We start from the raw sequence: 115,343 nt of genomic DNA, 5'->3' as shown, positions 1-115,343 counted from the left end.
TGCGGATACATACTAAACAAAACAACACAATCAAATCCTTGCTTTTGCAAATCCTGTAAAACAGCGTGGGTATAAGGCGGGGTATAACGCATCGCATAGGTGTAGAATCTAGTCGTATCGGCTTGATTGAGCTTTTGGACCAAAGAAAATGTCATCTCCGTCATTGGGGATTTTCCCCCGATGGCAGCGTAAATCTTTTTGGATTTTTCAGCCCTTCTGGAGACGATAAAATTGCTGGTGAGCTTTCTTAAAAAATCATTTTTGATAGATAAAATACAAGGATCATTAAACATATTATTTAAAAATACTTCGACCTCATAAAGATTGCTTGGACCGCCCATATTTAGTAGCAATACAGCCTCTTTGGTTGTTTTGATTCGTGATCCTTTTTTAGTTGAATGGATTGGCGCTATAATATTAAAATAAAGTTAATAATGCTAAAATACGGGCTTATCTGGCTTCAAGGGAGTTTTTATGCAAGAAATCGATATGGCTGCCAAAGCTTTCAATGACTCGGTATTTTTTCATTCTTTTTTTATGTATTTTATGCCGATCCCATTTCTCATTAATCTTTATGCGCTTTTTACCAAAAAAGATTATACAGCGATCAATCGTAAAATCTGGTTTGTAATGCCGATGGTATTTTTTTTGGTAGCGGTGGCATTTTTTAGCGGGATATTTGTGATGGCAATGCAGTATTTTTTTATCGATATCAAAAATGCTTTGATGATCGCTGTTACGCTTTTTATTTTCATCGGCGAGATCATAAGGGTCAAAAAACTAAAAATCGCCAAAACCAAGCAAGAGCTGATGGAAGCTTATCTCAAATTCTGCAAACTGCTTTATGGACTGGATTTGATTTTATGTATTGTTATCATCGCCCTAGGTAGGTTTTAGTGCGTTTTGCTTACGCTCCAGATGCGGGGGTAGCGTCTCTAGTGATCGCAGGCGAGCTTTATACCCATCTTTATCACTCCAGACGAACCAAGCTTGAAAAAAAACTTTTTTTTAGAAATCTAAACGATAGCTATCTCTACACCTACGAACAAACCAATATCTCTCGCAAGCACGCTGAACTAAGATTATGCACACGAGTTGATATGCCCGTCTTGCCAAACCGAGAAATCCATATCATTTGGGCGATCATCGAAAGCAAAACCATCGAAAAAACCTTGCCCTATCTCAACCAAATCGGTGTAGGAAAAATCACTTTTTTTTATGCCAACCGCAGTCAAAAAAACGAAAAAATCTCTATTGAGAGGCTCACAAAAATCCTGATACATTCTTGTGAGCAATGCGGGAGAAGCGCACTAATGGATATAGAAATCCTCCCTGATTCACAAAGCGCGCACAAGCAATACCCAAAAGCGTGCGTATTTGATTTTGGGGGTAAGGATATTTACAGGTATCCCCCAAGCCTCAAAGATGGGATTTTCATCGGTCCTGAAGGGGGCTTTGATCTGGCTGAAAAAACGCTGTTTAAGGATTGCTCTACCTATAGTATCGCTACGGATTTCACGCTCAAAAGCGAATGTGCTACGTTGTTGCTTGCAAGTTTGGGGCGTTAATTAGAAAGCTATCAAAATCGGCTCAAAAACAATCGGTGCTGACTTTATAGGGGCTATGTTTGTCATAAAAATCATCGATCATAATTACGAAATGACGGCTTTGGTGGGTAGGGATGGCTTCATTGATAAAATGTTTGAAACTTTTTGTAGGGAAAAACATATTTTTAAAACGATTGAAAGTGTTGGTTGCATTTTTGTGAATATCTATTTTGACGATACACTGATGGATATTTTTCATCCCAAGATTTTTGATATCCATATCTATCAAAAATGCGTTGGCATACTGCAAAGGCGAAGAACGCTGGTAAGAAACTTCGATTTTATAGATTTTTTCTTTCATCACGTAGCGGATCAAAAAAGGAGAAGAAAACAAAATCACAAAAGAGAGCAAAAATAAAAATGTTGGCAAAAATCTTTTGGAATGCCAAACCAAACCCAATGTAAAAATAAATATAAAAATAACAAATATAGCCAAAAATAAAACTATCTCAATGGAAGTGAGACGATGGAACTCCATTAAAATTAAGTTTTTTATTTCTGACATCATTTTCTGCTATTTTTTTCCTCAATCCCACTCAATCCAAATCGCCTTGTAAGCTCGTGCTTGATGGCATTGGGGTGAATATTTTTATCACTCAAGCCAACTAAAATATGATAAATCAAATCGCTACATTCATAAACAATCTGGTCTTTTTGCCCATCTTTGATCGCAAATGTCAGTTCGCCGGCTTCTTCGATGATTTTTTTACAAATCCCATTTTCACCTTTTGCATACAATGAAGCGGTGTAGGATGTTTCTGGGGATTGGGTTTTTCTTTGTTGGAGTGTCTTATACAAGGCATCCAAAATGCTTTTTTCTACACTGGTTTTTGCGGTGTTTTGCAGATTATTTTCATCATTATTTTTTGCGCCACGATCTTTTGTGTTATTTTCACACCCAAGGGCGTGTTTTTGATCGCCATCACACAGACTGCCATCTTTAAGATTGATTTGCCTAAAAAAACAACTTGTTGCCCCCGTGTGGCAAACATTCCCGGTTTGATCGACTTTCAAAAGCAAGGTGTCATTATCACAATCCAAAAACATCTCGATGAGTTTTTGGGTGTGATTGCTGGTTTCGCCTTTTTTCCAGATACGATTGCGGGTGCGGGAAAAATAATGCACTAGCCCCGTTTCTAATGTTAATTTTAACGCTTCTTGATCCATAAAACCCAACATCAAAACACGATTATCATCGTATTGTTGCACGATAGCAGGTATCAAGGGGGATTTGACCCAATCAAGTCGCTCAATCAATGCCTCGAACTTGTCTGCACCCTGAAATCCTTGCAATCCTGCAATTTTGTGCCCTTGATTTTGCTTATTAGTCATTTACTTCCCACTGGCTGCAGTATTTTTTTGCTTACTTTTAGAATCCACCCAAATATTTGGCACAGCACCCCCAGGGGTCAAGAAAATCTGTGCGTCTTTATTGACTTTGAGTGCCTCATTGAATTTGCTTTGGGTTTCGATTTGGCGTAATTGCAAAAGCTTGTCGGTGAGGCTTTGGCTGATACTTTTATTTGCCTCCGATTTTGCTTTGGCTTCAATCACGATCGCATCAGCAACCCCTTTGGCTTTGATACGATTGGCATCTGCCTCACCTTTTGCTAGTGCAGCGACTTTTTCAGCCTCTTGCTTGGAACGCTCTACCTCGTAGCGCACACGTTCAGATTCCTGGCGTGCGATCTGAACTTTTTCGATTTGTTCTTTGATATTTTGTGGCAACACGATTTCTCGAAGCTGGACAGAACTCAACTCAACAGGCGAATTGGGGAATTTTGCCATTTCTTTGGTGATATCTGAACTAATCAGCGTGGCGATCTCATTACGCTTGGTAGGCAAATCCTCTGCAGGGTAGCGCCCAACAACACCACGGACGACATCTCTGACAACTGGATTGATGATTTTTTGCTCCCAGCTAAGCCCGTAGGTAGCGATGGTTTGGGGGGCGGTTTGGGGGTTGAGCCTGTATTGCACGGTGAGTTCAATCGAGACGGTCAAGCCCCGAGAATCCATCACATTGATCGCATCATTTCTAAAAATCCCCTGATTTTTGCCCACAACACCCATATCTTCGGTGCGAGAAAAATTGATCGTCCTCACACGGGTATCTACAACGATGATATTTTGAATGATGGGGATAAAAAAGTGAATGCCCGGCTGGAGCGGGGTATTGTCATATTTACCCGCAGTTACCTTGATACCCACCTCACCAGAATTGATAACAACAAATGGCTTGGCAAGCAAAATCACAATCACGATAATCACCACCGCAATTAGCGTAGAAAATTTTTTGTTTGTAAAAAGATTTGTAGGGATATTTGGCGGGCGAAACCCGGAATTTTTGTTGGGATTATTATTGCCACCCCCGCCATTATTTCGATCATTTTTGGGGGTTTCATCTTTCCCAAACTGCTGGTTTTTTCTTTTTAAATGCTCATTCAAATCAATCGGCATAAGTCTCCTTTAATCAATATAAGTCAGGTAATGGGTATATTTTGGATTCTCACCCATCACGATACTAAAAAATTCTTTTTGCAGTCTTTGGGTCAGCGCACCAGCCTTGCCTGTGCCAATCACTCGAAAATCAAGCTCCCTAATCGGGGTGATTTCAGCAGCCGTTCCGGTAAAAAACGCTTCATCAGCGATATATACCTCATCACGGCTGATACGCCTTTGGACCACAGGGATATTGAGGTCTTTGGCAATCTCAATCACCGTGGCTTGCGTGATGGATTCTAGCGAATTATCATAAGGGGGCGTGATAAGCGTGCCGTCGCGAACGATAAAAAAGCACTCCCCGCTCCCCTCCGCAACAAAACCGCTCTCATCAAGTAATAACGCCTCTTCGCAACCGCATTCCAGTGCTTCGTGTTTTGCCATCTGGGAGTTGAGATAATTTGCGGCAATCTTAGCCTTTCCCATCGTAGATTTCACAGAATTTCTAGCAAAAGAACTCGTTTTGACCTTGATACCATTTAAAATACCATCTTCGCCAAGATACGCTCCCCATTCCCACGCTGCGATGGCAACATTCACAGGGGCGTGAGTGTGGGTTACTCCCATCGTGCCATAGCCCAAAAATACAATCGGGCGGATATAGACATTGCCATCATAGACATTAGCTTTCAAAAGCTCGATATGAGCGGCTTCTAGTTCGCTTTGGCTATAAGGGCATTTGATCGCAACAATCTTGGTGGAATTAAGCAATCGTTTGACGTGATCGCTCAAGCGAAAAATCGCTAAACCCTTTTTTGTCGCATACGCACGTGTGCCCTCAAACGCTGCATTACCATAATGCAATGTATGGCTTAAAATATGCGTCGTGGCGTCTTTCCAAGGGATAAGCTTGCCATCTTTCCAGATAAATTCTGCTTCTTTTATCATTTTAAAACTCCGTTTCTTTCACAATAAATACATCTTGTGCTTATAGAAATTAAAATTTTATCCAAGCTGGTTTAATCCCAGCCATTCTTTGCCTAGTTTTTTGCCTACCAGCCTTTGGCTTTGGAGCTTGAAAATGAACGGCTTCTTGAACCCGTTTGTGTTCTTGAGCCTGCTTGGGGTTTGGCGTATTTGCTGTTAGTCCTTGTGCTATTGGTGCTTGTCCTGCCTTTAGAGGGTCTTTTTGTGCTTGCCCTGCCATCTTTTTGCCCTCTTTGTGAGCTTTGGGTCTCCATCTTGAGGATTTCTTGCTTGCTTAAGCCAATCTTATTAGATTTGAGTTGCAATGCCAAAAGCTTCAATGCAAGCTGGGAGGGTTCGATCTTGTCTTTGAGGCTTTCATAAAGGCTTACAACCTCATCGGTTACTTTGGCTTTGAGGATATTTTCAAACACTTTATCGCCATTAGCTTGCATCATCGGGATTTCATAAAGCTCAAGCTTAGAACCGATGTCTTTTTGGATACGCTGGAGTTCTTTGTATTCTAGGGGTGTAACCAGCGTGATAGCTACGCCTTTTTTGCCTGCTCGCCCCGTCCTACCGATACGATGGACATAGCTTTCTGGATTTAGCGGGATATGATAGTTAAAAACGTGGCTCACATCCGAGATATCAAGCCCACGGCTTGCCACATCGGTAGCCACAAGAATATCGGCTTTGCCTGCCTTAAAGGCATTCACAGCATCACGGCGTTCTCTTTGCTCCATATCCCCGTGCAATGCCACCGATTTATACGATTTGGCTTTGAGGATGGCATTGAGTTCATCAGCTTCTTTTTTCATCCGTGTAAAAATAATGCTTTTAGAGGGTGATTGGGTATCAAGCAAACGCGTAATCGCATCATTTCGCTCTGAATCATTGATAACATAAAATCGCTGGGAAATATCGACATTCGTGATATTTGTCGGGGTGATTTTGATATTGATAGGGTTTTGCAAAATCTTATCTGCCAAAGACCGAATCTGTGCGGGCATTGTCGCTGAAAAAAGCAAGATCTGGGCATTGCTAGGCAAATAACTAAAAATCTCCTCAATATCATCCAAAAATCCCATATCCAGCATTTCATCACTCTCATCAAGGACGACGATTTTGGGGACGAAGTTTTCAATCCTGTCATTTTTGAGATGATCGAGCAATCGCCCCGGTGTGGCAATCATTACTTGAGGCATTTTTTGCATAAACTCACATTGCCGTTTGATACTCTGCCCGCCATACACGCACACGGTTTTTGTCCGTGAAAATTTTCCTAGCTTGAAAACCTCATCACTGATCTGAATCGCTAGCTCCCTTGTAGGCGTGATGATAAGCGCTTCAATGGTCCGATCGTTTTTTAGCATATTGAGGATTGGCAGGGCAAATGCAGCGGTTTTGCCTGTTCCTGTTTGGGCTTGAGCGATCACATCTCTACCTTGCAAAACCGCAGGGATAGCTTTGATTTGTATCGGGCTTGGCGAGGTAAAACCCGCTTCAATGACGCCTTTGAGGACTTGGGGCTTGAGCCCAAGCCCATCAAAACCCATTTCTGCTACTTCCTCCATTTTTTCTGGGGCTGGGTTGGTTGGTTGCTGGGTGCAATCATTGTCTAAAATTTCTTTTGGCATTTTTGCTCACTTTTTAATATTTGGATTGCAAAAAGCCAAAAATCTTTCAATCAGACTTTTTGCTAGCGGTATTATAACAGAGTATTTGTGTTTTATTTTGCTATGCCAATTCTAGAAATGTAGTCAAATCAAATACTGGGGCGCTTGAGAATATCTGTTGATTTAAATTTTTATGTTTTACTATAAACCAAAAAATAACTAGAGGTTTTTATGTTTGATAATTCTTTAATGCAAATCTTTTCTTCCGCTCCCATTACTGCGTCTTTGCTCGCTGGGATTTTGACATTTCTTAGCCCGTGTATCTTGCCATTGATTCCAGCGTATATGTCCTATATTTCCGGTGTTTCTTTAGAAGACATCAAGCAAGGGCAGGCAAATAAATTCCCTATTATTATCAAATCCTTGCTGTTTATCTTAGGATTTGGGATTATTTTTATCCTGTTGGGTGCTTCGATGGCAAGGCTCATTCAAGATTATCTTGCCAGTAGCTGGCTCAATACCATCGCAGGGATAATCATCATTATTTTTGGCTTGCATTTTTTGGGTGTGTTTCGCATTGGTTTTTTATACAAAAGCAAGAAAAGCAACTTTTCCCTTAAGCCCCGTAATAAATTTTTGAGTTTTGTTTCGCCCTTTGTGCTGGGTGTGAGCTTTGCATTGGGCTGGACGCCGTGCATTGGACCTATTTTTGCTAGTATTGTAATGCTAAGTGGCACACAAGAAGGCTATGGGCTTACGTTGATGGTAGTTTATACGTTGGGGCTTGGGATTCCCTTTCTTGTTGTAGCAATGCTTTTGAGCCAGGCATTGAGCGTGCTAGGCAAGATGAAAAAATACACCCGCATTATTGAGATTATTTCGGGTGTATTGTTATTAGCGATTGGTGTGTTGATTATCAGTGGGTCAATGCGAGATGTGAGCGGGTTTTTAATGCAATCGTTGGGAGCGTAGAGATGAAAAAAATACAATGGATTGGGACGTTTTTTTTGATGGGAGTTTTTTTGCATTCGAATGTGTATGCAAAAAAGTTAGCACAAGAGCCGTTAATTGAAGCGTGCGATAAAGCCGAGCTTTCGGGCAATTCTTTGAAAAGGAGCTTTCTCACAAAAGACCAACCAGAAGGGCAGTCGTGCGATAGCCATTTCCAACCCGAAGCTTCTGATTCCATTCAAGGCGATCAAACGCTTAGTGATTTGAAAGCATTTCTCAACTCATCTGCAAATCACCCATCTTCAAGCAACTAAAAGCAAGCTGATTTTTATCGGGGGTTTGCTAAAATCGAAATATTTAAAGATTTAGGTATGCCAAAGGCGGGAATCAATAAAAAACCTCGCCCAAAAGGATAAAAAATGCTACTAAAAAACGGGCTTGTTTGCGATCATTCCCAAAAGATCCCAGCAGATGTTCGTATTCAAGATGGACAAATCACACAGATCGCACCCAATCTCTCTAGCAGAGCAGATGAGCAAGTCATTGATTGTAAAGGCAAAATCATCGCACCGACTTTGATTGATCTCAATGTCTATCCCAAAGGCAAATCGCTTTCACAAAAAACACTCACATCATTATCCAAAAAATCCCTCAAAGGCGGTGTAGGAACAGCCCTCATCCTGCCAGATACAACGCCAGCTTGTGAGAATGAAGCGATGATTGAGCTGGTAAAAAGTATCGATAGCCTCACAGAAATCACGCTGATTCCTAGTATCAAGCCGACTAATGCCGAAAATAAAATCAACGATATTTCTATCCTTGCTACCCAAGGCGGGAAAGTTATTTATATTGATAGCCGTATTGATGGGAATAATCTTTTAAAAATTATGCAATACGCTTTAATGCTTGAAATCCCTGTGGTGTGTTTTGCCCAAGACATTGAGCTAGCAAAAGGCGCGATGAATGAGGGGGCATTAGCCTCTATGCTGGGGTTGCCAAGCATTTCGCCATTATCACAGACCAAAGAAATCGCCAAGATTTCTCAAACCGCTAGGCACACCGGCGCAAAAATCCTCTTCAGCGCTATCACAGAACCGCAAGGTTTAGAAATCATTGATTATTTCAAATCCAAAAATGCTACTATCATCGCACAAACCCCTATCCACCATTTGATTTTGGATGAAAACGCCTGCGCCCACTACAACACCAAAGCCAAGCTCAACCCACCGCTTAAAGACCCTGCCTCCAAACAACAACTTTTAGAGGCCCTCAAAAATGGTCAAATCGATATGCTTACAAGTCTGCAATGTGCTGATTACAATTCCCAAAAAGACCAAGTTTTTGAATTAGCAAGCTTTGGCATTGATGCGATTAGTTATTATTTTGCCCTTGCTTATACCTATCTCATCAAGCCCGAACATATAGGGATACAGGATTTTTTAATGCTTGCTTCCAAAAGGCAGTCAGATTTTCTTGGACTCAACAAAGGCGAAATAGCCGTCGGCAAAGATGCGGATTTGATGATTATTGATCTGGAGGCTCACACAGAGATAAGCGATAGTTTTTCCCCCTACTATGGACAAAATTTGGGGCAAAAACTCGATTCAAAAATAGAATATACCATTATCGGTGGCAACATTTATGGCGAATTTTACAGATAGTATTTTGGATTTTTTTCATATTACCCTGCCGTTTATCCAAGATATTTCTTTGAGCCTTCTCAAGGCTATTATTATCCTTTTTGTCGGCTTTTATCTTGCCAGACTTGCCCGCAAAAAAACCCATACACTCATCGCCAAAAAAGATGAAATCTTAGGGAATTTCATCTCACAAGTCGCATCCATTGGGATTATTATCATCACGATTGTAACAATGCTAAGCAACATTGGCGTGCAAACCACATCGATTCTGACACTTTTAGGCACGATAGGCGTAGCGATTGCCCTAGCACTCAAGGATTCGCTCTCCAGTATTGCTGGGGGCATTATTTTGATTGTCTTGCGACCTTTTAAGAAAAACGACACGATAGAAATCGGGCAAATTAGCGGGAAAATCGAAGCGATCAATCTTTTTAATACAAAAATCGCCCTCCCTGATGGCAAGCTGGCAGTATTGCCCAATCGCAACGTGGCTAACGCTACGATTATTAATTGCTCCCATAGCCAAAAAAGACGTATCGAATGGATTTTTCAAGCCCCCTATAACACCGATATCCAAAAGGTCCGTGAGATCTTAAAAAATGTCCTCACCAATCTGGAAAAGACAAAAAAAGTCCAACATTTTGATTCTAAAAATGCCTTTATAGGCGTGAGCGATCTTAGCCCAGAATCGCTGACTTTTACCATCAGAGTATGGATTAAAAACCAAGATAGCCATAGCTTCAAAAGCGAGCTTATCGAAAAAACCAAAGAAGCATTTGATAGCGCCCAAATCCAAATCCCTCCCGATAGCCTTGAGGATGATTCTTTGAAAGCTTTGGAGAAAAATCAATGAAAACTATCCAGCTCATCGGGGCAAGCAAGGTTTTTGTTTGTGATAACGATTTTACAATCATCACTGATGGGGGGATTGCCTTTGAGAGTTCTGCAAGTAAAGCACCCGCACAGACACCAAACAAAATCGTTGCTATCGGAAAATACGAAACCCTCAAACGAACCTATCCTGATGGCGTATTTTACGAAGATATGGTGATTTTGCCTGCTTTTATCAATGCCCATATCCATTTTGAATTTGGCAACAATATTACAAGCTTTGTGTATGGCGGGTTTGAAAAATGGCTTGAAAGTGTGATGAAAAATCGTGATGATGTGCTTGCAGACATCAAATCTTGCGTGCAAGCCTCTATCAGCGAACAACTAAAAAGTGGCGTGGGGAGTGTGGGGGCGATCAGTAGCTACGGGCAAGATTTGGATATTTTGGCAGATTCGGCGTTGCGTGTGGTGTATTTTAACGAAGCGATCGGCTCAGCACCTAGCGCACTTGATTTTCTCTATGAAAATTTTTTAGCCCGCTACAATGCTTCTAAAAGATTACGATCCCATCGATTCACACCAGCAATCGCCCTGCATTCACCTTATTCCGTCCATAGCGTATTGGCAAAAAAAGTCCTTTCTATTGCCAAGCAAGACGCTTGCCCTGTCTCGGCACATTTTTTAGAATCTCGTAGCGAAAGGCAATGGCTACAAAATGGCTCGGGCTGGTTTAAGCATTTTTATGAAAATATCCTCAAAGCCCCATCTGCTAAGCCTCTTTATACCATCGAAGCATTTCTGGATCTTTTTAAAGGACTGCCCGCATTATTTACCCATTGCCTCTGGGCAGAATTAGGCGAACTCAAAAAGATTCAAGAAAATGGTGGCGTGGTTGTTTCTTGCCCGCGTTCCAATCGGCTTTTGTGTGGTTCTTATCTGGATTTGAATCGCTTAGATCTTGCGGGGCTTTCCCCGATTTTTGCCACCGATGGCAAAAGCTCCAATCGCAATCTTGATATGCTCGATGAACTCCGCTGTGCGCTCTTTGCCTACCCAGAAATGCCAATAGAAGCATTGAGCCAAATGCTTATCTTAGGAGCGACAAATCACCCAGCCAACGCACTCGGGCTAGATAATGGGGTATTTGAGGTGGGGAAATGCGCCGATATTAGCGTGTTTGCTTGCCCAGAGATCTCAAAAAGCCATCAAGAATCACTCCAATTTCTCCTGCACGCCAAAGAAGTCCAAACCCTCTATATCAATGGCGATGTTGTGATTGAAAATCTATTTTGATTTAACAAAAACAAATATTTTCTGCCTCTATCACCTAGGATTTACCTTTATAGAAGTAAAATCTATGATTTCATAGTAAAATTCATTTAAATTATCAAATCAAGGAAACCGCATATGCTTTCAAAAGACATTGTTACTTATTCAAAAATCCGATCCGAATTGCGTGCGTATATTTGTTATTTATTTACGCAAAATATCAAAAACTATATGCCCCAAACCACTCTCGAATCGATCTTTAGTGCTATTAAAACCATCAAAGAAGACATCAATGTATTTGATTGTATCTATGTCTTAGACCCGGGTGGCAAGCAGGTGGGCGAAACAATAATGGGGTATAAAAAAATCCGCTATGACAGCTGTGAAAATTTTGCTGATAGGGCGTATTTTTATGAAGCGATCAGGGAACAAAAATGTATCATCACCAACCCCTACCCAACACGTATCGATGGCAGTCTTGTTGTAACATCTTCCTATCCCGTCTATAACGAAAAACGTGAGCTTTTGTATGTGGTATGTATCGATATTTCCCTCAAAGAAGCCATCAATGTTAGCTCGCCAAGTCGATTTTATGACGCATTTTCAAATTTTAGTATTGCGATGTATTTTTCACTCTCTGCAATGCTAACCCTCATTTCTATCTTGCTTTTTATCAAAGGGATTGCAAGTTTTTGGACGGCTTCGATCCATTTTAGAAGCTTTGACATCAAAGAGGTTTTTGAATCCACCATCTTGCTGACGCTAGCTTTGGCGATTTTTGATCTAGTCAAAGCGATTTTTGAAGAAGAGGTTTTGGGCAAAAATAGCGGGGACAATCACCGCGCCATCCATAAAACAATGATCCGATTCCTTGGCTCTATCGTCATCGCTTTAGCGATTGAAGCATTGATGTTGGTATTCAAATTTACCATTAGCGAACCGGACAAAATCATCTACGCTGTCTATCTCACCGGGGGCGTGGCGATGTTGCTATTGGGGTTATCGGTTTATGTGAAATTCGCTTATGGAGCGATGGATAAGGATGAGAGAAACTAAAAATAAACACGAGGGGGGCAATCAGAATCGACTTGCTTTTGAGTTTTTGGCTTTTGCCCTAGTGTTTTTGTCGTGATTTTGCTACGGCTCGGTGGCAAGCCTCTATCACAGCACCCCGCACCGCCCTGTCTTCAAGGACAGAAAGTCCCTCAATTGTCGTTCCTCCCGGACTTGTAATCGCAGCGATGATGGTATCAGGGGATTGCTCGGCTAACAAATTGGCAAACCCTTCAAATGTCGCTCGCACCAGCTTGAGCGCATCATCACGTTTCAAACCCTCCCGCACACCCGCATCAATGAGGGCTTGAGCAATCAAAGCCAAAAATGCTGGCGAACTCCCGCCTGTGGCAATGGAAGCATCGACTAAGGATTCAGAATCCACAAACACAGCACAACCAAAGCTTGAAATGATTTCTCTGGCTTCTTCTTGAATATCTCCCTCTATATACACCGCCGTTGATGACTTTTGAAATCTAGCCCCAACATTAGGCATTATCTTGGCATAGTTGGTGGCTTGGATATGTTGTTTCAACATCTCCATACCAACACCGGCAAGCACGCTATAGACTGAATGGGCTTTGCCAAAATAAACAAAACTTCCCAAAGCATAGGGTTTCACACACAATATCACGATCTTACCATCGACATCAAGCCTGCCAGAAGAGCCGTGCAATGAGGATTGCGAAGAAATTTCGTGCATAAAAGGCGGGTGTATCGTTGCTACATCCCCCAAGTGATTTTCTTCGATAAATTTTTGGGCTTTTTGGGTGTCTCTACCCGTGATTTCGATGTGATATTTGTTTTTTAGATCGCTACTGGCAATCCCCAAAGCGATGGCTTTTGCCATACTGCCATAACCAACAAAAAGCAATGTTTTTTTGACTGACATTAAAGAATCCTTTTTAATATTATCAAGTAATGTATAAAAATTTTAAAATTTACCTGCTCGCCACAAATTGATGGTATGCAAAACATCTAAAATGCAATCATAAATAAATCAAGCAAATAAAAAATTACTTTTCTTCTTTGTTTTCTGGTTTATTCTCTGTCTTATTCTCTTCTTGGTGGTAATCAGAAATCGGTTCAGCAAGTCCGTATTGGGGATATTTGAGGCTATCTAAAACGACTTGTCCCATCGTTTGATTGTCAAAATTGAAGATAACGGGGGCTAAAAAATTAATCGTAGAGTTTTCAATAGGCGTTTGAATCACCATAATATTGGCAGTAAAAACATTTTTGCTATTTTCAAGGTCAAGTAAAAGTTTCAATGCGACCGGGACGTCAAATTCGTATTCTCTCAAAACAAATGGATTGATAAGCGTAAAAACAGGAACATCGCTATCAGCATTGCTAAGGCGAACAAAAATATCATCTATTTTTTCTAATTTCATTTTTGTTACGTTTTCAAATCCCAAAATTGGCGATTTTACATCAAAAATCATTGGTTAAACCCCTATTTTTATGCTGCAATATTGATTTGGAAAAACAAATCTTATCATAATTATTTATATTCTATCCAATTTTACACCCAAAAATCAATTTTTATAAAGTTATTTTGCCGATTGATTCGACGAGATTCGGTATAATGTAAAATTAAATTCATTAATTTAGCAAAATAACAAATCCAAATTTGGGAGTTCTATGGTCTATAGACAAATTGTTTTTTTACTTTTACTCATCGCCATCCTTGCTGCGTGTGCCAAACAAAATACAGAATACAACAAGCCCGCTATATACTGGTATCAAGGCATCCTCAAAGAAATCAAATTCGGGAATCTTGAGACAGCTGACAACTATTATTCTTCTTTGCAAAGCGAGCATATCAATTCGCCTTTGTTGCCCGAAGCGATGTTGATTTTGGGGCAGGCGCATATGAGCCAAGAAGAATATATTTTGGCTGAATTTTATTTTGATGAATACCTCAAACGCTATGGAACGATTGAAAATGCCGACTACATCGCATTTTTGAAATTACAAGCCCATTATTATGCGTTTAGAAATCAAAGCAAAGATCAAGATTTTGTTTCTGATACTATCCTCGCCCTAGATAATTTCATCGAAAAATACCCCAATAGCCGTTATATGCCACTGGTCGAATATATGCAGGTAAAATTTATATTGGGTCAAAACGAACTCAACAAAGCCATCGCCAATGTCTATAAAAAACAACACAAAAAAGTAGCACTTGATAAATATCTCGAAAGAATCGATGATGAACTCGAAAAAGAAACGCACCCCAAACCTTCGCATATCCCCTGGTATGTTGTCATATTTAACTGGTAAAGGAATCCCCTATGCAAATCAATCATTACGATAATTTTCCAAGTGTCATCCCCGTGATTATCGAAGATGAAGTCTTTATGTATCCATTTATGATTGCACCCATTTTCATCACCGATGAACCCAATATCAAAGCCATCAATAAGGCACTAGAACAAAATAGTCTGGTATTTGTGAGCTGTGCGAAAAATTCCCAAGAACAAAAACGATTCAAGGATAGTTTTTATGATGTGGGGGTTATCGGGAGCATTATGAGAAAAGTCGCTCTGCCCGATGGGAGAATCAAGCTCCTTTTTCAAGGCATTATGAAAGGAAAAATCCTCTCGATAGAAGATGAAGACCCCCTTCAGGCAGTCATCGATGTCATCAATTATAGGGATTATGATATTGATAAAATCAATGCGATGATGGAAGTTTTGCGTGAAAAAGTTACTAATCTAGCCAATATCAGCCAATTTTTTCCCCCTGATTTGCTCAAAACCATCGATGACAACGATGATCCCAATCGGATTATCGATCTAGTTGCCTCGACCTTGCGATTGAAAAAAGAACAATCCTACCAGCTTTTTGCCAGCGATGATACCGAAGAAAGGCTGTTGATTTTGATCGATCTGGTGATTGAGGAGACCCAAACCCAAAAGCTCCAAAAAGAAATCAAAAGCAAAGTCCATAATAAAATGGAGCAAATCAACAAAGAATATTTCCTCAAAGAACAACTCAAACAGATCCAAAAAGAACTCGGCGTGGATAAACAACGTGATGAGGAAATCGAAGAATATTGCCAAAAACTTGAAAAAATCAAGCCATTTATGGACAAAGAAGCGTATAAAGAAGTCAAAAAACAAATCGATCGCTTAAGCAAAATGCACCAAGATAGTGCCGATGCCAATATCGTGCAAAACTACATCGAATGGGTGCTTGAAATCCCATTTGGAAAATTTGGCAAAAAAAAGCTTTCGATCAAAAATGTCCAAAACCAACTCGATTCTGATCATTATTCCCTCCAAAAACCCAAAGAAAGGATTGTGGAATATTTTGCCGTTAGGGAACTCCTCAATCTCAGGGACAAAACCAACACGGAGGGAAAAGGCACGATCTTATGCTTTTATGGACCTCCGGGTGTTGGGAAGACAAGCCTTGCTAATTCCATCGCCAAGGCGATCAATCGCCCCTTAGTGAGGATCGCCCTGGGAGGGCTTGAAGATGTCAATGAACTCAGGGGCCACAGGCGGACCTATCTAGGGGCAATGCCTGGGCGTATCGTGCAAGGACTTATCGAAGCCAAAGAGATGAATCCCGTGATGGTGCTTGATGAGATCGACAAAGTCGGCAGGAGTATGCGGGGCGATCCCACCAGCGTTTTGCTTGAAATCCTTGATCCCGAGCAAAATATTGCTTTTAGGGATTATTATACGAATTTCAATATCGACCTTTCCCAAATCATCTTCATCGCTACAGCCAACGATGTTTCTAATATCCCCTCGCCATTGCGTGATCGGATGGAGTTTATCTCGGTTTCAAGCTACACCCCACAAGAAAAAGAAGAAATCGCAAAAAAATACCTCATCCCCCAAGAACTCAAAAAACACGCCCTCAAATCAAATGAAATCGCCATCACACCCGCTGCGATCAAGACTATCATCGAGAAATATACCCGTGAAGCCGGTGTGAGGAATCTGCGTCGGAGTATCGCTACTTTAATGAGGAAGTGTGCCAAAATCATTTTGGAATCAAAAGACAAACCCAAAAAAATCACCATCAGCCCCAAAGAGTTACCACAATATCTTGACAAAATCGTTTTTGAAATCGATGCTATCGATGAAGAAAACAAAATCGGCGTTGTCAATGGGCTAGCTTGGACAAGCGTGGGGGGCGATGTGCTCAAAATCGAAGCGATCAAAATCAAAGGCAAAGGCACACTCACGCTCACAGGTAGCCTAGGCGATGTGATGAAAGAATCTGCGCGTATCGCATTTTCTGTCATCAAGGTGTTGATTGATTCAGAGATATTAAAAGCCCCGATAAAAAAATCCAAAAAAACAAAAAAAGATGAAGAAGCCCAAGTCTATAATCTCTATGATATCCACTTGCACGTCCCTGAGGGAGCAACGCCAAAAGATGGTCCGAGTGCGGGCATTGCGATGGCAAGCGTGATCGCTTCGATTTTGTGCGAAAAAAAGACGCGTGCAGATGTTGCGATGACAGGAGAATTGACACTCACAGGGAGGGTTTTGCCCATCGGGGGACTCAAAGAAAAGCTTATCGCTGCCCATAAAGCAGGTATCAAAAAAGCCCTCATCCCTGAAAAAAACTACAAAAGGGACTTGGACGATATTCCTGAAGAAGTCAAAAAAGAAATCCAAATCGTGCCTGTTGTTACGATCGAAGAAGTTTTAAAAGAGGTGCTTTTATAGACCATCGCATTAGGTCCTAGTTTTTGCCGTTGAGACAAGTTGGGGCAATCGGAGTGATGGGGCGATTATTTTATTTATAGGGAGCGAATATGCAAGCTGGGATTATTGGGCTAGGGCTCATTGGCGGGTCGATGGGATTGGCATTGCAAGAAACCAAGATGTTTAAAACCATTTTGGGCTATGATATTAATGCCTTGCATACCCAGCAGGCGCTGTCTTTGGGATTGGTAGATGAATGCGTGAGTTTTGATGAGATCCAAGAATGCGATATTATTTTTTTAGCCATCCCGCTAGAGGCCATCACCCAGGCACTCCAAAAGTTTGATAAGATTTCCCCGCATACTACTATCATCGATCTTGGCGGGGCAAAAGAAAAAATCATCGAAGCTGTGCCACCAAAAATCCGCAAAAACTTTATTGCTGCCCACCCGATGAGTGGGACAGAGTTTTATGGACCCAAAGCCGCACTCAATGATCTTTTCAAAAACAAAATCATCATCTTGACAGATTTGGAGCATAGTGGTGAATTTCAAATCGCGTGTGCGAAAGAGATTTTTGTCTCTATCGGGATGCGTATCATCAAGATGGATCCCAAAGACCACGATAAGCATATCGCCCTCATTAGCCATCTGCCTCACGTTATTAGTTATGCCCTTGCTAATACCGTTTTGTCTCAAGAAAACCCACAAACCATTCTCGCGCTTGTTGGCGGGGGGTTTAAGGATATGAGCCGGATTTCAAAAAGCTCGCCGATTATGTGGCACGATGTTTTCAAACAAAATAAACAAAACGTCTTGCATTCGATTGATTTGTTTGGCAAAGAAATGCTATTGGCGGAAAAACTTATTCAAGAAGAAAGATGGGAAGAATTCAAAGAGTGGATGGCAAAAGCCAACACCCTTCAGAATTTTATGTAAAAGCGATTATATAAAAGCTTGCTTAGAAAAACTAAGCAAATTTTGATTGGATGTCATTGACCCAAGCATCAATGCGACCCTCTGTCAAATCATCTTGATTGTCTTCATCGATTGCCAATCCGACAAACTTACCGCCATCTACGGCTTTGGAGTCATCGAAGCTATAACCATCTGTCGATGTTTGCCCGATGAGTTTGCCACCTTTTGCTTTTTCATAGAGATGGTAGAGGGCATCACAAAATGTATCGCTATACGTGTCTTGATCGCCAAGCCCAACAAGCGCAATGGTTTTGCCAGCAAAATCGCTTTCATCCAAAGAACCGATAAAATCTTCCCAATCAGTTTGGAGATCCCCGCTCCCGTAAGTTGAGCTTGCCAAAATCAGATTATCAAACCCCAAAAGTTGGTCTTTAGAAGCCTTGGCAACATCGATAAGTTCTACATTTTCTTTGCCAAGTTTATCGGCGATCTTCTCGCAGATTGTCTGGGTATTGCCACTATCACTGCCGTAAAAAATGCCTATTTTTTTCATTGTTTTATCCTTTATGATTTATTTGAATTGAGATTTTGTATTATACACCAAAATAAATATCAAAAACTTTCCTGCAATACAAAATCAAAAATATTCTTATTTCTCGCCAAATCTTTTGAGCAAAAACCAAACCACCAAAACCAGCAGGGCAAATACCAATGGCATCACATACCCTATATCACCCACTTTGACAAAAATCGTCTTGATGACCTCGCTAGCAAAAAACGACACCATCCCAATCAGCACCGCCCAAATCGCACAAGCGATCGCATTGAGTATCAAAAACTTTCTCAAATCATATTTGCTCAAACCAATAACAATCGGGACAGCGGTTTTGACCCCATAAATGTATTTGTTAATAAAAATCAGCCAAACCCCATAGCGTTTCATCCACAAATGCACGAGGGCAACTTTCCTGCGATGTTTGGAAAAATATTTCAAAATATCAGCTTTTTGATACCTGCCCAATAATGCTAAAACACTGCTCCCAAAGGTATTACCCAAAAAAGCAACCACGATAGAAATGCCAATATCCATACTGCCTAAAGAACTTAAAATTCCTGCAATCACAATGCCGACATACCCACTACCCATACAATATAAAAATAAAATCAAATAGCCCCACGTTTGAAAAGAATCTTGGAATGATTGGATGGCTTCTTGCATTTATTCTCTTTCTACAAAAATTCGTTCATTTTATCCTAAAACTGCTTTATAATTTCAGAAACTAAAATACTTGGGGTGTCTATGTTGTATTATCTCTATTCTGATTTGGGTATCAATGTGTTCCAATACCTCACCTTTCGGGCGGGTATTAGCTTTTTTGTTGGCTTTTGTTTGTGTGCTTTTGTGATGCCGGCATTTATCAAATGGGCAAAATCCAAAAACGCCAATCAACCCATATCCACGTTTGTTCCCGCCCATCAAGGCAAGGCAAACACCCCCACAATGGGTGGGGTTGTATTTATTTTCGCAACCGTGATCGCTTCGATTTTGAGCGTGAAACTCAACAATGCCTATGTCATCTTGGGACTTTTTGTCTTGATTGCTTTTGGGCTTATTGGCGCTCGAGATGATTATATGAAGATCGCTGCGAGGAAAAATAGCGGGATGAGCGCGCGCCTCAAATTCATCCTTTTGTTTGTGATTTCTACAGGCGTGGCAAGCTCTTTGAGCCTACACGGGCTAGATTCTAGCCTGTATGTGCCTTTTATGAAAAAACCCTTATTTTATCTAGGCGATTACCCCGGTGTAGCCATCGCTTTTTGGACATTGGTATTTTTAGCCACTACCAATGCGGTCAATATCACCGATGGGCTTGATGGGCTTGCAAGCGTGCCGAGTATTTGTGCGCTCGTATCGCTCTCGATATTTGTTTATATCGCAGGGAATGCGGAGTTTTCCCGATATCTTTTGTGGCCCCGTGTCGTTGATGCGGGCGAGCTTTTTGTCGTTTCTGTCGCCCTCATTGGCTCGCTTTTTGGGTTTTTGTGGTATAACTGCCACCCTGCCCAAGTATTTATGGGCGATAGCGGTAGCCTTGCAGTCGGGGGATTTATTGCGTATATGGCGATTGTCTCCAATAATGAAATCTTATTGATTTTGATCGGCTCGATTTTTGTCATCGAAACCCTCTCGGTTATCTTGCAAGTGGGGAGCTATAAAACCCGCAAAAAACGAATCTTTTTGATGGCGCCTATCCACCATCATTTCGAGGTAAAAGGCTGGGCAGAAAATAAAATCATCGTCCGGTTTTGGATCATTGCGATTTTGAGCAATATCATCGCTTTGATGAGTATCAAAATCAGGTAACACCATCAAAAAATAAAGAAAAAGGGCACTAATGCAACGTATTTCGATTTTTGGCTATGGGATTACCACAAAACCCATCGTGAATTTTCTCAATAACCAGGGGATTTTATGCAATATTTTTGATGATAAATTTTCTCGTAACTCAACCGATGAGCGGGGCAATTTTTTGCTACCAAGCGGTGCATTCAAACCGCAAGATTCCGCCTATCAATCAACAATGGAAATCCTAAGTCCGGGCATCCCCCCAAGCCACCCTTTGATCCAAAATGCAAAAAATCTTATTTCAGAATATGATTATTTTTATGGTTTATTTTCTGCTGGCTATTCTCCCAAAAGCATTTGGATAAGCGGGACAAATGGCAAAACCACCACAACCGAAATGCTCACGCTTTTGCTGGGGAAATTTGGGGCAAAAAGCGGGGGAAATATCGGCACACCTTTAGCAGAGCTTTATACGCAAAAATCGCATTTATGGGTGCTTGAAACGAGTTCTTTTAGTCTGCATTATACCCACAAGGCTTTCCCCAATCTGTATTTATTATTGCCAGTAAAGCAAGATCATATCGATTGGCACGGGAGTTTTGAAGCCTATATCTGTGATAAGCTAAAACCCCTTTTGTTAATGCCAAAAGATACTTTTGCGATCCTCCCCTATGAGTTTCACACCCGCCCTGAAGTCAAGGAATTCTTAGGAAAAGCGTTTTTCTACAAGGATTCTTTCGATCTAGCCCAACAAATCGGCGTGCCACTAGAGGCTGTTGGTTTTGGCGAACCTTTTTTGCTCGATGCGCTCTTGGCATTGCAGGCCTGCAAGCTTTTGTTTGGCATTATTGATGTTGATTTGCTAGGAACATTCCAGGTGGGCGCCCATCGTATCGAGGAATTTCACGATAAAGCGGGGCGTTTGTGGGTAGATGACAGCAAAGGGACAAATGTTGATGCCACATTAGAAGCCCTAAAACGCTATCAAAACAAAAAAATATTTTTGATTTTGGGCGGGGATGATAAAGGGGCGGATCAGCAACCTATTTTTGAACTGGCAAAAAATTTGGATATTGAGATTTTTGCCATCGGGAGCAATGAAAAAAAACTCTTGGGGCTAGCAAAAGACTTTGGGATCGCTATCCATAGTTGTGGCGAGCTAGAAAAGGCTGTCAAGAAAATCAAAGATTCTTTAGGGCTTGATGGCGTGGGTTTGCTTTCCCCAGCTGCTGCGAGCTTGGATCAATTTGTATCTTACAAAGAACGTGGGGAATTATTCCAACAATACGCCTTAAACGAGTAACAAAAAGGATAAAAAGCAATGAAAAAGATGATTTTTGCTTGCAAGATTATATTTTTTAGCGTATTTTTTGGGGTTTTTGCCCCGCTTGCCCTCCCAACCACCCTCAAAGCAACAGAGCCGGATTTTGTTGATTTGTATGTGATTTTGAAGCAAATCGACAAACTCAATACGCTCATTGCCACCACCAAAAAAGACCCGCAAAAGCTCCAAGAATCGACTTTGTATGCCGATCAAAAAAATCATTTGATGAAAGAACTCGTTTCTAAAATCACCCATCGCAAGGAAAAAATAGGTATCAACATCGAACAAAACAAAACTGAGCAAGACCAAATCAAACAACGCTTAAAAACCAGCACGCAAATCCAAGATATTTATGCCTTTTCCCTCGATAAGATCAGGTTAGATTCTCTTTGGTTGGATCAAAAAATGTATGAGTTTTTGGAAACTTTGCGTCAAAAAATTGATTTTTTTAGCCAAAAAGAAGATATTATCAAGATTATTTCGCCCTATTTGATCGAATTGAATCAAAAAGAGGTTCAAGAAGACTTTTTTTCCAAAACGCTCCAAACCGAGTCGCAAGAAAAACTCAAAGAGCCACAAATCCATATCATAAAAACCGAACTCAAAGAATATCAAATCAAGCTACAAACTTATATAGAAATCATCAATTACATTCAAAAAAACCCGCAAGAAGTGCTACCACAGAGCGTGGCGATGAGTATCGGGATGGAATGGGTGCTAGAAAAAATCGATCATTATATCCCGCTAACAACGCATAATCTAGGTATCGCAAAGGTTGTGCTCTCTCTTGTAACGCTTATTTTGTTGCTGGGATGTCGCAAGATTGTAGCGAGAATCATTATGAAACTACTGGATTTTTTTATCAAATTCACCCGCCACAATCGCGAGATACAAAACAAAATCCGCAATGACATCATTGCCCCTGTGTCGGTTTTTTTGTTGGTTTATAGCTTTGATATTTCTTTGGATATTTTGTATTACCCCAGCCTGCCTTCCATCAAGCTTCAGATTTGGTTTGGGGTGGTCTATATTGCCTTATTGGCGTGGTTTGTGATTTCGCTACTCAAAGGCTATGGCACCGCCTTTATCACGACCATTGCGCAAAAAAGCACCGATGGGTTCAGAAAAGAAGTCATCAATCTGATCTTAAAAATCATCTACTTCATCGTGATTGTGATTGCTATTTTGGCGATTTTGAAACATTTGGGCTTCAATATCTCTGCTATCATCGCTTCTTTGGGGATTGGGGGCTTGGCAGTGGCTTTGGCGGTCAAAGATATGCTGGCAAATTTCTTTGCTTCGGTAATGCTCCTTTTTGACAATTCGTTTTCGCAGGGTGATTGGATAGTTTGCGGGGATATTGAGGGAACGGTCGTGGAGATGGGTTTGCGACGCACGAGTGTGCGGACGTTTGATAATGCACTGCTTTTTGTGCCAAATTCCGAGCTTGCCAATCGCTCCATCCGCAACTGGAATCGCCGCAAGGTTGGCAGGCGTATCAAGATGAATATTGGCTTGACTTATGACACCCCAGCCGAAAAACTCCAAAAATGCGTCAAAGAAATCAAAGAAATGCTACTCAACAACCCGCATATCTCAAAAGATAGCGATGAGCGAGGTTCGTTAGATTATGAGGTGATTTTCAAAAAAGACATCATTTCAATGGATGATTATATGGGCTATAAAAGCACGCTTTTTGTGTTTGTCGATGAATTAGCAGAAAGTTCGATCAATATTTTGATTTATTGCTTTAGCAAAAGCGTGGTTTGGGGAGAATTTCTAAAAGTCAAAGAAGATGTGATCCTTAAAATAATGGCTATCGTAGAAAACAACGGCTTGAGCTTTGCATTCCCCAGCCAGAGTGTTTATGTGGAGACATTCCCAAAAACCTTATGCTAGGAATTTATTTAAAAAATAATAATCAACAAAAGCAAGCTAGAGGGAGATAATCAAGGGGCTTAGAGTGGCTTGCTCAAGGGGATTTCCCTACACTCTAAGCGTTTTATCTTAAAGGGCTACAGAAATTAATAAAATTAATGCTATAATCACCCTTAAGATAAGCTTGATTATCTTAAAGACTGGCATTTCTACCACCTCATTTCGAGGTCATAAATTTGCCAAGAGGTTGCGACCCTCTTGGCACAACCTCAAACATAATCATAACAAATTTTTTTAGAACTTAAAAGTCAGCTAAATTCTATTATGCTTACTCAATTCAGTTTAGAAAACTGAATTCTCTTGACCACTCCGCAATTAAATTAAGGTTTAGGCGTATGGTTATGCTCATTTTGTCGCATATTACCATCGCCGTGCGAGCCTAAAAGAGATAAGCAGTTATCTCTTTTTTAACGGCTCTCCTCCTAAAGTAACCATTTCACGGGTGGGCGGGTCAAATGCTTCGCTTGTGTGTTAGAAATAAGTTTTAAAAGAGATTTAAGAGAAAAATAAAAAGTAGGAATTCAAGCAATGCCTGCACACCCTCTAAAAAGGGCAAAAGCAGGCATTGGCTCAAACCAACAAACATAAAAAGGCTTAAAACCGATAGGCATAATTAAATGTGAGGTAGCTTTGGGTGAGGAGTTTGACCTCTAATCTGTTATAATAATTATCGTTTTCATCAATTTTTTGATAAATTCTTTTTTTATCTGAACTCATCCCAAATATTCCCCCAAAGCGGTAAAGCAATTCAAATTGGTGACGGCTAAGATAATAATGCAAGCCAACTACAGGATAGAAATCAGAGGTAAAGATACTATCAAAAGTCTGATTACCCTCTTTGCCTTTCCCGCCTGTATAGTAATCAAACTGGTAACCCAAACCCACATTCAGCCCTAAGGTTTGTTGTTTATCGATTTGCCAAAAATCCCAGAGGTATTTGACATCCAAACCCAATTTGATAGGGATATAACTGATGATATTTGTTCTATCAAACATATTAAGCTTCCAAGCATCATAACCTGAATATAAGTGAGCCGAAACCTTAATCCCGTGTCGCTGGGTTTGTCCAAAATAATGCTGGTAACCCCCGACCAAGCCACCCTCAAAGAATGTGGAAGTAGCTTCCCCTGCAGTAACATTTGTAAAATCTTTGTTTTCATAAACAAACATTGTCATCTTCTCCCCACTCACATTCCCCTCTACACCTACAAAAAACCCATTTTTGGAATCTTTAGACTTTGTCTTTTGTTTGTCATTGCTTTGTATATTTTCTTGATTGCTTTGCAACTCTTTTTGCTTTTGTTTAAGCTCAAGCAGTTTATTTTCTTTCTCCAATCGCTGGATTTCATTATCCAAATCATCCGCATTCACACCACTAAGCCCTAAAACACCTATGGCTAAGCCAGTTAAAAACCATTTTTTCATTTCTTTTTCTCCTAAGTTTATTTTTCTTTTCAATATGCTTATTCTACTATTTACCCCCCCCCCCCCCGTCAAGGGGTTAGAGGCTAAAATTTACATATTTTTGGATGCCCTCCAAACACTGCTAAATCACTTTTTTTGATGATTAAACAAGTAGCGAGGCTTTTTGTATTCTGCCCCTTTAGGAAAATCAAATTATCAGAAGGAATAAAAACGGGGATTTATCAATGGGCGGGTGGGTAAAAGCGCAGCGGTCTTCAGGTTTGCAAATCAAACCGAGTGGAAAATAATGATTCTTTTCCATAGCCGTGCAACTAGTTATTTTTTCTTATACTAGCTAGAAGGGGGTCAGGCTGACCCACCCACCCATAAAAGCTTAGAATTGCGAAGTCCGCCCCCCTAGACCCCTTAAACCCCTACCCCCTGACACGCCCCCAATGTAATACAAGATTAAAAAGCGTAGCTGGCTTTGGTTTGCTAGCAATTCCAGACTTCAAACCTTAGAAACTGGGTTGATATTCCTGCGTTAGTTTGACTATAATCGGGTGGGTGGGTCAAATAACTTTAGCAACGTTCGGGAGCTTCGCTCCCGTGAGTGGTCTTCAGATTCAGTTTTTAATAAACTGAATCAAATTAAACATAATGAAAATTTTAGGATTCCTTTGATTTTTCTATGCCGATTTATATTTTATCTATATAATAAACACATATCGTGTTTATTATAATTTCATACCTAAAATCTTTACTATCGGAGGAACTTATGCCGCTCATCATTCCCCAAGATATTCCCGCTTTTGGCGTGCTACAGAATGAAAATATCTTTGTGATGTCTTCACGCCGTGCCCAAAGACAAGATATTCGCCCCATTGAAATTGCTATATTCAACCTAATGCCGACCAAAATCCAGACCGAAAGCCAGCTCCTAAGACTGCTGGCAAATTCGCCTCTCCAAGTCAAAATCACATTCATCACGACACAAACCTATGCGAGCAAAAACACCCCAAAAACGCATTTAGAAAGGTTTTATGAGACATTTGATAGGCTGAAAAACCGATATTTTGATGGGATGATTATCACGGGTGCGCCGATCGAAACGATGGCATTTGAAGAGGTGGCTTACTGGGATGAGTTCAAAGAAATTTTAGACTTTGCCCAAACGCACGTCAATAGCACGCTTTATATCTGCTGGGGGGCGATGGCGGGCTTGTATTATCATTATGGTATTCAAAAATATTCTTTGGAAAACAAGGCTTTTGGGGTTTTTTCTCACACCAAGTGTGCGGATGTTTTATTCACAGGTTGCGATGATGAGATTGCAATACCACATTCTCGGCATACCGGAGTGGATGAAGTGGCGATTTTGCGATGTGAAAAGTTGCGTATTTTGTGCCAAAGCGATGCAGTAGGAGCAGGTATCATCAAATCCTGTGATAACAAAAAGATTTTTATTATCGGGCATTTGGAATACGACAAAGATACCCTAAAAAACGAGTATGAAAGAGACAAAGCCAAAGGGCTAGCCATTCAAAAACCAAAAAATTATTTCGACACTACTGGCAATATCCGTGCAAACTGGAAAGCTGGTGCGAGCCTGATTTTTAGCAATTGGCTCAATCACTATGTTTATCAAATCACCCCCTATAACATCACATCGCTTAGCATTCAATCTCAACACTCACCGGGCAATGATCACTCCCCGTGATTTCAGGGTAGATTTGGGCATTTTTGAGATTTTTGGCAAGAATATTTGAACACAAAAAATAATCAATCCTCCAACCCGTGTTGTTTTCTCTTGCCTTGCCCATATAGCTCCACCACGTGTAAGCCCCTGTCTTTTCAGGATAAAAATACCGATACGTATCGGTAAAACCCGCATCGAGTAATTGCGTGAATTTCTCTCTTTCTTCATCGGTAAAACCCGCATTTCTTCGATTTGTTTTTGGATTTTTGAGATCGATTTCTTTGTGGGCGACATTCAAATCCCCGCACACCACGACGGGTTTTTTGGTTTCGAGTTGCTTTAAAAACGCCCGAAAGTCATCTTCCCATTCCATCCGATAAGACAATCTTTCGAGCTCACGCTTGGAATTGGGCGTATAGACATTCACCAGATAAAAATCCTCATATTCTGCCGTGATGATCCTGCCCTCTTTATCGTGATGGGCGATACCCATATCATAGGCGACATTTTTGGGTTTATTTTTTGAAAAAATCGCCACACCCGAATAGCCTTTTTTCTCTGCTGCATTCCAATATTCTTCATAGCCTTTAAAATCAAATGCCGCTTGATCGGGGCTCATTTTGGATTCTTGAATGCAAAAAACATCCGCATCTATTGAAGTGAAAAAATCCATAAAACCTTTGTTCATACAAGCGCGCAAACCATTGACATTCCACGATACGAGCTTCATTGTTTTCCTTTAACATTTGTTTTTTACTCGGTTTGGATTTTAAAATCCAAACCTGAAGACCATTCCGACAGGCAAAGCCTGTCTCCATTCCTAAAGTAATCATTTCATACCCAAGCGTTGCTTGGGTATTGGAAATAAGTTTCTAAGGTTTGTCGTGTGGAATTACTACCAAAAAGCCACTCCACTCATTTTCAAAAGTTCAACTTTGCCTCTCAGGCAAAGCTTGCATTATACCTTACCCACGCACCATAAAACAATTAACCCCCTACGTGCTAGGGCAAATCCCACGTGGCATTGTCTTTTGGGATTCTTCAAAACTCATCATTCCAAACTCCCTCCCCATCGCAATTTGAGATGGGATTTGATGGAATTTCTGATCACGGATGAGCGTCTTGACCGCTGGGGTAGCGAGCAAAACCTCAAAAATCCCACGCAATTGCTTTTCGCTAATAGGCAAAAGTTTTTGAGAGATGATTGCACGCAAGCAAAAAGCAAGCTCTGAAGCGATTTCTGCCCTATCACTGCCCGCACTATGCACGATTCTAGCTATCGTGCTAGCAGCATCTTGGGCGTGCGTGCTAGCGACGACGAGATGCCCGGTTTGCGCACACAAAAGAGCGGATTTTATCGATTCAAAACTCCGAAGCTCCCCGATAAACACAATATCAGGGTCTTCTCGCAAGCTCGCCCTGATAGCAGTATCAAAGCTCACGCTGTCTTTGCCGATCTCGCGATAGGAAAAAAAGCTTTTGGCATTCTGGTGGAGGTATTCCACAGGATCTTCGATACACACGATATGGCGACTAAAATGTTGATTGACATATTCCAAAGCCGCAGCAATACTCGTGGATTTCCCACTCCCTGTAGCCCCACTCACCAAAATCAGCCCGTCATTTTGACTAAAAATTTCTTTCAATATACTAGGCAATCCCAGCTCGTCCATCGTGGGTATAGTTTGTGGGAGTATGCGGATACTAAAAGACCCCAGCGAACGTGTGAGGTAGGCGTGGATACGCAAACGCACGTTATCAATTTCCACAGAAGTATCAAGCTCTATTCCTGTGGTGCATTGTTTTATCTGGTTATCATCAAGGATTTCTTTTTGTATTGTTTCCATCATTGCCCTATCTAGTCTCACGCTAGCTGGCAAGAGGTTTTTTGCCACCCGAAAAAACACCTCCCCACTCCCTAAGATATGTATGTCTGAAGCCTGATGTCCCAAAGCCTCTGACAAGATAGATTTGAGTAGTATTTTTGTATCCGTCATTTTTTATCTTTGTTGTGATTTTTGCCGTCTTGCAGGGGTAATTTGAGGCGTGTTCTTAGGATTTGAGAAGTTCGGATGTTTTTTCTCTCCACATAAATATCTGCCCAATAAGCACCCTGTTTATCAAGCTCCAAGCGATACCCACCGCTTAGAACACCAAACGCAAAGCTATCAGATTCACAATCCCCCATCCCATAGGTCTCTAAACACATTTTTGCCATCTGCAAAATACTGCGAACATCAAGCAAGGACTGGGATTTTAAATGTGTATTGCTCAAGCGATCAAGCTGTGTCCCGCTACGCTGGAGTGAGACAATCGCAATAATGGCAATCCCCAAAAACACCGCCATTGCCGAAAGAAAAATATAGGCTTCTCTCATTGGATTGCCCACACCCATCTGTGAGAACAAAATGGGTTTTTCTCCCCCACGCACAGCACAAGCTCCCATCCATTGCCATCTCTATGCAAAGCAAAATCGCTCACTTTCGATAAGACCATCCAGCCATCGAGATACAAGGCATTTCCTTTCAAGGTCGCTTGGTGGGATTTGGCATTTTCAAGCATTTGCCACGATAACGAATGATTTTGAAAAACAACGGAGTCTTTTTGCGCTTCTAAGAGGTAATTTTCTAATGCGTCCAGGGCATTTTGGAGTTCTGAAATAATCTGAATCTGGCGACTTTTGAGATGATTTTGACTCTGCAAACTAAAAAACATCTTCATCCCAGCTATCCCAATAATCCCCATAATCGCTATCGTGATAACAAGATCAAGCAAGGCAAATGCGCTTCTATTTTTTGGTGTTGTTTTTATTGTCCCTGTATTTTCCATATCTATTTTTTTCCATCTGTGATGGCTTGATTTTTGCTAATGCTTTGAGGATAAAAATAATGGTATGCCAACCCCTCTTCCCTACGCTCTTCTAGGAGCTTTCCCTCGTAGCGAAAACCTTTTTGAGACAACACAACAAAAGATTTTGCATTTTGCGTGCCTCCAAAATCCAATGCCTTGCTGATGTTTTTTTGGGCTAAAAACATTTTTTGACTTTTTTGAGAAAAAATGTGATAGCGCTCATTTTCTTCATAAATTTTCCAAAAAACCTTAAATGCTACACCCATCACCACAAGCGCCATCAACAACTCAACACTAGCAAAACCTCTATGGGCGCTCGGAAGCAAAAAACTCTTTTTCAAAAAATATTTTCTTATGGGTCTGATTTTGGGTGTATGTAACTTGCAAAATCGCTTTCCACCTGCCTGCCATATCAATGCTAAATTCAGGACTCAAGCAAGTTCCCGATGAGCATTCAAGATTGCCCAGGTCTAAACGCTCCGTTTTGCTGTGGTAACGAACCATAAAAAGGCGGATACTAACATCTGTTATCAATGGGTCAGAAACTTTGGGAATCATTGCGACATCAATACGATTGGGCGCATCGGTAAAAAGCTCGACTTTTGGCTGCTCTTTGAGTTTGTCTCGATGTCCTTTTACAAAATAAGGCGATAGTGGGCGATAAATGGCTTCCTGAGGGGGTTTTTGATTTGCCCCGATATAGAGGGCATAATCATTTTCAAACGCTTTTGTATCCTTGATAATGCGATTGATATCTTTATCGACATCGCTATATTTTTCAAAATACGCCCCATCATCGATAATAGGATGGACCACCGAAAGTCTCACCAACAAAACCAACAAAACAATCCCGATAACAATCACACTCAAAATGCCTAGAGGCCAAAAATTTCTATTTTTTTTCATTTTTTATGCCTTTGGAAAAAATAAACCAGAATAAATAATCCTACCAATGTAAAAAGCATCAAATATAAAACCACACGCACAAATAAATTTTGGTTTTCAGAGGGAAAATTATTCTCCAAAGTAACCCCATAATTGTGTGCAATCCTATCAGCGATTTCAGAATAGCCATTTAATATGATAGCTGAAATCCTTTGTGGCGTGAGATCAAGATCTTTTTCAGGTAAAAGCGGGGCGATATAATCGAAATAGATTTGGTCAATATCAAAAATATTTTGAGAATCTTCACTCAAAACAATGTCGATTTTTTTGGGCTGTCTGAAAAAAAATAAAACCCCATAAGGGGGAGAAAGCTTGGATATAACACTATTTTTGTAATCTTCTCTCTTTTGTTTTGAATCCAAAGAGGCATTATTAACATCAACATAAAGCGAAAAGCCTGTTTTGTATTTAAGCTCGCCGGAAACGTCTTGGACAAATGCTGCACTTTTGGGTATCAAAAGCCCCGCTTGATTGTCCAAAACAAAAGAATCTGCAAATAAAAATATTGGCAGAAAGAGGCAAAAAACCAACCTCTTTAAACAAAAAACCATCTTATACCAAAAACAAAAAGAGATTCGGGACGAAAGGAATCACAATCGTCATAATGATGGTCAAAATAATAAAAAATGCCAAAACCTTTTCAAGAGTAGTGAATTGCATAGCGTCTCCTTTATTTTTCCTGCACTAACTGGTAATGATCTTCATTCCCGACACTTTTCATTTTGATGGCATCTTGATTGTCAATCTTGTAATAATTTGTCGCTTGCGATTTTTGTATATGGATAGCAGCAAAGCCAAAAACGCCAGCCGCTCCAACAACCAAAAGAACGGCAACCAAATAGCCTAGTAATCCATTGATTCCAAATAATCCATTCATTAGTTACTCCTTAGTCTTCACTCAAAGGTTGCAAAGAACCGATATAGGCTGCAAGTGCTTTGATCTGGGTATCGTTAAAATTCCTATAAGCAAACGAGGGCATTTGTCCAATGTGTCCTTTTTTGCCGTGTTCCAAAACTCTTTTGAGGAACTCATAAGTCCCGTATTGGCTTAGATTTGGAGCAAAATTATCCATTCCAGGCATTCCTTTGCCATCGGGTCCGTGGCATCCAGAACAGCCGGCACTATCATAGACTTCTTTACCCTTTTGAACATCAGCAGGGTATTTTGTATGCTTGAGATCAGAAACATCAGCCATAATATAAGCAGCTACGGCTTTGGCATCTTCTTTGCTCAAACCCAAAACAGGCATTTCTCCCCCATCATACCCAAGCCCCACACTGCCGTGCTCAATAGTATCCATAATGCCCTCTTCCTTGCCCCATCGGGTGAGATTCTGGGCTTTCCCGTGCATACCCTCTGCAGTAATGCCGTGGCACTGCGAACACTGGACCAAGAATATCCCTTGCCCCATATTGACTAAATCTTCATTGCTGAGGGTTTTCCATTTTTCTTCAAATTTTTGATTATGGGTTTGGACCTGCTGGTTATAGTCTCCTATCTGGGAGTAGGAATTTAAAGGATAACCAAAAAATAAATACCAAAAACCCCATAAAATCAATACCAAAAAGCTCACCGTCCAGCCAACAGGCAGATTGTTGGCAAATTCTGCGATACCATCCCATTTGTGTTCAGTTAGCTCGCCCTCAGCTTTGGCATCGCGCATTTTCTTGATTAAATTTCCTGCGACATACACCGTCAATACTAAAATGACGATCGCAGCGACGAGACCGAATAAATTTATATTATCATTCAACCATCCCATATTCGCTCCTTTTTATTTGTTTTGTTTGTTTTCTCTAGGCTCAATAACCTCATCATCTAAGTTGTCTTTCAAAGCCAAATTCGCATATTTTTCATAATCTACGATGCCTTTTCTTTGATTGATATACATACTTGCGATGTAGGCATACAAAAATATGACCAACAAGATCGTAGCGACGACATAAGCAATCGCCCTGATTACCTCTAATGATTCAAGATCTATCATTTGACTTCCTTTACTTGCCTATCCTAGATTGACCAAGACTATTGAGATAAGCAATCAAAGCAACAATCTCTTTGACTTCTCCTTTTTGGAAAGCATCTTTAATCTTTTGGTTTTTCATATTTTCGACAATCTGACCCGCTTCTTCCATATAGGCTTTTTTGGCTTCTTCAATATTCCCTAGAGGCACGCCACCTGGGGTATCATAAGGAACACCAAAAACCACTTTTTGCGTATAAGCTTCTGCATAAGCGGTATCAAAATCCGCATCTTTTTTGAATAGATGATGATAAGCAGGCATTATCGAATCAGGCACGACACTGGTAGGCTCCCACATATGATTTTCGTGCCAATCGGTTGTCCTGCTATCACCCACCCGTTGAAGATCCGGACCCGTTCGCTTAGAACCCCACAAGAAAGGTCTATCATAAGCATACTCCCCGCTCAAGCTATACGCCCCATAGCGATCAGTTTCTGCTTGAAATGGGCGGATAAGCTGGGAATGGCAGTTGTAACAACCATTGTTGATATAAACCTGCCTACCTGCCGTCTCAAGCACCGTATAAGGACGGAGACCCTCGATAGGTCTAGAGGACTTCATAAAGTCGGGCAAAATCTCAACAAGCCCAGCAATCGAAAAGACGAATAAAAATGCTACCGTGAAAAAGAACGGATTTTTTTCTAACCAACTAAACATAATACCCCCTTATCAAGCAGCCATAGGCGAAGCATAATTTGGCTCTCGCTCTAGCTGTTTTGCTGCAGTGATGGTCATCACAACATTGTAGATAAACATAGCAAAGCCTATCAGATACATCAATCCCCCAATCCCTCGAATCACATAATAAGGGAATAAGACACGCACCGTATCAATAAACTGATAAGTAAGATTACCATACTGATCGACATCTCGCCACATCATCCCTTGCGTGATACCAGATATCCACATACTAGAGAAATAAAGCACGATACCAATAGTCATAATCCAAAACTGCATATCCATAATCTTTCTGGAGTAAATCTCTCGTTTATACATTCGAGGGAGCATATGGTAGCAAGCTGCAATGATGGTAAATCCAACCCATCCCAGCACCCCATCGTGAACGTGACCGATAATCCAGTCAGTAAAGTGTGCCAAAGCATTGACCGATTTGATCGCTTGAATCGGACCTTCCAACGTGGCAAGCATATAAAATGTTGAAGCGAGAACGAGGAATTTTATCAATGGTGATTCTTTGAGTTGGTGCCATTGCCCTCGCATTGTAAGCAACATATTGATAGCTGTTCCCCAAGAAGGCAAAATCAAAATTACTGAAAACACCGAACCAAGTGTTTGCACCCAATCAGGCACGGTTGAATAAATCACGTGATGCCCACCTGCCCAGATATACACAAACATCAAGCTCCAAAAAGAAAATAATGTGAGTTTATAGGAAAAAATAGGCTGACCGGATTCTTTTGGCAAGAAATAATAAATAATCCCAATAATCCCAGAAGTAAAAACAAATGCCACCGCATTGTGTCCCCACCACCATTGAATCATCGCATCATTAGTCCCTGCAAACATCGAAATCGAATGCCAGATACTCCCCACACCAGAAACAAAATAAGTCGGAACAGCCAAGTTATTGAAGATATAAAGCACGGATATAGCGGTGAATGTAGCGATAAAATACCATAAAGAGATATAAATCGTCCTCTCCCTTCTCACCCCCATACTCCCGAACATACTAATCCCCCAAAGCACCCACACGATAACTACCAAAATATCAAGAGGCCAAATCAATTCAGCGTATTCTTTTGATTGTGTCAGACCAGCAAAAAGGCTGATAACAGCAAGCACAAGCAAAATGATATAAAGCCAAAAATGCAAATAACCAATGAATTTCAAAAAAGCGTGTTGGTGGTAAGTGATTTTTAGCACCCTTTGACCTAGGTAATACCACGCTGCCCAAATCCCACTCAATGTGAAACCATAAATGACAGCATTAGTATGTAGCGGTCTAAGCCTCCCAAATATGCTATATTCCCCCGCAATATAATTCAGATCTGGAAAAGCCAACTGGAATGCCAATACAACACCAATAAGCATCCCTACAAACCCAAATGCCATCGTTGCATACAAAAACAACTTGGCAATCGAGTAGTCATACTCCAAAGTAGTATCGTTGTGCATTTTTTCTCCTTTATGTTGTGATTTGTTCTTGTTAGAAGCAATACCTTAATTCTAAGCCTTTTTTCTTGATGTATAACTTAAAAATGCAATCTATATGGCAAAAAATGAATCAAATATTGACAATCTATTCACAATTGGAAAGCTTTTCTTTCAAATAATCCGCCATCTGTGCTACTTCCAACCCCAAATCACTCAAATACACATAGATTTGTGCCCGTATATTGGGGGGGATTTTTAGCTTCCTTGCGATGTCTTTGAATCGCTTTGGCATCACTACTAGGCGGTGTTGTGCCACCAAATGCCGTGCTGGTGGGGCGTGTCCTATATGCAGGGATTTTGATATAAAAATATATGTTTGATTGCTCCCTAAAATAAATGTTTGATTTTTTTGTGCAATACACAAACAAAAATCTGTTTTTAGCACCTCTTGGCGTTGGGAAGCTGAAAGGACATAGCCCATTGTTTTGAGGATTTTATCACTCCAATACATATCTACAACGGCACTTTTGCGAGCAAAAAATCTGATTTCGCCCAAGCGAGCGATCGGGACTTTTGGATAGAGCAGGGATTTTTCGCTTGCAAGATATGCAAAAGATCTCACGATACCACCGCTGTATTTTTCTATCAAAGCATTCGCATAGTTGTGGCGAAATTCATTGCGCCTATGCGTTGTGTCTTGATTGCTCTTATCTTCAAAAAATTTATAAGGCAAACAATACGCATAAATCTTGCTTTTAGGCGTATTTATCAATGGGCGAATGATCTGATAATTTTCTCGAACCTCAATCCCATCAAAACCCAAAAGCGTGCCTAAAGAACAGCCCTTTGTTAGTTGCATCAAAAACCACTCCAGCCTATCGCCTAGATGATGGGCTAAAACGAGATTTTCATAACCCTCTTTAGCGATGAGTTCCTCAAAAAAATCATAACGAATACGGCGGGCACTGGCTTCAAAATTTGTTTCTATCTTTGGGGACTTTAATACAAAGCATTCTTTTTGATATTCCTGTGCCAAAGCCTGTGCGTAAGCGACCTCATCTTTACAAGATTCCCGCAACCCATAATCGACAATCGCCATATCAAAGCCAATGCCGTGATGTGCGAGCGCATAAAACAATGCGACCGAATCAGGACCCCCTGAAAAACCCAAAAGATTTTTGCGACCTTTAAGCTCGGGCAAAAACGCGCATTCTAGCATTGGAGTTTTTTGGTAACCTTGCCAAATAATAGCTTGTCTTTTACATCGCTTAGCACAGCTTCATAATAGCCTGATTCCAAGGTGAGATTTTCCAGCTCGCTATCATTGATGAGTATCTCCCCATCGACTTCAGGCGCCCACCGAATATCTCTAGCACTATAAAAATACTCGCTCATCTCGCTTTTCCCCTCCAAGATAATCGGGTAGGCTTGAGAAAGCATTTGTTTGTAGAGATGTTTTTGTTGGGTTAAAATGATTTTATTGAGGGTAGAGAGGCGTTTGTTGATGATAGATGTGGGGATTTTGCCATCGAGCTTTTGAGCTATCGTGCCTTCTTCAGATGAGAATGCAAAGATATTGAGCCGATCAAAACGAAAATCCTGTAAAAAAGCACACAATTCCTCAAAATCTTGCTCGCTCTCTTGGGGATGACCGACAATGAGCGTGCTTCTCACAAAGCTTCCCGGCACGGCACGCATTGCATTTAGAAGCTCTATATGCTGGGCTTTACTGCTACCTCGGCGCATTTTTTTTAGCATTGCTTCACTGATGTGCTGGATAGGCATATCAAAATAATTTTGAAAAATCTTAGAATCAGCAATCTTTTCTATCAACTCTAATGTCGTGCTGGAGGGATAGAGATATAAAATCCTCGCACTTTTAGCAAGATTTTGCTTTTCAATCGCATCAATGAGGGCAATCAAGCCATCTTTTTGCTTGTGGTCGTAGAGATAGGAACTCGAATCTTGGGCGATAAACGTAAAATCACAAAATCCTTGTTCGCTTAAAATTTGGATTTCTTTTAAAATCGAATCAATACTTCGGCTTTGAAGCCTGCCTTTGAAGCTTGGTATCGCACAAAAACTGCAATTTTGATTGCAACCCTCAGAGATTTTGATATAAGCGTGAATCCTCGAACCCGTAATCACTCGCCGTGAAGCTTCATCAGCCAAGAACACCCGCTCGCTTATTTGGGGGCTTTTTTGCTCTAACATTCTATCGATCTTGTCATAATCCCCCACGCCAGTGATGATATCGATTTCAGGGATAAGCTTTTGAAGCTCATCTTTATAGCGCTGGCTCAAACACCCACTCGCCACGAGCAAAGCCCCATTTTTCTTGCGTTCTGAGGCTTGTAAAATCGTCTGGATACTTTCTTCTTTGGCAGATTGGATAAACCCGCAAGTATTGATGATAATAACATCAGCAAGCTCAGGAGAATCGGTCATCTCATAATCGCTAAGTCTCCCTAACATCACTTCCGAATCGACAAGATTTTTGGTGCAACCCAGAGAAATCAAATGCAGTTTTTTGCTCAAGATTTTTTCTCCAACATATCGACTTCCCAAAAAAAATCAACCCACTCAGCAGGCTGTTTGAGATAAAAATCCGCACATACTTTTGCGGTAGGCTTTTGAAAAATCACAGATGAATAAAACGATTTTTGCGGGTAAGCGGATCGGAATTTTTGCATAATGGTTTCTAGGGTCTCCCCACTATCGACAATCTCATCAACGATGAGGATTTTTTGGTGTTCATCCTTGATAGCGGGCATATTTTCGATAATAAGCGAACTCTGCACGTTTGCATCGCTATAAGAAATCGCATTGAGGGCATAAACTGCCCGCAGATTCCAAGCCAATGCCAGCATATGGCTCATCGTCATCCCGCCTCTGAGGATACATACAATCGCATCAGGAATGCCGATTTTTGCTTCGATTTGTCTGCGAAGCTCTTTCATATCGCCCAAAAAATCGCTATAAGCATAAACCATCCGCTACTCTCCTCCTAGCTGTAATAATGTTGCAAAAACACGGCATTAGCACGCCCATCAAAGCTTCGCACCCCTAGTCTTTCCAAAGCCAACTCAATCGCATTGACTACCCACAAAGCCTCGTGTATGGGGATCATTCCCATATGATTGATACGAAAAATCGAGGTTTTGAGCCGATCTTGCCCGCCAGCGAGATTGAGGCAAAATTCATTTTTTAGGATCTTGCGGATTTGACTGGCGTGCTTTTCATCAAAAATCGTTGTCATCGCCAAAGCAGGAGCTTTTGGATAGATCTTAAGCCCAATAGCTTCAAGTGCTACCCGTGTGGCTAGCGCCCTTTGGCGCGTTTGAGAATATATCGCTTCCATACCACCTAATGCCTCAATGTCTGAAAAGTATTTCACAAGCCCAGTGATGATGGTTGTTGGGGCTGTCCAAGCGGTGGTGTTGTTTCTTTGGTTTTTGAGTTCGGTTTTGAGATTAAAATAAAATCCAACATCACGCTCTTCAGCCATCAAAACAGCTTTTTGACTTAGCCCGATGATACTCATCCCTGGAGGCAACATAAACGCCTTTTGACTCCCACCAATGAGAGCGTCGATATGGCTGGTGTCAATAGGCTCAACCCCCATCGCCGTGATCGCATCAGCGATGACCATTATGTCGGGGTTATGCTGTTTGACCGCTTGGGCAATGGCTTCAACAGGATGGCGCAACCCCCCTGCAGATTCGCATACTTGCACGCATACCGCATCGATCTGTTCATCAGCTTGGAGCGCATTGATGATCGCCTCAACGCTCACAGGCGTATCCCATTCGTTTGTTATCTCTTGGTTGGGGATATTATAAGCTTGGGCGATTTTGGCAAATCTTTCGCCAAATTTTCCGCTATTGATACTCAAAAGCTTTTTGGCACAAAATGCCCGCACACAAGCCTCCATCGCCCCGCTACCGCTACTAGCAAGCATTAAGACTTCTGGCATTTTTATCATCGCTAATAATCCCTCTCTAGCTTGCTTGAAGCACGCTTCAAATTCAGGGGTGCGGTGGTGGATGGTGGGGCGTGCCATCTCCATTCTGATACTCTCAGGAACAGGCGTGGGTCCGGGTGTGAAAAGTAACATCATCTTCTCCAGTCAAAATATCCTAGCATTATACAAAATGTTAAATCATTTTAGACACTAAGGCAATAAAATACCTTACTGATTGTCAAAACCGCTGAAAATATCTTCAATACACAAACGAAAGTTTGGGTATGAGAGGAGGAACGAAAAGTCAAGCAACTCGAGACTTGAAAACCTTAGAAAACGGGTTGATGACCAGCGATAGCTGGGAATAACCCAATCCTTTAGGAGCGAAGCAGGGATTTACTCCCTGCGTAGCGGTCTTCAGGTTTGTTTGCAAAACAAACCGAGTAAAAAATAATGTTTCTAGGCTTTCGCCTGCTAACTTTTCTAAAAACTTTTAGCTTTCTTATCGCAAAAGAAAAGGGGTATTAACCCACCCCTAACCCCGCCCTTAACCCACGAAAAGAATAAGCCTCCGCTTTTCTTTTCGGCAAACAAGGGCGGGGAAGTCGCTTGCTTGTGTCTCCTTGCGAAAAATCGGCGGGCGCACTTCAACGCCCTTATTTCCGATTTTTCACAGCACACAAGCCCGACAAAGGCTAGCAGTTTAAGACTTGAAAACCTTAGATGGCTTTAAAATCCTATCCACTAGCAAACCAAACCCCGCTACGCTTTTTAATTCTGTATTGCATTGGGGGCGTGTCGGGGGGTAGGGGTTCTAAAGGGGTCTTTTTGACCCGCCCACCCTGCGGACTTCGTAAGGAGAGGCGTAAAGCCAGAGCCAACTGCTTGGCTTTGGTAGCCTCGCACGCCGATTGCCTTATGCTTCGTCCGAAGTATGGCAATACGGCTAGCCCCCTAGTCCCTTTCTAGCGAGTATAAGAAATAATAACTAGCGATAAGGCTATGGAAAATAAAATTTTTAAACTTTGGAGCGAGGTGGTCTTCAGGTTCGGTTCAGCGAACCGAGTCAGCATAATGAAAATCCTCAATGACTTCCGCATACATCGCTTCAGCTTGCTCTATAGAGCGCTCTAGCGTATAATTAAGCGCACTTTTGGCATAAAGTTTCCCCATACGCTCTCGTTCCGTTGGATTTTCTATCCAATAATCAATCTTGCTAGCCAAATCTTTAGCATTCCCCGCTACAAACAACGAGCGATCATCGAGGGCAAACTGCCCGGTAGCTGATATTTTGCTATCAGAAATGATAGGCACCACGCCACAAGAGATTGCTTCCAAGCAAGCGATTGCCTCGCCCTCAACATCAGCGGTATGGACATAAATATCACTTTGGTGCAAAATCTTTAGCAAATCTGGCGGTGAGACAAAACCAAAATCAACGGGGTTTTCTAGCGCCATCGCCAAATTTTGTAGCCTTTTTTGTGTCGGGCCAATGCCTTTGAGATGGAGTTTGATTTTCTTAGCATATTTACTCGCCCTAATCGCTTCAATCAAAACATCTTGACGCTTTTCATTAGAGTAGCGCCCCACCATCGTGATATGGATAAAACCATCGCTAGCAGGCTTTGCACTCGGTGGGGAATATAGCGTGTCAAATCCATTGGAAATCACGTATTTTTTGCCTTTGTAACCATTTCTTGTAATCTCCTCTTCAATCAGCTTAGAGGGGCAATGGATATGAGAAATATGGCGATAAAAACGAAATTTAAAAAGCCAAAAAATAAAACGATTCAAAAACCCGAGCGATTGCAAGCCGATATTATAAGTAATATGCTCGGGCTGGAGGTGGAATGCCCCCATATAAGGGATTTTCATCTCTTTGGCAACAGCAATAGAGGCAATTTCAAGCTTAAAAGGCAAAAACAAATGCACGATATCTGCCCCACTAAATGCTTCCTTTAGCGTGCTTTTTACAGGCTTGCCAAAAATCATATGCTGTTTGTGCGAAATCTCTGTTACCAAAGGGATATAGCGCTCTGGAATCGCATAATACCCCTCACCCTCGATATGGGGGGCGACAACACGCACGTGATGTCCTCTAGCTTTTAAGGCATTGGCAAATCGAAAGGCTGTCATTGATGTGCCATTACTCTTGTCTGCAAAGCTATCTACGACCAACACGATAATCATTGAGGACCTTTTTCATCTTTGAGTTTGAGTTTGAAAAGTTTGCGATCAAAAATCGCTACATAAAAAATACCATCAAACACCTTGATGTCGAGCAAAAAACCCTCCACCTTTACCTCGCATTTTTTTGCTTCACTCTGCAGGGCATTTGCCCTAAAAATGAGTTCGTGTCCCAGCTCAATAGGGGCTAAAAACTTCGTTTCTGAACCGATGATAATGCTATTTTTTTTATTGATAGCACAGAGACTAGCATACGCAGCAGCGTTGAAAACAAAGCCTGCGTGAATGGTTGTATCATCACAAAGCATCGCTTCTGTCGGCACAAAAAACACTTCCGCTTTGTTTTGCGATAATGTAAGCAACTCCCCACACATCCCCCCATCAATCTTGCTACAAATAATCAATTCTTCGTTATTTACCTGCCCTTGTTCGCTTTGGTCGATTTGTTGATCCATTTTTTATCCTTTTTTTGCCTTTTTACATCTAAAATACCCACGTTTGGGCGCTGGATAGCCCTCGATGGTTTTTGAAATATCGCTGGGGTCAAGAAAAGATTCCAGGCTTAGCCCTTGTATCCATTCTGTTTTTCTTTGTTCGTTGGTGCTGGTCTCAGAGATTGCCAAAACCTCCACCTCTGCAAATCCCACCCGATCGCACCAGCCTTTTAGCGTCGGCACAGAGGGGATAAAATACACATTAGGCATTTTGGCATAAGAAAGCCTTGGACACAGGGCGATCTCAAGTGTAGAATCGATAATCAATGTATCCAAAATCAACTCCCCGCCATCATTTAAGCCCATAAAAAGAGATTTCAAAGCCACGATAGGATCGCTACGATGATACAAAACCCCCAAACAAAATATCACATCAAATCGCTTCTGATAGTCCCTAAGATGTTGAATCCCCAAAAGCTCGTAGGTGATGGGTTGCTTCAAAAACAGATTGATAAAATCAAATTGCGTTTTATAAAGCCCGCTAGGGTCAAATCCCACGAGCGATTTTGGGGAATGTTTTGCCATCTCAAACAAATAATACCCGTTGTTGCACCCAATATCAGCAACATCCTTGCCCGCCAAATCCACAAATGGGGCAAGCAGTTGCCATTTGATAAAGCTTTTCCATTCTGTATCGATAAAAAGCTCACCAATATAAAACGGCCCTTTTCGCCAAGGGCGCAAAAGCAATGCAATCTCTTCAATAAGCGTGTGTGTCTGGCTATCCAAAATCACACCATTTGGGGATAAATCAATCACAATGCCCTCATTACAGCTATATTCCAACGCTTTTAGGGGGAGTTTTTCGCTCAAGGAATACATTTTTTGCACGATGGGAGCGAATGTTTTTGCAATAGAGATATTGGAATGCGTGGTGTTTGAAGCAAGCGATTTTGAAGCATTTTTTCTATTTTTTTTAGGACAACTAGGCATTTTATATCCCTAAAACAAGGGCAACACAGGATCGCTATGGGGGGTCATCAAGATTTCTTTGAGTTCGGCATCCCTTAGCCCAAAAATCAAAGCAAAATTATAATGGCTTTTGTGGAGCAAGTCCCCAATATCTGAATGTTGCTGGTAGATTTCATTTTGCGCCATCATATCAAAAATCCCCTCATAGCCCTTTGGCAAAAATAAGATCAATTTGCCCCATTTGGCATTCAACAAGATATAAGTTACATATTTTTTAAATTTTTCAATATCATCTTCAGCGATAACCACCCGATCGGTCTGCCCATAGCCTACAAGCTTGGCACGGGCATTGATAAAATTGGGTTGCAAAAAAGGGACGGAAGAAAAATTTTTCAAATCAAAAGCGATGTGATGGGTCGCACACATTTCCATCACACTGCTAAGCTCAGGCAAAAATAGGCTGGGGAGCTTGAGTTCGTATTGGGCAAGTTTGTAGTTTATCTTGGTATCAAATAACGTGGCAACAACGACCTTAAAAGGTGGCTCTTGGGGCAAAACAGCCTGCGTATATTGCAACAAAAGATCCAGCAGGGATTTGTCTTTGATAATAATGCCTCGAAAATGAGCCTCACTCCCGACTAAGCTTAACAACACATCAAGCCCATCATCAAAAAAGCCAATCGAACTATCGCTAACAATCTCTGAAGCGATGGCATATTCTATTTCAGAGACAAAAAACACTTCGATTTTCTCGCTCAAAAATCGGTAGCGAATCAGGCGGATGATCGCATCACGAATGCAATCAACTTTGATCCAAGCAATCTCCCCATCTACCATCTGGACATATTTGTCATAGACAATACCATAAGCGCCCAACGCAATCGCCCCATCGATTTCATCAGGATTTTGAGCGATAAATAAACAACCCCGCTTTACCTCAGATATTTTTGTAGCCACACCATTAAAAGCACTAATCGCAGGCGTGGCTGCAAGCTCTCCATTGATGATTTCGACAGCTTCATTGACTCTCACTAACTCACCTTACTCCCGTTGCTTTTCACTTCTGTAGCTCTCAAAAGCGAAAGACCTTTTTCATCTTTGCTAGCAAGTATCATTCCCTCACTCATCTCGCCCATCAGCTTGGCAGGTTTGAGATTGGCAAGCACACACACTTGCGAGCCAATCAAATCCTCTGGTGCATAATATTTTGCGATACCTGAAACAATCTGCCGATAGCGTCCCTCTCCCAAATCAATTTGGAGCTTGAGGAGTTTATCGCTTTTAGGGATCTTGCAAGCTGTCATAATCGTGCCAATGCGAATATCTAGCTTGGTAAAATCACTAATTTCAATTGTCTCACTTGTATCAATAGGGGGTGTGATTTTTGGTGGTGCGGGTGTTTTTGATGGTATTTTATCTGGCTCTGCTTGGGGCTGGGGTGCCACTTCGAGCCTAAAACCATCGATTTTAGGGAATAGCGCATCGATTTTTTCGATGGTAAAATCTTTGAGTAACGCCCGATCTAAAACGAGATGTTTGTAGTCTTGATGGGAGATTTTTATCTTGAGGCAATCTGCGATCTTGGTCGCACTAACAGGCATTATCGGATAAAGACACAGGCTTGCCTTCCCAAGAATATTAGCAATCAACCCCAAAAATGCCTCGCATTCCTCGTGCTTGTTGTTTTTAATCAGATTCCAAGGCTCATATTTTGTGATCGCCCCATTAGCAAGCACAAACGCCCGCCAAAGCTCCTCAAGATAACGACTAAGCTGCATTTGCTCCATCAAAAGAGGTAATTTTGCCAAGATAGTATGCAACGCTTCAAGCTCGGCTTGAAAATATTTGGGCGTATTTGCTGAGGAGATTTTGCCACCAAAATACTTTTCACTCATCCCAATGAGGCGATTGAGAAGATTCCCCAAATCATTGCTTAAATCCGAATTGACCCGCAAGATAAGTGCTTTTTCTGAGAAATCCCCATCTTGACCAAACGGCACTTCTCGCATCAAAAAATACCTCAAAATCTCAACCCCATAGGCTTTTGCGACTTCTTTGGGATCGATGACATTCCCGATACTTTTACTCATTTTCTTCCCATCTCTTGTCCACCACCCGTGCGTATAGATATGTTTGGGCAAATCCAGCCCCAAGCTCATCAAAAACGCCGGCCAATAAACCGCGTGAAATCGCAAAATATCTTTGCCAACAATATGGATAGGCTGTTTCCAAAAATCCATCCGCTCCCCATCACCCCCATAACCCAAAGCAGAGACATAATTAAGCAACGCATCAAGCCACACATACATCACGTGTTTGCTCTCATTGAAACTAGCAGGGAGCTTGATACCCCATTCAAAGCTCGTTCGGGTGATAGAAAGATCATTGAGACCATTTTCTACAAAACGCACGACCTCGTTTTTCTTGTGCGCGGGCAAGATACAATCAGGGCAGGCTGCATACCACGCCAAAAGCTTTTCTTGATACTTGCTAAGGGCAAAAAAATAGCTTTCTTCTCGCAATATCGTCGTATCCTTGCCACAATCAGGGCATTTTCCATCGATTACTTGTGTTTCTGTAAAAAAACTCTCACAACTCACGCAATAATGCCCCTCGTATTCGCCTTTGTAAATATCGCCTTTCTCATACATCTTCTGGAATGCGACTTGGACGCTGTGGCAATGAAAATCATCGGTGGTGCGGATAAAATAATCATAATCGATGCCAAAGCTATCCCAAAGATTTTTGAATGCTAGACTGATGGTATCAGCATATTCTTTGGGCGTTTTTCCTCTGGTGCGTGCGGATTGCTCGATTTTTTGGCCGTGTTCATCTGTGCCTGTGAGAAAAAACACCTCATCGCCTAAAAGTTGGTGATATTTTTTTAACATATCCCCAATCAATGTCGTATAAGCGTGCCCAATATGGGGAATATCATTGACATAATAGATTGGCGTAGAGATAAATGTCTTCATTCTTTTCCTTGTGGGGTATGTTGCTAAATTTCAAATTATAACAAAACTTTATTGTCGAAGCATTTTTTCAATATATTCGGACATATCCGAATTGCCACGCCTATCACGCTAGTTTTGTGCCAAAAGCGATTCGATGATAGCGATAATTTTGGGCTTGTTTGAAGCGATACTCATTGCAAAAGCTACGTTGTGTGAAGCTAGCTTGTATGCTCTAATACTTGCTTGATCGAGTGCATTTAAAACCCCTGCGATACTTTCTGGGCTAAATTTATCAGCTGTTTTACCCACCCCGCTAGATTCTATGATTGCCTTGATTTCAGGGGATGGATAAGCAACCACGCATAATCGTGACTGGATATATTCAAAAAATTTATTCGGCAGGGCAAAGGTATTATTGAAGCTATTGTTTGGCAAGGTGATGATACCAATATCAAAACGATTGCAAAACGGAATAATATCCCCCATCGGCACGGGCGGGAGAAACTTAAGATTTTTTAGCCCCAAAGCTTGGGATTTTAGGCTTTCAAAAAATCCTGCCTGGTTACTCATCCCCATCACGTATAGACAAAATCGCTCATCAAGCCTTGTAGCGATTTCTAAGAGATTTTTAGAATCTCTATCAGGGCTCAAAAACCCGTGGTAGATAATGCCAATCGTATCATCAATCTCTGATGGCAAAAGGTCATAAAATGGCGGGAGAGAATGCAAGACCTCGCAAGGAATCCCAAAAACCTCTTTGTATTTTTGAGCAATCGCAGTATTGACACTCATAGCGCCATCGACTGCGGGCAAGTATGTTTGGCACAAATACTCAAAAAATGCCCCAAAAGTCTCCATCCATAACGCATCGTTTTCATATTCGAGCGGGTAAAATTCACGCAAATCAATCAAAAGCTTCGGGCGAATTTTGCACGAGGCGTGAGCAAATCTGGTAGCAAAAGGCAAGAGCGTAATATCTTCGATGATGATCAAATCTAAGGGGGGCAAAGCAGATAAAATCTCTGTAATTACTTCGCGATTGGGTGTCTCGATAAGTTTGTCAAAATCTCGATTGAGGCAATGATGTAAAATCGCCTCATTTTCTTCTTGGGTGCGCTCTTTGGAGGTTTTATCTGGCGGGAAATAAAAATATTTCACACCATCGGTATTTGAAAACCCTGATGGCAAATCCCGGTTTGAACTTTTGGAAATACAAAAAACTTCATATATTTCTTTTAGCATTTCGATCATCCGAAAGGGTCTAGGACGCTTGCTTGCATCACAATCACAAAGAATAGCTACTTTTTTCTTCACAATTATTTCCTCTCACATTCCCTTTTGCGAGCAAAAAAGCATACCCACTTGGCAGGATACAAATCGCACGCTTTTTGCCGTGTTTTTCTAAAACAATTTTTACAGAATGCTCCAATCGCACCCGCTCTTTGCCACAATGAGGGAGTCCAAAACGATCAAAATAGATACGATTGAGTCTTTTTCCCTCACAACCCTTATCAGACTCAATATGCAAATCTTGCAAGCCGTAAGCCTCAGCCAGGCGAATAAAAACACTCGAATTATTCTTGCAAGCCTGGGCGATATTGGTGTTATTGTAGCCACTCAAGCATTTTCTATCATTCCCCCCGATCGCAATAATATCCCCATCCATCGGTCTGCCATCATAATTTGTCGTCGGGGCAAAACGGGGCGTATCGACATAAATGCTATAGCTTGTGAATGCATATTCGCCTTTCATATGAAATTGTATTTGCCACATCGGATTTTTTTGTATCAAGCCGTGTTCATCAATGCTTTTGAAACGATTTTTGAGCGATTTTGTTTGCTCAAGATCTGTATAGATTAGATTATCATTCAACGCCAAATGGCGGGCATAAGATAAATGCTCCAGCAAGGAATTTGCCGCCACATTTAGTGTGGCATTGGTTTTTGGAAAAGCAAAAAAAGCCAAAATGCTCACTAAAGACAAAACCACCAATATTTCAAACAAACTAAATGCTGTTCTCATTTTTTTATCTTGATGATGTTATACGTTCGGATATTTCTCCCCATAGCTGTAATGCCAATGTCGCCTTTTGTGCCATTGGGAATCTTGATGAGCCGCAAATCCTTGCTGTCTTTGATACCATAAAACAAAAGTCGCAATGCCAGTCGCTCATCTTTGGTATTTACAGCATTGATACCATATTTTTTCAATGCACCTGCGAGCTCTTGGACCACATAATACCCAGAGGCAAAATTATCTTTGGCACTAAAAAAATAACTCAAACGATTGCCAAACAAACAAAAAGTCTCAAGAAACAGCACCGCAAAAACAATAAAAAAACGCATTTTGTAGCGGGTGCGAAAACGTGGCAAACGAATCCTTAGGTCATTGAAAAAACTTTTTATCATCACAGGCAAGCCCACCACACTCACCGGGATAAAACTATCAGAATCAATATTTTGGCGGATGGAGAGCAGTAACACAAACACCAAACTACTCACCCCGATATACGTCATCAGATTGTTTTGATTTTTTGTAATCGCCCAATACAGCGCATAACTATAATAAATAAACAAAAAAGGAGAAAATAACATCGCCATTTCTCCCAAAACATCCAAAAAATGCCCCTGCGGCCTGCCCCCAATATCAAGATCAAACAAATACATATTCACGCCAAAGCCACACAGACAATAGATAATCGTTTTTGGCATTTTGTTTTTCATCGCATAAAACACCACTGCCAAAAGCAACACGCTAAAACTGCCATCAATAAAAATACTCAAAAACAACGAAATATACGGGATACGCTTATAGCGGATATTGATGTAGCAAATCCAGAGCGAGACCAAAATAATCAGCCCGCTTTTTAATAACAAAATCGCACTCAGATTAATCCCAGGCAACATCGCATAAACCAAAACCGCAAAAAGGCTGTCAGTGGGCTTTTTGAGATAATTTCTGCTGATAGCATAAATCAAAAGCATATTCAAAAAATGAATCACAACAAAAGGGCCACGCAACGCATAGTCATTTTGCCCAAAAATCTGCGTGCTTAAACGTGCCAAATCAAAAACAAAATTTTTCTCATAAAAAAAGCCATAAGCTTCTTTGTAGCTAATAGACATCTGGCTTATCATCCAAAACTGCAAAATAACGCTACCAGAGGCAATCAGCAAAAAGAAAATATCAACAACATCACCCGCTCGTCTGGTTTGGCTGTGCCTATCTAACCAAAATCGCAGATACAAAATAATGCCTTGAAAGGTTTGTGCTCCCATCAAAAAATCTCGTTAAACCGATACCCGCATTCTAGGAGTTTGAATCGAATCTGTTCTTTGTGTTCCCTGCCTTTTGTCTCCAAAGCCATCGTTACGCTCGCATCACCATAATCGAGATTCGTGCTGACCCGATCATAATCGATTTGAACGATGTTTGCGCCTACTTGGGTCAAAATATCTGTGAGTTTCTGCAAGCTTCCGGGCTTATCGATCAAAATCACCTTGAATTTCATCTTGCGATCAGATTTCAACAAACCTTTTTCGATGATGAGGTTTAGCATTGTTACATCGATATTCCCCCCGCTAAGCACCACGCCGACCTTATCTGTGGGTTTTAGCTCAATCTTTTTATGCAACAATGCTGCCACACCCACAGCACCCGCACCCTCAACAACTAGTTTTTGGTTTTCAAGCAGATACAAAATACCGCTAGCGATTTCTTCATCATCGACCTCAAGAATATCGCTCACACCCTCGCAAATATAAGCGAAATTTTTCTCATTCACATCGCGCACAGCTATCCCATCAGCAATCGTGCGGACAGAATCGACCTTTTGGATACCCCGCTGTTTGAAGCTCTCTTTCATCGCAGGGGCGCCCTTTGCTGTTACGCCAATGATTTTGACATCGGGCTTGAGTGCATTATAGGCACTCGCAATCCCCCCTATCAACCCCCCGCCACCAATGGGAACAAGGACGATATTAAGTTCCGGCTCTTCTTCTATCATCTCCAAGGCAATGCTCCCTTGACCTGCCATCACCTCATCATCAGCAAAAGGATGGATAAAATGCAAGCGTTGTTCTTGGGAAAGTTTTAGGGCATAGGCATAGGCTTCATCATAATTATCACCTGCCAAAATCACCTCTGCGCCGAGCTTTTTTGTCGCAATCACTTTGAGAAGCGGGGTTGCTTCAGGCATTACGATCACAGCACGAATGCCAAAATGACTGGCTGCATACGCCACACCTTGGGCGTGATTCCCCGCTGAAGCGGCAATGACGCCGTTTTGGCGTGCTTGCTTGTCCATACTGGCGATTTTATTGAATGCGCCACGTATCTTAAATGCTCCTGTTCGCTGGAGATTTTCCTTTTTGAGATAAATCTGCGCGCCACTTTCTTGGCTAAGCCGTGGGGCAAAAGAAAGCGGGATGGTCTCAATTACTGAAGCTATGCACGAGCGGGCTTGTTGGATTTTTTCTAAAGCAATCATTACTGCCCCCCTAATAATCTTTGGTGTTCTATCTTGATACATTGATTTGCAACCACGCTAATACCTTGAGATTCTAGCATATCTTTGGCTTGGGCATTAGAAATCCCTAATTGCATCCAAAAGACCTTTGGCAAAAATCCTGACGCCAAGATTTCTTGGGCGATTTGCACACACGCTTCACTCTTGCGAAATACCACAACAATATCAGGGCGCTCTGTGCGTAATGCCTCTGTCATATCGTGATAAACCTTTTGCCCCAAAATGCTATCGCCTTTGGGATAAATAGGCACGACCTGATAATGGGCATTTAAGAGATATTTCCCGACTTGGTGGCTATCTTTGCTTACATCGGGACTCAAACCCACAATGGCAATTTTTTTGGCTTCTTTTAAAATCAATGGCATATCAAGCATTTTTTATCCTTTTTATATCACGTAAAAACACGGGCAGGGCGATCAAAATCCCAGAAAGCAAGATCAAAATAATCCCAATCCCACTCATCAAATCCGGAAAACGATCGCCCAAAAACAATCCCAACAATACCCCCCAGACAATACGACTATAATCAATGGGGGCGACAATGCCGGCAGGGGCAAGCATATAAGCACGGGTAAGGAACTGCTGTCCAAATGTCCCGGCTAAGCCCATCGCCACGATATATACCCACGCCATCCCATTAGGCGAACTCCAGCCATTTGAGAGATACGGGATAGGCAAAAAAATCCCCACGCCTCCAATCAATGTCATCGTAATGCCAAAAGCAAATACAACGCTTTTTTCATCAAAATAATCGCGCAAACTCCGCAATGTAATAAATGCCAACGCCGCACTCACCCCGCTAAAAATCCCAGCGAATATATTTGTAGCCTCTAGCCCCCCTACGCTAGGATTGCTAATGCAAATCACACCGATAAACCCAATGATAGTCGCGAGTATCACCCCGATTTTGGGTCGTTCTTTTAAAAAAATTATCGAAAAAATCACGGTATAAATCGGCACACTTTGGGCAAACGCTGTCGCAGTCCCTAGCGGGATGGTAGCGATATTATAAAACAAAGCCAGCATACTTAATCCCCCAATCACCGCACGAAACACCAGCTTAGCCCAACCGCCTTTTTTCTTGGCTTTGTTATTCGGCGGGGAAATGCTAAAAATGCCTAGCACAAAAACCACCATCACAAACGATCGGAAAAATATATTTTCCATCGGGGAAAGCTCAGGGGAGAGAAGTTTTACAAAAGCATTCATCAATGCAAAACTAAATGATGATGCTGCCATATAAAAAATCCCTTGAGCGGTTTGGGAATATTGCATCATTGTCCTTTTAGAAAAACGATTCGAAAAAATAAGCTCAAAATATAAAGCAAAGTATAAAACATTTTTTATTTTTAACCCTTAAAATATTGGCTTATTTTGATGTTTTTTGGCAAATTTTACAGGAAGTGGCATTGGAGATTGTGATAAAGATTTCAAAAAATTCAAGGATTTTTCAAGATAAACTATCGAAAAAAGATGTAGAATAATAAAAATAAATGGACAGGAGGAGACCTGCCATTTATTTAAAAGGAAGATAATGCGAAGCCAAAGCAATGGGAGACATTGCTCTAACTAAAATCACGATTTACAAACTAAACAACCAAACTAAAGGAGACCCACACCACAACCACACCTATTCTCCTTATAGTTTTTAATGAAACAACCAAACAATTAGGAATTATTTTTTCATTTTATGAGGATTACCTTCACCTCCTACGTAGCGAATTTCACTACCGATAATATCGTAAGCTTGTCCAAATCCTTTGACAAACCTGCCATTTCCAAAATGCAAGGCGACAAGATGGAAATCCATCATATTTCTAATAGTCTTGATCCCACCAGCACCGCCGGTTTGCGTAACAAAACTATCAAAAACCTTGTCAAACTCCTCGCCACGCTCAATGAAACTAACTTCTGTTTTGTAGCGTAGGCGTTTTCGTAAAATCACAGATTTCGCTTTGGATTCGTCTTCAAGAAACATCACCTCAACGTTCTTAGGATTTGCTTTCAAGCTCGCATAGTGTTCGCTCACTTCACTGATATAAATATAACATTTCCCATTATGCTTCAAAAGCGGGGCATAAGAACAAACCACGCTACCTGATGGATGGAGGCTTGAAATAGTAATCGAACCAAACTCATTGATAAAAGCTTGGATTTCTTTCTCCACAGAAGCGATATCAAGCGTTTTGGGAACACTCTGGCAAAGCTCGATGATAGCGTTTTTTAAATCCTTTTGCATATCAGAGACTTTTTGGGGAAATTCCACCCGAAAGCTCTTGCTATCATCATAGCCAATATCCATACCCATCGCATCCACAGCCAAAAGCTTGACATTCTTGGGATCAGAAATCTGCCCAAACTTTTTCAAAAGTCCTGCCATCTCTGCTTGATGGTGATCGTTCATATGGTTAATCACACTTTGAAATTCCATTTTTTTCTCCTTCAGTTTTTATGAATGAACTGAAACTTTAGCGTTTGTTTTTAAATTGATGTATTATAAACCATATTAGCTTAAACAAATATAAAAAATAGTAATTATTATCATTTTATAAAAATTTAGTCTCTAATTCCCCTATTTGCGAATACGCAAGCTATTAAGCACAACCAAAAACGAACTCACGCTCATACTTAGTGCCGCAATCAAAGGGATAACAAACCCCGCAATCGCCAAAGGTATCATCAATGCGTTATAAACGATACTCAAGGTGATATTTTGCTTGATGATTTTATATGTCCTTTTAGAAATAACAAACGCTTCTAAAAGCGTGGTAAGCTTGTCATCAAGCACCACAACATCCGAAGAAGCGATGGCAATATCACTACCTGCCCCCATCGATATACCCACATCGCTTTTGCCCAATGCCAAAGCGTCATTGATACCATCGCCCACCATCACCACAATCTCGCCATTTTGATGGTAACTATCTACAATCTGGGCTTTTTCTTCAGGATTCAACGTTGCCAAAAAATCCTTGATACCTAGCTCCCTAGCGACCCCACTTACCACAGCTTCCCTATCCCCGCTAAGTATCTGTATATTCGTATGAGTTTTTTTGAGCGTATCGACAAATTGCTTTGCCCCTGTTTTCAAAGCGTCTTTGAGCAAAAACACCCCGACGAGTTCCCCATCAACGCCATACCCAAATACCATATTTTCACCAAAATCACTGGTATCAAGCCCATCGGGTATCTTCACCCCTTGTGCGCCCAAATACTCCAAACTCCCCCCGCAAAGCTTTTTGCCCAAGCCCACCCCTTCAATCCCCCTAGCAGGACTCTGGCAAAATTCACTGATAGCAACCTGTGATTCCCCCAAAAATCTAGCGATACCTTCTGAAATCGGGTGCTTGCTTTTACGCACAAAAGCACCCAACAGCCCTTTGTCAAACGGCTTTAATTCCAAAACTTTCACGACACTAGGCTCACCCATAGTGAGCGTGCCTGTTTTATCCAAAAGCACCCGTGAGACCTTTGCCATACTTTCCAAAAACGAAGCTTCTTTGAATGCCAAACCTTTTTGATACGCCTCACCAAGCCCTACCACCGTGGCAATCGGCGTAGCCAAAGCCAACGCACACGGACACGAAATCACGATCACAGAAATCGCTATCATCAATGAATACTCAAACGAAGCGCCCCCCAAATAATGCCAACCTAAAAAACTCAATGCCCCAATCCCTAAAACCGCTTTTGAAAAAACCTGCGAAAGCGAATTTGCAAGCGTCTGGATACGGGGCTTATGGATGATACAATCTTCCAAAAGCCTCACCAATCGGCTCATCAAAGAATCTTCAAAAAGCTTAGAAACCTGGTAAGTAAAGCTTCTATCGGTATTGACATAGCCTGAAAATACCTCCGCTCCAGATTGTGCGCAAAGAGGCAACGATTCGCCATTGAGTGCGCGCGTATCCAAAACCACCTCATCGCTTATCAAAACCCCATCGAGTGCCAAAGATTCCCCCGGTGATACCTCGATAATATCGCCAACCTTGACTTCTTGGGGGGTTTTAGCAATCTTTTGGGAATCTTGCAAAACCATCACGCTATGAGGAATCTTAGAACTCAGTTTATCAAGCGCATCGCCGGCTACTTTTTTGGATTTGATTTCCAAGAATTTCCCAGCAAACACAATCGTAATAATCATCGCCACCGATTCAAAATACGTCTCCCCACCGCCCCAAATCGCTGCATAAATCGAATACGCGTATGTCAGGCTTGCCCCCGTGCAAACGAGCAAATCCATCCCGACAAAACGATTTTTTAGCCCATAATACGCCCCAACAAAAAACACCCTACCGGTATAAAACAACACGGGCGTGGATAATACAAAAGAAACCAAGTTCAAGACATTTTTCATCTCTTGGCTGATCCCCAAAAAATACCCCGCATACTGCGCCACAGCTATCCACATAATATTCATCGTGCAAAAAATCGCCACAATCAAAGCGATGTAGTAACTCCGTCGTTCTTTTTTGGATTTGACTTCTTGGATCTCTGGGTCGTAAGCATACGCATCATAGCCGATGGAGCGGATCAATGACACAATTTTTGAGGGGCTGATTTTATTGGGGTCAAATGTGATTTTTACCCGATTGTTCGTATAATGCACGCTCGCTTCATAAATCCCCTCTTGGGCATTGAGGATTTTTTCATTCAGCCAAACACACGCCGCACAATGAATCCCCTCCAAAATCAAAGAAATCTGGGAAAGTCCATCGCTATGGTTTGTATAGATATATTTTTTTGCAAATGCGGGGGTATCAAAAGAAGCCAAATCGCTTTCTGAAGTTCTCTCCCCAACAGGTGCGAGGGTGTTTTGCCCCAATTTATCATAAAAGCCTTCAAATCCGCTTTGTTTGAGTAAAAAATACACACTTTCACACCCCTGACAACAAAAATACAGATCTTCCCCATCATCACAAACGTGCTTCAAAGCGTTTTTGGGGTATTGCAAATGGCAGTGCGAACAAGCTAGCATTAAAATATCCTCATCAAGATTTCTCTAGCGATGTCCCAGCCTTACACATCGCTTCTTTTATGTCGCTCGCAAATACCTTGATACTATGGGTGTTTGCACGCTGATAAATCGCTCTGACCTCTGGGGTATTGTCGGTTTGGCGTGGGGAATTATGCGTAAAAAGCGGGGGCAAAATCTTGAGGCTGGATTTGGTATTGATACGGGCTTTACATAACAAAAGGCTGGCTTCTTTATCCAAGCGAGGATACACAAATCGTGCGATTTCAGCACTCCATCCTGTCTTTTTCAATGTATAAAAAACGCGATGGGCTTCCTTGGCGTCATAGCAAAATACAAAGCTCCCCTTGGGCTTTAGGAGTCTTTTTGCTTGCATACACAGCTTCTCAAAAGGCAAAAACTCCTCATATCTAGCCTGAGAAATCCGATGATTTAGCGATTTCAAGACGCCATCTCTATAAAATGGCGGATTAGAAATGATACAATCAAACTTTTCACTGCTTACATATTCCTTTGCATATGCCAAAAAATCCGCACAAATCACAACAGCGCCTAACTTGGCATTTTTTGCATTCAATGCAGACAAAAACGCACTTGCCTCATCACGCTCAACCATCACTAACCTCGCCCCGCTATCTCGTGCGCACAACAAACCCACGACCCCACTACCTGAACCCACCTCCAAAATATAAGAAGATTTTTTCAAAAATCCCCGTGCAAAATCATACAAAAATAAACTATCGCTATTGTAACAATACCCATCGTGGAGTTGGTAGATTTTTAAGATTTTTTTATCCATAATAATGCGTCATTCCCTAATGGTTGCGTATAAACCAACTCCCCATCCCAAGCAAATCCCGCCATCAATATATCCCGTGCGTTTGGCTTTAGTGTCGGGGAATAATGCACCAAAACCATATCGATAGATGGTGCTAAACTTTCAAAAAGTCCCCAACCTCCCTCAATGATATTAAAACCCCGCTCCAAGCCTAGCTCTGAAATCTGATGGCAAATGCGGATCTCGCGACCTGGCACGCCAAAGGCAGGGATACTTGTATCAAACCCGCCAAATTTATCATTACGCCCGCCCTCGTGTATGCCATCAAACCCGGTTTGAGATGTCAAAACCCGCACATCTGGAGCATTTCTAAGCCCATCGGGTGGGGCATTTTTGCCATCATTATTTGAAGCATACCGGCAATCTAATAGTGGTCTATCCTCCCTGAATGTCTTCCCGGAAACAATCAACGCATTTGCCACCCGACGCTGGTTGTGGGTAAATTCCCTCGATAACGCCCCTGAAATCACCCCGCTTTGATAGTTTCCATCCAGGCGCATAGCGATTTTAAATAGATTAAAATGCCCGGTTTTTTTCAAGCACAAAAAGGGATAAAGCAAATCATTGCATTCCTTTTCTGCTACACCAAAACAAACTTCAATCCCAGCATTTGCAAGCCTTTTGGCACCACCTTGGGCATTACCTTGCGTCTCTGTTGCCCCGATGATGACCCTTTTGGGTTTGATAATCTCCAAAAGCTCCGCACACGGGGGCGTTTTGCCATAATGATTGCAAGGCTCAAGCGTAACATAAATACTACAATTTCTAAAAATGCCCCGATGGTTTTTTGCCAAAAAAGAATGCAAAGCGCTCGCTTCTCCCTCAGGGCAAACCTCATTGGTGAGGGCTTCATAGGCAATCTTGATGGCACTAACTTCAGCGTGGGCTTCACCACTTTTGGTATGGGCGCAAATAGAGAGTATCTCGCCATTTTCACCGATAACCATCGCCGCGACTGCGGGATTAGGAAGCGGGAGGGTTTGGTATTTCCACGCCTCTTGCAGGCATAATGCCATCAGCTTTGTATCATTAAGCATAGTCATATGTCCTTTTAGATTTTTACTCGATTCACATTGCGAATCTGAAGACCACTCCGCAAGATGTAAAATCTTGCTTCGTTCCTAAAGCACAGGGTTATTCCCAGCTACCGCTGGTCATCAACCCAGTTTTATAGGTTTCCATTCAATTCGATAAATCGAATCTGAAGACCGCTCAAACAGGCAAAGCCTGCTTTCGCTCCTAAAGGCTTTCGCCTGATAACTTTTCTAATGCTTTGAACTTTCTCATCGCACACAAGTGCGACAAAGAAAGCAGTTTCAGATTTAAAATAAATCCAAGACTTTAAATCTTATCTGCTCGCAAACCCAAGCCCGCTACGCCCTGTCATCTGAACCACTAAGGGGGCGTGTCGGGGGGTAGGGGTTTAAGGGGTCTAGGGGGGCGGACTTCGCAATTTAAGCCCCCCTGACCCCTTTCTAGCTAGTATAAGAAAAAATAACTAGTCGCACAGCTATGGAAAAACATTGTTATCTAAGCGATTCACAAGCAAATCTAAAGACCCGTTTCATTATTTTTTACTCGGTTTGCTTAAAAACAAACCAAGTAAAATTTAATGCGCAAAAAAAGGCAGATATAAAAACCCATTGATAACCAAAGCATTCACAATATCAATAAAAAATGCCCCCACCAATGGCACAACAATAAACGTTGCGTGGGAATAACCATAGTGATTGGTTACTGTTTGCATATTTACCATCGCTGTAGGCGTTGCCCCCAGCCCAAAGCCACAATGCCCCGCAGCAAAAACAGCCGCATCATAGTCTTTGCCACAAAATCTAAAGGTTATAAACACCGCATAAAGCACCATCACGACAACTTGGCACACCAAAATCACCACCATTGGTAATGCTAATGCCACGAGTTCCCATAGGTTGATAGTCATCAGGGCAAATGCCAAGAACAGCGACAAACTGACATTCCCAAGGACTGCAACCTCACGATCAAAAACCTTATGGATATTGAGCGCAGAAAGGATATTTCTGAGGATAACGCCCATAAAGAGACACCAAACAAACGTTGGCAGTGTAAAATTGGAATGTTCTTTGACATATTCAGAAATACTTGTTCCCAAAAGTAACGCTACAGCAATTAATGCCAGAGATTCCACAAAACTTGAAGCCGTAATCAAGCGTTCTTTTTTGGGCGATTCAAAGCCTACCGGCTGGATGTCATCTTTTGTGCCATCTTCGCTAACACCGGGTGTTTTGAGTTTGTATTTGGCAATCAAATACCTTGCCACAGGTCCGCCGATAAGCCCCCCGCTAATAAGCCCAAACGTCGCACAAGCCATCGCCACTTCCATCGCAGGAGAAAAGTTATAAGGTGCAGCTTTGAATATCTCTGCCCAAGCGCCACCCGTTCCGTGTCCCCCGCTCATCGTGATAGAACCCCCAAGCATTCCCATCAAGGGATTGACCCCCATCGCTTCAGCGACTGCGACACCAATGATATTTTGCAAAAACAACAGCCCCACCACGATGACTAAAAATATCGCTAACATCTTGCCCCCTTTTTTCAAAGAAGCAAAATCAGCGCTCAAGCCAATCGAGGTAAAAAATGCCAACATCAACGGGTCTTTCAAAGAAGAATCGAATTTCATCTCAAAATTAAAAAGCTTATAGCAAACTAGCACCAACAATGCTGCGACCACGCCACCAACAACGGGCTCAGGGATATCATAATCCCGCAAAAACTTGACCTTTTTGATGATATATCGCCCTAGCAGTAGCACCGCTACCATACACACCAGTGTCGCATAAACATTAAAATTCATCGTCTGCATTATTTTCCTTTAATATCTATTTTTTACTCGATTCAGTTTTTCAAACTGAATCTGAAGACCGCTTTTTGGAGGCTAAGCTTTCAGTCGCTCCTAAAGTTATTGGGTTATTCCCTGCTTCGCAGGTCATCAACCCAGTTTCTAAGGTATTTAAATCTTATCCACCAACAAACCAAAGCCAGCTACGCACTTTCACCCTATCTGCTAAGGGGGCGTGCAGTGGGTGGGGGAAGGTCTTAGGAAGGGGGCGGGCGACGCTTCGCAGGTAGAACCCCGCCCCCTCCTAATAGGCGTAAGCCTAAAACATTATTTTTTACTCGATTCGATAAATCGAATCTGAAGACCACTCCGCAAGATGTGAAATCTTGCTTCGTTCCTAAAGTAACCATCTCACACCCAGCCAGAGGCTGTGCGTTCGAGATAAGTTTCTAAGGTATCAATTCACAAGCAAATCCTCTTCACCGCTAGGCTTAGACCCGCTCACCCAAATCTAAGGCATCTTAAAATTCAAATGCCTTTAATTCTAAAAAACTTTAGCTTAAATTATGTAAAATTTCTTTTGAACCAAAAAATCCGCTTCATTTTTTTGGATTTGCTTACGAAGTTGCTTGGATTGAAGCTTTTTAATCCTATAATGGCAAATCTTATTTCATCATTTTAGGAGCTCATAGAATGAATACAGTCTTACAGATAGGTGCGGGTGGCGTCGGTGGCGTGGTCGCCCATAAGCTTGCGATGAATCGTGATGTTTTTGGCAAAATCATTCTAGCAAGCAGGACACTCAAAAAATGCCAAGAAATTGCCCAAAACGTGCGTTCTAAGGGCTATGGAGAGATTATTTGTGAAAGCGTGGATGCCGATGATGTTGCTGCCCTAGTTGCCCTCATCAACCAATACAAACCCAAAGTCGTCATCAATGTCGCTCTCCCCTATCAAGATCTCACGATTATGCAGGCGTGCCTACTGACAAAAACCCACTATCTTGACACCGCTAATTACGAACATCCCGATACAGCAAAGTTCGAATACAAAGAACAATGGGCGTTTGGCAAATCCTACAAAGAAGCAGGGATTTTTGCGCTCTTAGGCTCTGGTTTTGACCCTGGTGTTACGAATGTATTTTGTGCCTATGCCCAAAAGCATTATTTCGATGAGATCCACTCCATCGATATTCTCGACTGCAATGCAGGGGATCACGGCTACGCATTTGCGACAAATTTCAACCCCGAAATCAATCTTAGAGAAGTCAGCTCCAAGGGGAGATATTGGGAAAATGGCAAATGGATAGAGACCGAACCGATGGAAATTATGCAAGTATGGGCATACCCTGAAATTGGCGAAAAAGACTCGTATTTGCTCTATCACGAAGAGCTTGAATCACTCGTAAAAAATATCAAAGGTCTGCAACGCATCCGGTTTTTTATGACGTTTTCACAAAGCTACCTCAACCATATGCGATGCCTGCAAAACATCGGGATGTTACGCATTGATGAGGTCGATCACAATGGCGTAAAAATCATCCCTATCCAATTCCTCAAAACACTTCTCCCCGACCCATCAAGCCTAGCAGGCAAGACCAAAGGCAAGACCAATATCGGTTGCTATATCCAAGGCAGAAAAAATGGGCAAGAAAAAACCCTCTATATCTACAATGTATGCGATCATCAAGCCTGCTATGAAGAGGTCAATTCCCAAGCTATCAGCTACACCACAGGCGTGCCAGCAATGATTGGGGCAAAACTCATCTGCGAAGACAAATGGGGGGTGAAATCCATCGGGGCAGGCGTGTTTAATATGGAAGAACTCGACCCTGATCCCTTTATGGAAGAACTCACCAAACAAGGGCTCCCTTGGGAGGTTATTGAGAGGTAATCTCTGCCCCTCTTGCTTATCAACAAGCCAAACACCCATCCAAAAATACCCTTGAATGATTAAAAAAATGCTATCATTTTTGTTTTTTAGATTCATTTCACATCTCAAGAATCTCGCATTATCTCATCAAAAAAGGATTTAGTTTGTTGTCAAAAATCAAAAAAAGCCATCTTCTTTCAGCCATCAGCGTGCTTTTGATTATTCTTTTTATCTGTATGGATCAGCCCAGCCTTTATGGCAAACTCGCCCAAATGAATACCCAAATGCCAGATATAGAGAAAAATTTTGTGGTTATTTTTGCTTATCTGGTGAGTTTTTTGTGTCTCCTGCTCGCTTCACGCGCACCTACTATCATCAAATATAGCCTATTTGTGCTTATTGCTGTCTCTACGATTGTTTGCGATGTTTTCTTTTTAGCAGGGGGAAAAGTGCTTGAATACCCTGATTTTATCGTGCTGTTTCAAGCCAAAGCCAATGCTTTTGACGCCATAGCGATGTATGCCCCTTTTATCTTCAAATCTCTTGGGCATATTGCTATTCTTTTGGTGGCATTTCTGATTGTCCCACAAAAGGGCAAAAAAATTGTAGGGGGGGGGGCATTAGCGTGCTTTATCGCATTATTTTGCATTACACTAGGGGTTTGTATCATCAAAAAAGGTGGGGCGACCAACAAACTCCCCACCACCGCTTCGATTTACGCCCTTTTTGCCGCCTATCAAATCGATAACTTCACCAACCCCCATATCTACAAATACACCACCGACGCCCAGCCAAAATACCCATCCAAAACGCCTCATCTGGTTTTGATTGTCGATGAAAGCGTGCGCTATGACTTCTCCCCTTTTGAAAGAATCCGCTTAGATACGACCGAAAATAATTTATGGCATATCTATGATTTTAAGCTAGCCACTTCGGGGGCAAATTGTTCAGCCACAAGCAATATTATCTTGCGTAAAAATGCCCAACCCAAACACCTCAAAGATGATCTTTATAACAACGCTTTGATTTGGAGCTTTGCAAACAACGCCGGCTATACGACCTATCTATACGATGCACAGGGTTTAGGCAAAGGGCACGATTATTTTGATGAGAAAGAACGCGAGCTTATCTCTCACAATATCAGCCAACACATCACCAACGACACACAAATCCTCGATGCCCTCTCCTATCTAGATAGCCCACAAAAAAGCTTTACTTATATCATCAAAAAAGGCTCGCACTTTCCCTATGAGAGCAATTACCCAAAAGGTTTTGAAGTCCCATTTTCTAGTCCCTATATCCAAAAAGAACTCCCCTTTCGCCAAAACTACATCAACGCAGTCGTGTATCAAAGCGATAATTTTTTCAATGAGCTTTTCAAGAAAAAATTCCAACAACCCGTGATGATTATCTATACTTCTGACCACGGGCAAAATCTCAAAGACACATATGGATTCACCCATTGCACCACTCCAGATGTGAAGCCCTATATCGGCGAAGGTCTCGTTCCTTTGGTGGTTATCACGAATTTTAAAAGCAAAGAACTCCAAAAAGCCCAAACGGAGAATTTAAACAAAACATCGCATTTTAATATCATCCCCACGTTTTTAAAAGAAATGGGCTTTGAAGCCAGCGGGAGCTTGTATGAACCCATCAGAGAGCCTTTGAAAGGATTTTTTTATCGTTCAGTATTTGGGTATTTTGGCTCAGAACCACCCTATGCAGAATATATTGACCCCACCCTGCCAGATCACATACCAACGGAGCGTTTCCGCTAAGAATTTATCGCTATCTAAAACCATCGCCCAAGCTCTTGGGCTTTCCCCCAAAGCAGTCTTTCTGTGCCCAGCATTGTTTTGTCCTAAAAAATATAATTTCTCTTAAAAATTCTCATATTTTTCAATGATTTAGCAATAAAAAATATAATAACTAAGAATCAGACAATCCAAACATATAAAGAAAATAAATTATCTTTTTTTGACAAAACTTTCAAAAATCGCATCCAACGTTTCAGGGCAAGCCAGACACAGGCACAAAAATTCTTAATACGGAACGAAAACAATGCCATCATCTCAAAATCTAAACGAGATTTTCAGACCGAATGAAATGCCAATGTTCTGGGGTTCTTTAGGCAGACCCGAATTACCCCCCAAGATACGACTGCTGTATGCATTCGGCTGGATTGTCGTGCTCTTTGCTGCAGGATTGCAAAATAATCTCGTGATTGCCAACATTTATGAAGTCCAAGGCAATCTTGGACTCACGCCCGCAGAGGGGACAATCGTTACGGCTTCGTATTATATGGGCTATGCGTGGATGAGTGTGGTTCTTTTCAAAATGCGCCAACAATTTGGGATGAAGGTATTTTTTAGCTTTGCGCTTTGTATTTTGGTGGTCATCCACGGCATACAAATGATTTATGAGGATTTTTATATCGCTGTGATCACGAGATTTCTCAATGGCTTACTCGGGAGTAGCCTATCGACTTTGTGCGTGTATTATGTTTTGCAAATGCTCCCGCCTCAAAAAAAATACCTAGCGATGTGCCTAAGTGTCGGGCTTATCCAAGTGGGTTCTTCTGCGGCTAGGTGGATGTTGCCGTATTTGATGATCAATGAAGACGCCCATTTGAGTATTTTTATTGATATGGGAATGACATTGCTTGTTTTGGCTGTCTATTTGCTTATCGAATTGCCCCCATCCCAAACCGGCAAATCCTTTTGCCTAAAAGATATCCCCTCAATCCTCCTCTATGCAATGGGAACGGCGACATTTTGCTTGATTTTTAGTATCGGCAATACCATCTGGTGGGAAGATCCTTGGATAGCCTATGGGCTTTGTATCGCCATTATTTGTTTGACATTATTTTTTATTCTCGAAAATTATCGGGAAAAGCCCTTGATTAATTTTTCTTTTATCGGCAAATTTCAAGTCTTAAGACTCTGTCTAGCCGGCGCATTTGCCCGTATGTGTTTGGCTGAACAAACCACAGGGGCGACGGGATTATTCAAAAATGTCTTAGGATATACCGATTACCAACTCATATCTTATTATGGTGTTATCACATTGGGGGCGCTTTTTGGGGGATTGTCCTGCATTGGGGTGATGAACTACAAACGCACCAGCCTCATTATGGTGATTTCGTTTGCAATGCTTATTATTGGCTCATTTGCCTCCACCGGGCTTTCACCCTCTGTAATGCCCTCTAACCTCTATTTCCCCCAATTCCTCATCGCAGCTTCGAGTGTGTTTTTCATCGGGCCATTATTTGCCGAAGGTATCACCATATCAATGCCACGAGGGGGTAATTATGTCATCACATTCATCGCGGTATTTGGCTTTTCACAAAGCGTGTTTGGATTGCTTGGTTCTGCTTTGATTGGTTATTTTATCCAAGAGCGCACCGCGATGTATCTCCAAACCCTTATCAATCATTCTCCTGATACGAGCGCGCTCAATGCCCTCACGCCCAACCTACACGCCCAGCTTAGCAAAGAAGCTGGCGTGCTAGCTTATAATGATCTATTTTGTGTCATCGGCTTGGTTGCTGCAGCTATATTTGTCTTATTGGCAATCCACTGGGCTTATTATGCACGACGCAAAGCAACGCCTATTGATAGGGAGCTTGACATCCTCACGCGCAAGAGTATGCAAAATAACCGCAAAGCACAAGCCTTAGACAAAGAAAAAAAGTCCTGAAGGAAAGTTTATGCCATTTCTCAATCACTGGAGACCCAAAAAACCCAATTTATTCACAAGCATTATCGCCACTTTGATGGCAATCGCTGGTATCTTGTGTATCTTGTATGCTTGGGAATTGCCCCCATTTTTTCGCGGGCTTATCAACACCAATGACGCCTATGTCCAATCCAAAGTTACTTTGATTTCCCCCCGTGTGAGTGGCTATGTAACCCAAATCTATGCGAAAGATTTTGCAACACTCAAAGCAGGTGATCCTATTTTGCAAATCGATCCAAGCGTCTTTATCCAAAAAGTCAATGAAGCCAAAGCCAATCTTGAAAGTGCGGAATCTGCTTTGATGAGCTATGATCAAAACTACCAATTACGCCAAGCCAATCTCAATGAAAAAAAAGCTGTGATTGACACCAACGAAGCAACCTATCAAAATGCGATGACTCAAAATAAACGTGTCGCTAAGCTTGTCAAAAATGGATCGCTTAGCCAAAGAGAGTTTGAAGACACCCAAACAGCGCTCAAAAAAGCAAAATACGCCCTCGAAGAATCCCAAGCCCAATACAAAGAAGCCCTCCAAGAACTAAAAGCTTATAAAATCAGCAAATCTGCTTTAGAAGCTGATGTCAAGCGGGCAAGTGCTGCGTTGGAGTTAGCCAAGATCGATTTGGATTACTCGCTCATCAAAGCCCCTGTTGATGGGCAGATCAGCGAGGTGGGGGCGAGATTGGGGCAATTTGTCTCCCAAGGCACGCCACTGACTTTCCTCATCCCCCATCTCAAATGGGTGCAGGCGAATTTCAAAGAAACCAAAATGAAAAATGTCCAAATCGGGCAACGGGCGACATTCCGTGTTGATGCGCTAGGTGGGGCGGAACTACAAGGCGTGGTTGAAGATATTTCACCTGCAACAGGGAGCCAATACAGCGCTATTAAGGTCAATAATGCCACAGGCAATTTCATCAAGGTCATCCAGAGGATTCCTGTTCGCATTCGTATCGATACCAATAACCCGCTTGCAGAAAAACTCAAACCCGGTATGAGTGTGATTGCTACCATCCACACCCAAGGGGATTAAAATGCCTACCCGTCGAATCATTATGGCTTTTGCGATCGGGATTTTGCTGTCTTCTTGTGCGCCCAAAATCCCAGAAATCCCAAAAGACGCTGGAGTTGTGATGGACTTGCCTCTAAATGCCAACGAAAAAATCAACAAAGATTGGTGGCAAAACTTCAACGATAATGATTTGATGTTTCTCATAGAAAAGGCAAGAGACTACAATAGCGATGTGCAGATTTCTAAAACCCATATACAAGAAGCCCTAGCTGCACTCAAAGTTGCCAGATCGACGTTATTCCCCAGTGTGAGTTTGAGCGCAAACCCCCAATACACCCAAAACACCCTTACCCCGCTTTTTGGCTTCAAAGCACCTGTTGGGGCGCTTGATCCTGCTCTTAATATTTCTTATGATTTTGATTTTTTTGGCAAAAATGCCAACGAGCGAAAAAGCAAGCTGTATCAAACACAAGCTATCATCGCACAAACCTACGCCACACAACTCAATATTGATTCGATCGTAGCAAGCACGTATATCAACCTGCTCGCACTCAAAGACCATCTCAAGCTATTGCAAGATACGCTAAAAACAAGAAAAATCCAATTGGAAATTTCTACAGACAAGGCGAGTGTAGGCTATACCAGCGGGTATGACAACCAACAAGCAAAAATCCAATATGAAGCCACAAAATCCCAAATCGCTCCCGTGCAACTTGCTATCATCAAAACACAAAATGCCCTCGAAGAACTCACAGGCGTGCGCTCAAAAGATCTCAAAACCGCCCAAAGCCTAGCCCTCATCAACCAGCCTAGCTTGCCAAAAGACATCCCATCATCGATTTTGAGGCATCGACCCGATATCGCTTATGCCGAATTTGCGCTCGCTGCCAGCAGTGCTACTTTGGCAAAAGCACGGGCAAATTTCTTGCCAAGTTTCAATCTCATTGCCAATATTGGGGCGTTTATGGTTACAAGCTTTACAGGGGTTTCTGCAATCATCCCTGTGGGTGCATTGGGAACAAGCATTTTAGCCCCCATCTTTGAAGGGGGCAGGCTAAAAGGTGAATTTGCCATCGCTAATGCAAAAAGAGATGAAGCCGCCTATACCTATAAAAAAATCGTCCTCAATGCCCTCAAAGAAATCAGGGACGCTCAAGCAAGCATTGAATGGACAAAAAAACAACAAACTTCTCTTGATAATGAATATCAAGCCGCACGCAAGACCCTAGAATATGCCAAAGACAGATATGAAAGTGGCTACTCTTCTTATCTGGAAGTTGTAGATGCGGAGCGTTCGCTTTTGGAGCTTGAAGTCGAGATTATCGACCTCAAAGCCACCTATATACAATCCCTCATTAATCTTTATCACGCCCTTGGGAGTGGATTTGACACCGCTAGAGTCAAAATCCCAAATAGCAAGAAAAAATAATCTCCTGCCTGTAAAAGCACCCGGCGAATATTTTGGGAAATCCCATCTTATTTGATAGGCTTAGCATTGTTGGCAGTGATTTGAAAATCGGCTTTTTACACGATAATAAAATTGGCAAAGACTGCTTTAATAGGGTTTTTTTATTTGAGAGGGGAAAGAAAGATGATTGCGATCGATTCAATAAAGCAAGCAGGAATTGCTTCCTGCAAGCGGTATGCGGTCTGTTTGCAAACAAACCGGTTACGCCCCTTTAGGTGGTTTAAAAGCCGTAACCTTGGGAGCTTCGCCATTGTATTTTTCGATATTTACCAGCGTGGTGTGTGAGATATTGCCATTGGCAAGCTTGGAGGTCGGTATATCAATGGTAAGCACATTCGCACAGCCATTTTTACAAAGCGAGCCGATTTTGCCAGGCTCTAAAGGATCATACCACGCCCCTTCAGATAGCCTCACAACGCCCTGACTGATGTCTTTTGTTACAAATGCCCCCGCTAGGACCTGCCCACGCTTATTAAACACCCGCACGATGTCGCCGTGCTTTATGCCCTTTTTCTTGGCGTCTTTGTCATTTATCCAGATAGGCTCTCTATCAGCAATGGCGTATTTTTGCCTGAGGCTAGTATTGGCAAGCTGGGAATGCAATCGATGACCTGGGTGTGCTGTAATGAGGGCAAATTCAGCAGGTTTTTCCTTCATACCCAACCACTCGATAGGCTCTAGCCACGTCGGGTGAGGCGGGCAATCTTTGTATTTCATCTTTTCTATGGTTTTTGAATAGATCTCAATCTTACCAGATGGCGTCCCCAATGGCTCTAAAATAGGGTCTTCCCTAAAATCGCTATAGCGAACCCATTCCTCATTTTCTATCGGGGCTTCAAAGGTGAGGGGCAAGTTTTTAGTCCAAAACTCCCTGAAACTAGGCATTGGGATATTTCCTGCCTTTGCTTGGGAGAGCGCTGTCTCATAAAAGCTCTCGATCCATTCCATCGGGCTTTTATTCTCGCTGTATTTTTCATAAATGCCAAATTTTTTAGCCAAATCGCAGAAAATTTCATAATCGCTTTTTGCTTCAAATTGTGGCTTCACGACAGCTTTCATCGGCACGATATTGAGATTAGAATAATCCCCAGTCATCGTGATGTCATCTCGCTCATAGCTCGTTGTGATCGGCATTACAATATCAGCATATCTCGCAGTGGGCGTCCAATAAATCTCGTGCACAACGATGGTGTTGGGCTTTCTCCACGCTTTTACCAATTCATTTGTATTTTGGTGATGGACCATCGGATTCCCGCCCACCCAGTAGATAAAATCAATATCAGGATAGGTGATTTTTTGCCCGTTAAAATCAATTTTCTTGCCCGGATTTGATAGAGCATCGGCGATTCTTGCGACAGGGAAATTAAATTTCGTGCCTTCTAAAAGCCAGCTTGCCCCACTTTCTGCTTTGCTAGAATTGCCTAGATTCATCCCGCCGACCACAGGGCCTTTTGTCGTCGGCACACCGCCATTGCTATAATGATATGACAACCCAAAGCCCCCGCCAGGAAGCCCGATTTGACCAATCATAGAAGCGAGCGTGACCAACATCCAGTGAGGTTGCTCGCCGTGATGGGCGCGTTGCATTCCCCAGCCAGACATAAACATTGTCCGATTGTCATAGAATGTTTTTGCCAACTCTTTGATGGTTTTTGCAGGGATACCCGTGATTTTTGACGCCCATTTTGCGTCTTTTGGCGTCTTGTCGGTTTTGCCTAGCAAATAATCTTGGAATTTTTCAAAGCCCTCGGTGTAATTATCGACAAAATCCTTGTTATATTCCCCTGAAACAAGCATACTATGAGCGATTCCAAGCATTAAAGCCACATCGGTGTTTGGCGTAGGGGCAATCCATTTGGCATTCAAAAATTTCGCCGTTTCATTATAGACAGGATCGATACAAATGATTTGTTTTTTGGAATCCCTTAACGCTTTGAGATATTCCAACCCTTGAGAGTCGCTTGAAGTCCAGGCGATTTTTAGCGTTAGAAGCGGGTTTGCCCCCCAAATCACGATTACTTTAGAATGCTCTAGCACCACAGGCCAGCTGGTTTGTTGCTCATAAACCTCGATAGTCCCTAGCACGTGGGGCATAATCACTTGGGAAGCCCCGGTGGAATAATCCCCCGTAGATCCTGTAAAGCCCCCATTCATACCCATAAATCGTTGCAACAAAATGCGACTATTGTGCATATTGCCACTGCTTTTCCAGCCATAAGAGCCTGCAAAAATGCTTTGCGGTCCTTTGGTGTCTCTGGTCTTTTTGAGCCTTTTGGCGATGAGATCAATAGCTTCTTCATAACTCACCCGCACCCATTCATCACCACCTCGCAATTCTGGCTGGGGCTTGTCGGGATTTTTGAGATAGGATTTTCTCACCATTGGGTATTTGATACGATCTTGGGCATAGATTTGATCGCTCACGACGCCTTGAAGCGAGTTTGGCATAGTTTGCTTGATGGCATTTTCGCTTTTAACAACCTTGCCATTTTTCACAGATACCTTTAAAATCCCCCAATGCGCTGCTGTGATGACCTCGCCATCAAGCACAAAAGATGGTGAAAATTTCTTTACCCCCGAGGCGAGCAATACCCCACGATCAAGGGCAAAATCCACAAATGGGATGGTGGCACAAAGTGCGCTAAATTTAAGCAAACTGCGGCGTTTTTGGTCGTAATTTTTCATTTTGTCTCCTTGAAATCTTTGGAATGTTTTTGCAAATATTGGGTCAGAAGATAGCCATCATCCTTGCTAAGCCCTGTCCTATTGATCATAGATTTAACCACGCTTGGCCACTGATTCGCCCCAAACTCCCTTGGCTCGTGCGATGGGTGGCACGATGAGCAACTCTGGACATACAAATCATTAGCTTTTTTGTAAAGAGCTTGTAGGTCTGGGGTCATATCGCCTTTATCAGCGTAAAGCTCGACATAGACTTTGTTATAGACATTTTTTGTCTCGGGGTCTTTTTGCGTAGCAAGGACTTTCAATTTTGCCCCCGAATTTTTGCTTAAACCCGCAACCAAAATGCGCTTGCCAACCACGTAATAAATCGCATTATCCACCCCTTCTTGCGTATAGCCCTCAATGCCTAAAAGCAATCTTGTGGGTGTTTCTTTGATGATTTTAACCTGTGAAGTAGGCAAAAGCTTGCCGATGACTTTTGTAGAGTTAGGATCAAGATAAAGCTGTTTAGTAGTTTCGGCGTAAAAAACGTCTTTTGCCCCCAAACAGCTCATCAAGCCCACAATTAACCATAGTGAAATTTTCCTCATTATTACCTCCTTTTTTTGGTGCGTTATGATTATATTCTAAAGCCCCGAAAATCCCCTATTTTTGGGAATAAAATCCGTAATATAAAAAAATATATATAGAATTTTGTAATCATTTGGCATTAGCAGGATGTGATGGAGCTAAATTTTCAAAGCGTGCTGGGCGCACCCGAATTGATTCTTTTGTGGCTAGGTGGGTGTTGGTTATGATTTGATGGGATGGGGATTTGACACAGCTGGAGTCAAAATTTTAGACAGCAAGAAAAAATAATCAATGCGATGAGTAATACCGCATAAATGCTTTGAAACATCTCATCTCAAAGCATAATTTTGTGGCATTTAAAATACGAGCAATTCTCTTTTGAGCTTATTGAGGGCATCGATTTCTTTTTTTAACGCATCGATTTGTTCGTTGATTTGAGAAAATACCGCCATACTGACGTGTTCGGGCATATCTTGGGAACCCCTTTTGATCATAATATAATCCACCAATGTGATCTTTGCCATATTCAGCAGTATCTGTATTTCATCTCGAATCGATTCGATGTTTCTAAAAATTTCATCTATTTTCTCAAACATTTCTTCCCCTATTTACACTATTTACACTATTTAATGCCGGCACTAATGAGCGTATGCAAGTGGATCGCCCCTTGGATATTCTTTTGTTTGTCTGTAATGATAAGCAATTGGATTTTGTTATCTTCAATAAACTTCAAAGCCTCCCCCGCAAGCCAATCAGGGTCATCGCAATATTTGGGATTTTCTGAAGCATAGAGGCTCACAGGGTCATTTAGACTAAAATCCTCTCGCATCATCGCCCGACGCAAATCCCCATCGCTAAGCACCCCGATAAGCTTGCCTTCTTTGGCGATAATCGCATTCCCAAGCCTCGCTGCACTCATCGTGATAAGGGCGTCTTTGAGGCTTGTTTCTGGTTTGATCAATGGCAAATCTTTGGTCTGCATCAAATCTTTGATCTTGACAAAAAGCCTTTTTCCCAAACTCCCGCCGGGATGAAACGAAGCAAAATCATTTTTGGAAAAACCTCTTTTTTTCATCAAACAAACAGCCAAAGCATCACCAAGCCCCAAGGTCAAAGTGGTCGAACTTGTTGGTGCAGCACCTAGCGGGCAGGCCTCAGCAGCGATAGCGATAGGGATAAAATAATCGCCCATTTTTGAAAGCGAACTTTTAGCGTCCTTGCTCATTGTGATAATGCCCCCGCTTAGGCGCTTGAGATGGGGCATAATCGCCACAAGCTCTTCACTCTCCCCGCTATAGCTAATCGCAAGAATAATATCTTCCTTGCCTACCATACCCAAATCCCCGTGCATTGCTTCAGTAGGGTGCAAAAAAAAGCTAGGCGTTCCCGTGCTAGCAAGCGTAGCAGCGATTTTCGCACCCACCAAGCCACTTTTGCCCACACCGCAAACGATCAATTTGCCTTTTGCGCCAGAAATCAGACCAACAATACCATCCCAATCAATCGCTTGAGCGTGGCAAGCAGTTTGTAATAATTCCTTCGCCTCAAGCTCAAGGACATCCTTGGCAATCTGTGCAAAATCCATCATCGTCTCCTTTATCACTTTCGGCTTTATCGCTTTTTTGGGTCGAATTTATTGCCCCGCTTTTTAGGACACAAAAACATTACTCACAATAACGGGGTATTTTTTTAGTTTTTTAAACAAAAGTTTTCTCGTGATATTCCTGACTTCGTTTTCTAGTGTTTTTTGATGGGTCAAAACCTCTTTTTTAGCCGTCTTGATGTAGAGTTCCAGAGCATTTTCGATTTCTTTGACAAGCTCTTTTTCTTCCTTGAAATTCGCTATGCCTAATGTCGTGATTCGGGTATTTTTGAGGAGTTTTTGCTCTGTGCTAGAAACAAAAGCCGTGATGACTGCCATCCCGCATTCTGCCAATCCCTGCCTATCCAAAACGACATTGTTATCAATCTCTCGGCTGACTTGATTATCAATATAGGTTTTACCGCTTTTGATGGTGCGGACTTTGCGGATATAGCTTGGATTTACCTCGATTTGATCGCCATCTTCCATTAGGTAGATATTTTTTTCAGGCACGCCACATTTCATAGCTGTATCCTTGTGCTTGGCAACGTGGTTGTATTCGCCGTGAACGGGCAAGAAAAATTTCGGCTTAATCAGGCGCAACATCAATTTTTGCTCCTCTTGGGCGGCGTGCCCGCTCACGTGGATTTCGCTAAAGTCTTGATATGCCACTTTTGCCCCTGCTTTCATCAAAAAGTTTAAAACCGTTGAAACCGAACCCTCATTGCCCGGAATCGCCTTGGCTGAGATGATAACCAAATCGGCAGGCTTGATTTTGATATGGCGATGTTCATCGGTTGCCATCCGATAAAGTGCGCTCATCGTTTCGCCTTGAGAACCTGTCGTTACGATGAGAACTTCCTCATCGGGGTATTTGGCAACCTCGTGGGCTTCGATGAATATATGATGGGGCAAATCAATATAGCCCAATTCCCGAGCAATATCGAGATTTTTTTCCATCGATCGCCCGATAACAGCGACCTTGCGGTTGTATTTGATACCATAGGTGATGGCTTGATAGACACGATGAACATTTGAAGAAAACGTGCTCATTATCACCCGACCTTCTGCGCCTTTGAACAACGCGTCAAATGTAGGTCCAACGCTCGCTTCACTCGAAGTTACCCCGGGCTTGTGCGAATTGGTAGAATCACTCAAAAGCAACATCACGCCCTCTTCGCCATAATGGGCTAATCGGTGCAAATCTGTGGGGAGATTATCAATCGGGGTATGATCGATTTTGAAATCCCCTGTATGCACGATAATGCCGGCTTCCGTGCGGATCGCTAGGGCAGAAGCGTCGATAATAGAATGCGTGATATGAATCCATTCGATTTCAAAATCACCGATTTTTATCGGGTGGCGCTTCTCAACGATTTTAAAACAGGAGCGATATTTTTTTAGCCCGTGTTCATCGAATTTATTCCCTATCATTCCCAATGCCAGCGGGGTGCCATAGAGGGGGAATTGCATTTGTTTGAATAGATAAGGGACTGCCCCGATATGGTCCTCGTGGGCGTGGGTGATGACGATACCAGCGATTTTGTCTTTGATAGCATAAAGATAGCTAAAATCAGGTATTAAAATATCCACGCCGTGCATATTCTCCTCAGGGAAACTCATCCCTACATCGATAATGATCGCAGAATCCTCAGTTTCCATCACCATCATATTCCCGCCGATCTCGCCCAGTCCGCCAAGCGGGGTGATCCGCACGCGCGCTTTGGTGTTGAGGTTGAGCTTATAGTGAGGATTGAGGCTGTTTTTGTGGATACGATTGTTGGTTTCGACACCTTTTTTGAGGTCCTTGTGAAAGGCGAGGTTGCCCCTTTCATTCACATTTTGAATATCCCTTGTGCCTTTTTTGGCATCTGGAGCATTTTCTTGCGTGCTTGCCTGATGGCTTGGATTTGTATTTTTATTTTTCCCAATCCACTTTCTCGGTGGTCTTGATTGCGGGTTTTCTGTGCTGTTTTCAGCATTGTCTTGAGGTTTTTTAAAACGTGGCTTAAAAAATCTTCTTTTTTGCCCATCTAGTCGTTGCCCCTCGGATTTTTCTCTGTCTTGTGAAGGGTTCGTTTGGTTGTTATTTTGATTATTATTGTTTTCCATATTTTTCTGCCTTTAGATTTTCAAATATTTGGTGATAAGTCGTTGTTCTTACTTGATGGGCTCTGCTATCCTCTTGAATACCAAGTTGCTTAAAAATCGCTTGTAATATCTCCTTGTCATACCTGTTGGCAAGATTGTTGAGCAGTTTTTTTCTCGGGGCTGTAAAACAGATTTTGAGAAATGCTTCAAACCCTGCTGGCAAACACGCACCATTTTTCTTCATCATAAACACCGAAGAAGTAACCTTAGGCACAGGAGAAAAAGCCTCTTTTGGCACATCAAAAAGCATTTTGACATCTCCGAGCGTCTGGGTTAAAACACTCAAAGCACAAAAATCCCTTTCGCCACTTTGCGCACAAAATTTTTGCGCAACCTCTTTTTGGGTCATCACCACAAAGCCTTTGCAACACGGATCTTTCAATGCCCGCAACAAGATAATCGAAGCGATATAATACGGCAGATTGGAAACCAAAACATACGCTTGCGTATCCAACCAGCCGTTATCATCAGGCAAATTCAAAACATCCTGACAAATCAACTCAAAGTCTTGGGATGCCATCAAATGATGGTATTTTTGTGCAAGCAAAGAACATAAATCTCTATCGACTTCATAAGCCTTGAGTTGGTAAAACCCAAGCAACCTATCTGTTAAATCACCCAAGCCGGGCCCAATCTCTACAAGTCGCTCGCCTTGATACACATTGGAAACGGATTGGACGATCCTATCAACATACACGCTATTTTTTAAAAAATTTTGTCCAAATTGCTTTTTGGCTCTGTAGTGTATGCTTGCTCTCCATAAAAATTTGTGTCCATTTTATCGGTTTTTTTGTGATTTGTAAATAGCGAAGTTAAGGTAAGAAATATTATAATCATCTGTTAAAACCTATCTTGAATATTCAAGCTTGCTTGAATATGAGATGGTTACTTTAGGAACGGAGCAAGATTTTACATCTTGCGAAGTGGTCTTCAGGTTTGTTTTTAAACAAACCGAGTAGAAATGATAGAGGCTTTCGCCTGCTGTCTTTCCTAAATACTTTTAGTTTTCTTATCGCAAAAGAAAAGGGGTATTATCCCACCCCTAACCCCGCCCTTAACCCACGAAAAGAATAAGCGCCGCTTTTCTTTTCGGCAAACAAGGGCGGGGAAGTCGCTTGCTTGTGTCTCCTTGCGAAAAATCGGCGGTCGCACTTCAACGACCTTTTTTCCGATTTTTCACAGCACACAAGCGCGACAAAGGCAAGCAGTTTCAGAACTGCTAACAAACCAAAGCCCACTATGCTTTTTCACCCTATCTGCTAAGGGGGCGGGGCAGGGTTTGGGGGAGTTTGAGGGGGATAAGGGGCGGACTTCGCAATTTAAGCCCCTTGTCCCCCTCAAGGGAAAACAAAACTAGGGATTTTTTAATTCGCCCTTTAGACTTATCGCAGAAACAAAAAGACCTTAGAAAAATGAGTTGATATTTCTGCATTACAAGATATAACTCTGGTGGGTGGGTGAAATTTCTTTTGCGATAAAAAAGCTTAAAACATTAGAAAAGCTAACAGGCGAAAGCCTTTAGGAACGAAATGGGGATTCATTTCCTGTGGAATGGTCTTCAGATTCAGTTTGCAAAAACTGAATCGACACCGATAAAATCTAACTCCAATACACAAAGCAACGCTTTGGGTATGAGTTGGTAACTTTAGGAATGGAAAGAGGCTTTCCTCTTGGAATGGTCTTCAGGTTTGTTGCAAAACAAACCGAATAAAAATAAAATGATAAAAAATGAAACAACAGGAAATGAAATGACCCCACTTGCAAAGCGTATCATCCCTTGTTTGGATATTCACGATGGAAAAGTCGTCAAGGGTATCAATTTTGTCGGCTTAAAGGATATGGGCGATCCTGCCACAATGGCAAAAAAATATAATGACGCCGGGGCAGATGAACTTGTTCTACTTGACATCAGCGCCACCCATCAAAACCGCCACACGATGGTTGATGTTGTCAAATCAGTCGCCAAGGTTACATTTATCCCGCTCACCGTTGGGGGCGGTATCAAAGATCTTGAGGGGATTTATCGCCTCCTAGACGCAGGTGCGGATAAAGTCAGTCTCAATAGCGCTGCGATCAAAAATCCCCAACTCATCACAGAGAGTGCCTCACGTTTTGGCACGCAATGCGTTGTGGTCGCCATTGATGTAAAGAAACATACCACAAAGCCCGATCGTTGGGAGGTTTATATCCAAGGCGGAAGAGAAAACACCCGCAAGGATCTTGCCGAATGGGTCAAAGAGTGTTATCAGAGGGGTGCAGGCGAAATCCTCTTGACAAGTATGGATGCCGATGGAACAAAAAATGGCTACGATACCCAAGCCCTCAAACATATCAGAAACCTGGTGAATATCCCGATTATCGCCAGTGGCGGGGCAGGGAAAAAAGAGCATATTTTGGAGGTTTTCACCGATGATATTGCCGATGGGGCGCTTGCAGCAAGTATTTTTCATCTAGATACTATCGCCATCGGTGCGCTCAAAAACTACCTACGACAAAATAAAATTTCTGTAAGGATTTAAATGTTTGTTTGTGCTGGAAAATCTGAAAGTTTTAGTTTTGCCCAACCTATCGGCATTGGGCTGGTGGCAAGCGCTATGAATCTTGGCAAAATCTGCAGTTTCCAGCCCATCGATTCTCTGGTATTTCTCGGCACGGCTGGGGCTTATGATCCTGAGATTCAGGTTTTTGACATCTTCGTAAGCACCTGTGCAACGCAGATAGAAGCGAGCTATACTACCCATCAAAGCTACACGCCTATCGACAATCATATCCAAAGTGAGTCTGCAAATGTTCCACGTGAAACAAAAAAAATCATCGTGAATTCGAGCAACTATATCCACACCGATCCCGATTTTGCAAAAAAAATGCTCCGTGCGGGGATTGCACTCGAAAATATGGAATTTTTCTCCGTGTTGCAGGTCGCCCAACATTTTGGTATCCCTTGTTGCGGTATATTTTGCGTAACCAACCATTGCAATGAAAACGCCCATCGCGATTTTTTATCTCACCACGACCAAGCCAAAGAAATACTTGAAACCTATACCCGCAACCAGCCATCATTATGGGATCTCCAATGAAAAAAAATATTTATGATTACACATTGCAAGCACTCCAAAAAGAACTTGAAGCCATCCACCAGCCAGCATTCCGTGCCAAACAACTTTACCAATGGCTTTATACCCGTTATCAAGATTCATTTTCAGATATGGCAAATCTCCCAAAATCGTTGCGGGAAACCTTGCAAAACACATACACCATCAAAAATCTCGAAATCATCCGTATGGAAACCAGCAAGGATGGGAGCAAAAAATACCTTTTCAAGACAAACGATGGCTTGAGTTTTGAGAGCGTTTTGATCAAAATGCGGGACAAAAAATGCGATACCAATGGGCAAATCATCGAAAGTGAAAAATGGACCTGTTGCCTTTCGAGCCAAATCGGTTGTAAGGTGGGCTGTGCGTTTTGCTATACCGCAAAGGGTGGTTTTGTCAGAAATCTTAGCAGTGGCGAGATTGTCGAACAGGTTGTCCAGATCAAAAAAGACAATGCCATCGCTCCAGAAAAACGGATCAACATCGTTTATATGGGAATGGGAGAGCCTCTCAATAATATGCAAAATGTTATCCAAGCCATCAAAACTCTAGCCGAACTTGACGGGCTATCCATATCCCCAAGAAGACAGACCATCTCAACGAGCGGTATCGCACCCAAGATTATCGAGCTTGGTAAACACAATCTCGGCGTGCAACTTGCGATTTCCCTACACGCTGTAGATAACGAACTCCGTAGCAAACTCATACCGATGAATAAAGCGTATAATATACAGAGCGTGATCAAAGCGGTGAGGAGCTTCCCCGTAGATGAGAGAAAAAAGATTATGTTTGAATACCTTGTCATCAAAGACACCAATGATGATCTTGCCAGCGCCAAAAAACTCCTCAAGCTTCTTGATGGTATCCGCGCAAAGGTCAATCTGATCTTATTCAATCCGCACGAGGGTTCGGCATTTGAGCGCCCTGACATCGCACAGGTGAAAAAATTTGCCGACTTCTTGATACGCAAAGGGCTTTTATGCACCATCAGGGAATCCAAAGGTATCGACATTAGTGCAGCTTGCGGGCAACTCAGAGAAAAAGAATTAGAAAAAACATCTTAAAATGTTTCATATGAAACATAAAAAAGGAATGACAATGGATTTATTGGATTTATCGTTGTTGGTATTTTTGATAGTAGTTTTGGTGAGCGGGATCGGCAGTTATCTCTGGGTATATCTCAAAAACAAGGACTAAAAAATGCTGGTTCATATCTGTTGCTCTGTGGATAGTCATTATTTCTTAAGCGAATTGCAAAAAATCTATCCTGATGAAACGTTTGTAGGCTATTTTTACAACCCCAATATCCACCCCAAAAGCGAACACGATTTGCGCCTCAATGATGTCAAGAGGAGTTGCGAGCTTCTCAATATCAAACTCATCACGGGCGAATACGACACACAAGATTGGTTTGCCGGTGTCAAAGGGCTCGAATGCGAACCCGAAAAAGGCGAACGTTGCACGCAGTGTTTTGACATTCGATTGATGAAAAGCGCCCAGATAGCCAAAGCCATCAATGAAAAAAGATTCACCACGACCCTGCTTTCAAGCCCAATGAAAGAACAAGAAAAGCTCTACACGCAAGGGGAAGCGATCGCAGAAAAAAATGATTTGGAATTTATCAAAATCAATGTGCGTGCCAATGGTGGGGTGCAAAAACAAAATGAACTCGCCAAAGAAAGCAATCTCTACCGCCAAAATTATTGCGGGTGCAAATTCGCACTCGAGCAACAACGCAACAAACAGAACAAATTTTCCCTTGAGATGATAAGCCATATCGGCAATCAAATCCTCCCGGGAAGCATTGAAGAAAGATACGCCACATTTGCCCATCGAGACAACCTCGAGCAACAAAACAAAGAATACATCCTCTCGCAAAGAAAACATCTGGTATGGCGACTACTCAATGCAAAAGTCCAAAAAGGCGATCGGGTGCTGCCAAGCTATATCATCGCAAAATCGCAAAACAAAAAAGACGCCAAAAGTGGCAGTATTGTATGGATCAAACCGAATCTATTTGAAAATCTCCCAAAAATCTATGCGCCAAAAAAACACACGATAGAAGAAAAAGCCCAAGCCTACCAAAACAAAAATTATCTCGTGGGTTTTTGCAAAAAAGACGACAGCATTTTTGTGCATTTAAAACTCCTCAATCTTTTGCTTGATAGCACCTATCAAACCACCAAAGAGCTTTTGTATCACCCGCCCAAATACGAAGATGAACTATTTTTGAGGCATATCCTCTGCGGGGCTGAAAGTATCAACCCTATCATCATCGTCGATGAGATTTTTTGCGAAAATGTGCGTATAAGCATTCAAAGCATTTTCCAAGAAGAATCCATCTTCAAAGTGATAGAAAATTTGTAATTAAAAGATATTTTGCTAAAATCACGCCATAACACTACCATTCAAAAAGGGCTCAAATGATGGATATCAACAAAATAAGAAAAATACTCCCACATCGATACCCAATGCTTTTGGTCGATAAGGTTATTGCTGTAGAACCCAACAAAACCATCACCGCATACAAAAACATCACCATCAATGAGGAAGTATTTTTGGGGCATTTTCCCAAGCAGCCCATTTATCCGGGCGTGATGATTGTCGAGGGAATGGCACAGGCGGGGGGTTTGTTGGCATTTGTCAGCACGTGGGGCGACGACATCGCTGCAGCTGAAGACAAGATTGTCTATTTTATGACGATTGATAAGGTAAAATTCCGCATCCCTGTAGTGCCGGGCGACAGGCTCGAATACCAACTCAGTGTCATCAAACACAAAGGCACGGTGTGGCAACTAGAAGCCAAAGCATTCGTGGCTGAAAAACTCGTTGCCGAAGCAGAACTCAAGGCAATGGTAACCGAACGAGAAAAGGATTAAATCTATGGCAAACCAACAAAAAATAGCCCCCACAGCCATTATCCAAGAGGGCGCTAAGATTGCCCAGAATGTCGAAATCGGGGATTTTTGCGTTATCGGCGAAAATGTTACGATTGGCGAGGGTTGCAAACTCTATAATAATGTAACGATTCTAGGCAACACCACGCTTGGCAAAAATAATACGATATTCCCCTATGCTGTGCTAGGGACGATCCCCCAAGATCTCAAATACGATGGCGAAGAAGTCGAACTCATCATCGGCGATGACAATCTCATTCGCGAACATTGTATGATAAATCCCGGCACCAAAGGCGGTATCAGCAAAACCATCATCGGCAACCAAAATCTCTTGATGGCATTTGTCCACGTCGCACACGATTGTATCATCAAAAATCATTGTATCCTTGCGAACAATGCCACACTAGGCGGGCACGTTCAAATGGGCGATTATGTCAATATTGGCGGGCTGACCCCTGTGCATCAGTTTGTCCAGATTGGTGATGGGGTGATGGTAGCTGGCGGGTCAGTCCTCACCCAAGATATCCCGCCCTTTTGCCTCGCAGAGGGCAATCGTGCCATCATTCGTGGGCTAAACAAACACCGAATGCGCAAGCTGTTTTCCCATCAAGATATTGATTTTATCAGCCAGCTTTATAAGCGATTGTTTTCAGGGAGTTCGCTCATTAGAGAAATCGCCCAAGATGAACTCCAAAAAAACCCTGACAACAAATATACCCAGATGATATGTAATTTTATCCTCCAATCCAATCGGGGCATTCCAATCAAAAAAGGCAACTTAAATGAATAAAGAAAAACGCTGCAGTTTTTGTGGCAAAGTCGAATCAGAAAATTGTATTGTTTTCTCATCGGGCAGGGAGGGCGTAAATCTCCATATCTGTGAATTTTGTATCAAAAGCCTTTACAATGTGCTTACCGGCGGGCAAAGAGAAAATAAACAAGTCCCCAGCCAAACACCTCAAACTGGAGAAATCCCCGCACCAAAACAGCTCAAAAAAGCCCTTGATGCCTATGTCATCGGGCAAGAAAATGCCAAAAAAGTATTTTCGGTCGCTGTTTATAACCACTACAAACGCATACAAAGCAAAAATATCCAAGACAGCCCTGAAGATGACGCAGATGTTGAGATTTCAAAATCCAATATCCTCCTCATCGGACCTACTGGCAGTGGCAAAACCTTGATGGCACAAACATTGGCAAGATTTCTGGACATCCCGATTGCCATTTGTGATGCTACCAGCCTCACAGAAGCTGGCTATGTGGGCGAAGATGTCGAAAATATCCTCACCCGCTTGCTCCAAGCTGCTGATGGCGATGTAGAAAAAGCCCAAAAAGGCATTGTCTTTATCGATGAGATCGATAAAATATCCCGACTTTCAGAAAATCGCTCCATCACGCGCGATGTCTCTGGTGAGGGCGTGCAACAAGCCTTGCTTAAGATCATCGAGGGGAGTTTGGTAAATATCCCCCCCAAAGGCGGGAGAAAACACCCCAATCAAGATTTTATCCAGATTGATACGAGCAATATCCTTTTTATCTGTGGCGGGGCGTTTGACGGGCTGGCTGATATTATCAAAAGGCGTTCAAGTAGCAATGTATTAGGCTTTGGTAGCGAAAAAAAGACCAAGCTTGAGCAAGAAGATGTTTTGCACCTTGTCGAGCCTGATGATTTGGTAAATTATGGGTTAATCCCCGAGCTTATCGGGCGACTTCACGTCATCACCACACTAGAGGCTATCACCAAAGAAGCGATGATAGAAATCCTGACTAAGCCCAAAAATGCCCTCATCAAGCAGTATCAAAAATTATTTAAAATTGATGATGTGGAACTCATTTTTGAAAACGATGCGATCGAAAAAATCGCCGAGCTTGCCATCGCGAGAAAAACAGGTGCGCGGGGACTACGGGCGATTGTTGAAGAATTTAGCACCGATATTATGTTTGATTTGCCCGAATTAAAGGGTTATGAAGTTATAATAACAAAAGATTGTGTGGCAAAAACAGGCAAACCCCTCTTGATAAAAAAGAAAAAACTTTCTCAAAAAAATAAAGGAGCTTGATGATATTAGACAAAGTAATAGGGCTATTTTCGCACGATATAGCCATCGATTTAGGCACAGCAAATACCATTGTTTTGATCAAAGGACAAGGTATCATTATCAATGAACCCTCCATCGTCGCAGTCAAAACCAACAAATACGACAGGGATGGGGAGATTTTAGCAGTCGGACACGAGGCAAAAGAGATGATCGGCAAAACGCCCGGGGGTATCCAAGCCATCAGACCAATGAAAGACGGCGTGATCGCTGATTTTGATGTAACAGAAAAAATGATCCGCTATTTCATCGAAAAAGCCCACAAACGCAAATCCCTTATCCGCCCTCGCATTATGGTTTGTGTCCCCTATGGACTCACGGGTGTCGAAAGAAAAGCCGTGAAAGAATCTGCAATGAGTGCGGGTGCTAGAGAAGTATTTTTGATCGAAGAGCCAATGGCAGCAGCGATTGGGGCGGGATTACCCATCAAAGAACCCCAAGGAAGCCTTATCGTCGATATTGGCGGGGGGACAACAGAAATCGGCGTGATTTCTTTAGGCGGGCTGGTGATTTCCAAATCCATCCGTGTAGCAGGCGACAAGCTTGACATCGCTATTGTTGATTATATCCGCAAAAAATACAACCTCCTCATCGGGGAGCGCACGGGTGAGGAGATAAAAATCCAAATCGGTTCTGCCTCGCCACTAGAAACGCCTTTATCAATGCAAGTCAAAGGGCGTGATCAAGTCAGCGGGCTACTCAACACCGTAGAACTCACCAGCGAGGATATCCGTGATGCCATCAAAGACCAGCTAAGAGAAATCAGCAACGCCCTCAAAAGCGTCCTTGAGTCCGTCCCACCTGATCTTGCTGGCGACATCGTAGAAAATGGTATCGTTCTCACTGGCGGGGGTGCGCTCATCAGGGGATTGGATAAATACCTCTCTGACATCGTAAAACTCCCCGTGTATGTAGGGAATGAACCCCTGCTCGCTGTGGCAAAAGGCACGGGAAAAGCCATTGAGGAGCTTGATTTACTCCACCATATTGGGGCGCACGATTGAATATAGGGCTGGATGCAAGATTGAATGTAGGATTGGATACAGCACCGATTGCAGGGCTGTTTGAAGGCACGCAAATCTAATGAGATACAAGCCACTTTCTTTTATCATTATTATTGTGGCTTTTTTATTCATTGCTTTTGACTCCAGCCAATTCTTGCGCTCACAAACCCTTGCTTTGACCGACAAGATGAAAATCTGGGTTTCTTCCACCCAAGATTCTATCAAGCTCGCTTATGAAAAATACCTCCACCAAGCAAGCACAATTGAAACATATAAAAAAGAATTGCAAGACTACACCAAAACCCAGCTTGAGCTCCAAGCCCTCCAAACCCGATTTGAAGAACTATCTGACTTTATCAAACAAAAAGCCCCCGAAAATCCTGACTTCATTTCCACGAGGGCATTTTCATACGTGGGTATCGGGGATTATAATCGCATTTGGCTTGATTTTGATATTGCTCCCTATCCAAAAAGCAAGATTTTTGGTATCGTGCAAAATGGCAATGCGATCGGGATTGCCACCATCAAAAACAACCGATTGATGGGACTGCTTAATGGCGATGAAAATTGTAGCTACGCCGTTTATATTGGCGATCAAAAAACGCCTGCGATCATCCGATACGACAGCAGTGATCCTGAAAAAATCCTCGCTGATTTTATCCCCTCTTGGCTAAAAATCAATCTTGGTGATGAAGTCAAAACCAGCGGGTTAGATGGTATTTTCACGCCCGGTATCCCTGTAGGGCAAATCACATCTATCACCCAAAACTACGGCTATATCACCGCAGAAGTCTCACCCTATGCCAAAAAAAATCATCTTGATTATATGTGGCTGGTGGATACCAAGATTATCCAAATGGATTTTGACCCCCCCCCCCCCGCTAGAGATACAAAAAGATGAATAACCATCCCTTAAACCCCAAAAATACGATAAATCCTACGCATTCTATCGAGGTGATTTGCTCCACACTCAAGGAGGCAACTACAAAAAACGGCATTGATAGGGCATTAAACGCATTTTTGGAACTATTGGAAAATCGCACCGAAATCCCCTTGGCGCAATCTGAGCGACTTATCAGGCTTTTTAGAGACAAAATCTATACGCACGTTTTCTCAAAGGGAGAGATCTTGGAGCGATTTTATCTATGCCTTATTGCCATCACGCCCCTAGATTCAGAGGCAGATAAGCGGTTTGAGTCATTTATAAACATCGCGATGAGCAATCTATTTACCAAAGGTATCAGCGAGGAAGAAAATATAATGCTTTTAGAACTTGGTGTCCTCGCCAAGCTCCTATCAGGGCAGAAAAACGAGGCAATAATCTCTTATATCAAAAACATCTCCCAGATCGATATGCACACCCCATCAGCACAAAAGGCAGCTAGCTTTATCCTAAAATCTTTTGAACTGCTTAATATCCCATTTGAAACCTTTATCGAGGCGATGGCAGATGTCTTGAAGCCAGAAAATATCCTCCGATTAGAGAGCAAACGCAGGCGTTCAGTTTTTAACTGGCAGTTGCACGTATTTTGGAATGTCAAGCATTTCTTCAATCATCGCGACTGGCTCAAGCTCTACCCGCTGTGGGAAAAGATATTTTACCAAATGCTCTGTGTCGGGCAAAATATGGCAAGCAATTCAAACACGATCGAACCAAAAACAATCGATGAAGCCCTTTACCTGCAATTTTTCATCTACCATATGGCGGGCAATAGCTTCACTTCGCAAGAGGATTGGAAGCATTTCAATCAAAAAATCTCACAAATTGCCACCCCCATCTATCAAAAATTTGCCCAAAGTTTTGGCTTGCCCCAGCCAAAAAAAATCCCAAAAAATAAAAAAATCATCGGTATTTTAAGAGACCGATTGGTAGAAAATTCCCCCTACAAAGTCGAATACAGCTTTTTAAAAACCTTGCTTCAAGATGAGGCATTCCAAAAACACTATGAAGTCAAAATCTATCTGATGGGTATTTTGGAAAAAAGCGATGATGACCCCGCTATCATCGCCTCTTATAGGGATTTGGGCATCCCTATCATCAACACCATCGCCCCATTCAATCAAGATGGCTATTACAACTCCCATCTTTCCAAAGCCCTCAGTATCCGTGAAGCCATCATCAAGGACGCTGTCGATATCCTCATCAGCCCCAATAACGGCTATGGGATCAGTGATTTTATCCTCTCAAGCAGGGTAGCCCCCAAGCAGATCTTTTGGAGTCACGGCAATTTTATGTATGACATCGCCCAAATCGATGGCAAAATCACGCATATTTGCGCCCAATCTGGGGCTATGCGATGTGAGGGTTATGATTTTATGGGCGTGAGCGTGGCGATGGAATCAAAATTTTACAATCCCCCCATCAATGCCGATCTCATCGCAAAGCACAGGGAGAAATTCCCCAAAGACAAGACCATTTTGGGCGTCATCGGCAGGCTGACAAAAATCGATTCGCTCCCCTATCTAAAAAGCATTGTCAAGATTATGCAACACACGCCTAGCACGATATTTCTAGGCTGTGGGACAGGCAATGTATATGAAATCAAGCAAAAAATCGCCACCATCGTTTCAAATGAAAATATCGCTAACCCCGCAGCGTTTTTGGAGAGATTTTATTTTCCCGGCTATGTCGATAGCACGATTTATGGGCATATCATCGATGTTTGGCTCGATAGCTTCCCGATGGAGCAAGGCGAGAGCAAAGTCGAGTTTAATGCCAAAGGCGGATTGATCCTCACGCTTTCAAAAGAAAGCCAAAGTGAGCGAGAAGAGCGGATTGAAAGCTGGATTACAAACAATCTCAACGATGCCCAAAAAGAATGCCAAAACCAAAATATCACGCTAGAAATGCTAAAAAAAATCTGGATAGAAGACTGCACGGGCATTGCATTCGCTCAAAAAGACAATGAGGAAGAATGTATAAAAAACTATGTCAAAAAAGCCATCGCTATTTTGAACCTAAGCCCCAAAGAAAAGCAAACCCACATAAAAAACAAGCTTTTGTTGCGAAAAATATATGATGGCGTGCGGAAAAATACCGGCGCAAAATCCTTTTTGGAAATGATTGAAAATGCCTAAAATAGGTATTTTTGGATTTGGCAATGTGGGGAGAAACTTTTTTTGCCTTTTAGAAAATCTTTTTGGAAATCCACATTCCAAAAACGCCCTTATTTGCGATGAAAATTTCAGCCAAAAATCACACGATAAATCCGCCCAAGATTTACGTATTGAAAATCTCATCATCAAAGAGCCAAAAGAACTCAAATCCTGCGATATTATCCTCATCTGCACCGCAAAGCCGGAGCTATTAGCCTCATTTGAAAAAAAACTCCTCACCGCCCAAATACAAAAAGAAAAAATCCGGTTTTACACCGATTGTTTTTATATCTCTTATTGGCTAGAAAACGCCGTAAAAGAGCATTTTAGAGGCATTACACTCGATAGTTTTATCCAAATGCTCCTAGCAGATAGCCCCGATCTAAAAAATCTCCAAAAAACATTCAAAACACTCCTGGAAACCACCCCCAAGCCCGATAAAAATGCCAATTTTTACGATGAGCTGTATCAATCCGATCGAGCCTATGAAAAAAACGTTTATTATCCGGGCTGGGAATATGCGTGCAAAATCCTTGACACCGCCAAGAATGAAGGCAATGCGGTTTGCGTGCTTGATATTGGCTGTGGGAGTGGGGAATTTGCCAAAATGCTTTTTGATAGGGGCGTGAAAAACTATCAAGGCATTGATTTTAGCGCCCAAGCTATCAGTATTGCTAGAGAAAAAATCCCTCAATGGCAAGTGCGATTTATCCAACAAGACATCTTTACCACCGATAAAATCGCCCAACCCTACAGCCATATTTGCATTTTTGAGGTCTTAGAACATATCAATGATGATTTGAAGATTCTAAGCAAAATCCTACCACAAACCCATATCATCGCCTCTGTGCCGAATTTTTACTCCAAAGGGCACGTTAGGATTTTTGAAGACATTCACGCAGTTCAAAAACGATACGCTCATTTGCTTGATTTCATCGATTTTTTTGAACTTCCCCTGTCAAAAAAAGGGGCGAAAATATTTTATTTCCACGCCCGCAAAAAACCTAGTGAGCCTAGTGAAAATGCTACAGAAACCATCACAGAAAACCCCCAAACAAAATCCACAATATCCCGCCCAAAAAAATGCTAAAAATCCTCGTGCTATGTGCGGCAAATCCCGCTACTAACCCCAGACCCAAGCGTATGATCGATCTACTCAAAGCCAACCATCAGGTTTGTGCGATGGGGATTTGTGCCTCAAGCATAGAGGGCGTAGAGACCTTTAGCTACCCCGCCTATACCAAACGAAATCTCCTTGAAGAAATCCACCTGTATATCCATAGCTTTAGCAAAAATTACGCCCCACTCATCTGGACAAAAAATCGCCTAGAAATCACAAAACTCCTCCAAAAACGTGCATTTGATCTTATCATCTGCCACGATCTCGTGCTTTTACCCATCGTGCTTGCAGACAAAAAAGGGGCAAAAGTCCTTTTTGACGCTAGAGAATTTTACCCCGCCCAAAACCAAACCAATTTCCGATGGCGGCTACTCTTTGCGAAATTTAACGATTATCTATGCAAAACCTATCTTTTGCAAGCCGATAGTGTTATAACGGTCTCCAAAGGTCTCCAAACCCTCTATAAAAAGCATTATGGCATTAGCTCAAAGCTGTTTTATTCCCTGCCTAAATATCACGACCTGCCTCCCAGCCCCATCAAACCAAGCACTATCAAGATCATCCATCACGGCGCAGCCAATCCTAATCGCAAGATAGAAAAGATGATCGAGGTAGCCAACTTTTTAGATGGGCGTTTTGAGCTGGATTTGATGTTGGTAAATACCGATACGAGCTATATGGAATTTTTGCAAAAAAAGGTCGCCAAAATGCGCCATAAAGGCAAAAAAGTCGCCATCATCCCGCCGGTGGCATATGAGGAGATTATCCCATTTAGTGCGTGTTATGATATGGGGCTTTACTGCATTCCCCCCAGCACGCCAAATCTCAAACACGCCCTGCCTAATAAGTTTTTTGAATTTATCCAAGCCAGACTTGCCATCATCATCACGCCAAATCCTGAAATGTCCCCATTCATCGCCACCTACAAAAATGGGTTTATAGTCGATGATTTTCGCCCCAAGCAAATCGCTCACGCCATCAATGCCCTAAGCGTAGAGCAAATCCAAGCCTATAAACAAAATTCCGCCCAAGCTGCCAAAATCCTCAACACCCAGAGTAATCAAGCCAACATCGATGCTATTATCAAAGAGCTTTTCCCTGAGCGATAATTCACCCAAGACAACGTCCATCAAATCAATACGCAACGCAATACACAACTCAATAAGGAGCAAAGTGATTTTTATCGTGGAATGTTTTTGGCGGGGAATATCTGGGCTGATAGGGCTTATAAGGATTTCTTTGTTTGAAGCGTTGCGGGGTCATCACATCGGGTTTTTCTTTTGAAAATCTCCGTGCTTTGGGGACATATTCACCAAATTTATAGCGCAAACCAAACGAAAACAACCAGTAAGTATTGATATGCCCAAAAAACTCGGTTTTAAATTCCCCGCTGAGTTTGAGTGTGTCATTCAAAAATACCCAATCCCCGCCAATGCCAAGCCCCACACGATGATCTGTGGGGCTGATAACTCTATGTTCTAAGGGGATATTCACATCATCAACCAATGTTGCCTTGCCCCCGCTTGTAAGGTCTTGGCTATATTCTATCGAGGCTTTAGCATTGATATTAGAACCTCCGAGATCATAATTTTTCACACCCAACACACCGATTTTGCCAATAAATGCGGGCGTAAAATCCAAATGCCCCCGAATATGGGCGTTACTCATATCCCTAAATGCCAAATCACTGCTAAACATCATCGCAGGGATAAACGAGATATAAGGCTGGATATACAGGCTATCATCACGAACTTGCGCACTGCCTGAAACATTCCGACAAAATTTCCCACCAACACAGCTCTCACGGGTGGTGTATCGGGTCTTTAGGAGAGGATAAAAGTTATAACCAAATCGCGTATTGAGTAAAAAAATATGCCCGCCATACCTCCCTTGAGCGCCTGCTCGATAGATGTCTTGATGGATAGCGCCATAGATGTATTTCGCACTCACATCCACAACCAAGCCTTTTTTATCCACAAGCCCGCCATACGCCCCAAATCCAAAGCTATTGACATTCCCATCATAGCCGACTAGTTGCTTATCTCCGGTGCGGAGCTTGGTGTATTCGAGCGTCCCGCCATAAAAAAATCGATCTTCTGCATAAAGGCTTGCCCCATCATAGCCGATCTGGACATTGGTAAAAGGATTTTGAAAGGTCTTGCTGCCTGTGGCAAAATTATTTGCATAAATCCCGCCCGCATTAATCTTCGCCCAAGCCCCCATTATCGTAAGCGGGTTAAAAAGATCTTCGATTCGAGAATGCAAGCTATCGCTCCCTAGACGAAAGAGCAAATAAGGGATTGAAAACACGCCAAAAAGATCTTTGCTCACATCGCTTGGGGTCATCGTCTTTGCTGCACCTACGATAAAATCCGTCCCACCTGTAGCACCAGGAGCGGTGTCAAAAGTCGGCAAATAATCATAAAGCCCAAATCGGGTAATCGTCCCCTCAAAGCCCGCACCCGCTGCAACATTTTGGGCATTGGCGACAACCATTTTCGGGCTATCTTTGAGCGGGGAATATGTATCCAAATAAATATAATGCACGCCCTCTAAATTATTAACCTCAATCCTGTCAGATATGCCATTTTGCGGATCAGCACTCAACAAAAATAACCCGCCATTCCCATCAATTCGATTTACCTTGAGTATGCGCGGGGCATAAGCCTCATCAGACCGAGCGCACCCGCTCAAACAATAAGGTCCGGGTGTGTTGGAAGAAGCGTATTTAGAAAAATCCACATAAGAAATACCTGCCAAATCACCCACATCAAAGGGCTTGCTGGGATCAAAAGCCGGATTTGAAAAAGACAAGGTTTTTACATCGGTGCTTCCTGTGAGAAAGTATTTCCCGCCATTTTCTAACGTCAGGTTAAGCACCATATACCCCATCGCCGTCCGCCCGATAAAAAAGCTCTCTGGATTGGTAAGATTCATATAAACATTGGAATCTGATCCCATCCCCTTTGTGGCATACTTCTCATCAAGATCAATATCACCTTGAAGCTGGATAATATTGTTGGGGTTGCGTGTAGTGCCCGTATCGGGGTCATAATTCACATAAATAGCGGCGTGATTTTCCATCTTGAAAATCGCCCGAAGCCAATCACCCGTATGGGATTCTTGCGCCCTAGCGTTGCTGACATTGACGATGAGGTTTTGGCGGAAATCAAAAATGCCCCCCGTGTTTGGTCCATTGCTAGCAGAACCATTGGCATTAAACACCCCACGGGCGAGATTGCTATTATCAGCGACATTAAAAATCGTATTGGTATCAAAAATGATATGCGCCCCATCAGTTGTGCCAGATTTCCGAGACATAAATATGGCTTGGTTCTTATCCGGTTCTGCGGGCTTGGCGGTCGAAAAATCCCAGAAAATATTCCACGTGCTATTAGCCCCACCGCCAAAAAGATAATCTGTCTTTCCAGTAGCTTTAAAAATACCTGCAGCATCGGATTTCCATTCATTGGCTGTAACCTTGATATGGGTATTTAGCGTTACACCCGGACCGATGGTGATTTGATGGGTATCGCTCGAAATGATTTGTTTCTCTGTGAAATTAATAGAAAAATCAAGATTTGTATCAATAGGATAATTATTAAGCATAGGGGGCGTATCGACTGCCCCGCTGATTTGTATATACAACAATATAATAATAGTTTTTATGTAAAGTTTCATTTTTTTCCATAAAAAAATAAACATTTTTGTTAGATTATATCATCTTATGCGAAGTAAGTTTTTTAAAACCATTTCAAATGCTATAATAAATATTAAAATTCTCATCAAAGGCAAAATATGCAGAAAGAAACGTTCTTCCAATATCTCAAACGCAAAATCCAAAAACGCAAAGGGGCGAAGAATCAAATCCTATTTTCCACACGGGTGTTGCAATTCCCATCAAATCTAAAAAAATTTTTTGATTTCACCCGAACATCCCATCTCTACCTCATCGAAAATGCTATCGCTGATCCCAACGGCTTGGGTGGTTTGGAGCTAAAACTCCACAATGCCCACGTGCCTAGGGAATATTGTGATATTTTTTATAACCTTTTAGTGCTATCAAGCAAAAAACAAATGGGGGGGGGGGCATAAACCCGTCTGCATTGATTGTGGCGCACATACCGGACTTATCAGCGATTTGATACTCCATTGCGGGGGTAGGGTGCATTGTTTTGAACCCAATATCATTTTGAATGTCATCTTGCAAAACAAATACCAAAACAATCCCGATGTTACCATCAACAATGTCGCCGTATCGGACAAAAACACCACAACACGATTTTTATTAAATAGTAGCGTTTCCCAAATCAATCGTATCTCTGAAAGCGGGGATAACTACGATTATTATGGCGAAAGCTATGAAGTTAGTGTCATTGATTTGACAACCTATATCGAAGACGTTTTGAAAGAATCTGAAAGCATTTATCTTCTAAAAATGGATATTGAGGGCGCAGAATTTGAGATTATGGACAAAATCATCGCCAAAAAGCTCTATGAAAAAATCACCTATATCGTTTGTGAGACACACGAAAGTTTTTTCAAAGATGGTGATGAAAAACTCAAAAAACTCAAAGACCAGCTTAGCGCCCATCAGATTGAGAATGTATTTCTTGATTGGATATGAGCGGGTTTTTTGGATTTGCCTTTGGAAAAATCAATCAAATCCTGCGTGCTAGTTACCCAAAATGGGAGGGCATACAAACAAATCTCAAATACTTTCAAAGCACTCAACGCATCGGCATAAGCGCGGTGCAAAACCGGCGTATTGATCCCCAAAAAGGTGTTTAAAAATCCCAATGAATACCTTGGTGAGAGGATACTTTTACGTGCCAAATCAATCGTGCAGATTCTAGGATTACCTAGCCCATAAAGCCCGATAGCGTCCATATGATGGCTGATAAAACTATAGTCAAAATTCACATTATGGGCGACAAAAACGCTATCCCCTAAAAATTCTTTAAATCTTGCTAAGACTTTCACGCTTTTAGGGGCGTCTTGAATATCTTGCGTGGCAATGCCGGTGAGTTCGGTAATCTTTTCTGGAATCTCGCTAGCATAAACAAAACTTTCAAATTTCCCCACAATCTCCCCACCCTGATATTTCGCCGCCCCAATCTCGATAATCGAAGAATCCTCAGGCTTTGAGCCTGTTGTCTCAATATCGACAAAACAAAATGCCTGCTCTCTCCAAAGCGTGGTTGTGGTGCTCAAAAATACATTGTCCGCTTCTTGCCCCAACGGGAAGCCACAAGCCTTCAATAACTCCAGCGTGGTCCCACAATCATCGCCAACCCCAAATCCTAAGCCCGAATCCGTGCCGATGGTATTTTGCAAACGATCGCAAAAATCTGCCGTTTTCATCGGGGCAGTCTTGAGGAGATTATAAAGATTATGGAGTGCAGGAATCATCGCTAATATTTTCTCACCAAAATCACCTCATCGCAATGAAGCGATCGCCTTGGCATAATCAGGGCTACCAAAAACATAACTACCCGCTACCACGATGTCTGCACCGGCATTTTTTAGCAAATCGATATTTTTATCACTCACGCCCCCATCGACCTCGATAAGGCAATGGGGATTTTTAGTGGCGATATGATTTTTGAGATTTTGGATTTTTTCTATGGTGTTTGGGATAAATCGTTGCCCGCCAAAGCCCGGATTGACACTCATTAACAAAACCATATCCACATCGGGGAGAATGTATTTGAGGGATTCCTCGCTTGTATGGGGGTTCAAAACCACGCTCGGGCGGATGCCAAGATTTCTGATATGATTAATCAAGCGGTGTAAATGCTTTTCTTCTTCGATATGCACACTGATAAATTCAGGCTTACAGGGGGCAAAAAGATCCACAAAAAATGTCGCATTTTCAACCATCAAATGAATATCCAAAGGCTTAGAAGCGATTTTGGCGACCTTATCAACGACGACAGGGCCAATAGTAAGATTAGGCACAAAATGCCCATCCATCACGTCGATATGCACATAATCACAACCCGCCTCACAGATGGAGCGCACCTCAGAACCCAGATCTAAAAAATCCGCAGACAAAATACTTGGGGCAACCAGCATAAAAACCCTCTTGAAAAATTGAATGTTAAAGAATATCACAAACCCAATAAGATATAATTTAACCAAAAAATTTCGGAGTAAAAATGCCAAAAGATTTTATCCCTACATTGCAAAAATGCGCGCTCCAAATCCAAGAACTCATCAAAACCACGCAGGCAAGCTATCTGGAAACCACAAACACCAGCGGGGATACCCAGCTAGGTATCGATGTGCAAGCCGATAATATCATCGAAAACGCTCTCTTGGGGTTAGAATGCGTTAGGGGGATTTGTAGCGAAGAAAAACCTGAAGCGATTTTCAAAGATAGTGGCTCGTATTTGGTTGCTTATGACCCCCTAGATGGCTCTTCGATTATCGATTCTAACCTCAGCGTGGGGTCTATCTTTGGCATTTATCAAAAAGAATTTCAAGCCAAATATTTGGTCGGGAGTGCGTATATCATCTATGGACCTCGCTTGGAGATGGTGCTTGCAAGCACTGCTTCGGATTCTTTAGAATATTTTATCCACGGCAAAAATGGCTGGGAAGAAAAAACCCCGCCCACACTCAAAGCCCAAGGCAAAATCAATGCCCCCGGAGGCACGCAAAAATACTGGAAACCTGAACATAAAAACCTTATCGAATCGTTGTTTATGGCGGGTTATCGCTTGCGTTATTCTGGCGGGATGGTCCCAGACTTGCACCAAATCCTTATCAAAGGCGGGGGATTATTCAGCTACCCAGGCACAACAGAATCGCCCAATGGCAAATTACGCAAGCTTTTTGAGGTGTTTCCCTTTGCTTTGATTTATGAAAAAGCTGGTGGCGAGGCCATCGATGGCAAAACCCGCTTGCTAGAGCTCCCAATCGACAATCTCCACGAAAGCACGCCGTGTTTTTTTGGCTCTAAAACCGAGATAGAACAAGTCAGAAAAACCTATGCAAACCAAAATTTATGAGTGAAAAACTATGAGTGAAGCACAAATCCCGCAAGATATTTGGCAAAATAAGCTTGAAGAAAAGCTATCCATACTGCAAACCTGCCAGCAAGAAAGTGCTGTGAGAAGTTGTTTGAAATGCGAAAAAATATTTGATTGTCAGATTAGAAAAGATTATGTCAAAGCCGTGTATGAAAGTATGAATAAGGGGCAAAGCGGGGATTTTGAATTTTGATATGGCTTGATATCATCGACCCCAAATATGTGCTATTTTTTAGAAACCTTATCCCCAAGTTGGGCTTGCTAGATGAGGTCCTTATCACGACAAGAAAAAGCAAGGATTATGATGAATGCGCCAAGCTTTTAGCGCTTTTTGGGATAGAAGCTATCCACGTGGGGGGCTATGGCGGGGCAAGCTTGGCAGGGAAATTTGAAGCCCGCCTCAATAGGCAAAAAAACTTTTTGAAACTTTTTAAAAAAATCGGCACGCCTAAGCTTTTTATCACCGGAGCAAGTGCTGATGGCACACAAACTGCCTACGCGCTAGGCATTCCCATCGTGCAGTTTAGCGACACGCCCATAAAAAGCGATAGTTTTTCTATAGAAAATATCACCTTGCTTTCTCGCCTCACCTTGCCCCTAAGCTCGCTTATATTTCGCCCATTCATCGTGCCTGAGGTTTGCTATCACGCACTAGGAATCGCCAAAGAAAATATCATCGCTTATGATTTTATCGATGTGGCATTATGGCTCAAAGACCTAGCGCCGGGGCGAGATTTTAGAGAAACCTACCATATCCCCAAAGACAAGCCCACAATACTCATCCGTGAGGAAGAATACAAAGCCCATTATGTCAAAGAAAAATTGCCCATTATCTATGAAAGCATTACCCAATTGAGTGCAAAAATACAAGCGAATCTCGTTGTAATGCCCCGTTATGATAGCTCGGGACTGAAAAAAGATTTTGGAAAACTCAAAAATGTATTTATTCTCGAAGAAAAGCTCGCACCCAATGAATTTTATCCCTTTATCGATGTGCTTATCGGGGGCGGTGGGACGATGAATCTGGAGGCTTGCTATCTGGGGATACCAACGATTTCGACACGCTCATTATTCCTCTTTCACGATAGATACCTTTTAGACAACGCCTTGATGTCGCATTGCAAAACGGCTTGGGAGGTTTGTGAGGTGGTGCGTGATATTTTGGATACCCTTTTGGATACTCAAACCAAAAATAGGGGTGCAAAAATAGGGTCGCAGGCTAAAATAAAAGCGGGAGAAAAAATGGGAACGAAAATAGAGATGAAAAATCACGCAAAAGCCCGAGCGAAAAAACTTTTTGAACCCAAAAATGCCGATTTTGATGAAATTTTTCAAACCATCCAAGCAAGATTTTATGCCTGAACTCACGTTGTATTATGATGGGGAATGCCCGATTTGCAAACAATATACGTTATTTTTGAAAATCAAAAAAACCCACCGCTTATTCCTAAAAGATGCCAGAACTTCCCCTGAACTCAAAAATATCTGCCAAAATAACCACATCAATATCAATGATGGGATGGTCCTACTCACAGAAAATGGCGGGGTTTTGCAGGGAGAAAGGGCATTGCTATATCTGCAAAACCTCGATAATAATACAAGTTGGCTCTATAGGGTTTTTATTTCCAAACCGCTTGTGAGATGGGTATATCCGATTTTGAAAGGATTGCGATGGCTCTTGCTCAAAATTCTTGGCAAAAAAACCCATATTGAATAAGCATAATGAAAACCTTAGAAATCTATCTCCAACGCACAGCCTCTAGTTTTGACCCGCCCGCCCCAAGTTGATAGCCTTGCGTTAGCTTGACTATAACCCTATCCTTTAGGAACGAAAACAGGCTTTGCTTGTTGGAGTGGTCTTCAGATTCGCTTGTGAATCACTTAGATAACAATTTTTTTCCATAGAAATATCGCTAATGATTATTTCTCATACTAGCTAGAAGGGGGAATGGGGGGCTGACTTGCGAAGCGCCCCCCGTTTCCCCCTTAACCCCACCTCCCCCTGCACGCCCCCTTAGCAGGTGAGGTGAAAAAGCGTAGCGGGCTGGGTTTGTTAGCAGATAGGATTTAAAAGCCATCTAAGGTTTAGAATCTTGAACTGCTTTCTTGTGGTTGCTTGTGTGCTGTGAAAAATCGCAAACTTGGTTGTTGTAGTGCAACCGCCGAATTTGTTTTATTATTTTTTACTCGATTCAATTTAAAACTGAATCTGAAGACCACTTCGGGCGAGTGAATCGCCCTACGTTCCTAAAGGACACAAGCAAGCGACTTCCCCTCCCATCGTTTAAATGTCCTGCCGAAAAGAGGAGGAGCGTTAAGTCAAAGCCAACTGCTTGTCTTTGGTAGCTCCGCACGGCGATTGCGATGTGCGACTAAGAGGAGCATAGCAATACGCCCAAACCTTAATTCTCCTGCCCGCAGTGGTCTTCAGATTCGCCTTAAAAGGCGAATTGAGTAAAACATAATGACATACCTTAGAAATTTATCTCGAATACACAAAGCAAAGCTTTGGGTATGAGATGGTTACTTTAGGAGCGAAGCGAGGCTTTGCCTTGCATAGCGGTCTTCAGGTTTGCAAAGCAAACCGAATAGAACATAATGACAAACCTTTTATTTCAAATCTTTTTGAGCGCTTTGGATACCCACTTGGGCGCATTTTTCATCAAATGCACCTTGTGGGGCACCACCAACGCCAATCGCACCAATCACATCATTGCCAACCTTGATAGGCAAGCCACCTTGCATAAACACAAGTCTCTTATCCAAATGCACTGCCATAGCTGGTAGTTTATTCTCCGCAACTCTTTGAGCAAGCACGCCTGTGGAATTTTTCATCGACAAAGAGGTGTAGGCCTTGTTGTAGGTACCTTTCAGGGTGTGAGGCCCCGCCTTTTCATCTCGCAAACTAACAAGTTCCAAGCCTGAAGCATTCAAAATGCTAACCGCAACACTATAACCATCGCTCCGACATTGTTTGAGAGCATTTTGGGCGATCTTGAGAGCAACATCTGTAGTCAAAACAGGCTCTTTAGGCAGTGCTTGCAAGCTGACAAAACTACTCAAACAAAGCACTACCAACAAATATTTATATCGCATTGTTAAATCCTTAATTTAAATTGCCCCCTCAAATCTATCTTATCTAAAATTTATAAGAAATCTCAAACCGCCCATCAAATCCGGGCTGTGCTAAGGCTTTTCTCACCGCATTGGCAACATCATTGCCCTTACCATCAGCTTCGACTTTGATAGGCGAGGTTTGATCAATATAATCTTTGTTAAAAATATTATTCAACACAATCGAAAATCGCAATCCCTTGATTTTGGGCGGTGTGTAATTCACATAGATATTATGCACGCCATAGCCGGGCTTATGGGTGTGATAAAATTCTGCATTATAAATATCATAGCCCTCATAATCAAGCGTTTGGACAAAACGGCTCAACCAAGAAAGATCCAGCCCAATGCTAGGGAATGTATAGCTCAATCGCAAGGTATAATTAAACCCTGTGGTAGCGCCTAGCTCGTAAGTATCGTTGATGAGTTTGCCCCGCACAGTCGGATAACTCCTCGCAAACCCCAATGTCGCCACAAAATTTTCATAATTAAAGCTCGCTCCCAGCTCATAACCATAGATATTGATTTTATCTTTTAGATTTTGTCTAAAACCTCTATCCTCACCATTAGAACCTTTAGAGGCTGCTGCTGCTTTTTGATCTTCAGTAATAGGATGCCCATAGCTATTGATAAAATCACCGATAACCTGATAAAATACCGCGCCTCGGAGACTAAAATATTCTTGGGTAAAATCCATATCAAATTCGACATTTTGCCCTTTTTCAGATTTTAGTTTTGGATCAATAGTAACCTCATCATCTTGAATCAACAAGGCATCCCCAGGCAATGCCCCACGGGTAACATAAGCATAAGAAAGCTTCATATCAATACTATCGATAGGCTCATACAAAACCGCCACACTCGGACTAAAACCTTGCGTTACGTGGTTTTGGGAATTTTTGTCAAAATACGTATAAACATCATAACGGGTTCCTGCCCCCACGGTCAAGGATTTTACAAGGGAATAATTCGCCTGCACATAAGCCCCGATAATATTGCTACTTTCTTTGCCTCGTTGTTCCTTGGTAATCTCTTTTTGGGCTTTATCCATCACGGTCATATTTTGGTAATTAAGCCCGTAATCAAGCGTATTGCTATAGTCTTCTGCAATCGGGTGGGAGATTTTGAGATCAGCACCAAAGTTATTCAAAAATATATTTCTGGGTGTCCTGCCTTCATCATCATCTTTAAAAGGTCCCTCATCAGATGTATCAAAACGTGGGGTTAGATAGATATTTCGGACACTCCCATAAGCATCCACCTTGACTTTGGGAGACCCAAAGTTTTTGCCCCCTTGATGGGCGTATTGCAAAGAAACATTATGATTTTGATCGGTATGATCAAAAAGTTCTTGAGCAAAATTGAAACCCTCTTCGCCGATAGCATTCGTAACATTGGCACGGAAAGGTCGGGTCGCATTATCTCGGGTCATATTGTAAGTAAAAGTGATTTTATCTTTTTCATTGAGATAGGCATTGGCTTTGAGGAGCACATTATTTTGCTGGGAAGGAGAGCCGATGACTTTATCCTCGCTTTTGGGGTGAAAAAGATTCTTGAATGCGTGTTCGCCATCGCGATAATAAAAGATATTTTGATAGGTATAATACGCCAAAACATCAAAATGACTCCCACGCCCATAAGCCATCACATTTTCTCGGATACCATAATTGGTATAAAACGAACTTGCCAGCGAAGCACCAAAATTTTGACCTTTTTCTAGCAAATCAGAGGCATCTTTTGTCGTCATCGTGATCGCTCCAGCCAAAGCGCCCGGACCTGCAGAGGCATTCGCCGCACCTTTGGTAATCTCGACTTCTTTGAGCATTCCGGGATCAATGATGGTATTGCCTTGGTGGTGGAAAGCATTGCCATTTTGGGCTGCCCCATCTATGGTAACACGAAGCAACCTATCTTCAATACCCCGCACATAAATCTTTTGAGCCATTACCCCGCCACCGCCGACATTGACATCTGGCTGGGTAGCAAACACATCTGACATTTGATTGGCCTGACGCGCACCTAAATCCTTTCCATTGATAAAATCTTTGTTATTAAACTGGAATTCTTTTTCTCCCGTTGCTGTGATCTTATCAAGGGTGTAATTTTGAGTATCATTTGCATATATAAATGTTAAAAATGAAAATGAAACCAACATAATAAGCCTATATTTAAACATTATTGCTCCTTCGGTGTAATAAAATAATTGTCATTATCACCATATAATGATAAAAATAAGCTTAAAAAGTTTTATTTACTTTTACCCCGACAATACAATCATTAGTAATTTGGGGCTTTTTGAGTGTTAAAGAAATAGAAGTGATGGGGTTAAAATTTTGTTTTAAATGTTTAATAATATCTAACAAAGCTTCCTCGATGAGACCATATTGTTTGGTCTCTAAAAGCTCTTTAATGAGATTTTTAACCCGGATATAATCGATAAAATCTTTGTCGTGATAATCATAAGTAAATACCCCCTCAAGGAGGATTTTTTGCGGGATTTTTCGCTCAAAATCCAAAATCCCAATGATGGCTTCCAACTCAAAATTTTCAATGATAAGGGTGAGGGATTGCAAATTTTAAAGGACCTTTTTTTCTTCGCCTTTAATCAAACGCATTATATTGGGGATATGGGTGTAGATAACGATAATACCGATGATGACAACGGGTGTATGGGTATGGATCTGTGATATGATAGAAAAGCTACCGGGCAAAGGCAAAATATAAGGGATAATAAATGTCAGGGCAATCCCGCTCAAAACACCCAAAAGTGAAGAGAGTGAAGAAACTTTCAAAACCTTACCTACAATGCCCCAAACAATCAAGCCCAAAATCCCCTCAACAGGGATGAGTAAAATCACCGAACCAATCGCTGTGGCTACACCTTTGCCACCACTAAAATTCAAATACGGGCTATAGCAATGCCCCAAGATAGACAAAATCGCAATCATCCATTGTGTCTCATAACTCAAGCCAAAAATCTTAGCCAAAAGGACAATGACTAATCCCTTGATAGCATCTAAAAAAATCGTAAATATCGAAAGGTTTTTGGCTTTTTTGGCATCATCTTGTTTGAGGGCTCGATAAACATTTGTCGCCCCAATGCTTCCAGAACCTAGCTTGCGAATATCCACGCCACAAAAAATCTTAGCCAAAAGCAATCCAAAAGGGATACCGCCTACCAAGTAAGCTAAAATATAAAAAATAACATTGATATTTGTGATAACTTCTAAAAATAAATTCATAAAAATATCCTTTTTAGGCTGTTTTAGACATCCAAATGCCGCACATCTTTGGCGTGAAGTTGGATATATTCCCTCCTAGGCTCGACCTCATCACCCATAAATAACGTGAAAATTTCATCAGCTTTTTGATCATCAGGCAAGGTAACTTTTAGTAGCGTTCGATTTTGCGGTGTCATTGTGGTTTCCCATAGTTGTTCAGGATTCATCTCGCCTAAGCCCTTATATCTCTGGATATAAGCCCCTTTTTTCGCCGATTCTTCGATATCTTCTAAAAATCCAATTGGATCTTTGCCTGCCAAAAATTCCAAATTTCGCTCACGGATTTTATTGTAAATAAAATACGCTTCTTCAAAGAAATTATCTACAAACAGATTTTCATCGATGCTAAGCTCCACCAAGCCTGATTTTGTCTGGATATAAAGCATAATTTTATCTTCACGGATGGTTTTACTCAAAATATTGCATTCAATCGTGCCTAAAAATCCCTCGATTTTTTCATACATTTCTTTGAAGCCAAGCGAAATATATTCTTTGTGTTCTATCAAAAAACGGACGACTTCAATCATCGCATAGCGCTTTTCAAGCTCTTTGAGTGTGAATCGGTAATGCGAAATGTATCGCAAAATTTCAAGAAGCTCTTTTGTCCCAATGCCTTCAAATTTGAAATTTTCAATCCCATTTTCAATGAGATATTCTGAAAGGGCTTTTTCATCTTTGAGATAAATTTCTTTTTTGCCTTTTTTGAATCGATAAAGCGGGGGTTGGGCGATGTAGATATGCCCATTTGCAACCAAAGGCTTTAAATAGCGGTAAAAAAATGTCATCAATAATGTCTGGATATGGCTACCATCAACGTCCGCATCGGTCATAATGATGATTTTATGGTAGCGGAGTTTTTCGAGGTTAAATTCCTCGCCTACACCGCAACCAAAAGCGGTGATCATATTTTTTATTTCTTCAGATTTGAGGATTTTATCCAGACGGGATTTTTCAACATTAAGTATTTTTCCCCTCAAGGGTAATATCGCTTGATAAACCCGATCCCTGCCTTGTTTTGCCGAACCGCCCGCACTATCGCCCTCGACCAGATAGATTTCAGACTCTAGGGGGTCTTTGCTCTGGCAATCAGCAAGCTTACCCGGCAGAGTCCCTACAGACAAGCTTTCTTTTTTACGGGTGAGTTCTCTCGCTTTTTTCGCTGCTTCCCTGCCTCTAGCTGCTAACAAGGCTTTTTGCATTATCGCTTTAGCATCATTGGGATTTTCTTCAAAAAACTTTGAAAGCTTTTCATACGTGAGTTTTTGCACGATGGGTTTGACAAAAGAACTACCCAATTTTCCTTTGGTTTGCCCCTCAAACTGGGGTTCCATAATCTTTGTGGAAATAATAGCAATCAAACCCTCTCGGATATCATCGCCTGTTACTTTATTATCTTTTTCCCTTGCGTTTGCATTCGCATCGATATAGTTTGTAATCGCCCGACTAAGCCCTGCCCGAAATCCTGCTTCGTGTGTCCCGCCATCGGGCGTGCGGATATTATTCACAAAGCTCAAAACCTTTTCATCATAGCTTTCATTGTAAGCTAAGGCGATTTCGACTTCCGTTTCTTGTTCGATAGCATTAAATGTGATGATTTGAGAAACGAGGGGTTTTTTGTTAATATCTTCTACAAATTGGTGCAAACCATTTTCAAAATGATAGGTTTCTTCTCTCTGGGTTTTTTCTTCTTTGAAGCAAATCGTAACATTTTGATTCAGATACGCCATTTCTTTGAAACGTTTGCTTAAAATCTCAGGATCAAACTCCAAAATCTCCATAATCTCCCCATCAGGGAAAAATTCGATGGTAGTGCCGTGTTCTTTGGTAGTTCCGATGATTTCAAGTTCGGTTTGGGGGATACCTTTGGCAAATTCTTGCCGGTAGATATTGCCATTTTTTTTGATCGTCATAATGAGGCGACTAGAGAGCGCATTTACCACGCTCACGCCTACCCCGTGCAAACCACCTGAAACCTTGTAAGTATCTTTGTCAAATTTTCCCCCAGCGTGAAGAACGGTCAAAACCACCGTGGCGGCGGGCAAGTTTTCTGTTGGATGCATACCCACAGGGATACCCCTGCCGTTATCCTCGATGATAGCACTGCCTTCTTGTGTAAGCGTAACTTTGATCGTATCACAATGCCCTGCCATCGCTTCATCGATGGAATTATCCACGACTTCATAAATCATATGGTGCAAGCCATTAGTATGCGTATCCCCGATATACATACCGGGACGTTTTCTGACTGCTTCAAGCCCTTTGAGGACTTTTATATTGCTCGCACCATATTCTTTTTTGTTTTCTTCCATACGCTCTCCATTTGTTCTGTGGGCTAAAATATAATCGGCATAATGATGGTTGAGAAATTCCCATCTTTGAGTGTGAATGGTGTGTTCATTTCGTTTAAACATAGATTAAATTCTACAGATTCGATTTGAGAGAGAAAATCAAGGAGGTATTTCGAATTTGCTCCGATAATGACTTCTGATTCGATTTGCGTGTCAAATTCTATCTGGGTGCTGGCTGATTCGGAATTTTCATCACTGATGGATTCAAATATGATTTCATTGGGTCTGATGATGAGTTTGATGTTGTTGGATAGTGAATTAATCAGCCTGATGGATTCTACGATCTTATCTTTGGGGAGTTTGATTTCATTTTTGAAGCTTTTGGGGACGATTTTTTCATAATCAGGGTATTTGCCGTTGATGAGTTTGGTAAAAAATAGATAATTAGGCGTTTTGATGATGAGTTGGGTTTGATTGTAAAAAATTTCTAAATCATCATAAAAGAGTTTCAAAATTTCATTGATAGCTTTTTTTGGGATGATAATCGAGAGATTTTCGACAGATTGGGTATCGTGTTTGACAATTGCCAGTCGTCTGGTGTCTGTAGCTACAAAATTAAGCGTGTATTCTTTGATATCTAATAACGCCCCGCTAAGCTCGATTTTTTGGTTGCTATTTTCAACAGCGGGATTGATTTTTCGAATAGAATGGATAAATTTCGATGTATCGATGTTGATTTTGGCATTTTCATCAGGATTTGGGAAACTTGGAAATTCAGAGGCATTAAACATCCCGAGTTTGAATCGTGATTTGCCTTGTTTGATAACCATAGAATCATTATCGGTTTCTATGATGATTTCCCCATCTTTGAGCCTACCTACGATTTCAAGGATTTTTCTCCCATTAACCGTGGCATTACCATCAGATTCTTTTTTCAAAATATCAATTTTTGATTCGATACCAATCTCATAATCAGTCGCTTTTAGAAGTAATTTATTGTCAATAACTCCAAAATAAATATGGGAAGTGATTTGGGAAGAATCTTTTTTATCCAAAAACGCTTGAAAATTTCTCAAGATAATTTCAAGACTGCTTTTTGCTACGATGATTTTCATTTTGGTATCTCCTTAGATGATGGATAATAATTTTTTAGTAACACATAGTAGGCTTCAGTGAAATGGTGAAAAGTGCTGCAAAATAGTTTGAATGACGAGCTTTTTTATGTGAAAAGTTTTCGTTTTATTTTCACATTTTTTCACATTGACCCAGCGTTTTCAATATTATATCTAATAATTTTGTGTTTTATAATGCTTTATTATTTTGCTCGCTTTGGATTTTGTTTTTCATTTCTTCTATCATTGCTTTAATGTTGATATTTTCGTTGATTTCTGTAGTGATCATTTTCATCGCTTTGCTTACTGAGCTGTGGTCTTTCATATTCAAAAATTGTGCGAGGGCTTGCATTGAGTTAGGTGTCAGGGTTTTTGCGAGATAGATGACGATTCTTCTGGCATTAGCGGTGGTTTTGTTTCTGGATTTTGATTTGATTTCGCTGGGTTTGATGTTGAGCTCTTTTGAAACGATTTTGATGATATTTTCTAGTGTGATATTTTCTAGGTTTTCTTTTTGGATATCTTTGATGGCATTTTTTGCCATTGTGAGGCTGATATCTTGCCCGATGATAGAAGCTTGGGCGTTGAGCTTGAGGATGATCCCTTCGATTTGGCGGATATTATCATTGATATTTGAGGCGATATAATTAATAATTTCTCGGTCGATTTTGATTTGATTGAGCTGGCATTTTTGAATGATGATAGCGATTTTTGTTTCCAATTCTGGGGGTTGGATATCTGCAGTCATCCCCCATTCAAAACGTGATTTGAGGCGTTCTTCTAGCCCTAAAATTTGTTTGGGGGATTTATCACTTGTCATCACGATTTGTTTGTTATTGCTATGAAGCTCGTTGAATGTGTGAAAAAATTCTTGTTGCACAAGCTCTTTGCCCCCAAAAAATTGCACATCATCGATGAGGAGATAATCACAATTGCGGTATTTATCTCGGAATCGATCCATTGTATTGTTTTTTAGGCGGGTGGTAAAATCATTGAGAAATTGTTCGGCTGTTACGTAGATAACGACTTTGTTTTTTTCCAAAACGCTATTGCCAATCGCATTGAGGATATGGGTCTTGCCAAGCCCGGTGCCTCCATAGATAAGCACGGGATTATAAATTTTGGCTTGTTTTTGTGAAATTTGTTGGGCAATCTCATAACACAGGCGATTGGATTCTCCAATGACAAAGGTATCAAATGTATAAGAGGGATTTAGAATCGCTTGGGTTTGGAGTTTGGATGCGGGGTTTTTTGAACTTTTCACATCTCTTTTTTGTGATTCCACAATAATGCTTATTTCCGGCTTAATTTTTTGATAAATTTCAAAAAGATGGATGATCTTATCGCTATACCTTGTCTTTACCCAATTCGCGATATAGATATTGGGGACAACAAAGACTGCCAAATCCGATTTAGAGGCGTTTTCATCGTATTTCATTCTGGAAATATAGGTGTTATATTCATAGGGGGTGATTTCATCTTTAAGCTGTTTTAATATATCATTTCCCGACATTTTTTCTCCATTTGTAATGTTTTCACAATTGTGAAAAGTTTGGTGAATAATAGTGAAAAAAACGTGTGAAATAAATAAAATGGAAGCAAATTGACGTGAATATTTTAGGTATTGATCCGGGGAGTAGGCATTGCGGGTATGCGATTGTCCATCTGGAATCGGGCAAAATCTCTCTGTTAGAAGCGGGCTTTATCAAGATGAAAGAGCGGGTATTGCAACATCAAATCTTGGAATTTGTCGAGGGGATTGATTTGGTGTTAAAGTCCCATCGTATCGATGAGGTCGCCATTGAAGATATGTTTTATGCTTACAATCCAAAATCAGTCATCAAACTCGCTCAATTCCGTGGGGCTTTGAGCCTCAAGATTTTGCAAGAATTAGGCAATTTTGCTGAATACACCCCCTTGCAGGTCAAAAAGGCATTGACAGGCAATGGCAAGGCAGGAAAAAATCAAGTGGCGTTTATGGTCAAAAGGATATTAGGTATCAAAGGCGAGATAAAACCGCTTGATATTACTGATGCGATCGCAATTGCCATCACACATTCCCAGCGTATCAAAACAGGCAAAAAATCCGACAAAAAGCCCGAGAATCCCTAAGCAAGGCAGAAACAAATCGCCTAAAGCAGGTATTTTTCCCATTCGTAGGCACTAGCGACAATAGTTTTGAGGTTGTTATATTTTGGCTTCCATTGTGTCATTGAGAGGATTTTTTGGTTGTTTGCGATGAGCTTTGCGGGATCGCCTGCTCTTCTAGGGAGTATTTCTACTTTGAAATCCACACCAGAAACTTCTTTGAGTGTGCTAATGACTTCCTTGACGCTATATCCTTGGGCATAGCCGACATTAAAAATATCGGATTTTTTCTCACTCATCAGATATTCCCACGCCTGTAGGTGGGCATTTGCCAAGTCATTGATATGGATATAATCCCGAATACACGTCCCATCATCGGTGGGATAATCATCACCAAAAATCGCCATTTTTTCTCGCTTGCCTACCGCACATTCGCACGCGACTTTGATGAGATGGGTCGCATTTTTGCTCCGTTGCCCCAAGCCATCTTTTGTGCCGTTATTATCATCGTAAGCATTATGTATATTTGCACCCGCCACATTAAAATACCGCAAAGCGATGAAATTAAAATCATAAGCGAGGCTAGAATCTTTAAGGATTTGCTCGCTCATCATTTTGGAAGCCCCATAGGGATTAATCGGTGCGAGTGGCGTATTTTCTTGCACGGGAATGTAGCGTGAATCAGGCTCTCCATATACCGCAGCGGTGGATGAAAAAATAAAATTTTTTATTTTATGTGTGATACAAGCTTGGATCAAAGCGGTGGTATTTAGCGTGTTGTTGCTGTAGTATAAAAGCGGGTTGGAGACGGATTCATTCACGATCAAGGATGCCCCAAAATGCAAAACCCCATCAAAATGGGTTTTTTCTAGTAACGCTTCTAAGGCGCTCCTATCAGATAGATCTACTCGGGCAAAATTGATCCGATCGGGAAATCTGTTTTTTAAATATTGGATATTTTCCAAAAAACCCGTGCTAAGATTGTCGATGATAGTCAGCGATACATCGGTATTTTCCAAAAACTCCAACGCTGTATGTGAGCCGATGTATCCCGCCCCACCTGTTAATAAAAGTCGCATTGCTATTCCTTGAAAGTCTAGATAAAGTTTCAAATTATAGCTAAGTTCGAGATTCTAAATTGGCTATAATTTTTTTTATTAAAAAATCATTTTATTTCAAAAGGATTGCCTATGGAAGATGTATTTGATACCAAATCGCTCACGATGTCGGTTCTTGTAACACCGAGTATGTCGAATTTTAGTGGTGTAATGCACGGGGGTGAGCTCCTCAAAATGCTCGATCAAGTCGCCTATGCTTGTGCGACACGATATTGTGGTGTTGGCGTGGTAACCCTTAGTGTTGATAGCGTGATTTTCAAGCACCCCATCCCGATTGGTTCGATGATTACCTTTTTGGCGAGCGTGAATTATACGGGTCGGACGAGCTGTGAGGTGGGTATTAAGGTCATTAGCGAAAATATCAAGGACAAATACGTTACGCATTGCAATAGTTGCTATTTCACGATGGTGGCAGTTGAAAATGGCAAAACCATTCCCATTCCCCAACTAGTGCCAAAAACGCCTGCAGAAAAACGCCGGTATGAGCGGGCGATCCAAAGGAGAGAAGCCCGACTTGCCAAATAAATTTGGCAGTAAATTTGGCTAGATTTTAGGCAGATGGTATATGCTAGTTTTTTTGGCTATAAAGGGCAATAAAATTTTGCACTTCCTCATCAATGCTGTGATTGCCATAAAATTTTATCGCTAGATTTTGTGATTTATTGAGAAAAAGACTTTCATTGGGGGCAATTTCGATGATACCCTTGATGAGAAGATTTTTGTTTTTGAAAGATAATGCGATGTAATCAATGAGCGTTTCAACAATCAAGGCAAAATCTTTTTTTTGTGCAATTTTTAGATGATTGAGCTGGTGTTCTTCTCGGGTGAAGCAATCAAATGTATAGAGATAATATTTGATAGTGGGGATACTGCGGTTTTGAATGAATTTTTTATCGATATTGAGACCAAATAACAATTGTTTATCTTCGGTGATGATAATTGTCTGCATATATTTTTGTAATCCCAAAACCCCGCCGGCTTTGCTATCAAGCTTTTCTTTTTCAAGCATTAGGATAAAATTCAAAACATCATCGAGTTCTTGGTTGAGCTTTGCTATTTGTTTGTGTGTTTTTGCCAGGATATTTTTGCTGTCAATAATTTCTGCGGTTTTGAGATTGAGACGACTTTCAAGCTCTTGGATATAAGCTTTTTGTTCATCAGACTTTATCTTTAGGGTATTGAGTTTGGTTTTTTTCATCAACGCTTCCATATTGTGCAGCCAAATCGATCGCATTGAGATAGCTTTGAGGATTTGGCTGGGTTTTGTAAGCTATGTTAAAAGCTACGCCGTGATCTACAGATGTTCTTAATATCGGAATGTTTAGCGTTATGTTTATGCTTTCGTAAAAATAAAGCGCTTTGAGTGGGGCTAACCCCACATCGTGATACATACTGATAAAAAATCGGTATTCCTGCCTATTTTGCGGACTAAAAGCCGTGTCCGGGGGGATAGGTCCGATGAAAATCTCGCCACCGAGTTGTTTGTTTGCCTCAATGATAGCTTGGGCAATGATAGTGTCTTCATCACCGATGAGCCCGCCATCGCCGCAATGCGGGTTGAGACCTAGAACGAGCGCTTTTTTCATTTTTACACATTGATAAAATTGAATCAAAAAATCACATAATGGTTTGAATTTGATGGTCGCATTCACATTTTTTAGTGCGATATGATCGCTAAAAAGTGCCACAAACATTTCTTTGCACCCAAGCATCATTATCGCTTTTTTCTCGTAGCGATTTGCCAAAACCTCCGTATGCCCGATTGCTGTAATCCCGCCAAGTTGCCAGGCTTTTTTGTGGATAGGGAGCGTGCAAATGCCTGCAACTTCCCCTTTGTCTGCGAGCGTGCAGGCTTGCAAAAAGCTTTTATAGCTATACCTGCCACTTTCAGGGCAGATTTCACCCGCACGAATCGGAGGCACGGGGGCATTTGGCAGGACAAATACCATATCGTTTGGCATTACTATCCCCAATAATTCGCAGGCATTTTGGAGTAATTGCGGGTGAGCGCAATAAATAGGCTCGCATAGGTTTTTGATCGTTTCGTGCTGGGATAGGGCGAGCTGGGGACCTACGCCGTTAATATCCCCGATGGAGATAGCGATTTTTTTCATTTTATAAGTTCTAACATATCTTTGATTGCTCTTTCAAGTCCAGTAAATACCGCCCGAGCGATGATACTATGCCCGATATTGAGTTCGGTGATGGATTTAATTTTAGCGATAGCACTAGCATTTTGGTAGTTTAGCCCGTGACCGGCAAAAACGCCCAACCCCAGTTCTTCTGCTAGGCTCGCACACGTCGTGATTTCAGAAAGTGTCATTTGAAGCTTTTGGGACAAAGTATCCCGAGTTAAATCCAGACTTTTGATGGCATTTTTGTGCCTAGAAAGATTGGAGTAAAGCATTAAATGCACGTTGGCATATTCTCCGGTATGGAGTTCCACGCCAGTAGCACCGAGTGCTTTTGCTCGCTTTATCGTGTCTTTTTTGGGATCGATAAAAAGGGCGGTTTGAATATCGCACTTTTGAAATTCTTTGATGATTTCTTTGAGGTTGTTTTGCGTGAGGTTTAGTCCGCCCTCTGTGGTGATTTCTTCTCGCTTTTCAGGCACAAGGGTGATTTTGTGGGGTTTTTGTTCGCACAAAAATTCGACAATCCCCTCATCGCAGGCACATTCGACATTCACAGGCAGGACAGAAGCATTGATGATAGCCCTCACATCATCATCGTGGATATGTCGCCTATCCTCACGCAAATGGATCGTGATTTGAGAAACGCCGGCATTTTTGGCGACAAACACCGCCTCTAGGGGGTCAGGCTCGTTGATTTTTCTCGCTTCCCTCAAGGTCGCAATGTGATCAATATTTAATCCCAAATTCATCAAATGCCTCCAATATTTGTAGTTTTTTTATGTTTAAAACATATTATAATAAAGATTTTAATAGATTTTTAGGAGATTTTATGCCAACCAAACGATTGAACGGCTCGGAAATGGTTATTGAAGCGTTGCGATTAGAGGGTGTAAAGGTGATCTTTGGTTACCCTGGCGGGGCGGTTTTGAATGTCTATGATGAGATTTATAAACAAAATCACTTCCAGCATATCCTCACCCGCCACGAACAAGGCGCAATCCACGCTGCTGATGGATACGCACGGGCGAGCGGGGAAGTTGGGGTGGCTATCATCACATCAGGTCCGGGCTTTACCAATGCAGTTACTGGCATTGCGACCGCTTATACCGACTCGATCCCGCTTGTGATTATCAGCGGGCAAGTCCCCATCGCCCAAATCGGCACCGATGCATTTCAAGAAATCGATGCGGTGGGTATTTCACGCCCTTGCACCAAGCATAATTTTTTGGTCAAAAGCATTGATGAATTGCCTAGAATCCTCAAAGAAGCCTTTTATATCGCTAAAAGTGGCAGACCTGGTCCGGTGCTAGTGGATTTACCCAAAGACATCAGTGCGACATTTGGGGAGTTTGACTACCCCTCTGAGGTTTTGCTCCGGACATATAAGCCCACGACAAAAGGCAATTCTAGACAGATAAAAAAAGTCGTCCAGGCGTTAAAAGAAGCCAAAAAGCCGTTGTTTTATATCGGCGGTGGGGCGGTGATTTCAGGGGCTAGCGAGGCGATAAGGGAGCTGGTGGATAAAACACAAATCCCCGTCTTAGAAACCCTGATGGCACGGGGGGTCATCCCGGAGGGTCATCCCCGCTTGCTTGGGATGGTGGGAATGCACGGGACATATGCGGCAAATATGGCAATGCAAGAATGCGATTTGCTCCTTTGTCTGGGTGCGCGCTTTGATGATCGGGTTACGGGCAAGGTCAGTGAGTTTGCCAAATATGCCAAAATCGTTCATATCGATATTGATCCTAGTTCCATCGGCAAAATCATTGATGTGCATTTCCCTATCGTAGGCGATCTCAAAAGTGTTTGCGAGGATATTTTGGAATGCCTGCAAGACTATGATGTTAGCGCTATCAAGACCTGGCAAGAACACCTTGATAAATACGCCCACACCCACCCATTGCGTTATCAAGACTCTGATGAGGTGCTAAAACCCCAATGGGTTATCCAAAAAATCGGTGAGATCTTAGGCGAGCGTGCGATTATTGTTACCGATGTGGGGCAACACCAGATGTGGGCGGCGCAATTTTATCCCTTTAGCTTCCCCAGACAGCTCATCACTAGCGGGGGATTAGGGACGATGGGGTTTGGTTTGCCTGCGAGTATGGGGGTGCAAAAAGCCAAAAATGACAAGATTATCGTCAATATCACCGGCGATGGATCGATTTTGATGAATATCCAAGAGTTGATGACTTGTGTCGAGGAAAAAATCCCTGTTATCAATGTGATTTTGAATAACAATTATTTAGGAATGGTTCGCCAGTGGCAAAGCTTTTTTTATGAACATAGATTTTCTCATACCGACCTTTCTCTCCAGCCTGATTTTGTCAAGCTCATCGAGGCTTTTGGGGGGCGGGGATTCCGTGTAGAAAACAAAAAAGATTTTGAAGAGGCGTTCAAAGAGGCTATTAAATTGGGCGATTCGGGCGTTGTATGTATGCTTGATGTCATCATTGATCGGATGGAACACGTTTTGCCAATGGTCCCAGGTGGCGCACCACTCAATAAAATGATATTAGAATAAGGATAGAGCAATGCAGAAACGAAGAATAATCTCAGTCTCTGTTATCAATGAACACGGGGTTTTATCACGGATATCAGGGCTTTTTGCGGGGCGAGGGTATAATATCGAATCCCTAACCGTTGCCCCTATCCCAGAAACCGAACTTTCTAAGGTAACGATCGTTACAAATGGCGATGAGCGGGTTTTAGAGCAGATCATCAAGCAACTCCACAAACTCATACCGGTGCTTAGCGTGAGTGAGAGCGATGATTTTTTAGAAAAAGAAATGGCGCTAATCAAAATCCCCATTGAAGAAGACATTGCCAGCATTGAGGTGCTGTGTCGGGCGTATAATGGGCACGTGGTGAATGCTAATGAAAAATACATCATCGTAGTTGTAACGGATAAGCCCTATCGTGTGGGGAGCTTTATCAAAGCTATCAAGCGATTCAATCCCAAAGAAATCATTCGCAGTGGCGTGGTCGCTTTGGAGCGGTATTGAGGGTATGAAAATATTGTAATTGCCAACCTTGAAATCAATTTCGTAGCATAGGCAAAAGCAAGGCGGTTCTTCTGCCCGAAGTGGTCTTCAGGTTTGACCTGTCAAACCGAGTAAAAAACCTTAGAAATTGGGTTGATGACCAGCGACAGCTGGGAATAACCCTGAACTTTAGGAACGAAAACGGGCTTTGCCCGTTGAAGTGGTCTTCAGGTTTGACCTGTCAAACCGAGTAGTCATAATGGAAACCTTAAAATTCTATCTCCAATACACAAGCGAAGCTTGGGTATGAGATGATAACTTTAGGAACGAAAACGGGCTTTTCCCGTTTGAGTGGTCTTCAGGTTTGTTTTCAAACAAACCGAGTAGAAATTAGATAAACAGGAGACAATCTTGAACGCTGATACTATCAAAATCATCCCGGAGTGGAAAGAGTTGCTAAAGGCTGAATTTGAAAAGCCTTATTTTACTTCTATCAAGTCCCATTATCTGGAGGCAAAAAAGCAAGGTGCGCCCATCTACCCGCCGGGCAAGCTTACCTTTAATGCCTTGAATCTCACCCCGCCTGCTAAGATAAATGTCGTGATTTTGGGGCAAGACCCTTATCACGGGAGCTTCCTGCGCGATGGGGTGGAAATCCCTCAAGCGATGGGTTTGTCGTTTTCTGTGCCACGCTCTATTCCTATCCCGCCGAGCCTCAAAAATATCTACAAAGAACTCCATCGTTCTTTGGGTATTATTGCCCCAAATCACGGCGATTTGTCGGCTTGGTGCGAACGGGGGGTTTTGCTTTTGAACGCGATTTTTAGTGTGGAAAAAGGCAAGGCTGGCTCGCACGCTTATTTTGGCTGGGAAAATTTCAGCGATGCGATCATAAAAATCATCTCAAGGGAGTGCGAACATATCGTTTTTATGCTCTGGGGCAACTATGCCAAAAAGAAAATCCCCCTCATCGACCAAAGCAAACACGCCATCATCACCGCTCCTCACCCCAGCCCGCTCGCACAGGGTTTTGTCGGTAGTGGCGTATTTCTCAAAGCCCAAGAAGCCCTGCAGTCTTTTGGCAAAGCCCCGCTGGATTGGAGCTTGCCCCAATAGCTTTATCGCTGACATATCGCTTGTAAAAATATGCTTTGCATTTCTTTGATATTTTGCCACCACTCCTATCCATTTTAGAAGCCTCTAGACTTACTTTTCAGCCTAGCTTCCATCGCTTCTAAGCGGGTCAAAAAGATGGCTTGGCTTAAAGAACTGCGATGTTTAAAACGTTCATACAAATAAGCAGAATGCAAAAATGACAAGATGGATTCATCGGAAGTATTGGCAATCAGCACAGGATTTGCTGGCGATGGGCTTTGGCTACTTCTGTGGCGGGGAGTGATAGGCATTGCCATCACAGCAGGGGCGATATTCTCGCTGATGGTCTCACCCATCACGTCGGGCTTGTTTAGCAAGGTTTCTAGGCTTGCTGCAACGCTCTTGAGTTTAAGATTTATATCAGAATCTGGGTTTTGATTGTGTTTTTATTGTTGGGTTATGCAGATAAAATACATCTAGCCTTTTTTATTAGTGGTTTTTCTATTTTCAGGTGCGCTACAACACCAACAATTACCGACATCAAAACAGCAATAATAATCATTAGTAAATACATTTTTTCTTGCATTCCGAAATGCTTAAATGCAACATAGATTGCGTTTATTGTAAGTATATGGGTTAGATAAATTGAATAAGATGCATCGCCCAGCAATGTTAATGTTTTTGATTCGCACGTTGATATAAATGGTGATAAAAAGCCAGCAAGAATCATTGCCGATGGTATTCCATAATACAGCACCCTAGATACATCGCCACTGCTAAAGGCTACACCTGATGGGAGCAGGCATATAAAACTGGCACCAGCGAGTATAAGAATAAAAGCTATGTATTTATTTAATTCTGTTTTTTTAAATATCAATTTGTATATGAGCATACCAAAAATAAATTCAATTGATATTGGTGATGCTATAAACTCAATATCGAATATATTTCCAATGGCTATAAGTGCCAATAGTATTATAGAGGTTGCAAGAATGGCATTTTTGCGTAAGAGCAGGGATATGGAAAATATTAAGTAAAAATAGGCCTCATAGCTAAGAGTCCAGGCAACCAGGTTTAAATAACTGCCGTTAAAAAATGGTATTAATGTGATTGATTTTAATATTGATGGGGTGGGGGCGTGAGTGTTTACTATTTGAGGCATTAATAGAAAAATAATTAGGAATGGAATGAGGGTAGCTATGTATATAGGATATATTCTTATAAATCTATTTTTTAAGAATGAAGCGGGGGGGGGGGGGAATTTTTTCCGATATGTAGCACATAATAAAGCCTGAAATGGCAAAAAATATATCAACGCCAGCGTCGCCAAAATATAAATATGAGCCACCATCATTTAAGTGTGATTTTAATGTTATATGATGAATCACGACCATTAGACAAGCAAAGAAACGGAGATATTGAATTGACCAGATCAATTAGGCTCACCTTTTTTATTATGTTAGCGTATTTTTAATTAAACTCACGTTTGTGCCATCATTAGGATTGGATATCATGCCCCTTTATAATCCACATAGCCTCAAAGGCAGGTATTTTTATGCTAGCGTGGGGGCAAACTGGGAGTTAGGGTGGTATTTTGATGGGTTTTAAGGGCTTGCATAAAACCTCAAAATCACGACTTCGAGATGATTTCAAGTGCTTGGATCACTCGGAGGACGTGTTCTTTTTGGGCTTGCAGGCTTGAGCCAACGACATTAATAGCGTGCGTGCTCTGCGGGGCAGTGTGATGGAAAGCAAGATTGGGGGGATTGGTTGATGGGGTGATAGAGGAGAATTTTAGATTCAAAGAAGCATTGGCTATCCCAGCAGTGGCAAAAAGGAGAGTGAAAATAATCTTAGAAATCGTTAAGATTGGGTTTGGGAACATTTTAGAAACCTGCGACTAGCTTTTGAGAATCAAAAACATTGCCAATACCTTTTGCATTTTTGTCTTTCATTTAGATGCTCCAACTATGTCTTAATGAGCTTAAAAATCAACATTAGTGCCATCAGGCAGGTTTCGGCATTGCGCTCCAATGCAGGCTCCTGCACCTCTATTGTCTGATGATGTAATAGGGGTTTCCATTTCTCGAAATCTCTTGCATTTTGTGAGTTATTTTTATTCAAGAAAGCCATTATTTTTCAGCTTTTTGGCATTTCATCAAATGCTGTCTTTTTGCAATTTTTTGAAGCTTTCCAATAAAACTTCAAACTCAAAATTTGCTTATCTTTTTTGTCTTCATAAGTGATAAAAATGCCCGAATGTTCTCGTATGAGGTTTTTTATATTTGCTTGAAGATTTCGAGCTTGGATACTCTGACATTTTTCATCAAAAATCTTATTCAATACATCATAATTGTTCCCATAAGGAAAACTCATATAAAAAATTTGATTTTGTTTATGGGCTAGCAATAACTCT

General features: G+C 41.9%; 110 protein-coding genes (2 of these 110 running past the window's edge). 43 read left to right on the top strand and 67 right to left on the bottom strand.

Annotated features, from left to right (window positions below; genetic code table 11):
• On the bottom strand, positions 1 to 416 hold the 5' portion of the coding sequence (gene hemH, locus BJI48_RS02460; RefSeq protein ID WP_257874355.1) for a ferrochelatase. 580 nt of this gene lie to the left of the window's left edge; only the first 416 of its 996 coding nucleotides appear in the window; the start codon lies at positions 414 to 416; the stop codon falls past the left edge of the window.
• Positions 417 to 474: 58 nt separating this feature from the next.
• On the opposite strand from hemH, the gene BJI48_RS02455 reads away from it, so the two are divergent.
• Complete coding sequence (locus BJI48_RS02455; protein WP_095331500.1) at positions 475 to 897, top strand: hypothetical protein; 423 nt, start codon at positions 475 to 477, stop codon at positions 895 to 897.
• A complete protein-coding gene (locus BJI48_RS02450) occupies positions 897 to 1,568 on the top strand; it encodes a 16S rRNA (uracil(1498)-N(3))-methyltransferase (protein WP_095331497.1) in 672 nt (223 codons plus the stop codon). The genes BJI48_RS02455 and BJI48_RS02450 overlap by 1 nt, the downstream gene beginning before the upstream one ends.
• 22 nt (positions 1,569 to 1,590) lie before the next feature.
• Here BJI48_RS02450 and BJI48_RS02445 read toward each other — a convergent pair whose 3' ends face one another.
• The 5 genes from BJI48_RS02445 to BJI48_RS02425 form a co-directional block, all read right to left on the bottom strand.
• Positions 1,591 to 2,115 carry a DUF2393 family protein gene (locus tag BJI48_RS02445; RefSeq protein WP_095331495.1) on the bottom strand — a complete coding sequence of 175 codons (525 nt, stop codon included), beginning with the start codon at positions 2,113 to 2,115 and terminating at the stop codon, positions 1,591 to 1,593.
• Positions 2,112 to 2,939: a bifunctional phosphoribosyl-AMP cyclohydrolase/phosphoribosyl-ATP diphosphatase HisIE gene (gene hisIE / locus BJI48_RS02440; protein WP_095331492.1), complete on the bottom strand. Its 828-nt coding sequence runs from the start codon at positions 2,937 to 2,939 to the stop codon at positions 2,112 to 2,114. Before hisIE ends, BJI48_RS02445 begins: the two co-directional genes overlap by 4 nt.
• Positions 2,940 to 4,067 (bottom strand): prohibitin family protein, encoded by a 1,128-nt coding sequence (locus tag BJI48_RS02435; protein WP_095331488.1) that lies wholly within the window; start codon positions 4,065 to 4,067, stop codon positions 2,940 to 2,942. It abuts the gene before it with no gap.
• Between the two features lie 9 nt (positions 4,068 to 4,076).
• The gene (locus BJI48_RS02430; protein WP_095331550.1) at positions 4,077 to 4,994 is read right to left on the bottom strand and encodes a branched-chain amino acid transaminase; all 918 of its coding nucleotides are present in this window, start codon (positions 4,992 to 4,994) and stop codon (positions 4,077 to 4,079) included.
• 107 nt (positions 4,995 to 5,101) lie between these two features.
• A complete protein-coding gene (locus BJI48_RS02425) occupies positions 5,102 to 6,655 on the bottom strand; it encodes a DEAD/DEAH box helicase (RefSeq protein WP_095331485.1) in 1,554 nt (517 codons plus the stop codon).
• Positions 6,656 to 6,865: 210 nt separating this feature from the next.
• On the opposite strand from BJI48_RS02425, the gene BJI48_RS02420 reads away from it, so the two are divergent.
• From BJI48_RS02420 to BJI48_RS02395, 6 genes are all read left to right on the top strand, one after another.
• Positions 6,866 to 7,606 carry a cytochrome c biogenesis protein CcdA gene (locus BJI48_RS02420; RefSeq protein WP_095331481.1) on the top strand — a complete coding sequence of 247 codons (741 nt, stop codon included), beginning with the start codon at positions 6,866 to 6,868 and terminating at the stop codon, positions 7,604 to 7,606.
• A 2-nt stretch (positions 7,607 to 7,608) separates the two neighbouring features.
• Positions 7,609 to 7,899: a hypothetical protein gene (locus BJI48_RS02415; protein ID WP_095331479.1), complete on the top strand. Its 291-nt coding sequence runs from the start codon at positions 7,609 to 7,611 to the stop codon at positions 7,897 to 7,899.
• A gap of 105 nt (positions 7,900 to 8,004) precedes the next feature.
• Positions 8,005 to 9,246: an amidohydrolase family protein gene (locus tag BJI48_RS02410; RefSeq protein ID WP_095331477.1), complete on the top strand. Its 1,242-nt coding sequence runs from the start codon at positions 8,005 to 8,007 to the stop codon at positions 9,244 to 9,246.
• A complete protein-coding gene (locus tag BJI48_RS02405; protein ID WP_095331475.1) occupies positions 9,227 to 10,078 on the top strand; it encodes a mechanosensitive ion channel family protein in 852 nt (283 codons plus the stop codon). Before BJI48_RS02410 ends, BJI48_RS02405 begins: the two co-directional genes overlap by 20 nt.
• Positions 10,075 to 11,349: a metal-dependent hydrolase gene (locus BJI48_RS02400; protein ID WP_095331473.1), complete on the top strand. Its 1,275-nt coding sequence runs from the start codon at positions 10,075 to 10,077 to the stop codon at positions 11,347 to 11,349. Before BJI48_RS02405 ends, BJI48_RS02400 begins: the two co-directional genes overlap by 4 nt.
• A gap of 114 nt (positions 11,350 to 11,463) precedes the next feature.
• A complete protein-coding gene (locus BJI48_RS02395; protein WP_095331471.1) occupies positions 11,464 to 12,381 on the top strand; it encodes a PDC sensor domain-containing protein in 918 nt (305 codons plus the stop codon).
• Between the two features lie 58 nt (positions 12,382 to 12,439).
• Here the strand turns inward: BJI48_RS02395 and proC are convergent, their stop codons facing one another.
• Together proC and fliW are read right to left on the bottom strand one after the other, a co-directional pair.
• On the bottom strand, positions 12,440 to 13,270 hold the full coding sequence (proC, locus tag BJI48_RS02390; protein ID WP_095331469.1) for a pyrroline-5-carboxylate reductase: 831 nt from the start codon (positions 13,268 to 13,270) through the stop codon (positions 12,440 to 12,442).
• A gap of 124 nt (positions 13,271 to 13,394) precedes the next feature.
• The gene (gene fliW / locus BJI48_RS02385) at positions 13,395 to 13,823 is read right to left on the bottom strand and encodes a flagellar assembly protein FliW (protein WP_095331467.1); all 429 of its coding nucleotides are present in this window, start codon (positions 13,821 to 13,823) and stop codon (positions 13,395 to 13,397) included.
• A gap of 199 nt (positions 13,824 to 14,022) precedes the next feature.
• On the opposite strand from fliW, the gene bamD reads away from it, so the two are divergent.
• The 3 genes from bamD (at position 14,023) to BJI48_RS02370 (ending at position 17,992) form a co-directional block, all read left to right on the top strand.
• Positions 14,023 to 14,664 carry an outer membrane protein assembly factor BamD gene (gene bamD, locus BJI48_RS02380; protein WP_095331465.1) on the top strand — a complete coding sequence of 214 codons (642 nt, stop codon included), beginning with the start codon at positions 14,023 to 14,025 and terminating at the stop codon, positions 14,662 to 14,664.
• An 11-nt stretch (positions 14,665 to 14,675) separates the two neighbouring features.
• Entirely contained in the window at positions 14,676 to 17,075 is a 2,400-nt protein-coding gene (lon, locus tag BJI48_RS02375) for an endopeptidase La (protein ID WP_095331463.1), read from the top strand.
• A gap of 89 nt (positions 17,076 to 17,164) precedes the next feature.
• Positions 17,165 to 17,992, top strand: coding sequence for a prephenate dehydrogenase (locus BJI48_RS02370; RefSeq protein WP_095331461.1), 828 nt, complete (start codon positions 17,165 to 17,167; stop codon positions 17,990 to 17,992).
• A 31-nt stretch (positions 17,993 to 18,023) separates the two neighbouring features.
• Here the strand turns inward: BJI48_RS02370 and BJI48_RS02365 are convergent, their stop codons facing one another.
• Both BJI48_RS02365 and BJI48_RS02360 read right to left on the bottom strand, forming a co-directional pair.
• Positions 18,024 to 18,524, bottom strand: coding sequence for a flavodoxin (locus BJI48_RS02365; RefSeq protein WP_095331459.1), 501 nt, complete (start codon positions 18,522 to 18,524; stop codon positions 18,024 to 18,026).
• A 96-nt stretch (positions 18,525 to 18,620) separates the two neighbouring features.
• The gene (locus tag BJI48_RS02360) at positions 18,621 to 19,190 is read right to left on the bottom strand and encodes a DedA family protein (RefSeq protein ID WP_095331457.1); all 570 of its coding nucleotides are present in this window, start codon (positions 19,188 to 19,190) and stop codon (positions 18,621 to 18,623) included.
• Positions 19,191 to 19,271: 81 nt separating this feature from the next.
• On the opposite strand from BJI48_RS02360, the gene mraY reads away from it, so the two are divergent.
• From mraY to BJI48_RS02345, 3 genes are read left to right on the top strand one after another with little or no spacing between them, the layout of a single operon-like run.
• The gene (mraY, locus tag BJI48_RS02355; RefSeq protein ID WP_095331455.1) at positions 19,272 to 20,336 is read left to right on the top strand and encodes a phospho-N-acetylmuramoyl-pentapeptide-transferase; all 1,065 of its coding nucleotides are present in this window, start codon (positions 19,272 to 19,274) and stop codon (positions 20,334 to 20,336) included.
• A 31-nt stretch (positions 20,337 to 20,367) separates the two neighbouring features.
• Positions 20,368 to 21,621, top strand: coding sequence for a UDP-N-acetylmuramoyl-L-alanine--D-glutamate ligase (gene murD, locus BJI48_RS02350; RefSeq protein ID WP_095331453.1), 1,254 nt, complete (start codon positions 20,368 to 20,370; stop codon positions 21,619 to 21,621).
• A gap of 18 nt (positions 21,622 to 21,639) precedes the next feature.
• Positions 21,640 to 23,541, top strand: a complete 1,902-nt coding sequence (locus tag BJI48_RS02345) for a mechanosensitive ion channel family protein (protein WP_257874352.1) — start codon at positions 21,640 to 21,642, stop codon at positions 23,539 to 23,541.
• Between the two features lie 633 nt (positions 23,542 to 24,174).
• On the opposite strand, the gene BJI48_RS02340 is transcribed toward BJI48_RS02345, so the two are convergent.
• A complete protein-coding gene (locus BJI48_RS02340) occupies positions 24,175 to 25,005 on the bottom strand; it encodes a hypothetical protein (RefSeq protein WP_095331451.1) in 831 nt (276 codons plus the stop codon).
• 757 nt (positions 25,006 to 25,762) lie between these two features.
• On the opposite strand from BJI48_RS02340, the gene metA reads away from it, so the two are divergent.
• A complete protein-coding gene (gene metA, locus BJI48_RS02335; RefSeq protein WP_095331449.1) occupies positions 25,763 to 26,704 on the top strand; it encodes a homoserine O-succinyltransferase in 942 nt (313 codons plus the stop codon).
• On the opposite strand, the gene BJI48_RS02330 is transcribed toward metA, so the two are convergent.
• The 32 genes from BJI48_RS02330 to gltS all read right to left on the bottom strand — a co-directional run bounded on the left by BJI48_RS02330 (position 26,658) and on the right by gltS (position 58,313).
• On the bottom strand, positions 26,658 to 27,413 hold the full coding sequence (locus BJI48_RS02330) for an exodeoxyribonuclease III (protein ID WP_095331447.1): 756 nt from the start codon (positions 27,411 to 27,413) through the stop codon (positions 26,658 to 26,660). The genes metA and BJI48_RS02330 overlap by 47 nt on opposite strands.
• Before the next feature lie 265 nt (positions 27,414 to 27,678).
• The gene (locus tag BJI48_RS02325; protein WP_095331445.1) at positions 27,679 to 28,680 is read right to left on the bottom strand and encodes a PilT/PilU family type 4a pilus ATPase; all 1,002 of its coding nucleotides are present in this window, start codon (positions 28,678 to 28,680) and stop codon (positions 27,679 to 27,681) included.
• The gene (locus BJI48_RS02320; protein ID WP_095331443.1) at positions 28,677 to 29,060 is read right to left on the bottom strand and encodes a hypothetical protein; all 384 of its coding nucleotides are present in this window, start codon (positions 29,058 to 29,060) and stop codon (positions 28,677 to 28,679) included. The genes BJI48_RS02325 and BJI48_RS02320 overlap by 4 nt, the downstream gene beginning before the upstream one ends.
• A complete protein-coding gene (locus BJI48_RS02315) occupies positions 29,057 to 29,512 on the bottom strand; it encodes a hypothetical protein (protein WP_095331441.1) in 456 nt (151 codons plus the stop codon). Before BJI48_RS02315 ends, BJI48_RS02320 begins: the two co-directional genes overlap by 4 nt.
• A gap of 2 nt (positions 29,513 to 29,514) precedes the next feature.
• The gene (locus tag BJI48_RS02310; RefSeq protein WP_095331439.1) at positions 29,515 to 29,859 is read right to left on the bottom strand and encodes a hypothetical protein; all 345 of its coding nucleotides are present in this window, start codon (positions 29,857 to 29,859) and stop codon (positions 29,515 to 29,517) included.
• Positions 29,840 to 30,439 carry a hypothetical protein gene (locus BJI48_RS02305; protein ID WP_095331437.1) on the bottom strand — a complete coding sequence of 200 codons (600 nt, stop codon included), beginning with the start codon at positions 30,437 to 30,439 and terminating at the stop codon, positions 29,840 to 29,842. The genes BJI48_RS02310 and BJI48_RS02305 overlap by 20 nt, the downstream gene beginning before the upstream one ends.
• Positions 30,436 to 30,936: a TPM domain-containing protein gene (locus tag BJI48_RS02300; protein ID WP_180763018.1), complete on the bottom strand. Its 501-nt coding sequence runs from the start codon at positions 30,934 to 30,936 to the stop codon at positions 30,436 to 30,438. Before BJI48_RS02300 ends, BJI48_RS02305 begins: the two co-directional genes overlap by 4 nt.
• Positions 30,937 to 31,148: 212 nt before the next feature.
• The gene (locus tag BJI48_RS02295) at positions 31,149 to 31,355 is read right to left on the bottom strand and encodes a DUF4006 family protein (RefSeq protein ID WP_095331433.1); all 207 of its coding nucleotides are present in this window, start codon (positions 31,353 to 31,355) and stop codon (positions 31,149 to 31,151) included.
• 10 nt (positions 31,356 to 31,365) lie between these two features.
• Positions 31,366 to 32,241 carry a cytochrome-c oxidase, cbb3-type subunit III gene (gene ccoP, locus BJI48_RS02290; RefSeq protein WP_095331431.1) on the bottom strand — a complete coding sequence of 292 codons (876 nt, stop codon included), beginning with the start codon at positions 32,239 to 32,241 and terminating at the stop codon, positions 31,366 to 31,368.
• Positions 32,242 to 32,253: 12 nt separating this feature from the next.
• The gene (locus BJI48_RS02285) at positions 32,254 to 32,463 is read right to left on the bottom strand and encodes a cytochrome c oxidase, cbb3-type, CcoQ subunit (protein ID WP_180763022.1); all 210 of its coding nucleotides are present in this window, start codon (positions 32,461 to 32,463) and stop codon (positions 32,254 to 32,256) included.
• Positions 32,464 to 32,476: 13 nt separating this feature from the next.
• Positions 32,477 to 33,160 carry a cytochrome-c oxidase, cbb3-type subunit II gene (gene ccoO, locus BJI48_RS02280; protein ID WP_095331427.1) on the bottom strand — a complete coding sequence of 228 codons (684 nt, stop codon included), beginning with the start codon at positions 33,158 to 33,160 and terminating at the stop codon, positions 32,477 to 32,479.
• Between the two features lie 12 nt (positions 33,161 to 33,172).
• On the bottom strand, positions 33,173 to 34,639 hold the full coding sequence (gene ccoN, locus BJI48_RS02275) for a cytochrome-c oxidase, cbb3-type subunit I (protein WP_095331425.1): 1,467 nt from the start codon (positions 34,637 to 34,639) through the stop codon (positions 33,173 to 33,175).
• Between the two features lie 124 nt (positions 34,640 to 34,763).
• Positions 34,764 to 35,837 carry a tRNA lysidine(34) synthetase TilS gene (tilS, locus tag BJI48_RS02270; RefSeq protein WP_095331423.1) on the bottom strand — a complete coding sequence of 358 codons (1,074 nt, stop codon included), beginning with the start codon at positions 35,835 to 35,837 and terminating at the stop codon, positions 34,764 to 34,766.
• Complete coding sequence (gene rimO / locus BJI48_RS02265; protein ID WP_095331546.1) at positions 35,831 to 37,159, bottom strand: 30S ribosomal protein S12 methylthiotransferase RimO; 1,329 nt, start codon at positions 37,157 to 37,159, stop codon at positions 35,831 to 35,833. The genes tilS and rimO overlap by 7 nt, the downstream gene beginning before the upstream one ends.
• Complete coding sequence (locus tag BJI48_RS02260; RefSeq protein WP_095331421.1) at positions 37,153 to 37,611, bottom strand: phosphoribosyltransferase family protein; 459 nt, start codon at positions 37,609 to 37,611, stop codon at positions 37,153 to 37,155. Before BJI48_RS02260 ends, rimO begins: the two co-directional genes overlap by 7 nt.
• Positions 37,612 to 37,625: 14 nt before the next feature.
• Positions 37,626 to 38,735: an alanine--glyoxylate aminotransferase family protein gene (locus BJI48_RS02255; protein WP_095331419.1), complete on the bottom strand. Its 1,110-nt coding sequence runs from the start codon at positions 38,733 to 38,735 to the stop codon at positions 37,626 to 37,628.
• A gap of 900 nt (positions 38,736 to 39,635) precedes the next feature.
• Positions 39,636 to 40,772: a glycosyltransferase gene (locus tag BJI48_RS02250; RefSeq protein ID WP_095331417.1), complete on the bottom strand. Its 1,137-nt coding sequence runs from the start codon at positions 40,770 to 40,772 to the stop codon at positions 39,636 to 39,638.
• The gene (locus BJI48_RS02245) at positions 40,769 to 41,224 is read right to left on the bottom strand and encodes a thioesterase (RefSeq protein WP_095331415.1); all 456 of its coding nucleotides are present in this window, start codon (positions 41,222 to 41,224) and stop codon (positions 40,769 to 40,771) included. The genes BJI48_RS02250 and BJI48_RS02245 overlap by 4 nt, the downstream gene beginning before the upstream one ends.
• Positions 41,225 to 41,227: 3 nt before the next feature.
• On the bottom strand, positions 41,228 to 42,085 hold the full coding sequence (gene cmoB, locus BJI48_RS02240) for a tRNA 5-methoxyuridine(34)/uridine 5-oxyacetic acid(34) synthase CmoB (protein ID WP_095331544.1): 858 nt from the start codon (positions 42,083 to 42,085) through the stop codon (positions 41,228 to 41,230).
• 120 nt (positions 42,086 to 42,205) lie between these two features.
• Entirely contained in the window at positions 42,206 to 43,207 is a 1,002-nt protein-coding gene (locus BJI48_RS02235) for a hypothetical protein (protein WP_095331413.1), read from the bottom strand.
• Positions 43,207 to 45,150 (bottom strand): methionine--tRNA ligase, encoded by a 1,944-nt coding sequence (metG, locus tag BJI48_RS02230; RefSeq protein ID WP_095331411.1) that lies wholly within the window; start codon positions 45,148 to 45,150, stop codon positions 43,207 to 43,209. The genes BJI48_RS02235 and metG overlap by 1 nt, the downstream gene beginning before the upstream one ends.
• Positions 45,151 to 45,258: 108 nt before the next feature.
• A complete protein-coding gene (locus tag BJI48_RS02225; protein ID WP_095331409.1) occupies positions 45,259 to 46,443 on the bottom strand; it encodes a capsular biosynthesis protein in 1,185 nt (394 codons plus the stop codon).
• Positions 46,415 to 47,152 (bottom strand): prepilin-type N-terminal cleavage/methylation domain-containing protein, encoded by a 738-nt coding sequence (locus BJI48_RS02220; protein WP_095331407.1) that lies wholly within the window; start codon positions 47,150 to 47,152, stop codon positions 46,415 to 46,417. Before BJI48_RS02220 ends, BJI48_RS02225 begins: the two co-directional genes overlap by 29 nt.
• A complete protein-coding gene (locus tag BJI48_RS02215) occupies positions 47,149 to 48,408 on the bottom strand; it encodes a glycosyltransferase family 39 protein (RefSeq protein ID WP_095331405.1) in 1,260 nt (419 codons plus the stop codon). The genes BJI48_RS02220 and BJI48_RS02215 overlap by 4 nt, the downstream gene beginning before the upstream one ends.
• A complete protein-coding gene (gene ilvA / locus BJI48_RS02210; RefSeq protein WP_095331403.1) occupies positions 48,408 to 49,619 on the bottom strand; it encodes a threonine ammonia-lyase in 1,212 nt (403 codons plus the stop codon). Before ilvA ends, BJI48_RS02215 begins: the two co-directional genes overlap by 1 nt.
• The gene (locus tag BJI48_RS02205) at positions 49,619 to 50,032 is read right to left on the bottom strand and encodes a CoA-binding protein (RefSeq protein WP_095331401.1); all 414 of its coding nucleotides are present in this window, start codon (positions 50,030 to 50,032) and stop codon (positions 49,619 to 49,621) included. The genes ilvA and BJI48_RS02205 overlap by 1 nt, the downstream gene beginning before the upstream one ends.
• Positions 50,025 to 50,933: a DMT family transporter gene (locus BJI48_RS02200; RefSeq protein ID WP_095331399.1), complete on the bottom strand. Its 909-nt coding sequence runs from the start codon at positions 50,931 to 50,933 to the stop codon at positions 50,025 to 50,027. The genes BJI48_RS02205 and BJI48_RS02200 overlap by 8 nt, the downstream gene beginning before the upstream one ends.
• 400 nt (positions 50,934 to 51,333) lie before the next feature.
• On the bottom strand, positions 51,334 to 52,089 hold the full coding sequence (locus tag BJI48_RS02195) for a HugZ family heme oxygenase (RefSeq protein ID WP_095331396.1): 756 nt from the start codon (positions 52,087 to 52,089) through the stop codon (positions 51,334 to 51,336).
• 141 nt (positions 52,090 to 52,230) lie between these two features.
• On the bottom strand, positions 52,231 to 54,636 hold the full coding sequence (locus tag BJI48_RS02190) for a heavy metal translocating P-type ATPase (protein ID WP_095331394.1): 2,406 nt from the start codon (positions 54,634 to 54,636) through the stop codon (positions 52,231 to 52,233).
• A 13-nt stretch (positions 54,637 to 54,649) separates the two neighbouring features.
• Positions 54,650 to 55,432, bottom strand: a complete 783-nt coding sequence (locus BJI48_RS02185; protein ID WP_095331392.1) for a methyltransferase — start codon at positions 55,430 to 55,432, stop codon at positions 54,650 to 54,652.
• Positions 55,414 to 56,508 (bottom strand): bifunctional diaminohydroxyphosphoribosylaminopyrimidine deaminase/5-amino-6-(5-phosphoribosylamino)uracil reductase RibD, encoded by a 1,095-nt coding sequence (ribD, locus tag BJI48_RS02180; RefSeq protein WP_095331390.1) that lies wholly within the window; start codon positions 56,506 to 56,508, stop codon positions 55,414 to 55,416. Before ribD ends, BJI48_RS02185 begins: the two co-directional genes overlap by 19 nt.
• A gap of 572 nt (positions 56,509 to 57,080) precedes the next feature.
• Entirely contained in the window at positions 57,081 to 58,313 is a 1,233-nt protein-coding gene (gene gltS / locus BJI48_RS02175; RefSeq protein WP_095331387.1) for a sodium/glutamate symporter, read from the bottom strand.
• Between the two features lie 669 nt (positions 58,314 to 58,982).
• Between gltS and BJI48_RS02170 the strand changes: the two genes are divergently transcribed.
• The 5 genes from BJI48_RS02170 to BJI48_RS02150 all read left to right on the top strand — a co-directional run bounded on the left by BJI48_RS02170 (position 58,983) and on the right by BJI48_RS02150 (position 66,340).
• Entirely contained in the window at positions 58,983 to 60,182 is a 1,200-nt protein-coding gene (locus tag BJI48_RS02170; RefSeq protein ID WP_095331385.1) for a saccharopine dehydrogenase family protein, read from the top strand.
• 146 nt (positions 60,183 to 60,328) lie between these two features.
• On the top strand, positions 60,329 to 61,939 hold the full coding sequence (locus BJI48_RS02165; RefSeq protein ID WP_143428757.1) for a sulfatase-like hydrolase/transferase: 1,611 nt from the start codon (positions 60,329 to 60,331) through the stop codon (positions 61,937 to 61,939).
• A gap of 283 nt (positions 61,940 to 62,222) precedes the next feature.
• Positions 62,223 to 63,860, top strand: coding sequence for an MFS transporter (locus BJI48_RS02160; RefSeq protein WP_095331381.1), 1,638 nt, complete (start codon positions 62,223 to 62,225; stop codon positions 63,858 to 63,860).
• A gap of 10 nt (positions 63,861 to 63,870) precedes the next feature.
• Complete coding sequence (locus BJI48_RS02155) at positions 63,871 to 64,932, top strand: HlyD family secretion protein (protein WP_095331379.1); 1,062 nt, start codon at positions 63,871 to 63,873, stop codon at positions 64,930 to 64,932.
• 1 nt (position 64,933) lies between these two features.
• Positions 64,934 to 66,340, top strand: a complete 1,407-nt coding sequence (locus BJI48_RS02150) for an efflux transporter outer membrane subunit (protein WP_095331377.1) — start codon at positions 64,934 to 64,936, stop codon at positions 66,338 to 66,340.
• A gap of 240 nt (positions 66,341 to 66,580) precedes the next feature.
• Here BJI48_RS02150 and torA read toward each other — a convergent pair whose 3' ends face one another.
• The 6 genes from torA to rsmA form a co-directional block, all read right to left on the bottom strand.
• Positions 66,581 to 69,064 (bottom strand): trimethylamine-N-oxide reductase TorA, encoded by a 2,484-nt coding sequence (gene torA, locus BJI48_RS02145; RefSeq protein ID WP_095331375.1) that lies wholly within the window; start codon positions 69,062 to 69,064, stop codon positions 66,581 to 66,583.
• On the bottom strand, positions 69,061 to 69,654 hold the full coding sequence (locus BJI48_RS02140) for a cytochrome C (protein WP_095331373.1): 594 nt from the start codon (positions 69,652 to 69,654) through the stop codon (positions 69,061 to 69,063). Before BJI48_RS02140 ends, torA begins: the two co-directional genes overlap by 4 nt.
• Before the next feature lie 336 nt (positions 69,655 to 69,990).
• Entirely contained in the window at positions 69,991 to 70,230 is a 240-nt protein-coding gene (locus BJI48_RS02135) for a DUF2443 family protein (RefSeq protein WP_095331371.1), read from the bottom strand.
• 26 nt (positions 70,231 to 70,256) lie between these two features.
• Positions 70,257 to 71,219, bottom strand: a complete 963-nt coding sequence (locus BJI48_RS02130) for a KpsF/GutQ family sugar-phosphate isomerase (protein ID WP_180763020.1) — start codon at positions 71,217 to 71,219, stop codon at positions 70,257 to 70,259.
• Between the two features lie 63 nt (positions 71,220 to 71,282).
• Positions 71,283 to 73,328 carry a ribonuclease J gene (locus tag BJI48_RS02125; RefSeq protein ID WP_095331367.1) on the bottom strand — a complete coding sequence of 682 codons (2,046 nt, stop codon included), beginning with the start codon at positions 73,326 to 73,328 and terminating at the stop codon, positions 71,283 to 71,285.
• Complete coding sequence (gene rsmA / locus BJI48_RS02120; protein WP_095331365.1) at positions 73,315 to 74,115, bottom strand: 16S rRNA (adenine(1518)-N(6)/adenine(1519)-N(6))-dimethyltransferase RsmA; 801 nt, start codon at positions 74,113 to 74,115, stop codon at positions 73,315 to 73,317. The genes BJI48_RS02125 and rsmA overlap by 14 nt, the downstream gene beginning before the upstream one ends.
• Positions 74,116 to 75,115: 1,000 nt before the next feature.
• On the opposite strand from rsmA, the gene hisF reads away from it, so the two are divergent.
• From hisF to BJI48_RS02055, 12 genes are all read left to right on the top strand, one after another.
• The gene (gene hisF, locus BJI48_RS02110) at positions 75,116 to 75,886 is read left to right on the top strand and encodes an imidazole glycerol phosphate synthase subunit HisF (RefSeq protein WP_095331542.1); all 771 of its coding nucleotides are present in this window, start codon (positions 75,116 to 75,118) and stop codon (positions 75,884 to 75,886) included.
• Positions 75,887 to 76,444 (top strand): purine-nucleoside phosphorylase, encoded by a 558-nt coding sequence (locus BJI48_RS02105; protein WP_095331361.1) that lies wholly within the window; start codon positions 75,887 to 75,889, stop codon positions 76,442 to 76,444.
• Entirely contained in the window at positions 76,441 to 77,523 is a 1,083-nt protein-coding gene (rlmN, locus tag BJI48_RS02100; protein ID WP_257874351.1) for a 23S rRNA (adenine(2503)-C(2))-methyltransferase RlmN, read from the top strand. Before BJI48_RS02105 ends, rlmN begins: the two co-directional genes overlap by 4 nt.
• 136 nt (positions 77,524 to 77,659) lie before the next feature.
• Positions 77,660 to 78,826, top strand: a complete 1,167-nt coding sequence (locus BJI48_RS02095) for an epoxyqueuosine reductase QueH (RefSeq protein ID WP_095331357.1) — start codon at positions 77,660 to 77,662, stop codon at positions 78,824 to 78,826.
• A gap of 56 nt (positions 78,827 to 78,882) precedes the next feature.
• Positions 78,883 to 79,338 (top strand): 3-hydroxyacyl-ACP dehydratase FabZ, encoded by a 456-nt coding sequence (gene fabZ / locus BJI48_RS02090; protein ID WP_095331355.1) that lies wholly within the window; start codon positions 78,883 to 78,885, stop codon positions 79,336 to 79,338.
• Positions 79,339 to 79,342: 4 nt separating this feature from the next.
• Positions 79,343 to 80,146: an acyl-ACP--UDP-N-acetylglucosamine O-acyltransferase gene (gene lpxA / locus BJI48_RS02085; RefSeq protein WP_095331353.1), complete on the top strand. Its 804-nt coding sequence runs from the start codon at positions 79,343 to 79,345 to the stop codon at positions 80,144 to 80,146.
• Positions 80,139 to 81,416, top strand: coding sequence for an ATP-dependent protease ATP-binding subunit ClpX (gene clpX, locus BJI48_RS02080; RefSeq protein WP_095331351.1), 1,278 nt, complete (start codon positions 80,139 to 80,141; stop codon positions 81,414 to 81,416). Before lpxA ends, clpX begins: the two co-directional genes overlap by 8 nt.
• Positions 81,416 to 82,456, top strand: coding sequence for a rod shape-determining protein (locus tag BJI48_RS02075; protein ID WP_095331349.1), 1,041 nt, complete (start codon positions 81,416 to 81,418; stop codon positions 82,454 to 82,456). The genes clpX and BJI48_RS02075 overlap by 1 nt, the downstream gene beginning before the upstream one ends.
• 79 nt (positions 82,457 to 82,535) lie before the next feature.
• A complete protein-coding gene (gene mreC, locus BJI48_RS02070) occupies positions 82,536 to 83,357 on the top strand; it encodes a rod shape-determining protein MreC (protein ID WP_095331347.1) in 822 nt (273 codons plus the stop codon).
• A complete protein-coding gene (locus tag BJI48_RS02065) occupies positions 83,354 to 85,534 on the top strand; it encodes a hypothetical protein (protein ID WP_095331345.1) in 2,181 nt (726 codons plus the stop codon). The genes mreC and BJI48_RS02065 overlap by 4 nt, the downstream gene beginning before the upstream one ends.
• Complete coding sequence (locus tag BJI48_RS02060; protein ID WP_095331343.1) at positions 85,527 to 86,642, top strand: methyltransferase domain-containing protein; 1,116 nt, start codon at positions 85,527 to 85,529, stop codon at positions 86,640 to 86,642. The genes BJI48_RS02065 and BJI48_RS02060 overlap by 8 nt, the downstream gene beginning before the upstream one ends.
• Positions 86,636 to 87,781 (top strand): glycosyltransferase family 4 protein, encoded by a 1,146-nt coding sequence (locus BJI48_RS02055; protein ID WP_143428756.1) that lies wholly within the window; start codon positions 86,636 to 86,638, stop codon positions 87,779 to 87,781. The genes BJI48_RS02060 and BJI48_RS02055 overlap by 7 nt, the downstream gene beginning before the upstream one ends.
• A 49-nt stretch (positions 87,782 to 87,830) precedes the next feature.
• On the opposite strand, the gene BJI48_RS02050 is transcribed toward BJI48_RS02055, so the two are convergent.
• Complete coding sequence (locus tag BJI48_RS02050; protein ID WP_180763017.1) at positions 87,831 to 90,353, bottom strand: autotransporter outer membrane beta-barrel domain-containing protein; 2,523 nt, start codon at positions 90,351 to 90,353, stop codon at positions 87,831 to 87,833.
• 117 nt (positions 90,354 to 90,470) lie between these two features.
• On the opposite strand from BJI48_RS02050, the gene BJI48_RS02045 reads away from it, so the two are divergent.
• On the top strand, positions 90,471 to 90,767 hold the full coding sequence (locus tag BJI48_RS02045) for a hypothetical protein (RefSeq protein ID WP_095331337.1): 297 nt from the start codon (positions 90,471 to 90,473) through the stop codon (positions 90,765 to 90,767).
• A gap of 10 nt (positions 90,768 to 90,777) precedes the next feature.
• A complete protein-coding gene (locus tag BJI48_RS02040) occupies positions 90,778 to 91,299 on the top strand; it encodes an FkbM family methyltransferase (RefSeq protein WP_095331335.1) in 522 nt (173 codons plus the stop codon).
• Here BJI48_RS02040 and BJI48_RS02035 read toward each other — a convergent pair.
• Positions 91,266 to 92,084 (bottom strand): 3'-5' exonuclease, encoded by an 819-nt coding sequence (locus tag BJI48_RS02035; protein WP_257874350.1) that lies wholly within the window; start codon positions 92,082 to 92,084, stop codon positions 91,266 to 91,268. The genes BJI48_RS02040 and BJI48_RS02035 overlap by 34 nt on opposite strands.
• Positions 92,085 to 92,111: 27 nt before the next feature.
• Entirely contained in the window at positions 92,112 to 92,750 is a 639-nt protein-coding gene (gene rpe / locus BJI48_RS02030; protein ID WP_095331333.1) for a ribulose-phosphate 3-epimerase, read from the bottom strand.
• 83 nt (positions 92,751 to 92,833) lie between these two features.
• On the opposite strand from rpe, the gene BJI48_RS02025 reads away from it, so the two are divergent.
• From BJI48_RS02025 to BJI48_RS02010, 4 genes are read left to right on the top strand one after another with little or no spacing between them, the layout of a single operon-like run.
• Positions 92,834 to 93,688 carry a class 1 fructose-bisphosphatase gene (locus BJI48_RS02025; RefSeq protein ID WP_095331331.1) on the top strand — a complete coding sequence of 285 codons (855 nt, stop codon included), beginning with the start codon at positions 92,834 to 92,836 and terminating at the stop codon, positions 93,686 to 93,688.
• A 10-nt stretch (positions 93,689 to 93,698) separates the two neighbouring features.
• Positions 93,699 to 93,902: a hypothetical protein gene (locus BJI48_RS02020; protein WP_095331329.1), complete on the top strand. Its 204-nt coding sequence runs from the start codon at positions 93,699 to 93,701 to the stop codon at positions 93,900 to 93,902.
• Positions 93,899 to 95,071 carry a DUF354 domain-containing protein gene (locus BJI48_RS02015; RefSeq protein WP_095331327.1) on the top strand — a complete coding sequence of 391 codons (1,173 nt, stop codon included), beginning with the start codon at positions 93,899 to 93,901 and terminating at the stop codon, positions 95,069 to 95,071. The genes BJI48_RS02020 and BJI48_RS02015 overlap by 4 nt, the downstream gene beginning before the upstream one ends.
• On the top strand, positions 95,031 to 95,426 hold the full coding sequence (locus BJI48_RS02010; RefSeq protein WP_180763015.1) for a DCC1-like thiol-disulfide oxidoreductase family protein: 396 nt from the start codon (positions 95,031 to 95,033) through the stop codon (positions 95,424 to 95,426). The genes BJI48_RS02015 and BJI48_RS02010 overlap by 41 nt, the downstream gene beginning before the upstream one ends.
• An 893-nt stretch (positions 95,427 to 96,319) precedes the next feature.
• Here the strand turns inward: BJI48_RS02010 and BJI48_RS02005 are convergent.
• From BJI48_RS02005 to dnaA, 7 genes are all read right to left on the bottom strand, one after another.
• On the bottom strand, positions 96,320 to 96,805 hold the full coding sequence (locus tag BJI48_RS02005; protein WP_095331323.1) for a heme-binding protein: 486 nt from the start codon (positions 96,803 to 96,805) through the stop codon (positions 96,320 to 96,322).
• Positions 96,806 to 96,848: 43 nt separating this feature from the next.
• Positions 96,849 to 98,999, bottom strand: a complete 2,151-nt coding sequence (locus BJI48_RS02000; RefSeq protein WP_095331321.1) for a TonB-dependent receptor — start codon at positions 98,997 to 98,999, stop codon at positions 96,849 to 96,851.
• A 61-nt stretch (positions 99,000 to 99,060) separates the two neighbouring features.
• Positions 99,061 to 99,396, bottom strand: a complete 336-nt coding sequence (locus BJI48_RS01995) for a dihydroneopterin aldolase (RefSeq protein WP_095331319.1) — start codon at positions 99,394 to 99,396, stop codon at positions 99,061 to 99,063.
• A 3-nt stretch (positions 99,397 to 99,399) separates the two neighbouring features.
• Positions 99,400 to 100,065 carry a glycerol-3-phosphate 1-O-acyltransferase PlsY gene (gene plsY / locus BJI48_RS01990; RefSeq protein ID WP_095331317.1) on the bottom strand — a complete coding sequence of 222 codons (666 nt, stop codon included), beginning with the start codon at positions 100,063 to 100,065 and terminating at the stop codon, positions 99,400 to 99,402.
• Between the two features lie 23 nt (positions 100,066 to 100,088).
• Entirely contained in the window at positions 100,089 to 102,413 is a 2,325-nt protein-coding gene (gyrB, locus tag BJI48_RS01985) for a DNA topoisomerase (ATP-hydrolyzing) subunit B (RefSeq protein ID WP_095331315.1), read from the bottom strand.
• A gap of 23 nt (positions 102,414 to 102,436) precedes the next feature.
• Complete coding sequence (gene dnaN, locus BJI48_RS01980; RefSeq protein WP_095331313.1) at positions 102,437 to 103,507, bottom strand: DNA polymerase III subunit beta; 1,071 nt, start codon at positions 103,505 to 103,507, stop codon at positions 102,437 to 102,439.
• Positions 103,508 to 103,694: 187 nt separating this feature from the next.
• Complete coding sequence (dnaA, locus tag BJI48_RS01975; RefSeq protein ID WP_095331310.1) at positions 103,695 to 105,017, bottom strand: chromosomal replication initiator protein DnaA; 1,323 nt, start codon at positions 105,015 to 105,017, stop codon at positions 103,695 to 103,697.
• A 95-nt stretch (positions 105,018 to 105,112) separates the two neighbouring features.
• On the opposite strand from dnaA, the gene ruvC reads away from it, so the two are divergent.
• A complete protein-coding gene (gene ruvC / locus BJI48_RS01970) occupies positions 105,113 to 105,616 on the top strand; it encodes a crossover junction endodeoxyribonuclease RuvC (protein ID WP_095331308.1) in 504 nt (167 codons plus the stop codon).
• A 20-nt stretch (positions 105,617 to 105,636) separates the two neighbouring features.
• On the opposite strand, the gene galE is transcribed toward ruvC, so the two are convergent.
• Entirely contained in the window at positions 105,637 to 106,671 is a 1,035-nt protein-coding gene (galE, locus tag BJI48_RS01965; protein ID WP_095331306.1) for a UDP-glucose 4-epimerase GalE, read from the bottom strand.
• A gap of 111 nt (positions 106,672 to 106,782) precedes the next feature.
• Between galE and BJI48_RS01960 the strand changes: the two genes are divergently transcribed.
• Positions 106,783 to 107,235 carry an acyl-CoA thioesterase gene (locus tag BJI48_RS01960; RefSeq protein WP_095331303.1) on the top strand — a complete coding sequence of 151 codons (453 nt, stop codon included), beginning with the start codon at positions 106,783 to 106,785 and terminating at the stop codon, positions 107,233 to 107,235.
• 43 nt (positions 107,236 to 107,278) lie between these two features.
• On the opposite strand, the gene BJI48_RS01955 is transcribed toward BJI48_RS01960, so the two are convergent.
• From BJI48_RS01955 to BJI48_RS01945, 3 genes are read right to left on the bottom strand one after another with little or no spacing between them, the layout of a single operon-like run.
• Positions 107,279 to 107,908 carry a hypothetical protein gene (locus BJI48_RS01955; protein WP_095331301.1) on the bottom strand — a complete coding sequence of 210 codons (630 nt, stop codon included), beginning with the start codon at positions 107,906 to 107,908 and terminating at the stop codon, positions 107,279 to 107,281.
• Complete coding sequence (pdxA, locus tag BJI48_RS01950; protein WP_095331299.1) at positions 107,868 to 108,824, bottom strand: 4-hydroxythreonine-4-phosphate dehydrogenase; 957 nt, start codon at positions 108,822 to 108,824, stop codon at positions 107,868 to 107,870. The genes BJI48_RS01955 and pdxA overlap by 41 nt, the downstream gene beginning before the upstream one ends.
• On the bottom strand, positions 108,821 to 109,594 hold the full coding sequence (locus BJI48_RS01945) for a pyridoxine 5'-phosphate synthase (RefSeq protein WP_095331297.1): 774 nt from the start codon (positions 109,592 to 109,594) through the stop codon (positions 108,821 to 108,823). The genes pdxA and BJI48_RS01945 overlap by 4 nt, the downstream gene beginning before the upstream one ends.
• 80 nt (positions 109,595 to 109,674) lie before the next feature.
• On the opposite strand from BJI48_RS01945, the gene BJI48_RS01940 reads away from it, so the two are divergent.
• From BJI48_RS01940 to ung, 3 genes are all read left to right on the top strand, one after another.
• The gene (locus BJI48_RS01940) at positions 109,675 to 111,372 is read left to right on the top strand and encodes an acetolactate synthase large subunit (RefSeq protein WP_095331295.1); all 1,698 of its coding nucleotides are present in this window, start codon (positions 109,675 to 109,677) and stop codon (positions 111,370 to 111,372) included.
• A 10-nt stretch (positions 111,373 to 111,382) separates the two neighbouring features.
• On the top strand, positions 111,383 to 111,853 hold the full coding sequence (gene ilvN / locus BJI48_RS01935; RefSeq protein ID WP_095331293.1) for an acetolactate synthase small subunit: 471 nt from the start codon (positions 111,383 to 111,385) through the stop codon (positions 111,851 to 111,853).
• Between the two features lie 387 nt (positions 111,854 to 112,240).
• A complete protein-coding gene (ung, locus tag BJI48_RS01930; RefSeq protein ID WP_095331291.1) occupies positions 112,241 to 112,948 on the top strand; it encodes a uracil-DNA glycosylase in 708 nt (235 codons plus the stop codon).
• Between the two features lie 74 nt (positions 112,949 to 113,022).
• Here the strand turns inward: ung and BJI48_RS01925 are convergent, their stop codons facing one another.
• The 4 genes from BJI48_RS01925 to BJI48_RS01905 form a co-directional block, all read right to left on the bottom strand.
• On the bottom strand, positions 113,023 to 113,283 hold the full coding sequence (locus BJI48_RS01925) for a hypothetical protein (protein ID WP_095331289.1): 261 nt from the start codon (positions 113,281 to 113,283) through the stop codon (positions 113,023 to 113,025).
• 101 nt (positions 113,284 to 113,384) lie between these two features.
• Positions 113,385 to 114,281 carry an acyltransferase gene (locus tag BJI48_RS01920; RefSeq protein WP_143428754.1) on the bottom strand — a complete coding sequence of 299 codons (897 nt, stop codon included), beginning with the start codon at positions 114,279 to 114,281 and terminating at the stop codon, positions 113,385 to 113,387.
• Positions 114,282 to 114,557: 276 nt separating this feature from the next.
• Positions 114,558 to 114,812, bottom strand: a complete 255-nt coding sequence (locus tag BJI48_RS01910) for a hypothetical protein (protein WP_095331283.1) — start codon at positions 114,810 to 114,812, stop codon at positions 114,558 to 114,560.
• 254 nt (positions 114,813 to 115,066) lie between these two features.
• Positions 115,067 to 115,343: the final stretch of an Imm41 family immunity protein gene (locus BJI48_RS01905; RefSeq protein WP_095331281.1), read on the bottom strand. Its footprint extends 779 nt past the window's final position; only the last 277 of its 1,056 coding nucleotides appear in the window; its start codon lies off the right edge, out of view; it ends in the stop codon at positions 115,067 to 115,069.

The sequence above is a fragment of the Helicobacter sp. 11S02596-1 genome (assembly GCF_002272825.1).
Lineage (GTDB): Bacteria > Campylobacterota > Campylobacteria > Campylobacterales > Helicobacteraceae > Helicobacter_J.
This window is presented reverse-complemented; position numbering and strand designations above follow the sequence as displayed.

Coding starts and splice junctions, on each gene's coding strand:
- BJI48_RS02455 (WP_095331500.1), top strand. CDS start 475: ATGCAAGAAATCGATATGGCTGCCAAAGCTTTCAATGACTCGGTATTT.
- BJI48_RS02445 (WP_095331495.1), bottom strand. CDS start 2,115: ATGATGTCAGAAATAAAAAACTTAATTTTAATGGAGTTCCATCGTCTC.
- hisIE (WP_095331492.1), bottom strand. CDS start 2,939: ATGACTAATAAGCAAAATCAAGGGCACAAAATTGCAGGATTGCAAGGA.
- BJI48_RS02435 (WP_095331488.1), bottom strand. CDS start 4,067: ATGCCGATTGATTTGAATGAGCATTTAAAAAGAAAAAACCAGCAGTTT.
- BJI48_RS02425 (WP_095331485.1), bottom strand. CDS start 6,655: ATGCCAAAAGAAATTTTAGACAATGATTGCACCCAGCAACCAACCAAC.
- BJI48_RS02420 (WP_095331481.1), top strand. CDS start 6,866: ATGTTTGATAATTCTTTAATGCAAATCTTTTCTTCCGCTCCCATTACT.
- BJI48_RS02415 (WP_095331479.1), top strand. CDS start 7,609: ATGAAAAAAATACAATGGATTGGGACGTTTTTTTTGATGGGAGTTTTT.
- BJI48_RS02410 (WP_095331477.1), top strand. CDS start 8,005: ATGCTACTAAAAAACGGGCTTGTTTGCGATCATTCCCAAAAGATCCCA.
- BJI48_RS02405 (WP_095331475.1), top strand. CDS start 9,227: ATGGCGAATTTTACAGATAGTATTTTGGATTTTTTTCATATTACCCTG.
- BJI48_RS02400 (WP_095331473.1), top strand. CDS start 10,075: ATGAAAACTATCCAGCTCATCGGGGCAAGCAAGGTTTTTGTTTGTGAT.
- BJI48_RS02395 (WP_095331471.1), top strand. CDS start 11,464: ATGCTTTCAAAAGACATTGTTACTTATTCAAAAATCCGATCCGAATTG.
- proC (WP_095331469.1), bottom strand. CDS start 13,270: ATGTCAGTCAAAAAAACATTGCTTTTTGTTGGTTATGGCAGTATGGCA.
- fliW (WP_095331467.1), bottom strand. CDS start 13,823: ATGATTTTTGATGTAAAATCGCCAATTTTGGGATTTGAAAACGTAACA.
- bamD (WP_095331465.1), top strand. CDS start 14,023: ATGGTCTATAGACAAATTGTTTTTTTACTTTTACTCATCGCCATCCTT.
- lon (WP_095331463.1), top strand. CDS start 14,676: ATGCAAATCAATCATTACGATAATTTTCCAAGTGTCATCCCCGTGATT.
- BJI48_RS02370 (WP_095331461.1), top strand. CDS start 17,165: ATGCAAGCTGGGATTATTGGGCTAGGGCTCATTGGCGGGTCGATGGGA.
- BJI48_RS02365 (WP_095331459.1), bottom strand. CDS start 18,524: ATGAAAAAAATAGGCATTTTTTACGGCAGTGATAGTGGCAATACCCAG.
- BJI48_RS02360 (WP_095331457.1), bottom strand. CDS start 19,190: ATGCAAGAAGCCATCCAATCATTCCAAGATTCTTTTCAAACGTGGGGC.
- mraY (WP_095331455.1), top strand. CDS start 19,272: ATGTTGTATTATCTCTATTCTGATTTGGGTATCAATGTGTTCCAATAC.
- murD (WP_095331453.1), top strand. CDS start 20,368: ATGCAACGTATTTCGATTTTTGGCTATGGGATTACCACAAAACCCATC.
- BJI48_RS02345 (WP_257874352.1), top strand. CDS start 21,640: ATGAAAAAGATGATTTTTGCTTGCAAGATTATATTTTTTAGCGTATTT.
- BJI48_RS02340 (WP_095331451.1), bottom strand. CDS start 25,005: ATGAAAAAATGGTTTTTAACTGGCTTAGCCATAGGTGTTTTAGGGCTT.
- metA (WP_095331449.1), top strand. CDS start 25,763: ATGCCGCTCATCATTCCCCAAGATATTCCCGCTTTTGGCGTGCTACAG.
- BJI48_RS02330 (WP_095331447.1), bottom strand. CDS start 27,413: ATGAAGCTCGTATCGTGGAATGTCAATGGTTTGCGCGCTTGTATGAAC.
- BJI48_RS02325 (WP_095331445.1), bottom strand. CDS start 28,680: ATGACGGATACAAAAATACTACTCAAATCTATCTTGTCAGAGGCTTTG.
- BJI48_RS02320 (WP_095331443.1), bottom strand. CDS start 29,060: ATGAGAGAAGCCTATATTTTTCTTTCGGCAATGGCGGTGTTTTTGGGG.
- BJI48_RS02315 (WP_095331441.1), bottom strand. CDS start 29,512: ATGGAAAATACAGGGACAATAAAAACAACACCAAAAAATAGAAGCGCA.
- BJI48_RS02305 (WP_095331437.1), bottom strand. CDS start 30,439: ATGAAAAAAAATAGAAATTTTTGGCCTCTAGGCATTTTGAGTGTGATT.
- BJI48_RS02295 (WP_095331433.1), bottom strand. CDS start 31,355: ATGAATGGATTATTTGGAATCAATGGATTACTAGGCTATTTGGTTGCC.
- ccoP (WP_095331431.1), bottom strand. CDS start 32,241: ATGGGATGGTTGAATGATAATATAAATTTATTCGGTCTCGTCGCTGCG.
- ccoO (WP_095331427.1), bottom strand. CDS start 33,160: ATGTTTAGTTGGTTAGAAAAAAATCCGTTCTTTTTCACGGTAGCATTT.
- ccoN (WP_095331425.1), bottom strand. CDS start 34,639: ATGCACAACGATACTACTTTGGAGTATGACTACTCGATTGCCAAGTTG.
- tilS (WP_095331423.1), bottom strand. CDS start 35,837: ATGCTAGAATGCGCGTTTTTGCCCGAGCTTAAAGGTCGCAAAAATCTT.
- BJI48_RS02260 (WP_095331421.1), bottom strand. CDS start 37,611: ATGGTTTATGCTTATAGCGATTTTTTGGGCGATATGAAAGAGCTTCGC.
- BJI48_RS02255 (WP_095331419.1), bottom strand. CDS start 38,735: ATGTTACTTTTCACACCCGGACCCACGCCTGTTCCTGAGAGTATCAGA.
- BJI48_RS02250 (WP_095331417.1), bottom strand. CDS start 40,772: ATGATTATCGTGTTGGTCGTAGATAGCTTTGCAGACAAGAGTAATGGC.
- BJI48_RS02245 (WP_095331415.1), bottom strand. CDS start 41,224: ATGGATCAACAAATCGACCAAAGCGAACAAGGGCAGGTAAATAACGAA.
- cmoB (WP_095331544.1), bottom strand. CDS start 42,085: ATGTATTCCTTGAGCGAAAAACTCCCCCTAAAAGCGTTGGAATATAGC.
- metG (WP_095331411.1), bottom strand. CDS start 45,150: ATGAAGACATTTATCTCTACGCCAATCTATTATGTCAATGATATTCCC.
- BJI48_RS02220 (WP_095331407.1), bottom strand. CDS start 47,152: ATGAGAACAGCATTTAGTTTGTTTGAAATATTGGTGGTTTTGTCTTTA.
- BJI48_RS02215 (WP_095331405.1), bottom strand. CDS start 48,408: ATGGGAGCACAAACCTTTCAAGGCATTATTTTGTATCTGCGATTTTGG.
- ilvA (WP_095331403.1), bottom strand. CDS start 49,619: ATGATTGCTTTAGAAAAAATCCAACAAGCCCGCTCGTGCATAGCTTCA.
- BJI48_RS02205 (WP_095331401.1), bottom strand. CDS start 50,032: ATGCTTGATATGCCATTGATTTTAAAAGAAGCCAAAAAAATTGCCATT.
- BJI48_RS02200 (WP_095331399.1), bottom strand. CDS start 50,933: ATGCAATATTCCCAAACCGCTCAAGGGATTTTTTATATGGCAGCATCA.
- BJI48_RS02195 (WP_095331396.1), bottom strand. CDS start 52,089: ATGGAATTTCAAAGTGTGATTAACCATATGAACGATCACCATCAAGCA.
- BJI48_RS02190 (WP_095331394.1), bottom strand. CDS start 54,636: ATGCTAGCTTGTTCGCACTGCCATTTGCAATACCCCAAAAACGCTTTG.
- BJI48_RS02185 (WP_095331392.1), bottom strand. CDS start 55,432: ATGGATAAAAAAATCTTAAAAATCTACCAACTCCACGATGGGTATTGT.
- ribD (WP_095331390.1), bottom strand. CDS start 56,508: ATGCTTAATGATACAAAGCTGATGGCATTATGCCTGCAAGAGGCGTGG.
- gltS (WP_095331387.1), bottom strand. CDS start 58,313: ATGCAGACGATGAATTTTAATGTTTATGCGACACTGGTGTGTATGGTA.
- BJI48_RS02170 (WP_095331385.1), top strand. CDS start 58,983: ATGAATACAGTCTTACAGATAGGTGCGGGTGGCGTCGGTGGCGTGGTC.
- BJI48_RS02160 (WP_095331381.1), top strand. CDS start 62,223: ATGCCATCATCTCAAAATCTAAACGAGATTTTCAGACCGAATGAAATG.
- BJI48_RS02155 (WP_095331379.1), top strand. CDS start 63,871: ATGCCATTTCTCAATCACTGGAGACCCAAAAAACCCAATTTATTCACA.
- BJI48_RS02150 (WP_095331377.1), top strand. CDS start 64,934: ATGCCTACCCGTCGAATCATTATGGCTTTTGCGATCGGGATTTTGCTG.
- torA (WP_095331375.1), bottom strand. CDS start 69,064: ATGAAAAATTACGACCAAAAACGCCGCAGTTTGCTTAAATTTAGCGCA.
- BJI48_RS02140 (WP_095331373.1), bottom strand. CDS start 69,654: ATGAGGAAAATTTCACTATGGTTAATTGTGGGCTTGATGAGCTGTTTG.
- BJI48_RS02135 (WP_095331371.1), bottom strand. CDS start 70,230: ATGTTTGAGAAAATAGATGAAATTTTTAGAAACATCGAATCGATTCGA.
- BJI48_RS02130 (WP_180763020.1), bottom strand. CDS start 71,219: ATGGATTTTGCACAGATTGCCAAGGATGTCCTTGAGCTTGAGGCGAAG.
- BJI48_RS02125 (WP_095331367.1), bottom strand. CDS start 73,328: ATGGAAAACAATAATAATCAAAATAACAACCAAACGAACCCTTCACAA.
- hisF (WP_095331542.1), top strand. CDS start 75,116: ATGACCCCACTTGCAAAGCGTATCATCCCTTGTTTGGATATTCACGAT.
- BJI48_RS02105 (WP_095331361.1), top strand. CDS start 75,887: ATGTTTGTTTGTGCTGGAAAATCTGAAAGTTTTAGTTTTGCCCAACCT.
- rlmN (WP_257874351.1), top strand. CDS start 76,441: ATGAAAAAAAATATTTATGATTACACATTGCAAGCACTCCAAAAAGAA.
- BJI48_RS02095 (WP_095331357.1), top strand. CDS start 77,660: ATGCTGGTTCATATCTGTTGCTCTGTGGATAGTCATTATTTCTTAAGC.
- fabZ (WP_095331355.1), top strand. CDS start 78,883: ATGATGGATATCAACAAAATAAGAAAAATACTCCCACATCGATACCCA.
- lpxA (WP_095331353.1), top strand. CDS start 79,343: ATGGCAAACCAACAAAAAATAGCCCCCACAGCCATTATCCAAGAGGGC.
- clpX (WP_095331351.1), top strand. CDS start 80,139: ATGAATAAAGAAAAACGCTGCAGTTTTTGTGGCAAAGTCGAATCAGAA.
- BJI48_RS02075 (WP_095331349.1), top strand. CDS start 81,416: ATGATATTAGACAAAGTAATAGGGCTATTTTCGCACGATATAGCCATC.
- mreC (WP_095331347.1), top strand. CDS start 82,536: ATGAGATACAAGCCACTTTCTTTTATCATTATTATTGTGGCTTTTTTA.
- BJI48_RS02065 (WP_095331345.1), top strand. CDS start 83,354: ATGAATAACCATCCCTTAAACCCCAAAAATACGATAAATCCTACGCAT.
- BJI48_RS02060 (WP_095331343.1), top strand. CDS start 85,527: ATGCCTAAAATAGGTATTTTTGGATTTGGCAATGTGGGGAGAAACTTT.
- BJI48_RS02055 (WP_143428756.1), top strand. CDS start 86,636: ATGCTAAAAATCCTCGTGCTATGTGCGGCAAATCCCGCTACTAACCCC.
- BJI48_RS02050 (WP_180763017.1), bottom strand. CDS start 90,353: ATGAAACTTTACATAAAAACTATTATTATATTGTTGTATATACAAATC.
- BJI48_RS02045 (WP_095331337.1), top strand. CDS start 90,471: ATGCAGAAAGAAACGTTCTTCCAATATCTCAAACGCAAAATCCAAAAA.
- BJI48_RS02035 (WP_257874350.1), bottom strand. CDS start 92,084: ATGATTCCTGCACTCCATAATCTTTATAATCTCCTCAAGACTGCCCCG.
- rpe (WP_095331333.1), bottom strand. CDS start 92,750: ATGCTGGTTGCCCCAAGTATTTTGTCTGCGGATTTTTTAGATCTGGGT.
- BJI48_RS02025 (WP_095331331.1), top strand. CDS start 92,834: ATGCCAAAAGATTTTATCCCTACATTGCAAAAATGCGCGCTCCAAATC.
- BJI48_RS02020 (WP_095331329.1), top strand. CDS start 93,699: ATGAGTGAAGCACAAATCCCGCAAGATATTTGGCAAAATAAGCTTGAA.
- BJI48_RS02010 (WP_180763015.1), top strand. CDS start 95,031: ATGAAATTTTTCAAACCATCCAAGCAAGATTTTATGCCTGAACTCACG.
- BJI48_RS02005 (WP_095331323.1), bottom strand. CDS start 96,805: ATGCGATATAAATATTTGTTGGTAGTGCTTTGTTTGAGTAGTTTTGTC.
- BJI48_RS02000 (WP_095331321.1), bottom strand. CDS start 98,999: ATGTTTAAATATAGGCTTATTATGTTGGTTTCATTTTCATTTTTAACA.
- plsY (WP_095331317.1), bottom strand. CDS start 100,065: ATGAATTTATTTTTAGAAGTTATCACAAATATCAATGTTATTTTTTAT.
- gyrB (WP_095331315.1), bottom strand. CDS start 102,413: ATGGAAGAAAACAAAAAAGAATATGGTGCGAGCAATATAAAAGTCCTC.
- dnaN (WP_095331313.1), bottom strand. CDS start 103,507: ATGAAAATCATCGTAGCAAAAAGCAGTCTTGAAATTATCTTGAGAAAT.
- dnaA (WP_095331310.1), bottom strand. CDS start 105,017: ATGTCGGGAAATGATATATTAAAACAGCTTAAAGATGAAATCACCCCC.
- galE (WP_095331306.1), bottom strand. CDS start 106,671: ATGCGACTTTTATTAACAGGTGGGGCGGGATACATCGGCTCACATACA.
- BJI48_RS01960 (WP_095331303.1), top strand. CDS start 106,783: ATGGAAGATGTATTTGATACCAAATCGCTCACGATGTCGGTTCTTGTA.
- BJI48_RS01955 (WP_095331301.1), bottom strand. CDS start 107,908: ATGAAAAAAACCAAACTCAATACCCTAAAGATAAAGTCTGATGAACAA.
- pdxA (WP_095331299.1), bottom strand. CDS start 108,824: ATGAAAAAAATCGCTATCTCCATCGGGGATATTAACGGCGTAGGTCCC.
- BJI48_RS01945 (WP_095331297.1), bottom strand. CDS start 109,594: ATGAATTTGGGATTAAATATTGATCACATTGCGACCTTGAGGGAAGCG.
- BJI48_RS01940 (WP_095331295.1), top strand. CDS start 109,675: ATGCCAACCAAACGATTGAACGGCTCGGAAATGGTTATTGAAGCGTTG.
- ilvN (WP_095331293.1), top strand. CDS start 111,383: ATGCAGAAACGAAGAATAATCTCAGTCTCTGTTATCAATGAACACGGG.
- BJI48_RS01925 (WP_095331289.1), bottom strand. CDS start 113,283: ATGGGTGAGACCATCAGCGAGAATATCGCCCCTGCTGTGATGGCAATG.
- BJI48_RS01920 (WP_143428754.1), bottom strand. CDS start 114,281: ATGATGGTGGCTCATATTTATATTTTGGCGACGCTGGCGTTGATATAT.
- BJI48_RS01910 (WP_095331283.1), bottom strand. CDS start 114,812: ATGTTCCCAAACCCAATCTTAACGATTTCTAAGATTATTTTCACTCTC.